The 109,372-nt window shown below is 62.8% G+C and carries 121 protein-coding genes and 1 pseudogene (2 of these 122 running past the window's edge); 38 read left to right on the top strand and 84 right to left on the bottom strand.

All coding sequences use genetic code 11. The features are described 5' to 3' along the window. Together A3OO_RS0105705 and A3OO_RS21195 are read right to left on the bottom strand one after the other, a co-directional pair. On the bottom strand, window positions 1–184 hold the beginning of the coding sequence (locus A3OO_RS0105705; RefSeq protein WP_245257112.1) for a TonB-dependent receptor. Its footprint begins 1,982 nt before the window's first position; the window shows 184 of its 2,166 coding nt (coding positions 1–184); the start codon lies at window positions 182–184; its stop codon lies beyond the left edge, outside the window. 676 nt (window positions 185–860) lie between these two features. Then, window positions 861–2,981: pseudogene (locus tag A3OO_RS21195) on the bottom strand (heavy metal translocating P-type ATPase). A 334-nt stretch (window positions 2,982–3,315) separates the two neighbouring features. Here A3OO_RS21195 and hmuQ point away from each other — a divergent pair. Then, the gene (hmuQ, locus tag A3OO_RS0105695; RefSeq protein WP_026222724.1) at window positions 3,316–3,657 is read left to right on the top strand and encodes a heme-degrading protein HmuQ; all 342 of its coding nucleotides are present in this window, start codon (window positions 3,316–3,318) and stop codon (window positions 3,655–3,657) included. 25 nt (window positions 3,658–3,682) lie between these two features. Here hmuQ and A3OO_RS0105690 read toward each other — a convergent pair whose 3' ends face one another. The 5 genes from A3OO_RS0105690 to A3OO_RS0105670 all read right to left on the bottom strand — a co-directional run bounded on the left by A3OO_RS0105690 (window position 3,683) and on the right by A3OO_RS0105670 (window position 10,083). Further along, on the bottom strand, window positions 3,683–7,084 hold the full coding sequence (locus A3OO_RS0105690; protein ID WP_018406871.1) for a PAS domain S-box protein: 3,402 nt from the start codon (window positions 7,082–7,084) through the stop codon (window positions 3,683–3,685). A gap of 444 nt (window positions 7,085–7,528) precedes the next feature. Then, complete coding sequence (locus tag A3OO_RS0105685; RefSeq protein WP_156824902.1) at window positions 7,529–7,972, bottom strand: response regulator; 444 nt, start codon at window positions 7,970–7,972, stop codon at window positions 7,529–7,531. Window positions 7,973–8,114: 142 nt separating this feature from the next. After that, window positions 8,115–8,735: a response regulator FixJ gene (fixJ, locus tag A3OO_RS0105680; protein ID WP_018406869.1), complete on the bottom strand. Its 621-nt coding sequence runs from the start codon at window positions 8,733–8,735 to the stop codon at window positions 8,115–8,117. Next, window positions 8,732–9,502, bottom strand: a complete 771-nt coding sequence (locus tag A3OO_RS0105675) for a sensor histidine kinase (protein ID WP_018406868.1) — start codon at window positions 9,500–9,502, stop codon at window positions 8,732–8,734. The genes fixJ and A3OO_RS0105675 overlap by 4 nt, the downstream gene beginning before the upstream one ends. Before the next feature lie 287 nt (window positions 9,503–9,789). Beyond that, complete coding sequence (locus tag A3OO_RS0105670) at window positions 9,790–10,083, bottom strand: hypothetical protein (RefSeq protein ID WP_018406867.1); 294 nt, start codon at window positions 10,081–10,083, stop codon at window positions 9,790–9,792. Window positions 10,084–10,631: 548 nt separating this feature from the next. On the opposite strand from A3OO_RS0105670, the gene A3OO_RS22865 reads away from it, so the two are divergent. Next, window positions 10,632–10,925, top strand: a complete 294-nt coding sequence (locus tag A3OO_RS22865; protein WP_083909731.1) for a con-10 family general stress protein — start codon at window positions 10,632–10,634, stop codon at window positions 10,923–10,925. Between the two features lie 117 nt (window positions 10,926–11,042). After that, window positions 11,043–12,215 carry an MFS transporter gene (locus tag A3OO_RS0105655; RefSeq protein ID WP_018406864.1) on the top strand — a complete coding sequence of 391 codons (1,173 nt, stop codon included), beginning with the start codon at window positions 11,043–11,045 and terminating at the stop codon, window positions 12,213–12,215. A gap of 147 nt (window positions 12,216–12,362) precedes the next feature. Here A3OO_RS0105655 and hemA read toward each other — a convergent pair whose 3' ends face one another. The 14 genes from hemA to bchF form a co-directional block, all read right to left on the bottom strand. Then, entirely contained in the window at window positions 12,363–13,664 is a 1,302-nt protein-coding gene (hemA, locus tag A3OO_RS0105650; protein ID WP_026222723.1) for a 5-aminolevulinate synthase, read from the bottom strand. A gap of 63 nt (window positions 13,665–13,727) precedes the next feature. Further along, entirely contained in the window at window positions 13,728–14,567 is an 840-nt protein-coding gene (puhE, locus tag A3OO_RS0105645) for a putative photosynthetic complex assembly protein PuhE (RefSeq protein WP_018406862.1), read from the bottom strand. A 10-nt stretch (window positions 14,568–14,577) separates the two neighbouring features. Continuing rightward, window positions 14,578–15,639, bottom strand: coding sequence for a magnesium-protoporphyrin IX monomethyl ester (oxidative) cyclase (gene acsF / locus A3OO_RS0105640; protein ID WP_018406861.1), 1,062 nt, complete (start codon window positions 15,637–15,639; stop codon window positions 14,578–14,580). Next, a complete protein-coding gene (locus A3OO_RS0105635) occupies window positions 15,636–15,941 on the bottom strand; it encodes a hypothetical protein (RefSeq protein ID WP_018406860.1) in 306 nt (101 codons plus the stop codon). Before A3OO_RS0105635 ends, acsF begins: the two co-directional genes overlap by 4 nt. After that, complete coding sequence (gene puhC, locus A3OO_RS0105630) at window positions 15,938–16,423, bottom strand: photosynthetic complex assembly protein PuhC (protein ID WP_018406859.1); 486 nt, start codon at window positions 16,421–16,423, stop codon at window positions 15,938–15,940. The genes A3OO_RS0105635 and puhC overlap by 4 nt, the downstream gene beginning before the upstream one ends. A gap of 21 nt (window positions 16,424–16,444) precedes the next feature. Beyond that, a complete protein-coding gene (gene puhB / locus A3OO_RS21190) occupies window positions 16,445–17,113 on the bottom strand; it encodes a photosynthetic complex putative assembly protein PuhB (protein ID WP_018406858.1) in 669 nt (222 codons plus the stop codon). Then, the gene (gene puhA, locus A3OO_RS0105620) at window positions 17,110–17,877 is read right to left on the bottom strand and encodes a photosynthetic reaction center subunit H (RefSeq protein ID WP_018406857.1); all 768 of its coding nucleotides are present in this window, start codon (window positions 17,875–17,877) and stop codon (window positions 17,110–17,112) included. Before puhA ends, puhB begins: the two co-directional genes overlap by 4 nt. After that, complete coding sequence (locus tag A3OO_RS0105615; protein WP_018406856.1) at window positions 17,874–19,316, bottom strand: MFS transporter; 1,443 nt, start codon at window positions 19,314–19,316, stop codon at window positions 17,874–17,876. Before A3OO_RS0105615 ends, puhA begins: the two co-directional genes overlap by 4 nt. Then, window positions 19,313–20,014 (bottom strand): magnesium protoporphyrin IX methyltransferase, encoded by a 702-nt coding sequence (gene bchM / locus A3OO_RS0105610; protein WP_018406855.1) that lies wholly within the window; start codon window positions 20,012–20,014, stop codon window positions 19,313–19,315. Before bchM ends, A3OO_RS0105615 begins: the two co-directional genes overlap by 4 nt. After that, entirely contained in the window at window positions 20,014–20,895 is an 882-nt protein-coding gene (gene bchL, locus A3OO_RS0105605; RefSeq protein ID WP_018406854.1) for a ferredoxin:protochlorophyllide reductase (ATP-dependent) iron-sulfur ATP-binding protein, read from the bottom strand. Before bchL ends, bchM begins: the two co-directional genes overlap by 1 nt. After that, window positions 20,892–24,626, bottom strand: coding sequence for a magnesium chelatase subunit H (locus A3OO_RS0105600; RefSeq protein WP_018406853.1), 3,735 nt, complete (start codon window positions 24,624–24,626; stop codon window positions 20,892–20,894). The genes bchL and A3OO_RS0105600 overlap by 4 nt, the downstream gene beginning before the upstream one ends. Continuing rightward, the gene (bchB, locus tag A3OO_RS0105595; RefSeq protein ID WP_018406852.1) at window positions 24,598–26,127 is read right to left on the bottom strand and encodes a ferredoxin:protochlorophyllide reductase (ATP-dependent) subunit B; all 1,530 of its coding nucleotides are present in this window, start codon (window positions 26,125–26,127) and stop codon (window positions 24,598–24,600) included. Before bchB ends, A3OO_RS0105600 begins: the two co-directional genes overlap by 29 nt. Window positions 26,128–26,130: 3 nt before the next feature. Continuing rightward, window positions 26,131–27,420 carry a ferredoxin:protochlorophyllide reductase (ATP-dependent) subunit N gene (locus A3OO_RS0105590; RefSeq protein ID WP_018406851.1) on the bottom strand — a complete coding sequence of 430 codons (1,290 nt, stop codon included), beginning with the start codon at window positions 27,418–27,420 and terminating at the stop codon, window positions 26,131–26,133. Beyond that, a complete protein-coding gene (gene bchF, locus A3OO_RS0105585; RefSeq protein ID WP_026222722.1) occupies window positions 27,417–27,923 on the bottom strand; it encodes a 2-vinyl bacteriochlorophyllide hydratase in 507 nt (168 codons plus the stop codon). Before bchF ends, A3OO_RS0105590 begins: the two co-directional genes overlap by 4 nt. Before the next feature lie 421 nt (window positions 27,924–28,344). Here bchF and ppsR (A3OO_RS0105580) point away from each other — a divergent pair, with 421 nt between their 5' ends. From ppsR (A3OO_RS0105580) to A3OO_RS21185, 6 genes are all read left to right on the top strand, one after another. Next, a complete protein-coding gene (ppsR, locus tag A3OO_RS0105580) occupies window positions 28,345–29,781 on the top strand; it encodes a transcriptional regulator PpsR (protein WP_018406849.1) in 1,437 nt (478 codons plus the stop codon). Window positions 29,782–29,848: 67 nt separating this feature from the next. Next, complete coding sequence (chlG, locus tag A3OO_RS0105575) at window positions 29,849–30,715, top strand: chlorophyll synthase ChlG (protein WP_018406848.1); 867 nt, start codon at window positions 29,849–29,851, stop codon at window positions 30,713–30,715. Between the two features lie 10 nt (window positions 30,716–30,725). Continuing rightward, window positions 30,726–32,051, top strand: a complete 1,326-nt coding sequence (locus A3OO_RS0105570; protein WP_018406847.1) for a BCD family MFS transporter — start codon at window positions 30,726–30,728, stop codon at window positions 32,049–32,051. Window positions 32,052–32,062: 11 nt separating this feature from the next. Beyond that, window positions 32,063–33,247 carry a geranylgeranyl diphosphate reductase gene (locus tag A3OO_RS0105565; protein ID WP_018406846.1) on the top strand — a complete coding sequence of 395 codons (1,185 nt, stop codon included), beginning with the start codon at window positions 32,063–32,065 and terminating at the stop codon, window positions 33,245–33,247. Then, window positions 33,247–33,777 (top strand): TspO/MBR family protein, encoded by a 531-nt coding sequence (locus A3OO_RS0105560; protein ID WP_018406845.1) that lies wholly within the window; start codon window positions 33,247–33,249, stop codon window positions 33,775–33,777. Before A3OO_RS0105565 ends, A3OO_RS0105560 begins: the two co-directional genes overlap by 1 nt. Then, on the top strand, window positions 33,774–34,139 hold the full coding sequence (locus A3OO_RS21185) for a hypothetical protein (protein WP_018406844.1): 366 nt from the start codon (window positions 33,774–33,776) through the stop codon (window positions 34,137–34,139). Before A3OO_RS0105560 ends, A3OO_RS21185 begins: the two co-directional genes overlap by 4 nt. Here the strand turns inward: A3OO_RS21185 and A3OO_RS0105550 are convergent. Continuing rightward, entirely contained in the window at window positions 34,046–35,563 is a 1,518-nt protein-coding gene (locus A3OO_RS0105550) for an alpha/beta fold hydrolase (protein ID WP_018406843.1), read from the bottom strand. The genes A3OO_RS21185 and A3OO_RS0105550 overlap by 94 nt on opposite strands. A 379-nt stretch (window positions 35,564–35,942) precedes the next feature. On the opposite strand from A3OO_RS0105550, the gene A3OO_RS21180 reads away from it, so the two are divergent. Next, window positions 35,943–36,854 (top strand): cobalamin B12-binding domain-containing protein, encoded by a 912-nt coding sequence (locus tag A3OO_RS21180; RefSeq protein ID WP_198008758.1) that lies wholly within the window; start codon window positions 35,943–35,945, stop codon window positions 36,852–36,854. Here the strand turns inward: A3OO_RS21180 and A3OO_RS22530 are convergent. From A3OO_RS22530 to ppsR (A3OO_RS21170), 3 genes are read right to left on the bottom strand one after another with little or no spacing between them, the layout of a single operon-like run. Next, window positions 36,851–37,471 carry a biliverdin-producing heme oxygenase gene (locus A3OO_RS22530; protein ID WP_018406841.1) on the bottom strand — a complete coding sequence of 207 codons (621 nt, stop codon included), beginning with the start codon at window positions 37,469–37,471 and terminating at the stop codon, window positions 36,851–36,853. The genes A3OO_RS21180 and A3OO_RS22530 overlap by 4 nt on opposite strands. Continuing rightward, window positions 37,468–39,666 (bottom strand): GAF domain-containing protein, encoded by a 2,199-nt coding sequence (locus A3OO_RS0105535; RefSeq protein WP_018406840.1) that lies wholly within the window; start codon window positions 39,664–39,666, stop codon window positions 37,468–37,470. Before A3OO_RS0105535 ends, A3OO_RS22530 begins: the two co-directional genes overlap by 4 nt. Window positions 39,667–39,708: 42 nt before the next feature. Further along, the gene (ppsR, locus tag A3OO_RS21170; RefSeq protein WP_018406839.1) at window positions 39,709–41,028 is read right to left on the bottom strand and encodes a transcriptional regulator PpsR; all 1,320 of its coding nucleotides are present in this window, start codon (window positions 41,026–41,028) and stop codon (window positions 39,709–39,711) included. A 341-nt stretch (window positions 41,029–41,369) separates the two neighbouring features. Here ppsR (A3OO_RS21170) and bchI point away from each other — a divergent pair, with 341 nt between their 5' ends. The 5 genes from bchI (at window position 41,370) to bchJ (ending at window position 47,507) form a co-directional block, all read left to right on the top strand. Continuing rightward, window positions 41,370–42,443 carry a magnesium chelatase ATPase subunit I gene (gene bchI / locus A3OO_RS0105525; RefSeq protein WP_051080381.1) on the top strand — a complete coding sequence of 358 codons (1,074 nt, stop codon included), beginning with the start codon at window positions 41,370–41,372 and terminating at the stop codon, window positions 42,441–42,443. After that, window positions 42,440–44,221, top strand: coding sequence for a magnesium chelatase subunit D (locus tag A3OO_RS0105520; RefSeq protein WP_018406837.1), 1,782 nt, complete (start codon window positions 42,440–42,442; stop codon window positions 44,219–44,221). The genes bchI and A3OO_RS0105520 overlap by 4 nt, the downstream gene beginning before the upstream one ends. Continuing rightward, window positions 44,218–45,150 carry an alpha/beta fold hydrolase BchO gene (gene bchO, locus A3OO_RS0105515; RefSeq protein WP_018406836.1) on the top strand — a complete coding sequence of 311 codons (933 nt, stop codon included), beginning with the start codon at window positions 44,218–44,220 and terminating at the stop codon, window positions 45,148–45,150. The genes A3OO_RS0105520 and bchO overlap by 4 nt, the downstream gene beginning before the upstream one ends. A 103-nt stretch (window positions 45,151–45,253) precedes the next feature. Then, the gene (bchE, locus tag A3OO_RS0105510; RefSeq protein ID WP_018406835.1) at window positions 45,254–46,912 is read left to right on the top strand and encodes a magnesium-protoporphyrin IX monomethyl ester anaerobic oxidative cyclase; all 1,659 of its coding nucleotides are present in this window, start codon (window positions 45,254–45,256) and stop codon (window positions 46,910–46,912) included. Further along, complete coding sequence (gene bchJ, locus A3OO_RS0105505; RefSeq protein WP_018406834.1) at window positions 46,893–47,507, top strand: bacteriochlorophyll 4-vinyl reductase; 615 nt, start codon at window positions 46,893–46,895, stop codon at window positions 47,505–47,507. The genes bchE and bchJ overlap by 20 nt, the downstream gene beginning before the upstream one ends. A gap of 95 nt (window positions 47,508–47,602) precedes the next feature. Here bchJ and A3OO_RS0105500 read toward each other — a convergent pair whose 3' ends face one another. The 13 genes from A3OO_RS0105500 to A3OO_RS0105440 all read right to left on the bottom strand — a co-directional run bounded on the left by A3OO_RS0105500 (window position 47,603) and on the right by A3OO_RS0105440 (window position 58,908). Beyond that, window positions 47,603–47,860, bottom strand: coding sequence for a hypothetical protein (locus A3OO_RS0105500; RefSeq protein ID WP_239755188.1), 258 nt, complete (start codon window positions 47,858–47,860; stop codon window positions 47,603–47,605). A gap of 218 nt (window positions 47,861–48,078) precedes the next feature. Then, complete coding sequence (gene pufC / locus A3OO_RS0105495) at window positions 48,079–49,101, bottom strand: photosynthetic reaction center cytochrome PufC (protein WP_018406832.1); 1,023 nt, start codon at window positions 49,099–49,101, stop codon at window positions 48,079–48,081. Further along, entirely contained in the window at window positions 49,098–50,075 is a 978-nt protein-coding gene (gene pufM, locus A3OO_RS0105490) for a photosynthetic reaction center subunit M (RefSeq protein WP_018406831.1), read from the bottom strand. The genes pufC and pufM overlap by 4 nt, the downstream gene beginning before the upstream one ends. Window positions 50,076–50,093: 18 nt before the next feature. Beyond that, a complete protein-coding gene (pufL, locus tag A3OO_RS0105485; protein WP_018406830.1) occupies window positions 50,094–50,918 on the bottom strand; it encodes a photosynthetic reaction center subunit L in 825 nt (274 codons plus the stop codon). Window positions 50,919–51,012: 94 nt separating this feature from the next. Beyond that, on the bottom strand, window positions 51,013–51,210 hold the full coding sequence (pufA, locus tag A3OO_RS21165; RefSeq protein ID WP_018406829.1) for a light-harvesting antenna LH1, alpha subunit: 198 nt from the start codon (window positions 51,208–51,210) through the stop codon (window positions 51,013–51,015). A 12-nt stretch (window positions 51,211–51,222) separates the two neighbouring features. Beyond that, window positions 51,223–51,447, bottom strand: a complete 225-nt coding sequence (gene pufB / locus A3OO_RS0105475) for a light-harvesting antenna LH1, beta subunit (protein WP_026222719.1) — start codon at window positions 51,445–51,447, stop codon at window positions 51,223–51,225. A 63-nt stretch (window positions 51,448–51,510) separates the two neighbouring features. Continuing rightward, entirely contained in the window at window positions 51,511–51,786 is a 276-nt protein-coding gene (locus A3OO_RS0105470) for a hypothetical protein (protein WP_156824761.1), read from the bottom strand. Window positions 51,787–51,841: 55 nt separating this feature from the next. After that, window positions 51,842–53,299, bottom strand: a complete 1,458-nt coding sequence (bchZ, locus tag A3OO_RS0105465) for a chlorophyllide a reductase subunit Z (RefSeq protein WP_018406826.1) — start codon at window positions 53,297–53,299, stop codon at window positions 51,842–51,844. Continuing rightward, entirely contained in the window at window positions 53,293–54,834 is a 1,542-nt protein-coding gene (bchY, locus tag A3OO_RS0105460) for a chlorophyllide a reductase subunit Y (protein WP_018406825.1), read from the bottom strand. The genes bchZ and bchY overlap by 7 nt, the downstream gene beginning before the upstream one ends. Window positions 54,835–54,846: 12 nt before the next feature. Beyond that, on the bottom strand, window positions 54,847–55,863 hold the full coding sequence (locus tag A3OO_RS0105455) for a chlorophyllide a reductase iron protein subunit X (RefSeq protein WP_018406824.1): 1,017 nt from the start codon (window positions 55,861–55,863) through the stop codon (window positions 54,847–54,849). Beyond that, the gene (gene bchC / locus A3OO_RS0105450) at window positions 55,860–56,798 is read right to left on the bottom strand and encodes a chlorophyll synthesis pathway protein BchC (RefSeq protein WP_026222718.1); all 939 of its coding nucleotides are present in this window, start codon (window positions 56,796–56,798) and stop codon (window positions 55,860–55,862) included. Before bchC ends, A3OO_RS0105455 begins: the two co-directional genes overlap by 4 nt. A gap of 95 nt (window positions 56,799–56,893) precedes the next feature. Then, window positions 56,894–58,027 carry a methyltransferase gene (locus A3OO_RS0105445; RefSeq protein ID WP_018406822.1) on the bottom strand — a complete coding sequence of 378 codons (1,134 nt, stop codon included), beginning with the start codon at window positions 58,025–58,027 and terminating at the stop codon, window positions 56,894–56,896. Between the two features lie 11 nt (window positions 58,028–58,038). Then, window positions 58,039–58,908 carry a polyprenyl synthetase family protein gene (locus A3OO_RS0105440; RefSeq protein WP_018406821.1) on the bottom strand — a complete coding sequence of 290 codons (870 nt, stop codon included), beginning with the start codon at window positions 58,906–58,908 and terminating at the stop codon, window positions 58,039–58,041. A 149-nt stretch (window positions 58,909–59,057) separates the two neighbouring features. On the opposite strand from A3OO_RS0105440, the gene crtD reads away from it, so the two are divergent. Further along, a complete protein-coding gene (crtD, locus tag A3OO_RS0105435; RefSeq protein WP_018406820.1) occupies window positions 59,058–60,593 on the top strand; it encodes a 1-hydroxycarotenoid 3,4-desaturase CrtD in 1,536 nt (511 codons plus the stop codon). A 20-nt stretch (window positions 60,594–60,613) separates the two neighbouring features. Then, window positions 60,614–61,444 (top strand): hypothetical protein, encoded by an 831-nt coding sequence (locus tag A3OO_RS0105430; protein WP_018406819.1) that lies wholly within the window; start codon window positions 60,614–60,616, stop codon window positions 61,442–61,444. A gap of 12 nt (window positions 61,445–61,456) precedes the next feature. Here the strand turns inward: A3OO_RS0105430 and A3OO_RS23480 are convergent, their stop codons facing one another. The 4 genes from A3OO_RS23480 to A3OO_RS0105410 form a co-directional block, all read right to left on the bottom strand. Continuing rightward, complete coding sequence (locus tag A3OO_RS23480; RefSeq protein ID WP_018406818.1) at window positions 61,457–61,600, bottom strand: hypothetical protein; 144 nt, start codon at window positions 61,598–61,600, stop codon at window positions 61,457–61,459. A gap of 3 nt (window positions 61,601–61,603) precedes the next feature. Continuing rightward, complete coding sequence (locus A3OO_RS0105420; protein ID WP_018406817.1) at window positions 61,604–62,650, bottom strand: phytoene/squalene synthase family protein; 1,047 nt, start codon at window positions 62,648–62,650, stop codon at window positions 61,604–61,606. Next, complete coding sequence (locus tag A3OO_RS0105415; RefSeq protein WP_026222716.1) at window positions 62,631–64,160, bottom strand: phytoene desaturase; 1,530 nt, start codon at window positions 64,158–64,160, stop codon at window positions 62,631–62,633. Before A3OO_RS0105415 ends, A3OO_RS0105420 begins: the two co-directional genes overlap by 20 nt. An 83-nt stretch (window positions 64,161–64,243) precedes the next feature. Beyond that, window positions 64,244–65,206: a PDR/VanB family oxidoreductase gene (locus A3OO_RS0105410; protein WP_018406815.1), complete on the bottom strand. Its 963-nt coding sequence runs from the start codon at window positions 65,204–65,206 to the stop codon at window positions 64,244–64,246. 279 nt (window positions 65,207–65,485) lie between these two features. Here A3OO_RS0105410 and A3OO_RS0105405 point away from each other — a divergent pair, with 279 nt between their 5' ends. Together A3OO_RS0105405 and A3OO_RS0105400 are read left to right on the top strand one after the other, a co-directional pair. Then, on the top strand, window positions 65,486–67,141 hold the full coding sequence (locus tag A3OO_RS0105405; RefSeq protein ID WP_018406814.1) for a SagB/ThcOx family dehydrogenase: 1,656 nt from the start codon (window positions 65,486–65,488) through the stop codon (window positions 67,139–67,141). Next, window positions 67,138–68,835: an ATP-binding protein gene (locus A3OO_RS0105400; protein WP_018406813.1), complete on the top strand. Its 1,698-nt coding sequence runs from the start codon at window positions 67,138–67,140 to the stop codon at window positions 68,833–68,835. Before A3OO_RS0105405 ends, A3OO_RS0105400 begins: the two co-directional genes overlap by 4 nt. Window positions 68,836–68,840: 5 nt before the next feature. Here the strand turns inward: A3OO_RS0105400 and A3OO_RS0105395 are convergent, their stop codons facing one another. From A3OO_RS0105395 to A3OO_RS0105385, 3 genes are read right to left on the bottom strand one after another with little or no spacing between them, the layout of a single operon-like run. Next, window positions 68,841–69,302 carry a hypothetical protein gene (locus tag A3OO_RS0105395; protein ID WP_018406812.1) on the bottom strand — a complete coding sequence of 154 codons (462 nt, stop codon included), beginning with the start codon at window positions 69,300–69,302 and terminating at the stop codon, window positions 68,841–68,843. Further along, window positions 69,299–69,517, bottom strand: coding sequence for a type II toxin-antitoxin system HicB family antitoxin (locus tag A3OO_RS0105390; RefSeq protein WP_018406811.1), 219 nt, complete (start codon window positions 69,515–69,517; stop codon window positions 69,299–69,301). The genes A3OO_RS0105395 and A3OO_RS0105390 overlap by 4 nt, the downstream gene beginning before the upstream one ends. Continuing rightward, window positions 69,514–69,756: a hypothetical protein gene (locus A3OO_RS0105385; RefSeq protein ID WP_018406810.1), complete on the bottom strand. Its 243-nt coding sequence runs from the start codon at window positions 69,754–69,756 to the stop codon at window positions 69,514–69,516. Before A3OO_RS0105385 ends, A3OO_RS0105390 begins: the two co-directional genes overlap by 4 nt. An 80-nt stretch (window positions 69,757–69,836) precedes the next feature. Between A3OO_RS0105385 and A3OO_RS0105380 the strand changes: the two genes are divergently transcribed. The 4 genes from A3OO_RS0105380 to A3OO_RS0105365 all read left to right on the top strand — a co-directional run bounded on the left by A3OO_RS0105380 (window position 69,837) and on the right by A3OO_RS0105365 (window position 71,926). Further along, complete coding sequence (locus A3OO_RS0105380; protein WP_018406809.1) at window positions 69,837–70,169, top strand: monooxygenase system ferredoxin subunit; 333 nt, start codon at window positions 69,837–69,839, stop codon at window positions 70,167–70,169. Between the two features lie 55 nt (window positions 70,170–70,224). Next, entirely contained in the window at window positions 70,225–70,539 is a 315-nt protein-coding gene (locus tag A3OO_RS0105375) for a hypothetical protein (protein ID WP_018406808.1), read from the top strand. Window positions 70,540–70,619: 80 nt separating this feature from the next. Continuing rightward, complete coding sequence (locus tag A3OO_RS0105370) at window positions 70,620–71,489, top strand: xanthine dehydrogenase (RefSeq protein WP_018406807.1); 870 nt, start codon at window positions 70,620–70,622, stop codon at window positions 71,487–71,489. 11 nt (window positions 71,490–71,500) lie between these two features. Further along, window positions 71,501–71,926 carry a group II truncated hemoglobin gene (locus A3OO_RS0105365; protein WP_018406806.1) on the top strand — a complete coding sequence of 142 codons (426 nt, stop codon included), beginning with the start codon at window positions 71,501–71,503 and terminating at the stop codon, window positions 71,924–71,926. A gap of 86 nt (window positions 71,927–72,012) precedes the next feature. Here A3OO_RS0105365 and A3OO_RS0105360 read toward each other — a convergent pair whose 3' ends face one another. The 11 genes from A3OO_RS0105360 to nifH (A3OO_RS0105310) form a co-directional block, all read right to left on the bottom strand. Further along, the gene (locus A3OO_RS0105360; protein WP_018406805.1) at window positions 72,013–72,630 is read right to left on the bottom strand and encodes a glutathione S-transferase family protein; all 618 of its coding nucleotides are present in this window, start codon (window positions 72,628–72,630) and stop codon (window positions 72,013–72,015) included. A 39-nt stretch (window positions 72,631–72,669) separates the two neighbouring features. After that, the gene (locus A3OO_RS0105355; RefSeq protein WP_018406804.1) at window positions 72,670–72,966 is read right to left on the bottom strand and encodes a ferredoxin family protein; all 297 of its coding nucleotides are present in this window, start codon (window positions 72,964–72,966) and stop codon (window positions 72,670–72,672) included. Window positions 72,967–73,001: 35 nt separating this feature from the next. Beyond that, a complete protein-coding gene (locus A3OO_RS0105350) occupies window positions 73,002–74,309 on the bottom strand; it encodes an FAD-dependent oxidoreductase (protein ID WP_018406803.1) in 1,308 nt (435 codons plus the stop codon). An 11-nt stretch (window positions 74,310–74,320) separates the two neighbouring features. Beyond that, complete coding sequence (locus A3OO_RS0105345; protein WP_018406802.1) at window positions 74,321–75,424, bottom strand: electron transfer flavoprotein subunit alpha/FixB family protein; 1,104 nt, start codon at window positions 75,422–75,424, stop codon at window positions 74,321–74,323. A 22-nt stretch (window positions 75,425–75,446) separates the two neighbouring features. Further along, window positions 75,447–76,289, bottom strand: a complete 843-nt coding sequence (locus tag A3OO_RS0105340) for an electron transfer flavoprotein subunit beta/FixA family protein (protein WP_018406801.1) — start codon at window positions 76,287–76,289, stop codon at window positions 75,447–75,449. Window positions 76,290–76,318: 29 nt separating this feature from the next. After that, a complete protein-coding gene (gene nifW / locus A3OO_RS0105335) occupies window positions 76,319–76,660 on the bottom strand; it encodes a nitrogenase stabilizing/protective protein NifW (protein WP_018406800.1) in 342 nt (113 codons plus the stop codon). Continuing rightward, on the bottom strand, window positions 76,657–77,433 hold the full coding sequence (cysE, locus tag A3OO_RS0105330; protein ID WP_051080380.1) for a serine O-acetyltransferase: 777 nt from the start codon (window positions 77,431–77,433) through the stop codon (window positions 76,657–76,659). Before cysE ends, nifW begins: the two co-directional genes overlap by 4 nt. A gap of 26 nt (window positions 77,434–77,459) precedes the next feature. Then, window positions 77,460–78,659, bottom strand: a complete 1,200-nt coding sequence (gene nifV / locus A3OO_RS0105325; RefSeq protein ID WP_018406798.1) for a homocitrate synthase — start codon at window positions 78,657–78,659, stop codon at window positions 77,460–77,462. Between the two features lie 83 nt (window positions 78,660–78,742). Then, the gene (locus tag A3OO_RS0105320) at window positions 78,743–79,063 is read right to left on the bottom strand and encodes a HesB/IscA family protein (RefSeq protein ID WP_018406797.1); all 321 of its coding nucleotides are present in this window, start codon (window positions 79,061–79,063) and stop codon (window positions 78,743–78,745) included. 137 nt (window positions 79,064–79,200) lie between these two features. Beyond that, a complete protein-coding gene (locus tag A3OO_RS0105315; RefSeq protein ID WP_018406796.1) occupies window positions 79,201–79,902 on the bottom strand; it encodes a nitrogen fixation protein NifQ in 702 nt (233 codons plus the stop codon). Between the two features lie 72 nt (window positions 79,903–79,974). Next, window positions 79,975–80,862: a nitrogenase iron protein gene (gene nifH, locus A3OO_RS0105310; protein ID WP_018406756.1), complete on the bottom strand. Its 888-nt coding sequence runs from the start codon at window positions 80,860–80,862 to the stop codon at window positions 79,975–79,977. Window positions 80,863–81,235: 373 nt separating this feature from the next. Here nifH (A3OO_RS0105310) and A3OO_RS0105305 point away from each other — a divergent pair, with 373 nt between their 5' ends. The 3 genes from A3OO_RS0105305 to A3OO_RS0105295 are packed head-to-tail and all read left to right on the top strand — an operon-like array spanning window position 81,236 to window position 82,634. Beyond that, window positions 81,236–81,667: a response regulator gene (locus tag A3OO_RS0105305; RefSeq protein ID WP_018406795.1), complete on the top strand. Its 432-nt coding sequence runs from the start codon at window positions 81,236–81,238 to the stop codon at window positions 81,665–81,667. Window positions 81,668–81,726: 59 nt separating this feature from the next. Continuing rightward, window positions 81,727–82,197 carry an ankyrin repeat domain-containing protein gene (locus A3OO_RS0105300; protein WP_018406794.1) on the top strand — a complete coding sequence of 157 codons (471 nt, stop codon included), beginning with the start codon at window positions 81,727–81,729 and terminating at the stop codon, window positions 82,195–82,197. Next, entirely contained in the window at window positions 82,194–82,634 is a 441-nt protein-coding gene (locus tag A3OO_RS0105295) for a SufE family protein (RefSeq protein WP_018406793.1), read from the top strand. The genes A3OO_RS0105300 and A3OO_RS0105295 overlap by 4 nt, the downstream gene beginning before the upstream one ends. 14 nt (window positions 82,635–82,648) lie before the next feature. Here A3OO_RS0105295 and A3OO_RS0105290 read toward each other — a convergent pair whose 3' ends face one another. After that, entirely contained in the window at window positions 82,649–82,999 is a 351-nt protein-coding gene (locus A3OO_RS0105290) for a (2Fe-2S) ferredoxin domain-containing protein (RefSeq protein WP_018406792.1), read from the bottom strand. A gap of 225 nt (window positions 83,000–83,224) precedes the next feature. Here A3OO_RS0105290 and A3OO_RS0105285 point away from each other — a divergent pair, with 225 nt between their 5' ends. Together A3OO_RS0105285 and A3OO_RS0105280 are read left to right on the top strand one after the other, a co-directional pair. Next, a complete protein-coding gene (locus A3OO_RS0105285) occupies window positions 83,225–83,593 on the top strand; it encodes an SUF system Fe-S cluster assembly protein (protein ID WP_026222715.1) in 369 nt (122 codons plus the stop codon). Between the two features lie 140 nt (window positions 83,594–83,733). Next, window positions 83,734–84,447: a dienelactone hydrolase family protein gene (locus tag A3OO_RS0105280; protein WP_018406790.1), complete on the top strand. Its 714-nt coding sequence runs from the start codon at window positions 83,734–83,736 to the stop codon at window positions 84,445–84,447. Between the two features lie 221 nt (window positions 84,448–84,668). On the opposite strand, the gene A3OO_RS0105275 is transcribed toward A3OO_RS0105280, so the two are convergent. Beyond that, window positions 84,669–85,097 carry a Rieske (2Fe-2S) protein gene (locus tag A3OO_RS0105275; RefSeq protein ID WP_018406789.1) on the bottom strand — a complete coding sequence of 143 codons (429 nt, stop codon included), beginning with the start codon at window positions 85,095–85,097 and terminating at the stop codon, window positions 84,669–84,671. A gap of 161 nt (window positions 85,098–85,258) precedes the next feature. On the opposite strand from A3OO_RS0105275, the gene A3OO_RS0105270 reads away from it, so the two are divergent. Continuing rightward, a complete protein-coding gene (locus A3OO_RS0105270; RefSeq protein WP_018406788.1) occupies window positions 85,259–85,582 on the top strand; it encodes a hypothetical protein in 324 nt (107 codons plus the stop codon). Between the two features lie 43 nt (window positions 85,583–85,625). Here A3OO_RS0105270 and A3OO_RS0105265 read toward each other — a convergent pair whose 3' ends face one another. After that, complete coding sequence (locus tag A3OO_RS0105265) at window positions 85,626–86,108, bottom strand: hypothetical protein (RefSeq protein WP_245257108.1); 483 nt, start codon at window positions 86,106–86,108, stop codon at window positions 85,626–85,628. A gap of 151 nt (window positions 86,109–86,259) precedes the next feature. Here A3OO_RS0105265 and A3OO_RS0105260 point away from each other — a divergent pair, with 151 nt between their 5' ends. After that, entirely contained in the window at window positions 86,260–86,502 is a 243-nt protein-coding gene (locus tag A3OO_RS0105260) for a hypothetical protein (RefSeq protein WP_014892134.1), read from the top strand. Window positions 86,503–86,526: 24 nt separating this feature from the next. Next, complete coding sequence (locus A3OO_RS0105255) at window positions 86,527–86,793, top strand: hypothetical protein (RefSeq protein WP_018406786.1); 267 nt, start codon at window positions 86,527–86,529, stop codon at window positions 86,791–86,793. Between the two features lie 30 nt (window positions 86,794–86,823). On the opposite strand, the gene A3OO_RS23945 is transcribed toward A3OO_RS0105255, so the two are convergent. Further along, on the bottom strand, window positions 86,824–86,991 hold the full coding sequence (locus tag A3OO_RS23945) for a hypothetical protein (protein ID WP_018406785.1): 168 nt from the start codon (window positions 86,989–86,991) through the stop codon (window positions 86,824–86,826). Between the two features lie 35 nt (window positions 86,992–87,026). Next, window positions 87,027–87,467: a Rieske (2Fe-2S) protein gene (locus tag A3OO_RS0105245; protein WP_026222714.1), complete on the bottom strand. Its 441-nt coding sequence runs from the start codon at window positions 87,465–87,467 to the stop codon at window positions 87,027–87,029. Window positions 87,468–87,680: 213 nt separating this feature from the next. Here A3OO_RS0105245 and A3OO_RS0105240 point away from each other — a divergent pair, with 213 nt between their 5' ends. Beyond that, window positions 87,681–87,956, top strand: coding sequence for a hypothetical protein (locus A3OO_RS0105240; protein ID WP_040573635.1), 276 nt, complete (start codon window positions 87,681–87,683; stop codon window positions 87,954–87,956). Between the two features lie 68 nt (window positions 87,957–88,024). Here A3OO_RS0105240 and A3OO_RS0105235 read toward each other — a convergent pair whose 3' ends face one another. The 12 genes from A3OO_RS0105235 to A3OO_RS0105170 form a co-directional block, all read right to left on the bottom strand. After that, window positions 88,025–88,255 carry a hypothetical protein gene (locus A3OO_RS0105235; RefSeq protein ID WP_018406782.1) on the bottom strand — a complete coding sequence of 77 codons (231 nt, stop codon included), beginning with the start codon at window positions 88,253–88,255 and terminating at the stop codon, window positions 88,025–88,027. 14 nt (window positions 88,256–88,269) lie between these two features. After that, a complete protein-coding gene (locus tag A3OO_RS0105230; protein WP_018406781.1) occupies window positions 88,270–88,578 on the bottom strand; it encodes a 2Fe-2S iron-sulfur cluster-binding protein in 309 nt (102 codons plus the stop codon). A gap of 29 nt (window positions 88,579–88,607) precedes the next feature. Beyond that, on the bottom strand, window positions 88,608–89,819 hold the full coding sequence (locus tag A3OO_RS0105225) for a DegT/DnrJ/EryC1/StrS family aminotransferase (protein ID WP_018406780.1): 1,212 nt from the start codon (window positions 89,817–89,819) through the stop codon (window positions 88,608–88,610). Then, complete coding sequence (locus A3OO_RS0105220; RefSeq protein ID WP_014892126.1) at window positions 89,816–90,082, bottom strand: hypothetical protein; 267 nt, start codon at window positions 90,080–90,082, stop codon at window positions 89,816–89,818. Before A3OO_RS0105220 ends, A3OO_RS0105225 begins: the two co-directional genes overlap by 4 nt. 22 nt (window positions 90,083–90,104) lie before the next feature. After that, window positions 90,105–90,470, bottom strand: coding sequence for a DUF3024 domain-containing protein (locus tag A3OO_RS0105215; protein WP_018406779.1), 366 nt, complete (start codon window positions 90,468–90,470; stop codon window positions 90,105–90,107). Between the two features lie 8 nt (window positions 90,471–90,478). Further along, a complete protein-coding gene (locus tag A3OO_RS0105210) occupies window positions 90,479–90,718 on the bottom strand; it encodes a nitrogen fixation protein NifZ (RefSeq protein WP_026222711.1) in 240 nt (79 codons plus the stop codon). Window positions 90,719–90,729: 11 nt separating this feature from the next. Then, complete coding sequence (locus tag A3OO_RS0105205) at window positions 90,730–91,032, bottom strand: nitrogen fixation protein NifZ (protein ID WP_014892123.1); 303 nt, start codon at window positions 91,030–91,032, stop codon at window positions 90,730–90,732. Between the two features lie 402 nt (window positions 91,033–91,434). Next, window positions 91,435–92,298, bottom strand: a complete 864-nt coding sequence (locus tag A3OO_RS0105190; protein WP_026222710.1) for an SIR2 family NAD-dependent protein deacylase — start codon at window positions 92,296–92,298, stop codon at window positions 91,435–91,437. Between the two features lie 5 nt (window positions 92,299–92,303). Continuing rightward, a complete protein-coding gene (gene nifT, locus A3OO_RS0105185) occupies window positions 92,304–92,519 on the bottom strand; it encodes a putative nitrogen fixation protein NifT (RefSeq protein ID WP_018406774.1) in 216 nt (71 codons plus the stop codon). 36 nt (window positions 92,520–92,555) lie between these two features. Then, window positions 92,556–93,743, bottom strand: a complete 1,188-nt coding sequence (gene nifS, locus A3OO_RS21160; RefSeq protein WP_018406773.1) for a cysteine desulfurase NifS — start codon at window positions 93,741–93,743, stop codon at window positions 92,556–92,558. Window positions 93,744–93,755: 12 nt separating this feature from the next. Continuing rightward, on the bottom strand, window positions 93,756–94,055 hold the full coding sequence (locus A3OO_RS0105175; protein ID WP_018406772.1) for a NifU family protein: 300 nt from the start codon (window positions 94,053–94,055) through the stop codon (window positions 93,756–93,758). A gap of 59 nt (window positions 94,056–94,114) precedes the next feature. After that, the gene (locus A3OO_RS0105170) at window positions 94,115–94,435 is read right to left on the bottom strand and encodes an iron-sulfur cluster assembly accessory protein (protein ID WP_014892118.1); all 321 of its coding nucleotides are present in this window, start codon (window positions 94,433–94,435) and stop codon (window positions 94,115–94,117) included. Window positions 94,436–94,700: 265 nt separating this feature from the next. Between A3OO_RS0105170 and A3OO_RS0105165 the strand changes: the two genes are divergently transcribed. Beyond that, window positions 94,701–95,291, top strand: a complete 591-nt coding sequence (locus A3OO_RS0105165; RefSeq protein WP_026222709.1) for a hypothetical protein — start codon at window positions 94,701–94,703, stop codon at window positions 95,289–95,291. Between the two features lie 220 nt (window positions 95,292–95,511). Here the strand turns inward: A3OO_RS0105165 and A3OO_RS0105160 are convergent, their stop codons facing one another. Then, the gene (locus A3OO_RS0105160; protein WP_018406770.1) at window positions 95,512–95,970 is read right to left on the bottom strand and encodes a Rieske (2Fe-2S) protein; all 459 of its coding nucleotides are present in this window, start codon (window positions 95,968–95,970) and stop codon (window positions 95,512–95,514) included. After that, window positions 95,967–97,574, bottom strand: a complete 1,608-nt coding sequence (locus tag A3OO_RS0105155; RefSeq protein WP_018406769.1) for a flavin monoamine oxidase family protein — start codon at window positions 97,572–97,574, stop codon at window positions 95,967–95,969. The genes A3OO_RS0105160 and A3OO_RS0105155 overlap by 4 nt, the downstream gene beginning before the upstream one ends. A gap of 143 nt (window positions 97,575–97,717) precedes the next feature. Between A3OO_RS0105155 and A3OO_RS0105150 the strand changes: the two genes are divergently transcribed. From A3OO_RS0105150 to A3OO_RS0105135, 4 genes are read left to right on the top strand one after another with little or no spacing between them, the layout of a single operon-like run. Then, a complete protein-coding gene (locus A3OO_RS0105150; protein WP_018406768.1) occupies window positions 97,718–98,173 on the top strand; it encodes a hypothetical protein in 456 nt (151 codons plus the stop codon). A 50-nt stretch (window positions 98,174–98,223) separates the two neighbouring features. Then, window positions 98,224–99,078, top strand: coding sequence for a sulfurtransferase (locus tag A3OO_RS0105145; protein ID WP_018406767.1), 855 nt, complete (start codon window positions 98,224–98,226; stop codon window positions 99,076–99,078). Window positions 99,079–99,093: 15 nt separating this feature from the next. Then, window positions 99,094–99,348: a hypothetical protein gene (locus tag A3OO_RS0105140; protein WP_026222707.1), complete on the top strand. Its 255-nt coding sequence runs from the start codon at window positions 99,094–99,096 to the stop codon at window positions 99,346–99,348. Between the two features lie 2 nt (window positions 99,349–99,350). Then, window positions 99,351–99,665: a hypothetical protein gene (locus A3OO_RS0105135; protein WP_026222706.1), complete on the top strand. Its 315-nt coding sequence runs from the start codon at window positions 99,351–99,353 to the stop codon at window positions 99,663–99,665. A 56-nt stretch (window positions 99,666–99,721) separates the two neighbouring features. Here the strand turns inward: A3OO_RS0105135 and fdxB are convergent, their stop codons facing one another. The 9 genes from fdxB to nifH (A3OO_RS0105090) all read right to left on the bottom strand — a co-directional run bounded on the left by fdxB (window position 99,722) and on the right by nifH (A3OO_RS0105090) (window position 108,376). Beyond that, the gene (fdxB, locus tag A3OO_RS0105130) at window positions 99,722–100,021 is read right to left on the bottom strand and encodes a ferredoxin III, nif-specific (protein ID WP_026222705.1); all 300 of its coding nucleotides are present in this window, start codon (window positions 100,019–100,021) and stop codon (window positions 99,722–99,724) included. A gap of 24 nt (window positions 100,022–100,045) precedes the next feature. Then, window positions 100,046–100,246 carry a CCE_0567 family metalloprotein gene (locus tag A3OO_RS0105125; protein WP_018406763.1) on the bottom strand — a complete coding sequence of 67 codons (201 nt, stop codon included), beginning with the start codon at window positions 100,244–100,246 and terminating at the stop codon, window positions 100,046–100,048. A gap of 8 nt (window positions 100,247–100,254) precedes the next feature. Continuing rightward, window positions 100,255–100,725 (bottom strand): NifX-associated nitrogen fixation protein, encoded by a 471-nt coding sequence (locus A3OO_RS0105120; protein WP_026222704.1) that lies wholly within the window; start codon window positions 100,723–100,725, stop codon window positions 100,255–100,257. Between the two features lie 9 nt (window positions 100,726–100,734). After that, entirely contained in the window at window positions 100,735–101,130 is a 396-nt protein-coding gene (gene nifX / locus A3OO_RS0105115) for a nitrogen fixation protein NifX (RefSeq protein WP_018406761.1), read from the bottom strand. Window positions 101,131–101,149: 19 nt separating this feature from the next. Next, the gene (gene nifN / locus A3OO_RS0105110) at window positions 101,150–102,526 is read right to left on the bottom strand and encodes a nitrogenase iron-molybdenum cofactor biosynthesis protein NifN (protein WP_018406760.1); all 1,377 of its coding nucleotides are present in this window, start codon (window positions 102,524–102,526) and stop codon (window positions 101,150–101,152) included. 4 nt (window positions 102,527–102,530) lie between these two features. Continuing rightward, complete coding sequence (gene nifE, locus A3OO_RS0105105; RefSeq protein ID WP_018406759.1) at window positions 102,531–104,201, bottom strand: nitrogenase iron-molybdenum cofactor biosynthesis protein NifE; 1,671 nt, start codon at window positions 104,199–104,201, stop codon at window positions 102,531–102,533. An 80-nt stretch (window positions 104,202–104,281) separates the two neighbouring features. Continuing rightward, window positions 104,282–105,841 carry a nitrogenase molybdenum-iron protein subunit beta gene (gene nifK / locus A3OO_RS0105100; RefSeq protein ID WP_026222703.1) on the bottom strand — a complete coding sequence of 520 codons (1,560 nt, stop codon included), beginning with the start codon at window positions 105,839–105,841 and terminating at the stop codon, window positions 104,282–104,284. Window positions 105,842–105,907: 66 nt separating this feature from the next. Continuing rightward, window positions 105,908–107,410: a nitrogenase molybdenum-iron protein alpha chain gene (gene nifD, locus A3OO_RS0105095; RefSeq protein ID WP_018406757.1), complete on the bottom strand. Its 1,503-nt coding sequence runs from the start codon at window positions 107,408–107,410 to the stop codon at window positions 105,908–105,910. A gap of 78 nt (window positions 107,411–107,488) precedes the next feature. After that, window positions 107,489–108,376, bottom strand: coding sequence for a nitrogenase iron protein (gene nifH, locus A3OO_RS0105090; RefSeq protein ID WP_018406756.1), 888 nt, complete (start codon window positions 108,374–108,376; stop codon window positions 107,489–107,491). Between the two features lie 508 nt (window positions 108,377–108,884). On the opposite strand from nifH (A3OO_RS0105090), the gene ygfZ reads away from it, so the two are divergent. Then, window positions 108,885–109,372, top strand: the 5' portion of a protein-coding gene (gene ygfZ, locus A3OO_RS0105080; RefSeq protein WP_018406754.1) for a CAF17-like 4Fe-4S cluster assembly/insertion protein YgfZ. Its footprint extends 349 nt past the window's final position; only the first 488 of its 837 coding nucleotides appear in the window; it begins with the start codon at window positions 108,885–108,887; its stop codon lies off the right edge, out of view.

The following is a 109,372-nucleotide window of genomic DNA, read 5'->3' as shown; positions in this document are numbered from 1 at the left end:
TGAAATCGCGATTGCCGAGCATGCCGAGCCGTGCGCCGCGAGCGACCTCGCCTCCGGCATAGGCGGGCGGAAGATTGCCGATTTCGCCCGTCGGCGGAGACGGCGCGACGCCGCTTGCGCCGGAGAGCAGCGGAGGCCCGACCTGCGGGGCGGCGGACGTGGCGCCGCGCGAAGTCGAAGCCACATGCGGTCTCGGGCCGCTCGGATGAACGCTGCTTGCCCGTGCGCTCGATGCGACGGGACGTTGCGTTTGTTGCCGCGGTTTGGCTTGCGGCTTATCGCGCGGGGCGTCCACGGTCACCGGAGGCAATGTTTGCGAGGCGTTCTGCGCCGAAGCCGATGCGATTTCGAGCGCGATCACAACCGGCGCGCCGAAACTACATACAAGCCGGGATTTTTTCCCGATCTCCCAAGACTCGAGGCAGGAAAATATGGAATGCTTCTTATTCATTCTTCCGCCTCTACTATTATGCAGCGCGACGCCTTGCGTTGTATGCTGCACATAGCGCGTATATATTTTTTTCGTCAATTATGTAGTCGTGATTTCGGAAGCCTTTTAAGTACCATGTGACATAAGTACCATATATTACTTGTATTTATTCTCATTCCAAAGTAGATAGTACTTTGTTGCTTAAGTTGTAAACAAAACGGCTCGCACGCAGTCACCGTGCAGCGCCGAAGCCAACAGAATTCGATCACGCAGCGGAACGGCCCGAGGGGATCGCAAGGGTGCTGGTCTTAGTTGCGTCCGACCTTGCAGACACATCGAGCTTCAGATCGCGTAGTTGGGCGCAACGCTTGCAGCGAATCGTGATTCACCCGGCGGGCGCTTTCGCCGCCGAGCGGGAGGAGCTCTGCTATTATTCTTGCGCCCGGCTGTGCTCGAGTGCGACTGAATCGCGCGAGACTTTCTCTATGACGGGACTGCGCCCTCGTCCGCTCAGCAGCGCGCGCAGCAGGACGGCGATCGTCGTCCCATTGTGCAGCGTGGCGGCGGTGAGAGGAGAAAGACGGCCGAACGCCGCAGCGCCCAGAATCGCCGAATTCACCCCCACCGCGATCTTAAAGTTCGAATGGATCAGACCCATTGCCTCCCGAGAGATGGTGAGCATCGTGGCGACGGAATCGAGTCTGTCTTCCAGCAACACGATGTCGGCGGTGGCTCGCGCAATATCGGCGGCGCGCGGCATCGAGATGCCGACATCCGCCGCCATCAATGCGGGCCCGTCGTTCACGCCATCGCCGATATAAGCGACGCGGCGACCCTGCTGTTTGAGCGCCGCTATGATGTCGGCCTTGTCCTGCGGCTGCTGTTCGTAATGCACCGCATCTATGCCAAGCGTCTCCACGAAAGCCAGCGCCGGCGCCTGGCGATCGCCTGTGATCATCACGAGGCGCTTGACTCCTAACGCGCGCAACTGCGCAAGCGTGCGCGCACTCTCCGACCGCTATCGATCGCGCAATGCAAAGACCGCAATCGGGCGCTCATCGGCGGCGACATAGAGAAGCGATTTGCCTTGCTCTTGAAGCGCTCGCACCGTCTTGCGGGCGTCCGCGAATGAAATGTGCTCGTCGTCTTCGAGATAATGCCGGCTGCCAAACCGAATGCGACGTCCATCGACATTCGCTTCCACGCCATGGCCGACGATGAAATTCACCGCCTCATGCGGGATATGGGCGAGCCGGCGCTGCTGCGCGAGCCCGACGACGGCGCGCGCGATAGGATGGCTCGTGTGTTCGCCGAGCGACGCCACCATCGCGGCCGCGCGCTCTTCATCGATCCCCGGGTCCAGCGGACAAATGTCCGTGACCTCCAACGTATTGTGGGTCAGCGTGCCGGTCTTGTCGAAGACGATCGTGTCGACTCCGGCAAGCGTTTCGATCGCCGTTCCGCTCTTGACCAGACAGCCTTCTTGCGCCGCCCGATACATTGCGGATTTTATGGCGATCGGCGTGCCGAGCTTCACGGCGCAGGAATAGTCGACCATGAAAACGGATTCGATCCGACGCCAATCGCGCGTAAGGGCGAACACCACTGCAGCCGTGGCCAGCGTAATGCCGACGCGCCGATCCGCAAAGACGCTGGACACCGTCTGGATCTCCGCCAGGCGGTCGAGCGCCTCCTGGATATAGCGCGCGATACGCCCGGGCGTCGTCGCCTCGCCCACGCGCTCAGCCTGGACCACGAGCCGTCCGTCGGTGACAACGCCGCCCGCGAGCGCCTGATCTCCGACCGCGTGCGGCAGGGGAAGGCTTTCGCCGGTCACCGACGACTGATCGACATAAGCGTCGCCGGCGACCACCGGGCCGTCGACCGGAATGGTTTCGCCGGCGCCGATGACGACGCGCTCGCCACCTTTAAGCTGCATGAAAGGCACACGCGCGAGTTCGCCGTCGTGGCGTTCCACCCACACGTCGCCAGGCCCTTGTCGCAGGAGCGAGCGCAGCAATTCATCCGACTGCTGGACGGTGGTGGCCTCGATATGCTCCGCCAGCGCGAGAAGGAAGCGGGTCACGCTGGCGGTGGCATATTCCTGGCGCGCCGCCGGCACGCCGATGGCGAGCGCATCAAGAACGTCGGTCTTCAGCTTGCCGCGCGACGCCGCAAGGATGCCGCGCGCGAGGACGCCGGCGATGTTGAGCCAAGTGATCGCTGCGGCGAGCGGCGCGGGAAGGAGGAGCGTGGCGGCGATCGCGCCGGCTGCGAGAGTCACGCGCCTGGCGTTGGCGGCTGGCGGAGGCCGCCAGGTATCGGCCGCCGCTGATGGCGTTCGACGTGCTGTCGCGAGAATGGCGTCGCGGACCTCAGGCTGTCCGTCATACGCCAACGTCAACGATGCGCAGGCGCGATTAGCGCGCACGGACGCGACGCCGGGAAGCTGTCGCAGCGCAACTTCCGTCTGCGCAAAATCGTCCGCATCGGACAAAAGCCGCAACCGCAGACGCTTGTCCAACTCATGGACAATTTCTACACACGCCATGGTCAGCGAGGACCTCAAGAGCGTTTCTCGGAAATGCTTGCGAGCGGCGATCTCCGACTCTGACTTCACGCAGCCGCGAGATTTCGCTCCTAACTTAGTTTAACGCCCCGGTCCACAATGCGTTTCGGTCTTAGCGGAGCCGCTACCGCGCGATAGAGCATTGAGGCTTGGCATATGGCGGAGAGTTGCTGATCACGCCTGCGGCGAACGTCAGATCAGGGATCATCGAGTCCAAGCCGTCGCCGCTTCGATCAGGTTCTTTGCCTTTCGCCTTGGGGACGATTAGCTAAGAACGCTGGCGGAACCCGCCGAGACCAATGACAGGAGCCGAGTCATGTTTGTCGCAATGAACCGCTTCAAAATCGTCAAGGGAAAGGAACAGGCCTTCGAGGACGTCTGGCGGTCGCGTCAGTCGCGGCTTCAGGAAAGGCCCGGCTTCATCGTCTTCCATTTGCTCAAGGGGCCCGAGCGGGAGGACCACGTTCTCTATGCGTCGCATGCGCTGTGGGAGACTCGGCAGCACTTCATCGATTGGACGCATTCCGAACATTTTCGTGAGGCCCACAAAAACGCTGGTCAGAACCGCGATCTCTATCTGGGCGGTCCCGAATTTGAAGGCTTCGACGCGGTTCTCACCGAATCCAATCCAAACTATGCGCCGACTGCCGCAGAATAGGATGATGCGGCAAGAACACGGAGCGTCAGCCTCCCAAGGAGGGTGACGCAGCTGGATCGGCGCGATCCGCGAGCGGCAAACTGACGATGAATTCGCTGCCGCGGCCGACGCCCGCGCTGCGCGCTTCCACCCGGCCGCCGTGGATTTCCGTAAGGCTGCGCACAAGCGCGAGGCCAATGCCGAGCCCACCTTCGGAGAGCCGAATTTGGCCGTCCGTCTGCGCGAAAAGATCGAAGACGCGCGGCATCATGTCGGCGCTGATGCCAACGCCATTGTCGCGAACCCGCAGCACGACTTCGTTACCCCCGCGCGCGGCGTCAATTTCGATGCGGCCGCCCGGGGGGGTGTATTTCGCCGCGTTGTTGATGATATTGGCCGCAATCTGCGCCAGACGGACAGAGTCGCCGAAAACCCGCAGCGGCTCATCCGCGACATTCACGGTTACGCGGTGGGCTTTGTTTTCGATGAGCGGCTGACAGGCCTCCAATGCATGCCGCAAGAAATCCGACACGGCGACGCTTTCCTTTCGCAAGTCGACTTTGCCACGGCTGATCCGTGACACTTCAAGGAGGTCGTCGACGAGGCGAACTAGGTGATCGACCTGTCGCTGAACCATAGCGAGCAGCGGAGTGTCAGGAAATTGGGGACCATATTTCCTCTTCAAGATATGCACGGCGTTCCGGATCGGGGTGAGCGGGTTGCGTAATTCATGCGCCAGAGTGGCGAGGAACTCGTCCTTACGGCGGTCGGCGTCTTGCAGCGCGCTTTCAGCCTCATGACGCGCGGTCACGTCGGCATGAGTGCCGATCGCCCTTAGCGGCCGGCCAGCTGCGTCCCGTTCCACGATCCGCCCGCGGTCCAGAATCCAGCGCCAGGAACCGTCTTTGTGGAGCAAGCGGTGCTCGCATTCATAGATTTCGGCGCGGCCCTCCAGATGATCGGCCAATCGAGCAGCAACGATTTCACGCTCGTCTGGATGAATCAGCCTTTCCCAGGCTCGGACATCGGGTTCCATTTCGCTGAGTTCATAACCAAGCATGGACGCCCAACTGCCGCCGAACATGACCCGGCCGCTGGGCACGTGCCAGTCCCAGAATCCCAACTGGCCGGCTTCCAGCGCCAGCTCGAGTTGCTGCTGGCTTTCCCTTAGCGCCAGTTCGGCCCGCTTGAGATCGTTGATGTCCGTATTGCTGCCGAACCATTCGACGATCTCGTCGGTTGCGGCGCGAATGGGTGCAGCCTGAACGCGCATCCAGCGCCACTCGCCATCATGTCGGCGGATGCGGTGCTCGCTCCAAAACGGCTCGCCGCTACCTAGCGCTGCTCGCCACCGCGCCGCCGCGGCCTCGAGGTCATCAGGGTGAACGACCTTGGTCCAGCCGTCCCCCAGCATTTCCTCGGCCGTCTGACCGGTGAAGGCCATCCATTCCTGTTGCGGCTTTTGATGCAGTCCGGATGGCGGACAGCTCCATGTGATCGCGCTCGCCGCTTCGACGAGAGAGCGATAGCGCAGCTCGCTTTCGCGCAGCGCCTCCTCGACCCGCTTGCGCTCGGAAATGTCAATGTTCACGCCTGTGAGGCGCATCGGCTTGCCGGCCGCGTCCTTGAAACCTTGAAACCGCCCGGCGATCCAGTGCACGCTGCCATCGGGCCAGACGACTCGCCACTCATGCTCGACGGGCTCGCCCGTTGCTAACGTCTCGTTGACCTTGGCGGCTGCGCCCGCGCGGTCCTCCTGGTGCACCAACTGCTCCCAGGCCGACTGCCTCCGGCCGAACTCGCCCGGCGACAGCCCATACATCGCCTCCAATTCCGGCGTCCAGATGTTCACGTCCGTCGGAATGCGCCAGTCGAACGCGCCGATCTTCGCAGCCTCGGTCGCGAGCCGCAGCCGAGCCTCGCTCACGCGCAGCGCCTCCTCCGCCTGCTTTCGATCGGTGATGTCCTGCGTAATGCCGAAGCCGCCAAGAAGCGCGCCCGCCGCGTCAAATTCCAGATACGCCTTCTCGCGCACCCATTTGACCTCGTCCCCGGACACGATGCGATGCTCGATGTCGTAGGGTTCGCCGCGAAGGCCGGCCTGCCACTTTGCGTCAACATCGGCCTGGTCGTCGGGGTGTACGATGGAAAGAAAACTGTCGTAGGTCAGCGGCGTCCCACTCGGCACGCCGAAGATTCGATGGTTTTCGTCCGACCAGGTCAAAACGTTCCGGCGCACGTCCATGCGCCACCAACCGATCTTTCCGACCTCCTGGGCGCGGTCAAGATCATTGCGGCTTTGCTGCAGCGCCTCTTCAGCCAGCTTGCGCTCTGTGACGTCCTCAACGAAAGTGATGATCCACCGCGGTACGCCGTCGGCCCAGCGAATGAGCGAGACGCTCTTGCGGACCCAAATGTTTTCGCCATTCTTTCGAACGTAGCGGTTTTCGACGACGAAGCCGGGGATCTCGCCCGCAAGCATTCGTTCGGCCAAGGCCCTGTTGGCCGGCCAATCATCCGGATGGATCAGCTCCGAACCCTTGAGGGCAAGAAGTTCCTCGCGCGTGTAGCCGGTGATCACACAATAAGCGCGGTTGGCGTCCAAGTGCGTATCGTCAGGCCCGTTCATCGCAAAGCCGATCGACGCGTTGGCGAAGGCTACGCGGAAGCGTTCCTCACTGTCGCGCAGCGCCGCCTCGGTCTGCTTGCGTTCGGTGATGTCGCGCACGAATGCGCGCATGCCGACAACACGGCCATTTTCGTCGACAACGGTCCACGTTCGCAGGCTTATCGGAAATACCGCTCCATCCTTGCGGATATATTCCTTCTCATATTCGGCGGATTCGCCGCGCGGAAGAATGTGCTCCCGCACGACCGCCGCTTCCATGTCATGCCAGACTTCCGGTGTCAGTTCTTGATAAGTTAGACGCTTCAGCTCTTCGAGAGTGTAGCCGAGCATCTTCTGGTAAGCGGGGTTGGCTTCGAGAATACGGCCGCTCATATCGACGGTGACGATGCCGTCGCGACTCGTCTCAAAGAGCGAACGATAGCGCTCTTCACTTGCCCGCAACGCGTCCAAGCGCTCTTTGCGCTCGGTTATATCTATCCGATCATGGAAATCGATGATGGAGCCGCTGTAGCCAACGAATCCGCCTTGCTCATCATAGTGCGGCGCGCCGACCGCCAACGCCCAGCGAAACTGGCCATCCTTGCGTCTAAGCCTTGCGACGATCTGAAACGGGCGCTCTGATCGTCCCGCCAAACCGAGCTCGACCTTCACCAACTCCAGATCGTCGGCGTGGAAGGCTTGCAGCCATCCTTCTGCCATCGCAGCTTCGGCTGATTGTCCGGTAATTATTGGCCATTGCCGGCCGATGAAATTGCATTTTCCGTCGACATCCGTTGACCAGTTTACAACCCAGAACGTGTCCATGTTTGAAAAGGTCATTTGCTATCCGATGGACAGGAATATCTCAGGCGCCAAGCAGAGCGATCCAGCCCTATTGTTACAGCTTGGCCGGCGCAATCCGGACGCCTGGAGACGTTGGTTCGGAGCGGCTTAAGCGTAAGCGTAACTCGCTTCGCGCAAGGCGTATCCGCGGACGCTTGCGCAGCCGCGCCATGGAGCTCACGATTTTCCCCGCCAGGAATGTCAGGACGGGCGCGCCGCCGCAGCGTTCTTTCTAACGCCAGCGGTTATGAAAAATCCAGCTGAGGCGCGGCATTAACGGCTCTCGCTGCGGCTGCGGCTGGCGCCATCAGCCGCCAGCGCGCCGCCGCCCGAAAGGGGTGAGCGCGCCGAACAAGGCGCCAAAGCGGTTTCGGTGAGAGGGAGTCCTGAAGAAAGGCTTGCTAAGAGTCGGCGCTCTAAGCTGCGTGCGCCGATATGTCGCTAAATCTGCTGGGATTCGTCCCCACACGCGGCGAGGATTTCCTCCAAAATGTCGATATCGGCCGGCTTCACCAGATGGCGGTCGAACCCCGCTTCGCGGGTGCGCTTCTTGTCAAGATCCTGCCCCCAGCCGGAGAGCGCAATAAGCTGCGCCTGCTGACCGGCCCGCGCGCTGCGGATGCGACGCGCGGCTTCATAGCCGTTCATCTCGGGCATGCCGAGGTCTAGGAACACGATCCTCGGCTGGAAAGCGGACACGAGCGAGATGCCCACCGCTCCGCTATAGGCCGTTCTCACGTCGCATCCCAACACGTCCAGCAGCATCGCCATGCTGTCGGCGACGTCCCTATCGTCGTCGATGACGAGAACACGCCGCGCCGAGGGCGTCGTTACGGAGAACTCCTTCGGTTGGACAGCGTCTGCCGGGGAGAGTGGCGCTCGCATGACCAATTCGCTCCTCTTGCGCTCGGCGGCCTTCACTTGGATACTTAGCGCGCGCATTTTGGCAAGGCATCCTCAGCGCACCCAATTTGCCTGCGACGCATGATCGACGACGCGGAGTTTTGGCGAAAGACGCTTCTCGACGTCACGCTCCGAAGCTCATATTCCGACCGTTGAGAAACATTCGGACCAACTCCGCGAGGTTCTTGACGCGCATTTTCGCCATGACATTGGCGCGATGCGCTTCCACCGTGCGCACACTGATGCCGAGATCATGGGCAATGACCTTATTCGAGCGGCCTTCCGCGAGCCTTTCGAGAATTTCGCGCTCCCGCTTGGTCAATGACTTAAATCTTTCGGAGATCTGCCGCTCTTCCGCATAACGCGACTGCACGGCGTCGTGCTTGGATAGCGCGCGCTTGACGGCTGCGAAGAGCGCATCGTCATCGAACGGCTTCTCGAGAAAATCGACAGCGCCGCGCTTCATGGCCTCGACCGCCAGAGGCACGTCGCCATGGCCGGTAATGATAATAATCGGCAGATGAAGATTGCGGTTCTTCATCTCGAAGATCAGGTCGAGTCCGCTCACCTCCGGCATCCGAACATCAGCGATGACGCACCCGGCGCTTTCCGGCCCGATGGACGAAAGCATAGCTGGCGCCGACGGAAAACTCGAGACAGCGAAGCCTTCAGATTCGAGTAGAAGCTGAAGGGCGTCGCGCACCGCCGCATCGTCGTCCACGACAAATACCGTTCCCGAGTTCATCCGCTAAATTCTCGCGCTCGCAACGGAAGATCACAGGAGAATATAGCGCCGCCTTCGGGATTGACCTTAGCCCACAGCCGACCATCGTGCGCTTCGACGATTGCGCGGGAAATCGACAGCCCAATGCCCATTCCCTCTTTCCGCATTGCAAAAAGATCAAGCGGATCGGCGTTGTCCCGTCCGCCAGGTCCGCAGCCGGTGTCTTGAATTTCAACGCGTATGGCCTTTGCCGCCTGGGTCTGTGTGGAAATCACCAGCTCGCGTCGCGGCAAATCCTGCATCGCTTCAATGGCGTTTCGTATAAGATTCGCCAGAACATGTCTGATCTGGACACGATCTGCGACGATGCAATCGTCGTCTTTGGTCAGCCGCTTGCTGATCGAGACGCCGGCCTCGGCGGCCTCCGCATCGAAGAGGGAAAGCGTCTCCTCGATCAGCGAATTAACGCTCACGAGCGTCTTGTCTGGCTCGCCCTGCGCAACAAGCTCGCTCAGACTGCGGACAACCTGCCCGGCGCGCATGATCTGCGTGACCGCCTTGTCGAGCGCTCCAACGATTGGCGCGACCGACTCCTTCGGAAGCCCTCCTGTGAGGCGCTGCGCCGCCCTGAGATAGGCGCTCGCCGCTGCCAGCGGCTGGTTGATATTGTGGGCGAGAGTCGCAGCCAGTCCGCTAATGGCTCTCAGACGTTCGAGCTCTCTACGACTAACGCCGAATACATTGGGACCAGCATCATCCACCGGAGCGACCCTATCGGCCTGATTCAACCCAAACTTCCGTCGCGCTCGCCGCCATACGCCGCATGTTCGGCAAACGCGAACTCCGGCTTAGATCGCCGTAAGCGTATCAGCGCCCCGCCCCGGTCGCCATTCTTTTTGCGGCGCGTCCGCTCACCAGTTAGAGTTCGCTGTTTTGAACTGAGCAGCAAGACGCGCCCGGATCTTTGGATGGGAGCTCACGCCAGAGGTTGCTTGTCCCTCTGAGCGCGGACTGTAGGCTGAGTTTGCCTCGCGCCGTTCGCCGCAAAAAACGAATCGAGTGTCCGCCGCGTCGATCAATTATCGGACAAGCCTTTAAACGCGCGGTTCCGCCGCACCAAGGCCTCAAATTGCGGACGGTCCCGCATGAAAATACGAAGGACGACGAACACGTCCGTCGCAAGCGACTGGGCGCCGATATCCACAAGCCCCTGTATATCCAACACGATCATCTCGAATACGAACCACTCGCCCTTTTGCAGGTTCAGCAGGTAGCTCGCAAGCAGCTGATTCTGCTTCGGTGAAACTGTCGCAACCGCTTCGCGCGATCCGAGACTCGACTGCTCCCTACGCCGCGACACCGACAACATTGGACGCTCCCGTCTTGTTTTCGTGCTCTGCTCAAGGCGCTGTTGCCGCTCTTGCGGCGGCATTTACTTGGAGAGATCGACTCCTACGGCATAAGAGCATGCTCGCGGGCGAGGCAAAATTGGTAGACATACGTAAGAGGACTATTGAGTCAGCCAGTTTGGTGTATTCAGGGTATAGAGGCATTGGCGCATCGGACAAAAGCAAGAGAACAGAGCGCACGTGGGACGGGAAAGACTCCGTTACTCAGTATCAGGCCAGCCAGAGCGAACACTTAACGAAGTCTTACCGTCAAAGGCAGTTCTTAACTCTGGGGCTGAGACCCCGGCCTCACGAAACGGGCTGGAGCACCGATCGACTCTGATCGTTCAAAAAATCGAATTTCTACGTAAGATTACGAGCTTGGCAGCCGCTTAGTCTCAGCAAATATGAACATCGCTCAGCCGCCTTTCGAAAAGGTAAGCCGGCGCCGTTGCTTGGTGCTGTTGAGCGGCTTCTGCAGCTTCGGTTGTTGCGGAGGCGTCTTCGACGCAGAATTGGAGCGCGACTGATGGATACGGTTTCGGCGGCCACCAAGTCCCGGAGGGGTTTCGCGTCGATGACGCCGGAGCGGCAACGTGAAATTGCGCGCAAGGGCGGCAAGAGCGTGCCGGGCGACCAGCGCAGTTTCGCCAAAAATCCCCAGCTTGCGTCGTCGGCGGGACGCAAAGGCGGGCTTGCCGTCAACGCGGCAAAGCGCAGTTTTTCTGTCGATCGCCAGCTTGCGTCGCAAGCTGGAAAAAAAGGGGGCCATGCGTCGCGCAACACGCGCACAGAGAATGACGTCATTTCAGGAGGCGCATGAAAAATCGTCGCGCCGGCGCCGCTGCTCGCGCCTGACGCGCCTTTCGCGCCGCAGCGAGGACTGGCGATCGCGGCGCTGATTGTCGCCGGGGAATCGGTTTTTCTGCTGCCTTTCGTATTGCCTCGCGTATTCCGGCCCACGCTCCTCGATGTGTTCGGCATCACCAATCTCGAACTCGGCGCCGCCTATTCGGTTTATGGCGTGGTAGCAATGGCCGCGTATTTGTTCGGCGGCCCGCTCGCCGACAGATATCCCGCACGCACAATGTTAACTGTCGCATTGACTTCCACCGCCGTCGGCGGCTTTGTGATGATGGCGGTTCCATCCCCATCGACGCTGGCGATCTTATACGGGTATTGGGGAATCACCACGATCGCGCTGTTCTGGGCGCCGTTGATTCGCGCCACGCGTGAGTGGGGCCTTAACTTTTCGCAAAGTCGCGCATTTGGAATGCTCGAGGGCGGCAGAGGCGCGCTGGCGGCCGTCATGGCGTCGATCATGGTGGTCCTGTTCGCCGCGCTGCTACCAGAAGACAGCGAGACGGCCAGTCTCGCGACGCGCACGGAATCATTGCGATGGATCATCCTGCTGATGTCCGCGATGACCTGCGGAGCCGCCTTGCTCATCTGGCTGGCGCTGCCGGAGCGTAAAACGCCGGCGCAAGCAAGGGCGTCGTTAAGCGACATCGCCCGCGTGTTCGCGATGCCGTCAGTCTGGCTGCAGGCTGCGGTGATCCTATGCGCTTATGTGGGCTTTAAGGCGATCGACGACTTTTCGCTGTACGCCAACCAGGTCATTGGTCTGAATCAGGTAGAGGCGGCGCGGGCCGGCGTCGCATCGCTCTGGATACGACCATTTGCCGCCATTAGCGCCGGCTACCTGGCTGAGCGGCTTGGCGCGCCGTTCATGATCATCGGCTGTTTCGTGCTTCTCGCAGCCGGGAGCTCCGTGCTGGCCTCCGGCGCGATTGGCGCGGGCATGGTATGGACGTTTGTTTTGACGATCGTCTTCACCAGCATCGGCATCTTCGCGCTGCGCGGCCTGTATTTCGCGATCATGCAAGATGGCAAAATTCCTATGGAGCACACGGGAAGCGCAGTTGGCTTGCTATCGGTGATCGGCTACGCGCCGGATATTTTTATGGGGCCGCTCATGGGATATCTGCTCGACCGGTGGCCCGGGGCCGCCGGGCACAATTACGTGTTCTCGGTCGTCACCCTATTCGCGATGTTCGGAGTGATCGCCAGCTACATTTTCGCGCAACGCGCCCAACTTCAGACCAACCTGTGAGCCGCTAAACCGCCTGAAGCGCGCATGACTGCGGCGCGGAGCTGTTCGGCTAAACGCTCGTCCTCCGGACGAGCATCGCCAACATATTCGTCGCCGGAACGAAGCTATGTGGTTGCGGCGCCGTCAGCCATAAACGTCGGCTCTTTCTTACTCGGCCGCCCGTTTCATCTCCGGATAGGTGCAGTGCGCCTCGGCGGCGGCTTGCCGCGCGCGCAGCGGTATGACTTTAGCCTCGACGAAAGGCAATCTGAGTGACGACCAGACGTCGACCAGCGCCTCAACGAGTTCGGCGACATGCGCCTCATTGTGGCGCGGCGTCGGCGTGATTCGCAGGCGCTCCGTGCCCAGCGCAACGGTGGGATAATTGATCGGCTGAATGTAAATCGAATGGCGCCGCAGCAGCAGATCGCTCGCCTCCTTGCAGCGCGCCGCATCTCCCACCATCACCGGCACAATGTGCGATCTGTTGTCCATCACCGGCAGGCCGGCTGCGCGCAAGGCATGTTTCGTCAACATCGCCATGTGCTGATGACGCGCGCGTTCTTCTCCCGAATGTTTGAGATGGCGAACGGCGGCGCGCGCGCAGGCCGCAACCATCGGCGGCAGCGTGGTGGTGAAGATGAATTGCGGCGCGTAACTGCGCACCGCATCGACGATTGCCGGGCTCGCGGCGATATAGCCGCCGAGCGCGCCGAAGCCCTTGGCGAGCGTGCCCTCGATGATGTCGATGCGGTCTTCGACGCCTTCGCGTTGACAGATGCCGCCGCCGCGCGCGCCATACATGCCGACCGCGTGCACTTCATCGACATAGGTGAGCGCATTGTACTTTTCAGCCAGCGCGACGATCTCCGCGACCGGCGCAATGTCGCCGTCCATCGAATACAGGCTTTCGAAGACGATCAGCTTGGCCCGCTCCTTGCCGGCCGCCTTAAGCAATTCCTCGAGATGGTCGACGTCATTATGACGCCAGATCTGCTTTTCGCACCCCGACCGGCGAACGCCTTCGATCATCGAATTGTGATTGAGCGCGTCGGAAAGAATGAGACAATTCGGCAGCAGCGACGCGATCGTCGAAATGCCGGCGAGATTGGAGATCCAGCCCGAGGTGAAGACGAGCGCCGCGGGTTTGCCATGCAGATCGGAGAGTTCCGCCTCGAGCTCGACGATCGGATTGTGGGTGCCGGAGATGTTGCGCGTGCCCCCCGCCCCGGCGCCGTGGCGGTCCAGAGCGTCTCGCGCCGCGTCGACCACGGCGCGGTGTCCGCCCATCCCGAGGTAATCGTTGGAGCACCAGATCGTGACTTCGCGAGGCGCATGCTCTTCGCCCTCGGGACGCCACAGCGCAGTGGGAAAGCGAACGGCGTCGCGTTCGAGATTGGCGAAAACCCGGTAGCGCTTCTCCATCTTCAACCGCGCGATCGCCGATTGGAAATGCTGGTCGTACGTCAAAGCCATCGGATTCATGTGACTCTCCATCGGCGTAACTTCCCTAGACGCGCCATTCTGCGGGCGCTAAACCTCACTGACGCGCGAGCGGCGCAGAGGCGCCTCGATCGCGACGATACGAAGCGAGTCGTATTCATTCGCTTCGTCCGGACACCCTTCTTTGACGCCCCACGACCAGAGCGCGTTGGCGCGTAGCGGCGCGACGAGAAACCAATGCTCTGCGACGGCGAGCGCCATGAGCGTCGCGAGAATTGTAAAGCCGACAAGCTCGAACGCCGTCGTCGCGACGAGCGCTTTTTGCGCGATCAGCACGGTGACGATGGTCGAGGCGCTAACCGAGAGCGGGAAAAAGAGGTTCATCGGCCTGCGCGTCATGAAGGTCGCCAGATAGCGTAAATGCTCCGGCAGCAGCTCTTCGCTTAGGTTTGGCGCGCCGAAATAGAGATTGAGCTTGGCGCTCGTATGCATCCACCAAAGAATGAGAAAGGTCCATGCGCCAATCTGATTGGGCTGATTGCGAGTCAGCGCGACGAGCGCGACTGCGCACAGGATGATCGCGATTTCGTGATAGAGGCTCGTGCGCACCGCCTCGACGAAGCGGGGCCAGCCGCGCAAATGCGGCGGACAGGCCGTTTTTCGCGGACCCGTGATGAAGCCCATGTAGTAACTCACGAGCTGCCAGGCCCACGCGGTCAGTCCGCAAAGGAACGCGTAGTAGGCGGACGAGGCCGTCGTTTCGCTGCGCGTCGCGACGATGCCCCATAGCGCCAGCGCGAACAGCGCGGTCGCGCCCGCCATGCTCCACACGAATGTGCGGCGAGAAAGGCCGTCGAGATAGAGCAGCACGCCGGTGCTCCCCCACCAGAGCAGGAGCGTTGCGACGATCGGCGGTGCATAGTCGGACATACGGCGCTCCTCACCACACCGGCGCAAGACGAATTTGCGCCGGCAGCGCGTTGGATTTCGCTGGGACAAAATAGAGACGCGCGAAGGTCGCGGCCGCCGCTGCGGTCAGCGCCGCCTGCTTGGCTCGGGCGACGACGCCCTTCTGCTTCTTTGCCGCGGCGATCGCGCGTTCGATCGCCACAAGACGGTCGAGGCCGGGTTTGAACAGCGGATGATCAAGATCGAGCGTGATCGGAAAGACCTGGCGCGAAATCTCGGTCGTCAGCCGGAACACCTTGAAGTCGTAGTCGTCGGGATGCATGCCGATCGCCGCGTGGAACGCGGGGCGGCAATGATCGCGCACATACATGGTCGCGAAAACGGCAAGCAGGAAGAATTTGATCCAGTAAACATTGATGCCCGAGACGAGCTTCGGATTCGCGCGCATCAGCAATGCGAAGGCCTCGCCGTGGCGGAACTCGTCGTTGCACCACTTCTCGAACCACTTGAAAATCGGATGGAAGCGGCGTTCCGGGTGACGCTCGAGCTGGCGGAAGATGGTGATATAGCGGGCGTAGCCGATTTTCTCGGACAGGTAGGTCGCGTAAAAAATGAACTTCGGCTTGAAAAACGTATATTTCTTCGTCTTCGTCAAGAAACTCAGATCGATGCCGATGCCGAAATCCTTCAGCGTATCGTTGATAAATCCAGCATGGCGCGCCTCGTCGCGGCTCATGAAGCCGAAGAGGTCCTTCATGTCCTGGTTGTGGGCGCGCTTTTTCATTTCGGCATAGAGCACGCAGCCTGAAAACTCCGCGGTGATCGAGCTGATGAGAAAGTCACGGAACTCCTTGTCGAGTTCTTCGGAGTAGACGAAGGGGGCGTCGAACTCCTCGGTGCGCTGGAAATGCTTATTGTTGGGGTCAGAGCGCATCTCTTCCATCAGCGCATCCCACTCCTTGCGCACAGGAGAGACGTCCGTCTTGTCAAGCTCAGCGAAATCCGTGGTGTAGAAGCGCGGGCTCAGAAGGGTATTTTCCTGGGCGACGCGGGTCGCTTCGATCGAGACGTTGTGGCGCAACGGGGCGTTCATAGCGCTCTCCTGTTCGTGAAGCTGACGTCGTAAAGTTCGGTGAGCTCGAAATTGCCAAGAAAGCGCGCCCACAGCCGTTCGATGAGGCCGGCGCGAATGATCGTCGCGCGGCGCTCGACCGTGACCCGATAGCCGAAAGGCGCTTCAACTGGCGCATTTTGCACGAGCACGCGATCGCCGGGCCTTATTTCGAAATCGCCTTCGATCTCGACGTGAGCGAAGAGGCTTTCGGCCGTATGGCCGATCTCGACCCTGCAGGGCGCGTCGAACGTCTGGCGGGTGATGGGGAGCAACCAGTTCATGGCTCGCGCCTCCTTTCGGTAAAGAGCTGCGCGAAGGCGCGCGCATTGTCCGGTCCGAAGGCGTCAAGATTGACCCGTCGCCCGGTCGCCGAGTCTTCGAGCGAAACCGTGCCGTCGCTCCAACGCGTCAAAGCAAAAGGCGTCGATGCGTCGAGGCCCGATCGGCGCCGCTCGCGCGCGAGCCCGCGCAACGTCGAACGAATGAAGCCGTAGGAGCCCGGCTGCACGACATAAAAGAGCGCGCCGTCACGGGCGTCGCGCACGGAGACCGAGCCATCATTGCGATCCTCGAAGAGCAATGCGAGACTCTCGACCGCATTCCTCAACGGCATATGCACCGCGCCGACGCCAGTGAACCTGGTCAAACCCGTCGAAAGCAGAGCAAACAGGATTAGAACGCCGGCGCCGCGTAGGATCGGGCGCGGCACGCCGTCATGTGCGCTTAAAGGCGTTTGAGTCTTGCCGATTGACGCCTGGCTCATGATCGAAGCCCTCCTTCCCCGTTACGCTGCGACTGCATCGCCCGCCGGCATGCTTGCTTTTTGCGACGAAGCGGATGCGACCGCGTCGTCTTCGCCAATCAAGAACATGTCGCCACGTTCGGCCGCGGCCGCGACAAGCGCGCGCCCCAAGATATCGCCGACATGTCTCGCATCGGCGAGGCCGCGCAGCGCCGGCTCTGGATGCGCGAAGCGGAACGGGCGCGCGAAGGGCCAAAGATGCAGGTAGCCGATTCGCTTGTCGGGTGAGAGCGTCAGCATGACATCGCCCGAACCGTCGCTTTCGATGCGCAAGCCCGCGGTTCTAATCTGCGAAAACGGCAGATTGTAAAAGACTTGTAAGGCGACCCCGATCTTCATCACGACGCGGCGCGAGGTGATAATGAAGAGCGCCGTGCGCGCCGAGGCCCAGGCGAGCAAGGCAAGCAGCGCCAGCGCGCCAAGACCGATCGCCAGGGTGCGAGCGCCCGCCAGCGCGGCGGACCCCGCCCCAGATTCAACCGCAGCATCGAAGACGTTCCACGCGGTCAGCGCCGCGAAGTAGCCGGCGACAACGTCGCCTCGGTAGGCGCGGCGGAAGAGACTCGTCCACTGAGGACGGCCGTGCCACAGGATGCGCTCTCCTTGTGGAACGTCTTCCGGCAAGAGCTTCTCGAGATTGATGGCCTTCACAGCAGCGGCTCCACTCTTGCGGGCGTCGCGTAGAGCGTGCCCGCGCCATAATAGGCGGCGATCTTTTCTTCCTCGAGCAGCGTCACCTGATCGGGATTGCGTGTCCTTGGAACGTTGGCGAACTGATCGGCAAGGATCGCTTCGACATGGATCTGTCGCCTTGCGCCGTCGACCTTGGCGAAGGGCACGGGCAGAAGGACGTCGCCTTGACCCTCGCTCAGCGTGACTTCATAGAAGCGCAGAAAGTCTTCCGCGCGATCAACCCAGGCGTCCTTGATGACGCCGGCGACGCGTCGATCCGCGGCGACGACCTCCATGCCAATGGGATTGGGATCTTCGCTCGACACCGCAAAATTTGTGGCGACGCGCAATGGCGCGATAAGATCGCGGCCGTCGTGCATTTTCTCCGGCACATCGACGCGCAGCGCGTAGGCCCCGGGTCCCACTTCCGCGAGCATAGGATCGCCGTTCGGCGTCAGCGGCGCGCCAGGCCAAACGGCCACTTTCGTGGCGTTCGGCGTTCGCGTATCGCGTTCAAAATTCGGCGCTTGAATTTTTGCGCCGTCCCCCCGCAGGAAGGTCTTGGGCGTTGGGATCAGCAAGAAGCCGCGATCCCTCTGCGGACCAACTTCGGACTCCAGAGGATAGCCCTCGCGGCGATCCTCACGGCGCAGATAGAAAACGAGGCCGGCGAAGAAGATGAAGAAGGCGTAAAGGACAACCTGCGCGACATCGATGTTGCTGGTGATGGCTCCGCGTATCATTGCATCACTCCGGAGTTGAAACTTGACGTGGGAACGAGATCGAAGTCCGTCGGCGCTTCGCTATCCTGCTTCTTAAAGCGGACCAAAGGTCCGATCGCGACGACCGTCGCGAGCAGCAGGAGGATTTCGATGGCGTAGACGATGGCATAGCCGCTGGCAGGACTCACAAGCGCCTCGCCCAGCGCGCCGCTGGCGGCAAGCATGGAGCCCGCGTCATTGATCACGCCGCTCGCCGCAATGGCGAGACCGGCCGCGGTCGCCTGCGCGGCGCCCCATGCGCCGAGCGCAAGCCCACGATCTTCCGGCCTGGCCGTCTGCATGGAGGCGGTGAGCGTGCCATGCGCAAAAAGGCCGCCGCCAAGGCCAATCAGCGTGACGCCGATGCTGAACAGCGTCGAAGAGTCCGCCGGCGCCGCGAAGATCACCGCGAAGAAGGCGACGACGCCGACAACCGCGCCGACGCCGGCGACGCGGTGAGGGTCGGCGCCGCGCGTCAGCCATCGCGCCGCGATGGCGAGTCCTACGCCGCTGCCGAGCGCCAGCATCGCGGTGAGCGCCGTCGTCGCGCTGACAGGCAAGTGCAGCACGCGCCCGCCATAGGGCTCGAGTAGAATGTCTTGCATGCTGAAGCCGGCGGTGCCGAGCGCGGTCGCGAACAGCCGCCGTCGCGCCCGGCCGGTGCTCGCGAAACGCTTCCAGGCTTCCGAGAAGTCGACGTTCTGCACGGGCGGGAGAGCGCCGCGCGCTTCCTGTTTCCAAAGCGCCACGCAATTCAAGACCATCGTCACGACGGCGGCGCCCTGCACGACTTGAATGAGGCGGATGGCGCTGAAATTCGCGAGCAGCGCGCCGAAGGCGAGCGCGCTTACGCCCATGCCGACGAGCAGCATGGCGCACAGCAGCGCGACGACGCGCGGGCGCGTATGAGCCGGCGCGAGATCGGTGGCGAGCGCGAGGCCAACAGTCTGCACGGTGTGCAGACCCGCGCCGACGAGAAGAAACGCCAAGGCCGCCGCCGCCTGTCCGATAATGATCGGTCCCGTCGTATCGCCGGAGAGGATCAGCAGCGAGAACGGCATGATTGCGAGGCCGCCAAATTGCAGCATGGTGCCGAACCAGATGTACGGCACGCGCCGCCAGCCGAGCACCGAGCGATGCGTATCGGAGCGAAAGCCGATGAGCGCGCGCAATGGCGCAAAGAGCAGCGGCAGCGACAGCATCAGCGCGACAAGCCAGGACGGCACGCCGAGTTCGACGATCATCACGCGGTTCAGCGTGCCGATGAGCAGCACCGCCGCCATGCCGACCGTCACCTGGAACAGCGAGAGCCGCAGCAGACGCGGCATCGGCAGTTCGGCTGAGCCTGCGTCCGCAAAGGGCAGAATCTGCGGACCGATGCGCATCAGGCCTTTGACCAGAACGGCGCTGGCGCGGTTCATGAGCGTCGCGCCTCCACAGCCTGCGAGATATAGAAGCCGCTCACGATCTTCCCGCTTTGCGCGACGCGCCAGTCGCCGAGCGCGTTCTGCGCCGCCATGTGGCGTTCGAGTGAAGAAAGCGCGATCGGCGCAATGGCCGGGGAGCGATTCCCGCGCGGGAACAACTGCCCGAGGGCGTGCATCGCTGCGAGAGCCGCCGTGCGCGGCGCGATGGTGAAGATCAGCTTGCTGTCGACGCGCGGCGCCAGACTGGCGAGCGTTCGCGCGATATCGGCGCCCTCGTAATGGATCAGACTGTCCATCGCGACGACATGATCGAAAGGGCCGAAAGCGGGATCGAGCATGTCGCCGACTGCGAAGGTCACGCGGCCCGCGCCAAAATCGCGCGGCGCGCGCTCCTGCGCCAGACTGATCAGCGTCGGCGAAAGATCGACCGCAACGACCTCGGCGCCACGTCGCGCCGCCTCAATCGCCAACGCGCCCGTGCCGCAACCGGCGTCGAGCAAGCGCTGGCCACGAAGGTCTTGCGGCAGCCAGGACAACAGCCTGTTGCGCATGGCCTCACGGCCGGCGCGCACCGTGGCGCGAATGCGATTGACCGGCGCGTCGGAGGTCAGGCGCTTCCATGCCTCGACCGCGGTCCGGTCGAAATAGGCCTCGAGTTCGCCGCGTCTTGCGACATAGCTTGGCGTCGTCATCAGTCGAATCCCAAAAATTCGAAGAGATCGCGATCCTTCATGGGCGCAGCGTCGAGCGGCGCGTAGCCGTTCCACAGCTCATCCGCGAGGCGCAGATATTCGTTCTGCACCGCCTCAAGCTCGGGCGAGGGCTCCATCTCAAAGAGCGTCGATTTCTTGAGGCGGCTGCGGCGGATGACATCGAGATCGGGGAAATGCGCGACGCGCCTGAGGCCCACCGCCGCATTGTAGCGGTCGATCTCATTGGTCGCGACGCTGCGATTGGCGATGACGCCGCCAAGCCGCACCTCGTAATTCTTCGACTTCGCGCGGATCGCGGCGACGATGCGGTTCATCGCGAAGATGGAATCGAAGTCATTGGCCGTGACGATCAGCGCCCGGCCGGCATGCTGCAGCGGCGAGGCGAAGCCGCCGCAGACGACGTCGCCGAGAACATCAAAGATCACGACGTCGGTATCTTCGAGGAGATGATGCTCCTTGAGGAGCTTCACCGTCTGGCCGACGACATAGCCGCCGCAGCCCGTGCCGGCCGGCGGACCGCCGGCCTCGACGCACATCACGCCATTGTAGCCTTCGACGACAAAGTCCTCGACGCGCAATTCCTCGGAATGGAATTTCACGGATTCGAGCGCGTCGATCACCGTCGGCGCGAGCCGCTTGGTGAGCGTGAAGGTCGAATCATGCTTGGGATCGCAGCCGATCTGCAGCACGCGCTTGCCGAGTTTTGAAAATGCGACGGAGAGATTCGACGACGTCGTGCTTTTGCCGATCCCGCCCTTGCCGTAGATGGCGAAGACCTTCGCGGCGCCGATGCTGATCGCCGGATCCAGCTCGACCTGAAAGGAGTCGGTTTCGACCGGCTTGCGGATCGGAATGTTCATGCCGCGATCTCCTCGACGACGCCTTCGAGCCGGTCTTCGAGCTCTTCGCTCGCCTGCTGCAGCGCCGCCAGCGTTTCCTCGTTCGGCGTCCAGTATCGGCGCTGATGCGCCTCAATGAGACGGTTGGCGATTCGCGCCGAGGCGATCGGATTGAGCTGCGCCAGACGTCGCCGCATCTCGGCGTCGAGCACATAGGTCTCAGTCAGGCGCTGATAGACCCATGGTTCGACTTGCCCGGTCGTCGCCGACCAGCCGAGCGTGTTCGTCACATGCGATTCGATGTGGCGCACGCCTTCGTAGCCGTGCTTGAGCATGCTCTCGTACCATTTGGGGTTGAGCGTGCGCGTTCTGGTCTCCAGCGACACCTGCTCGTTGAGCGTGCGCACCACACCCTCGCCCCTGGTCTGGTCGCTGATGTAGACAGGCGTGGCGACGCCCTTGGCGCGCTTTACCGAACGGCTGACGCCGCCAAGCGTGTCGAAGTAATGATCGATGGTGGTGACGCCGAGCTCGACCGAGTCGAGGTTCTGATAGGCGAAGTCGACGCCGGAAAGGACGCTCTGCAGCACCTCATTGCGTCGCGTTGGCTGTCCGGAAACGCCATAGGCGAAGCCCTTGCGCCGCATATAGGCCTCAGCGAGCTGATCTTCGTCTTCCCAACAGCCGCCGTCGATCATTGTGTTGACGTTCGCGCCATAGGCGCCGTCAGCGTTGCCGAAGACGCGGAGCGCCGCGGTTTCCATATCGCCGCCAAATTGGCCTATGAAAGCCAGCGCGTGTTTGCGAACGAAATTCTGTTCCACAGGCTCGTCGGCGGACGCCGCCAGCAAGCACGCCTGCGCCAGCAGTTTGATCTGCAGCGGCAGGAGATCGCGGAAGATCCCCGAGAGCGAAATCATCACGTCGATGCGCGGCCGGCCGAGTTTTTCCAGCGATAGAAGCGTCGCGCCGGCAAGCCGGCCGTAGCCATCGAATCGCGGCTCCGCGCCGATCAGCGCCAGCGCCTGAGCGATCGGCCCGCCTTCCGTCTTGAGATTGTCGGTGCCCCACAGCACCAGGGCGATCGTTTCCGGCAGGTTGCCGCCGTCGCTCATGTGGCGTTCGATGAGCCGCGCCGCCTGCCGCGCGCCATCCCGCACGGCGAAGACGCTCGGGATGTGGAACGGATCGAAGCCGTGCAGATTGCGGCCCGTCGGCAGCACGTCGGCCGTGCGCAAGACGTCGCCGCCTGGCACGGGTCGCACAAAGCGACCGTCGAGCGCATGGATCAGCGCCTTAAGTTCGTGATCCTGCGCGAGCGCGGCGTCGGCGCGCGCAAGCATGTGCAGCGTCTCGGCCGCCGCCTCATTGTCGGCGAGGCTTTCGGGCGAAGCGCCTTGCGTCAGCGCCTCGATTGTCTCGCGCTCAATTTGCGCGCCCGACGCCTCGGACATCGCCAGCAGCATGTCGATCCGCGCGTCCAGCGCCATGGGTTCGCCCACGATATGCAGGCCGTGCGGGATGAGCGTGTATTCGAGTTCGAGAACGGCTCTCGCGAGTTTCGCAATCTGCTGTTCCGCCGCGCCGCGCCATGCCGGCTCCGCCGCACAAAGGTCGAGCGCCGCCGCCTGAGTTTGAATGAGTTCGGCGAGTTCATTGCGCTCGCCCGTCTCGGAGGGGCTGACGCCGCGCCAGCGAGCGATCGAAGACTTCAATTCGTTCAGTCCCCGATAAAGCCCGGCGTTGGCGACCGGCGGCGTCAAATAGCTGACGAGCGTCGCGCCGGAACGGCGCTTGGCCAGCACGCCTTCGGACGGATTGTTGGAGGCGTAGAGATAGAAGTTTGGCAGATCGCCGATGAGTCGGTCGGGCCAGCAGTCAGCGGAGAGGCCTGTCTGCTTGCCGGGCATGAATTCGAGCGCGCCATGCGTGCCGAAATGCAGCACGGCGTCGGCGCCAAAATCCTCGCGCACCCAGCGATAGAAGGCCGAGAAGGCGTGCGTCGGCGCAAAGCCTTTCTCGAACAGCAGCCGCATCGGATCGCCCTCATAGCCGAAGGCGGGCTGGACGCCGACGAAGACATTGCCGAAGCGCGCGCCGTAGATATGGATTGAGCCGCCGTCGCTCTGATGCCGCCCAGGCGCCGGACCCCATTGCGATTCGATGTCGCCGAGCCACGTCTCTCGGCGCACATGGTCGTCGGCGGCGACCCGCTCGTGGACGTTGGCCTGGGCGCCAAAACGCGCGGCGTTGCCTTCGATGACGGCTGTGCGCAGCGCCTCGACCGTCGCCGGCGGCTCAATCGCGTAGCCGCTGCGCGTCATTTCCTGCAACAGGAGGTGAAGGGATTCAAACACGGAGAGAAAGGCGGCGCTTCCCACCGCGCCGGCGTTCGGCGGAAAATTGAACAGCACGATCGCGACTTTTCGCGCCGCTCTCTCGGACCGTCGCAGAAGGGCGAGCTTTTCGACCCGTGCGGCGAGCATCTCCGCTCGCTCGACGCAGACCTGCATGTCCCGCGCGCCGTCGCTTGCCGGGAAAACGCAGTTGCGAACGCAGGCCGCGCATAATCCCGCGTCCTGCGGACGTCCGCCAAAAATCATCGGACCTGTCGAGCCATCGAGCTCCGGAATGGAGACCATGATGGTGGATTCGACCGGGAGCAGGCCGCGATCCGAGCCGCGCCATTCGGCCAGAGTCTGAAACTCAACCGGATGCGCCGCAATGTAGGGAACGTCGAGTTTGGCGAGAATTTCCTCGGCCGCTTTCGCGTCATTGTAGGCGGGGCCGCCGACGAGCGAAAATCCGACGAGCGAGACGAGCGCATCGATGATAGGTCTGCCGTCGCGCAAGAAGAAGTTCTCGATCGCCGGACGCGCGTCGAGTCCGGTGGCGTACGCCGGAATGACCTTGAGTCCGCGCGCCTCCATCGCCGCGATGACGCCGTCATAGTGGCGTGCATTGTCCGCGAGCACATAGGAGCGCAACACGAGTAGACCGATCGTCGCCTTGGCGCCGCCGGCGGGCTCGGGCAATTGATCGAGCCTTTCGCTCACCCTGCCCGGCAAGCGCGGGTGGTAGAGGCCGACTTCCGGATATTCGATCGGCGCATGGGGATTCAGCGCGCCGCGCAACATGCGCCGCGGGCCGTCAGCGTAACGATCGATGAGCAAGCGGACCATATTGGCGATGTTCTCGTCCGAGCCCGCGAGCCAATATTGCAGCGTCAGGAAGTAAGCGCGCACATCCTGCGCCGTTCCTGGTATGAAACGCAGGATCTTGGGCAGACGCCGAAGCATTTTCATTTGCTTGGCGCCCGCGGCCTCCGACTTGCCCTTCTTTCCGCGCAAGCGTTTCAGAAGCGACATGAAGCCGGAAGTGGGCGCGCTCATGTCGAAGCGTCCCATGCGGGTCAGCTTCGCGACATCGCCCGCCGACATGATGCTGATCATGGCGTCGCAATGATCGCGGCGCGCCGCAAGGGCTGCAAGCAGAGGCGTGAAATGTTCTTCCAGGAAGAGCATGGCGTTGACGATAATGTCCGCCTCAGCGATCTCCGTGAGACAGGCGTCGAGCGCCTTGGGGCTGGCGGCGAATTCGGACGCCGCGTGGACGCTGAGGGTAAGACCGGGGATTTCGCGTGAAAGCGCTCGGCGGGCGCGATCGGTCGCGGCAGCCACATGCGTGTCCATCGTCACGATGACGACTTTCACAGGCGTCGCCTCAGCGTGCGAAATGCGCTTTTGCGTCATAGAGCGTCTCGACGGTGATGGTCGCAAGGCCGCGCTCGGCGGCGAATTTTTCGGTGTTTCGGCGCGCTTTGCCGCGCACGAAGAAGGGGATCTTCTTGAGCTCCTTCTCGGCGTCGTCGGCCCAGGCGAGGACGATGTCGCTCACGACCGCCGCTGAAGTTGGCCGCCGAGGCTCCTGTTCCTCTCCGAGATGCGAGGGCGCGGCGCCGTCATGGAATTCGACGTCGTCACGGAACATCGTCAGAAGATGCTCCTCAAGCCCCATCATCAGCGGATGAACCCAGGTATCGAAGATCACATTCGCGCCTTCGAACCCCATGTGCGGCGAATAGCGGGCGGGGAAATCCTGCACATGCACGGGCGCCGAGATCACCGCGCAGGGAAGGCCGAGCCGCTTGGCGATATGACGCTCCATCTGCGTCCCGAGCACGAGTTCGGGCTGCAGTTCGGCGACTTTCGCTTCGACGTCGAGATAGTCGTCGGTGACGAGCGCCTCGACCCCGTAGCGCGCGGCGGCCTCGCGAACGTCGCGCGCAAATTCGCGCGCATAGGTTCCAAGGCCGACGACCTCGAAGCCGAGTTCATCCTGCGCAATGCGCGCGGCGGCAATGGCGTGTGTCGCGTCGCCGAAGATGAAGACGCGCTTACCGGTGAGATAGGTCGAGTCAACCGAGCGCGAATACCAAGGCAGGCGCGAGTCATTCGTCTCCAAAGCCGTCGCTGGATTGATTTCGGCCATCCGGGCGACTTCCGCGATGAAGTCACGCGTCGCGCCGACGCCGAGCGGGATGCTGCGGGTGAAGGGCTGGCCATGCGCGCGCTCCAGCCATTGCGCGGCGGCGAGCCCGATCTCCGGATAGAGCAGCACATTGAAATCGGCGTCACCGAGGCGTGTCAGATCCTTCGGACTGGCGCCAAGCGGCGCGACGACATTGACTTCGACGCCGAGCGTGGCGAGCAGTTTTGCTATCTCGCGCACGTCATCGCGGCAACGAAAGCCCAGCGACGTGGGCCCAAGAATGTTGCAGCTCTTGCGATCGCGTGATGGCCTGTCGCGGCGCGCGCCGGCAAGGCCGCGCACGAGACGATAGAAAGTCTCCGACGCGCCCCAGTTTTCCTTTTTCTGATAGGCGGGCAGTTCGAGCGCAATGACGGGACACGGCAGATCGAGCGCCTTGGCGAGACCGCCGGGGTCGTCCTGCAGCAGCTCCGCCGTGCAGGACGCCCCGACGATCATCGCCTGGGGGGAGAAACGCTCATAGGCCTCGCGCGCCGCGCTCTTGAACAGTTCCGCCGTGTCCGCGCCGAGATCGCGCGCCTGAAAGGTCGTATAGGTCACGGGAGGGCGCGTATCGCGCCGTTCGATCATCGTGAAAAGAAGATCGGCATAGGTGTCGCCCTGCGGCGCATGCAGCACGTAATGCAAGCCGTGCATGGCCGCCGCGACCCGCATGGCGCCGACATGCGGCGGTCCTTCATAGGTCCAGAGCGTCAGCTGCATGGCCTAGACCTCGAGCCGGGCGCGGCGGTTGAGCGGCCGCGCGAAGAGTTCGGCGAGATCGCCGGCCTGGTCGTAACCCTGAATGGGCGAGAACAGCAGTTCGATCGACCATTTCGTCGCAAAGCCTTCCGCCTCCAGAGGATTGGCGAGACCAAGTCCGCAGACGACAAGATCGGGACGCGCGGCGCGACAGCGATCGAGCTGCCTTTCAACGTGCTGGCCTTCGACGATCGGCGCGTCATTCGGCAGCAGATCGAGTTCGGCCGCCATGTGACGACGATGCAGATAGGGCGTGCCGATCTCGACGATCCGCATCGCCATTTCGCGGGCGAGAAAACGCGCAAGCGCCGGCTCGAGCTGCGAGTCCGGGAAGAGGAAGACGCGCTTGCCGGCGAGCGCGTCGCGATAATGGGCGAGCGCCTGCTCCGCGCGCGCGCGCGCCGGCGACGTCACTGCGTCGAAACGCGCCTCGGAAACTCCGAAGGCGTTCGCTGCTGCGCGCAGCCAGAGCGTCGTGCCTTCAGCGCCGAGCGGAAACGGCGCCTCGATCCAGCGGGCGCCCCGCTCCTGCAGCGCATGCGCCGTATCGGCGAGGAAGGGCTGGGCGAGGAGAAACGACGTGTTGGGGCCGACCGGCGGCAGGTCGGCGGCGCGCCGCATGGGGAGGAAGCGAACGGGCGCGACGCCCAACACGTCGAAGAGGCGGGCGAACTGGTCCTCGACGATATCGGCGAGCGCGCCGACGACCAGCAGCGATTGCGAAACATTTTCCGGCTCGGGCGGAAGCGTTGGGACGAGAGCGGCGAGACAGGCGTCTTCGCCCTGCGTGAACGTCGTCTCAATGCCGCTGCCCGAATAGCTGAGAATGCGCACGCGCGGCGCGTGCTGTCTCGATTGGCGCGCGGCCGCCCGCGAGAGATCGATCTTGATCACTTCCGACGGGCAGGAGCCGACAAGAAACAGAAGCTTGATTTCGGGGCGTCGCGCCAGCAGCCGATCGACGACGGCGTCGAGTTCGTCGTCGATGTCGGCGACGCCGGCGAGATCGCGGTCCTCGAGAATGGCGGTGGCGAAGCGCGGCTCGGCGAAGATCATCACGCCCGCCGCCGACTGTATGAGATGCGCGCATGTGCGCGAGCCGACGACGAGGAAGAACGCGTCCTGAATCTTGCGGTGGAGCCAGACGATGCCGGTCAATCCGCAGAACACTTCGCGCTGGGCGCGCTCCTGAATGACGGGCGCAGCGTCGCAGGCGCCATTGGCGAGTCCCGAAAGTGGCGCGAGCGCATTCATAGCGCGCATTCCATTTCGGTTTTGTCGCGTGCAGGCTCCTGCAGGCGCGCGGCGCGCAGCTTGAGCAGGAACTGCGTGGCGTTGACGACATAGGCCGCGTAAGCGGCGAGCGCGAGGAACATCAGGCCGCGCGCATCGAGCCAACCACAGGCGAGCGCGGCGAGATAGGCCGTGTGCAGCGCCAGCACCAGCATGCTGAACACATCTTCCCAGAAGAACGCCGGGGCGAAGAGATAGCGGCCGAAGACCTCTTTCTCCCAGATGGAGCCGGTGATCATGATGGCGTAGAGCGCCAGCGTCTTGACGACGACCGACGCCGTCGCGGCGGCTTCGCCCTCTCCGGTGGCGAGATAGCGCAGCACGAGAATCAGGCTGACGAGAAAGACGAAGAACTGGGCGGGCGCGAGCACGCCCTGGACGAGGGTCCAAACCGACGCGTCGCGGCGGCGGCGCTCCTCAGCCGTATACAGCGGTCTGGCAATTTGAGGCCGGTGATCGCTCATGCCCGCTTCCTCGCGCCGCATTGTTTTTGCGAGTGATTTGCTCCGTTTGCGCGCGGTGCGTTTCACCCTTGGAGGAAGCTTAAGGCCGTTTGCCGGAAAGTGTCAACTAAAATTGACGTTATGTTTACATGACAAAACCGCCGTCCTGGTTTATGGTCCTTTGAAAGTAGGCGCCGGCGGGCGTCCCAGTTGGACTCGGAAAATTTTTATCGACGCGCGACGATTGCGACGCGTCCCGGCCATTACAGCGAGACTCGGCCGGAAGGTCTTGAGCAATGCGCGCAATATCGCATGCGAGCGCCGGTTGCGGCGTGGGGTGGCCGAGAGAGGCAGCCTTCTTGCTAAGCTTTGGGCGAGTTTGTAAGCATCAACGCACAGACCGCCTGTCGGAGAATCTGGTCGAAACCGAAAGAAACTCTTTGTGAGCGACGCGCCCTCCTCCGCGACCACGACGGGATTTCTAAGCGCCGACGCACGGCTCGGCGCGCTTGATGCGCAAGGAATCGCCGGCCTTCTCGCCGCCGCCGCCGATTTGACGCTCATCGTTGACGCGAAAGGCGTCATCATCGACGCGGCGGCCAGCGCCGAATGCAATGCGCCCGTGCGCGAATGGGTCGGTCGGCCTTGGATCGATACGGTGACAATCGAGAGCCGGCCGAAAATCGAAGCGCTGCTGCGCGACGCGCAAAAGGGGACGACGCCACGCGGGCGGCAGGTCAACCACCCGGCGCCTTCCGGCCCAGACCTCCCGATCCGCTACAGCGCCGTGCCGGCCGGCGGCGCCATCGTCGCGTTCGGCCGCGATCTTCGGCCGCTCGCCGCGCTGCAGCAGCGCGTCGCCGAGGCGCAGCAGGAGATGGAGCGCGAATATCACCGCATCCGCAACGCCGAGAAGCGCTATCGGCTGCTGTTCCAGCTCTCCTCAGAGGCGATCTTAATCCTCGACGGCTCCGGCAGTCGGATCGCCGAGGCCAATCCCGCGGCGGTCGCGCTGGTCGGCAAAGCCGCCAAAAAAATCGTCGGCGCCCCTTTCGGCGATCTCTTCGACGAGGCGAGCCGCCGCGCCGCGCAGTCTTTCGTCACCGCGCTGCTCGTCGCGCCGCGCGTCGACAATGTCCACGCCCAGCTCTCCGAAACCAGGGAATCGCTGCTGCTGTCTGGCGCGCTATTTCGGCAGGACGGCGCCGCCAACATCATTGTCATACTGTCGCGGATGGGCGGCGCAACGGCGCTCTCGGGCGAAAAGACCGGCATGCTCAACGCGCTCGAGCGGATGCCGGACGCCTTCGCGTTGACCGATAGCAACCGACGGATTCTTGCCGCCAATGCGGCTTTCGTGGATCTGGCGCAAGCCGGCTCGGAGGAACAGATGCGCGGCGAATCGATCGAGCGCTGGATCGGGCGGCCCGGGGTCGACGCCGAGGTGCTCTTCGCCAATCTCCAGACGCATGGCGTCGTGCGCCATTTCTCGACGCTCGCGCGCGGCCAATACGGCTCCTCCGAAGATGTCGAGATCTCCGCCGTCGACGTCGCCGAGGGCGCACGCCACTATCTTGGTTTTTGCATCCGCAGCGCCGGCTGGCGCGCCGGCCGCGAGCGGCTCGGCGGCCATGAGCTGCCGCGAACCGCCGAGCAGTTCGCCGATCTTGTCGGCCGCGTGCCGCTGAAGAATCTCGTGCGCGAAACCACCGATCTCATCGAACGATTGTGCATCGAAGCCGCGCTGGAGCTGACGCATGACAATCGCGCCTCGGCGGCCGAAATGCTCGGCCTCAGCCGCCAGGGTCTCTACACCAAGCTGCGCCGCTACGGGCTAGGCGACCTCGACGACGATGAAGCGGCGGGCGACGGCGAGTGACGCCGCGTCCGCAGCCTTTGTGTAAATCTAGGTTGACATAAATTAGCGTCAAGCATAGCGTCGCATGATGCAGACGCCGAAACCTGCCGCCGTTCTCGAGCTTCTCAAGCCCATCACATGGTTCGCGCCGATGTGGGCCTTTGCTTGCGGCATCGTTTCGTCTGGAGTCTCGCCACTCTCCCGCTGGTCCTTTGCGCTCGCCGGCGTGGTTCTCGCCGGACCGCTCGTTTGCGCGACGAGCCAGGCCGTCAACGACTGGTATGATCGTCACGTCGACGCCATCAACGAGCCGAACCGGCCAATTCCTTCCGGCCGCATTCCCGGCCGCTGGGGGTTCTACATCGCCTGCCTCTGGACCATGTTGTCGCTCGCCGTGGCGGCGGCGCTCGGCCTTTGGGTGTTCGCCGCCGCCGTGCTCGGCCTCGTTCTCGCCTGGATCTACAGCGCGCCGCCGCTGCGGCTGAAGCAGAATGGCTGGTGGGGCAATTCCGCCGTCGCGCTCTGTTACGAAGGCCTGCCCTGGTTTACCGGCGCCGCCGTCATGGCGGCCTCACTTCCGGATTGGCGCATCATCGCGCTCGCCCTGCTCTACAGCTTTGGCGCGCATGGCATCATGACCCTGAACGACTTCAAGTCGATCGACGGCGACCGTCGCATGGGCGTTCTGTCGCTGCCGGTGCAGCTTGGCGTCAATGAGGCGGCCCGCTTTGCCTGTTACGTCATGGCGGCGCCGCAGTTCTTCGTCGTCGGACTGCTCGCCTATTGGGAGCGCCCTGTTTATGCGGCGATCGTCGCGGCGCTGCTCGCCGGACAATTCGCGCTGATGCGCAGGCTTCTCGCACATCCCCGCGAACAGGCGCCCTTCTATAACGCCACGGGCACGACTCTTTACGTGCTTGGCATGCTCGTCAGCGCCTTCGCCATGCGTGGATAGGGGGACATCGATGAACGCGCCGCCGCTCGCCTGGTCCGGCATTATCCGGCTCGGACTTGTCCAAACCGCGCTCGGCGCCGTCGTCGTTCTGATGACCTCCACCATCAATCGCGTCATGGCGGTGGAACTCGCGTTGCCGGCCTTTGTGCCTGGGGTGCTCGTCGCCTCGCATTACGCGATCCAGGTTCTGCGCCCCGCCTGGGGATATGGCGCCGACGTCGGCGGGCGTCGCACGCCCTGGATCGTCGGCGGCCTCGCGGCGTTGGCGCTCGGCGGAATCGGCGCAGCGCTCGCCACGGCGCTTGCCGCGACAAACCTCGCCGCGGGCTTGGCGCTCGCCGCTTTCGCCTTTCTTCTCGTCGGCATGGGCGCCGGCGCGGCAGGGACGTCGGTGCTCGCCATGCTTGCGACGCGCGTCGCGCCTGAGCGCCGCGGCGCCGCCGCGACGACCGTTTGGGTGATGATGATCCTCGGCTTCGCGGTGAGCGCGCCGCTCGCCGGGCACTTTCTTGATCCCTTTTCGATGCAGCGCCTCGTCGTCGTCACGGCCTGCGTCTGCTCCGTGGCCTGGTTGACGGCGACGATCGCCGTCATTGGCTTGGAGACGGACGCCCCATCGCCCGTTTCGGCGGCGCAGAGGCCGCCCTTCCGTGCGGCCTTCATGCAGGTGTGGAGCGAGTCGGCGGCGCGCCGGTTCACCATCTTCATCTTCGTTTCGATGCTCGCCTACAGCATGCAGGAACTGCTCGTTGAGCCCTTCGCCGGCGTCGTCTTTGGCATGACTCCCGGCGCGACCACTAAGCTCGCTGGCCTCCAGCACGGCGGCGTTCTGCTCGGAATGATCGGCGTCGCGTTCGCCGCGACGGGGATTGGCGGACCGCGTCTGGGCTCGCTGCGGATGTGGACCGTCGCCGGCTGCGCCGCGTCAGCCGCTTCGCTCATCTGCGTCGCGGCAAGCGGCTACGCCGGACTCTCGCTGGCGCTGCGCGCATCTGTTTTCGCGCTTGGCATTTCAAACGGCGCTTTCGCGGTCGCCGCGATTGGATCGATGATGGGGCTCGCAGGCGAAGGCGCGCACGCGCGCGCCGGCACGCGCATGGGGCTGTGGGGCGCCGCGCAGGCCGTCGCCTTCGGTCTCGGCGGCTTCGGCGCGACGGTTCTGGTCGATCTCGCGAAACTCGCCGTCGTGACGCCGCTCGCGGCCTATTCACTCGTTTTTGTTGGCGAAGCCCTGCTCTTCGTCGTCTCGGCCGCGCTCGCGAGCCGAGTCGCCTCGCCGCAGCCCGCGCGCGCGAGCGCGCCATTGCCGCCGCATGTCGCGACGGCGCAGTCCTAAAGGAGCCGCTGATGAGTGAAGACGCGCTCTTTGACGTCGCTGTCGTCGGCGGCGGACCGGCAGGCGCGACGGCCGCGCATGATCTCGCGCGGCGCGGCCGCAAAGTCGCGCTCATTGACAAGGCAGGACGCATCAAGCCGTGCGGCGGCGCCATTCCGCCCCGGCTCATCCGCGATTTCGGCATACCCGATCATCTGTTGAAAGCGCGCGTCTCCTCGGCGCGGATGATTTCTCCCAAGGGGGTCGCCGTCGACATGCCGATCAAGGGCGGCTTCGTCGGCATGGTCGACCGCTGCGAATTTGACGAATGGCTGCGCTGCCGCGCGGCCGCTTATGGCGCGATGCGCGTGACGGGCGCCTATGAGAGGATCACGCGCGACGAAAACGGCATTACGCGCGTGCATTACCGCGCCAAGGGCGAAACCGAGCCGCGGGCTCTGCGCGCGCGCTTCGTCATCGGCGCCGACGGCGCGCTTTCCCAGGTCGGCCGCCAAGAAGTGCCCGGCGCCGACAAGACGCGCTTTGTCTTCGCCTATCATGAAGTCATCGAAACGCCGCCCGCCGAAGCCAGCGACCCCGATCGCTGCGAGATTCATTATCGCGGCGCGCTCTCGCCGGATTTCTACGCCTGGATTTTCCCGCATGGCGACACGATGAGCGTCGGCACGGGAAGCGCCAACAAGGGCTTTTCACTTAAAAACTCCGTGCGCGATCTGCGCGACGGCACGGGCCTCTCCGATGCAGCGACCGTGCGCCGCGAAGGCGCGCCAATTCCCCTAAAGCCGCTGAAGCGCTGGGACAACGGCCGCGACGTCATTCTCGCCGGCGACGCTGCGGGCGTCGTCGCGCCCGCGTCGGGCGAAGGCATTTATTACGCCATGCTCGGCGGCCGACTTTCGGCCGACTCTGTCGAAGAATGCCTGCGCACGGGAGACGCGCGCGCGCTCTCGATGGCGCGCAAGCGTTTCATGAAGCTGCATGGGCGGGTCTTCTTCATTCTCGGGATCATGCAATATTTCTGGTATCGAAATGATCGGCTGCGCGAGGCCTTCGTCAATATCTGCAAGGATCCTGACGTCCAGCGCCTCACCTGGGAGGCCTATATGAACAAAGAGCTCGTGCGCGCGGATCCGATGGCGCATGTGCGCATCTTCTTCAAGGATCTCGCGCATCTCTTGAGACTCGCCTCGCCATGATGGACTCGCTCGCGGCCGATCGCTGGACTCTCGTCGCAGTCGCGACCGCGAGCGTCGCGCTCGTGGCGCTGCTCGGCGGTCTCGCCACTGAAATCAGCGATTGGTACGAGGGCTTGAATTTTCCGTCATGGCGTCCGCCGAACTGGCTGTTCGGCCCGGCATGGACTTTGATCTTTTTGCTCACCGCGACGAGCGGCGTTCTCGCCTGGGAGCAGGCGCCGGACGATGGGGCGCGGGTGTGGCTTTTGGCGCTCTTTGCGATCAACGCCGTGCTGAACATCGCCTGGAGCCCGCTCTTCTTCAAGCTGCGGCGGCCCGACTGGGCGCTCGTCGAACTCGTTTTCCTGTGGCTGTCGGTCCTGTCGCTCGTCATCGCCGTCGGCGCGATCTCGACATCCGCCGCAGCATTGCTGCTGCCCTATCTCGCCTGGGTCAGTTTCGCGGGCTGTCTCAACTGGCGCATGGTCGAACTGAACAAGCCCTTCGCAACCTATTGGCCCAAGGCCAAACACCCGGCGGAACGCGCATGAGCGCCTTCGTGGTAAACCCGCAACTCATCGACTGGATCTTGATCCTCGTGGCGCTCGAAACCATCGGCGTTCTTGGTCTGCGAACACTCACCCGGCGCGGGCCGCCGCCAGCCGGCTTTCTCTGCAATCTGCTTGCCGGCGCGGCTCTGCTCGTCGCACTGCGCTGCGCCCTCGCGGGCGCGCCGACGCTGGCGATCGCCGCAAGTCTCGCCATGGCCTTCCTCGCGCATCTCGCCGATCTCGCGCTTCGATGGGAGCCGCGCAAGACTCAGTCGACGATCGGGAACGTGACGGCCAGCGCCCAGGCGAGTCCGAAGGCGGCGCCGAGCGCGCCGACGCGGGGATCGCGCGTGCGCGCATAGACCCATCTCCCAACGAGGCCATAGACCGTCAGCAGAATGACGATGACGATGGCGATAATGACGAGAAAGAACAGCCGCCTTGGATTCAGCGCCACCGCGATCGCAAGCGAGGCGATGAAGCAGAACTTGCTGAAGACATAGCCGCCGCGCGCGGCGCCCGGGCCGCGCGTCATCCATTCGTCGGCGAGAAAATAAAGCGCGCAACCGATAAACATTATTGGGACAAGCGGCGCGCGAACGCCCGTCGGCAGGTAAGAGATGACATAGGCGTCAAGCGGCAGGCCGAGAACGAGCGTGTACATAGCGGCAAGCGCGACGGCTGCGATGAGCAAGGGCTTCCAGCGCGGCGGCCGAAGGACTGGCAAGCCGCCTTTTGCGAGCCACAGGCCGGCGAATATCAGGACGCCGTAGACCGCGAGATGAGCGACGAGATAATCGCCGAGCAGGATCGGCAGGAAATCCGTCGGCGCCTTCCATAAGATAAGCGGTGTGAGCAACGCTGGCGCTATGGCGATGGGCGCCAAGCGCCGCCATGGCAGCCCTGCGCCAAGCGGAACGGGCGAGACTTGCGGTAGGAACTGCGCGAGCGGCCGCATCAGCGCAATGAGGCCCGCAAACAGCAGCGCGAGCCAGGGGCCGCGGGCGTCGATATAGCCGGACTCGCTTCTCCCGAACGCCGCGTTCACCCAATTGAGCGTCTCGGTCATCGCGTCGCGACTATAGAGAACGCCGATATGTTCGACGCCCCTCGCGATCGCCAGCCGGCGCCCGGTTCCACGCGCGATGTCGCCATAGGTGACGCCCGCCTGCGCCGTCCCGCCGGCTGCTTGCGAAACGACGCGCGCGCCCGCCTCGATCAGCCGTTGCGACTCCCATGCGCCGTCGATGATGATGAGATTTTTTGGCTGGTCGCGCGTGACGCCTTCGCCGAAAAAGGAAAACGCCGCGACCGCGGAGATCTGCGGATCGCGGATCGCGTGACGCACGACAAGATCCGTGGCCATCGAATGGCCGACAAGCGCGACCCGCCCATCGGCCCAGGGATTACGCTGCGCGAGGCGCACGACCTCGTTGATGTCGTTGAGGAGCGCCGCCGTGCTCGTTTCGAGTTTGGCGAGTCCGCCTGGCATAGGCGTCGGATTTCGGCCATGCCCGGAGAAGTCGAAGGTGACCGCCACATAGTTGTTTCGCGCGAGCGTCGTTGCGATCGGCGCCATCAATTGCTGAGAGCCGGAAAAGCCGTGGGCGATCACGATCGCCGGCGCCGGCGGACTGTCGGACTTGCGCATGACCGTGACAGGAGTCTCGCCGATGTGAAGACGTTCGATCACAAGACCGGTCTGGGTCTCCCATAAACCGTGAAGCGAGAGCGTAACGGCGCTGAACGCGACCAACGCAAAAAAAATTAAGCGCGTCTTTTTCATCGTGCTGCCCTGCTCGATGTCGCAGTGAGCGGATTCTAAAGCCCATTGCCGGGCTCTCGTATGTGTCCGTGCTGCATGACACACCAGAGCTTACCGCAAAGCTACCGTCAATTAAGCTTTACTATCGCGTTTTTGTGCGTTTGAATGCTTTACGAGCGGCGAGCGCCCGCTCCGGGTCAAACGGCGCACTCAGGAAACGTTAAAAAACTCTTCATTGTCATAATAATAGAGGCGGGGCCGCTCGCCCGAAAAAACCGGATGGCTGTCAAGATGTAGCGCTTGAAATGTCCGTTCGGAAGGTCGGAACGCAACAACGATGATTTCGGGGCATGGGCGCCGGCGGGCCATCGCCGTGTCGACCGGCTCGGGAGGCCAGACGATGACCGATCTAGGCGAATTCGATCCCGCTTCAGCCCGACGCGCGATCCCTCGCGCGACTCCCTGCCCGAATGAATTTCAAGAATGGCCCGAGCCTGACGTCCTCGTTCGATCCGACCTCCAGGCCCGACAGGCGCGACTCGCCTGCGTGATCCTCGACGACATCGTTCCACGTCTCCAGCTGATGCACCACGCGCTGTTGGCGCATGAACCGGAGAAGGCGTTTCAAACCGAGGAGATCGAAACCTTCGGCGCGCTGTTGACGCGCGACGACGGCGAAGAATCATCGGCGTTCTTCGACAAGATGCGCGCCAAGGGCCATTCGCTCGAAACGCTTTTCGTCGGACTTCTCGCCGAAGCGGCGCGTCACCTCGGCGTTCTTTGGGAAGAAGATCGCTGCGATTTCATCGACGTCACGCTCGGCGTCGCACGAATGCAGAAGCTGATGTGCCGCTTCGGCGGCGTCGAGGAATCGACGGCGTGCGATCCGCGCCAGCGCGCGCTGCTCGCGACGCTTCCCGGTGAAAAGCACGTCTTCGGCGTCGACATGGTTGCGGTGTTCATGCGCAACGCCTCCTGGGACGTACGCGTCGAGAGGGACCTCGACGCCGACGGCGTCGCCGACGTTTCGGCGAGCGGTTGGTTTGGCGTCTTCGGAATAACGCTGAGCGCCGAGTCGGAGTTGGAGACGCTGGCGCGCACCATTCGGGCAGTGCGCGAATCCTCCGCGAACGCCGACGTCGGCGTGATGGTCGGGGGGCCCCTCTTCAAACGCAATCCCAATCTCGTTGCGCAGGTCGGCGCGGACGCCACCGCGTCTGATGCGGCGACAGCGACGATTCTGGCGAAAAAGCTGGTCCTGCGTCAGCCGTGCGCGTCGACGCGCCAGGCTAGGACGGAACGCCGCCTTTAGTTTTCGCTGCCGGAGCTGACCGCCAAGCGATCGAGGCAAGACGGGGCGGCGCGCCAATCGAACATCCACTCTTCGAAGATCCGAAAGGTTTCAACCGCAGCGTCGATTGCGCGCGCTTGTTGCACGCCAGGCGCCAGGGTCTCGACGCGCGCTAGCAGGCTTGGCCAGACCTCGCGGCCTGACGGGCCGCCGAGAAAAAACCGGCGCGCGTCGCCAACGATCGGCGCCAGCGCTGTCGCGATCAGCGCGCCGCCAAGCGAAGAGCCTTCGACGACATAGAGCGCGCCGAGCGCGCAAGCCTCGCTCGAAGGCTCACGCAGCGCCGCGCACCGCGGCAGGCGGCAAACATCGAAGCGCATGATCCCGAGCGCGGCAAGATCCAATGCAATAAGCTCAGCGCGCGAGTTCGTGAGCAATCCGAGCTTCTGCATGGCGCTTGCGTGAGCGTCCTCGAAGGCCAGGTGAAAACCATAGAGCCGCATCAGCAATTGACGGTAATCGTCAAGGCCGATCGCACCGCGCGCCGCCGCCGAAAGTCCGGCATGGCGATGCAAACGCTGATGCGTCTCTCGAGTCGCGGCGCGCAGCGCCTCGCGAACGGACGCGCGCCCGGTCATTTTTTTCCGCCGTAGCTTTTCGAAGCCGAGCGCCCGTCCGCCGTCGAGGCGCCGCCGACCGAAATATGTTCGAGCACTTCCGCGGCGCGCGCGACCGAAGCCCGGACGCTCTCCAGCGTGTCCGGAATGCCGGCGGTGTCCAGACCGTCGGCGATTTCCAGCGCGGCGAGCTGCGCATTGTCGATGATGCTCGACATTACATTCTCGATGGCGAGCGCGGCGCTCGAGTCGATGCGGCGCATCAGCCGCCGTTGGCTCAAGAGGAGATTGTCGCGAAAATTCCGGCGCGCCGCCTCCGCCGCCCTGCGCTCGGCAAGGTCGGTGAAGAGAATGACATAGCCTAATATACGGTCGCGCGACGCCAGCACGGGATCGGCGCGTACGGCGATCGGCCGCGTTCCCCCCATTCGATCAACGAGCAGCGCTTCGCCGCGCCAGGGCGTGCGGCTGTCGCGCAGCGCACGCAACCTTTTCTCCACCTCGTCGGGATCAGCGAAATGGGCGCTTAATTCATCGAGATGACGAAGCGGTCGCGGCAGTCCAAGCAGGAGATTGAGCGCCGAATTCGCTTCGAGCACAGCGCCGTCGGCGGCCGCTACGACGATCTGCTGGCTGGAGGCATGAACCTGGCGCAAGACGTGTTCGAGTTGATCTTGCGCGACGAGAATTCGCAGAGAGCGAAACTGCACGACCACGTCGGTGACGCTCTCGCCGATCAACCGCGCAGCCGCGCGATCCGCGGCGGTCCAAGGATCGGAGGTGCCCTCGACGACCTGGTGCCACTGGGCGAAGGAGCGGCGGGGCGAGAGCTCGTTTGGATCGTCCCCGTCGGACGGCGCTTTAAATGGATTGCCGCCCCACGTCACGGTTCGCACGCGCTCCTTGCGAAACCAGATCAGCAGTTCGTCCGGCTCGCTGGAAATGCGCGTCGCGATCACTCCGCTGGCGAGCCCTGTCAAAGGCGCGAAGGCGGGCTCTTGCGACGAGAGCGCGGACGTTGCGAAGACGCCGTCGTTGAGGCGCTTTTGCAGCCACTGGCCGAGAGCGCGGATGTCTTCGGACCCAGGAACGTCGCCGACGGTTTGCGTCTTGCCTTCAAACAGCAGCGCGGCGCCGCTGGCGTTGAGCGGCAGCAACAGGGAGCGCGCTCTGTCGAACAGCGCGCCGCGCCAGTCTCCCTCGCGCGTCACGCTTTCGATCATGCGCTGCTCCAGGCGGCGCACGGAAAGGTCGGCCTGGCCCTGTGCGAAACTCTCCAGCGCCGCGATGCGCGTTCCCATGACCTCAGCCAGCAATTCGCAGACGGCGCGCATTTCGAACTGGATAAGGCGTGGCGCGTAATGATGACAGGAGATCAAGCCCCACAGTTCTCCGCCAACCATGAGCGACACGACGAGCGTCCCAGCCACGCCCATGTTTTTCAAATATTGAAGATGGATGGGCGACACGCTGCGCAGGAAGCACATCGACATGTCAAGCTCTTCGCCCGTGAGCGGCGAAAGTCGCGGTTCGAGCGCCGACGGCGTGTAGTCCACGTCTGCGAGCAGCCGCACGCGGTTGCGCTCGTAGAGACGTCGCGCGATTTGCGGAATGTCGGAGGCGGGATAGCGGTTGCCAAGAAAGGCTTCGAGTTCCGGGCGCTTTGTTTCTGAGAAGACCTCGCCATGCCCTTCATCATCGAAGCGATAAATCATGACACGGTCATAGCCGGTCAACTCGCGAAACATCGCGGCGCAGGCGTCGCAAAGCCCACGCAGGTTCGAGGATGAGAGGATCGTGTCAACGCCCCGCTGAATTGCGAGCGTATAGTCCACGGGCGGGCCTGCATATTCCAGTTCGACGATGAGGCCGCCACGGGGCGCACGATGTAAGAGCGCATTGAGCGGCTCTGCCCGGGCGCCGGCGGCGCACCGCAGGGCCACGGGGATGGCGTCTACCGGACGGTCAAGGTAAAGGCGGCTGCGGCTCCAGAGGTCGCCGCCAAGCTTGCGCAGATGCGCGCCGCGCAAGGGTTCGTCGTAGCCAAGAAAGGAAGCTGCGTTGCCGCTCTCCTGCACGATGACGCCGTCCGACTCACGAACCGCCAGAAGCGCGCCGTGCGGCTGAACCGACCCGGCGAAATGAATCTGCTCGCGTTCGCAGTTCGAAAGATTCGCCTGACCGAAGGCTGGCGGGGCGGCGGGATCGAGGGTCACGGCTTAGCTTCCCCTGCCTGCGAATGGAATGGCTTTTGTAACCTATTCTCGTTTGTATTTTTTTAGTTTCGCATGCAGGCTCTGCCGACTCAAACCCAGATGGCGGGCGGCGACCGTGCGATTGCCACGGAACCGTTCAAGCGCACGCGCAATGGCTTTGCGCTCGATCGTTTCCGTGGTCATCTTGACGATCTGCTCCAGCGTTCGATTGTCAAAATCGTCGACCGCAACCGATGCATTATCGACCGCTCGTGGCGGCGCCTCTGCGGTCGCACGGCGATGACCCGAATCGCGGATGAGCAGCCCGAAGTAGCTCGGCTGCGAGGCGTCGTCGCCGATAGCGGAAATCTCGACGCCGGTCGATTGGCCAAGCTCTCCGTCAATCGCGGTCTGAAAGCGCCGCACATCGCCGTGTTTTTGAACGAGCGCAATCACCAGATTGGCGTCGGCGCCTGGGTTTGAGAGCCATCGCGTCAATTTACGGCCGATCGCCGCCGCTTCCGAACCGATCTGCACGAGATCAAGGAAAGCGTCATTTGCGGCCTGTACGACGCCGTCGCGGTCGACGACGACAAAGGCGTCGGGCATCCGATCGACGAAGGTTCTCATCGAAAAGCCATCGGCCTTATCGGCTGCGGGGCCCTGATCACGCATCGGCGCGAGCTGGCAAAGATAAAGCGCGCCCGACTCCGCATTCATCAAGGACGCGCGCAAGCTCCATAGTTGGCCGAATGGCGTCGCGCGCAGCACGACGCCCGGCGCGCGGCCTTCTTCGCGGGTCTTCGCCAGCATTTCGTCGAGGACGCGCCGGTCGCGCTCGTCGAGCCGCGCCAGGAAGGGCGCGCCGGGGGCGAGATCAAGATTCTTGGTTGCGCAGAGATTGGCCTCGACGACGCGCAGATCGGAGACGCCGACCAGAGCCACGGCCTCGCTCGTCGCATCAAACAGCGTGCGGTAGCGCGTCTCGATTTCGCGCATTTTCCAGTAGTCTCGCTCGCGCGCTTCCTGGGCGAGCTGAAGACGCGACTGCAGTTCGCTGATCGCCTCGAGACTACGACCGATCGCGACAAAACCCGCCTTCTTGCCAAGACTGAAGGTCGTATATTCCATCGCCAGTTCGCGGCCGCTTGGAAACCGCTGACGCACCTGAAAACAAGAGGAGTCGCCACGCAAGCGCACATCTTCGATCTTCTGCAGCGCGCCGTCGTCGATCGCCGGCTCCATCATCTCGCCCCAGCGCCGGCCGAGCCACGCGTCGAGCGGCTCCTTCGCCAGTGATTTCGCTCGCACGACATTCTGGATGACGCCGTCTTTGTCGAGCGTCAGCGTCAGTTCGGGGCGCGTGTCGGACCTATCGGGCATAGCCGATCCCCAACGGGCGGACGGTGGACCCGGCTAAGGCGTCCCACAGCCCCTCAAGGCGTCCGGCGTTGACGCCAGCAGACATGAACAGACCCCCGGTTTCATTCAGCCCACATCAGTGAATGGACCCTGTTGGAGGAAATTGCTACGCCACAGCCGTCAATTTCGGCCGATTATTGACTAAATCTGTCACGCGAGCTTGCGCGGAGCGGCTAAAGGTGTCAATTTAAAATGACACATGGCGTGTAAGTTTACTTCGCGCCAAGCCGAGAGGACCGTGCATGTCGCCGCTTCCGGTCAAGCTTTCACGAACAACGACGCGCGCGATCGAGGCGCGCCGCATGCAAGCTGAAGGCGCGCTCGCGGCGCAGAATTTCTCGCCGCCCGACTCGCTCGCGCCATTTCCCTTCACCGCGATCGTCGGCCAGGACGACATGAAGCTCGCCTTCGTGATCGCCGCGATTGATCCTTCCGTCGGCGGCGTGCTCGTCTTCGGCGATCGCGGGACGGGAAAATCGACGGCGGTGCGCGCGCTGGCCCGCCTGCTGCCGCCCATGCGTTCGGTCGTCGGCTGCGCCTATAATTGCGATCCCGCAGCGACCGCCGCGCTTTGCGACGGCTGTAAAAAACGCGCCGCGCAGGGCGGGCTCAAAACGACGCTGCGCGCCGCGCCGGTCGTCGATCTGCCTCTCGGCGCCACGGAGGATCGCGTCGTCGGCGCGCTCGATCTCGAACGGGCGCTGACGCAAGGCCAGAAGTCGTTCGAGCCCGGCCTGCTCGCCAAGGCGAACCGTGGCTTTCTCTACATCGACGAAGCCAATCTTCTCGAGGATCATCTCGTCGACCTCTTGCTCGACGTCGCCGCGTCCGGCGAAAATGTCGTCGAACGCGAGGGATTGAGCGTGCGCCATCCGGCGCGCTTCGTGCTGATCGGCAGCGGCAACCCCGAAGAGGGCGAGCTGCGTCCACAGCTCCTCGACCGCTTCGGCCTCGCCGTCGACGTGAAGACGCCGACCGACATCCCGACTCGGATAGAAGTCGTGCGCCGGCGCGACGCATTCGAGCGCGATCCGGCGCGCTTCGCCAAGGCCTGGTCGGTCGAAGAGCACAAGCTGCGACGCAGGATTGCGACGGGGCGCGAACGCCTCGGCGCCGTCGCGGCGCCGGACAAAGCGCTGGAGAAGGCCGCAATGCTATGCGTCGCGCTCGGCGCCGATGGCCTGCGCGGGGAACTGACGCTGTTGCGCGCCGCCCGCGCGCTCGCGAGTTTTGAGGGCGTGGAGCGCGTCGGCGACGCGCAGCTGCGGCGCGTCGCGCCCTTCGCGCTCGGCCACCGGCTGCGGCGCAATCCGCTCGACGATATCGGCTCGGGGACGCGCGTCGCGCGCGCCATCGAGGAGATTTTCGGCGCATGAGCGGCGACGGCGAGGCCGCCGCCTGGGCGCGCGCGAGCCACGCCGCCGCGCTGTTTGCGGTTGACCCTTTGGGTTCGGGAGTCTCGCTGAGAGCCCCGCCGGGGCCCGCGCGCGACGCCTGGGTCGCGCTGCTGCGCGACTACCTCCCGAGCGGCGCGCCGATGCGCCGCGCCCCGCTCTCCATCTCCGACGATCGCTTGCTGGGCGGACTGGATCTCGCCGCCACGTTGCGCGCGGGACGGCCCGTCGCCGAAACGGGCCTGCTCGCGCAAGCCGACGGCGGAGTCCTCGTGCTGACGATGGCGGAGCGCCTTGGCGGCGCGACGGCGGCGCGTATCGCGGCGGCGCTCGACTCAGGCGAGATCGAATTCGCGCGCGACGGTGTTTCGGCCCGCCAGCACGCGCGCATTGGGGTCGTCGCCCTGGATGAAGGGCATGACGATGACGAGCGGCCGCCGGCGGCGCTGCTCGACCGCCTCGCGTTCCATCTCGACCTCGCGGAGGTGAGCCATCGCGCCGTCAAAGAGCGTCACGCAAGCGCCGCGCAGGTGGCGGCGGCGCGCGCGCGCCTCCCGTTGGTCGTCGCGCCCGCAAAGGCGATCGAAGCGCTCGTCGCCGCCGCCGCGCGGCTCGGCATCGACTCCTTGCGCGCGCCGCTGCTGGCGCTGCGCGTCGCCCGCGCGTCTTGCGCCCTCCGCTGCGCGGATGTCGTCGACGACGAAGACCTCGCGGTCGCCGCCTGCCTGGCGCTGGCGCCGCGCGCGACATGCGCGCCGCCGATCGAAGAGAGCGACGTCCCTCCCGAAGAGGCGGGTGACGAGCCCGGCTCAGCGAAAAATGACGCCGACCCCAAGAATGACAATGCGCAACCGCGCGAAGCGCCGGCGCCAGACGATCTCATCGTCGCCGCCGCGCGCGCCGCCATTCCGGCCGATGTTTTGGCGCGGCTCGCAACCGACGCACGAACGCGCGCGCCCTCCGTGCGCGGCGGAAAGTCTGGCGCCGCTCTCGTCTCCGCCCGGCGCGGCCGCCCGATGGGCGCCAGGCGCGGCGCGCTGCGCGAGGGGCGCCTTTGCATCATCGAAACCTTGCGGGCCGCCGCGCCCTGGCAGCCGCTGCGACGCGCGCATGCGGCTGACAACGCGGGGCTCGCCGTGCGCGTGCGCGCCGACGATTTTCGCGTCACGCGTTTCCGCGAGCGTCGCGAAACCACCGCCATCTTTGTCGTGGACGCCTCGGGCTCCTCAGCCATGCAGCGTCTCGGCGAGGTGAAGGGCGCGATCGAACTGCTGCTCGCCGATTGCTATGTGCGGCGCGATAGCGTCGCCCTCGTCGCCTTCCGCGGCAAGAGCGCGGAAATCCTGCTGCCGCCGACCCGATCGCTGGCGCGCGCCAAGCGGCTGCTCGCGGCGCTGCCGGGCGGCGGCGGCACGCCGCTGGCGCACGGGCTCGACGCCGCCGGCGCGCTGGCGGAAAGCGTCAAACGCAAGGGCCAGACGCCGCTTCTGATTTTGCTGACCGACGGGCGCGGCAATATCGACCGCAAGGGCGCGCCCGATCGCGCCAAAGCGCTAGACGACGCGCTCGATGCGGCGCGGCGTTTGCGCGCGCCGGGTCTCGCGGCGCTCGCCATCGACTCTTCGCCTGCAGCCGCGGCGGGCGCAGACGCCCCGACGCGCAAAATCGCCGAGGCGATGAACGGCCGCTATCTCAAAATGCCATTCGCCGACGCGGCGACTCTCTCGCAGGCGGTGCGCGCAGCCGCGCCGGCGCCGTGATCCTCCCGTTTCTCTTCGCGCCCGTCGTCCGCCTTGATCTTGAGAGGGACGGCGCAGACTGGCCGAACCGGCACGCCAGCCGCATGCTCGAAGCCGGCGGCGTCTGCTGGCACGTGCAGCTCATGGGCGAGGGACCGCCGCTGCTTCTCTTGCATGGGGCAGGCGCATCGGCGCACTCCTATCGCGACCTCGCGCCGTTGCTTGCGTCACGTTTTCGCGTCATCGCCCCCGACCTTCCCGGCCACGGCTTCTCGACGTCGCCGGGCGCGCATACGCAATCGCTGCCTGGCATGGCGAAAGCGCTCGCCGCCTTGCTGCGCGCGCTCGGGGCCGCGCCGGAGATCGTCGTCGGCCACTCCGCCGGCGCCGCCGTGTCGGCGCGCCTCGAACTCGACAAGGCGATCGCGCCGCAACTCATCGTCGCGCTCAACGGCGCGTTCGCGCCATTCGGCGGCGTCGCCAGCCACGTGCTGCCGTCGATCGCCAAGGCCCTGTTCCTCAACCCTTTCGCGCCGCGCTATTTCGCCTGGTCGGCGGACCGCGCCGCGGTGGCGCGACTTCTCGCCGGCACCGGCTCGACGCTCGACGCGCGCGGCGTCGATCTTTACGCCAGACTGATGCGCAATCCGGCGCATGTCGAAGGCGCGCTCGCCATGATGGCGCATTGGGATCTGCATGCGCTCAATCGCGACCTGCCGCGCCTCGCCACGCCGCTTGCGCTCATCGTCGCCGCCAATGACCGCACCGTGCGGCCGCAGAGCGCGCGCAACATCGCCGCGCGCCTGCCCACTTCGCGCGTCCAGGAGATTAGGGACCTCGGCCATTTGGCGCATGAGGAAGCCCCCGACCTGCACGCGAGATTGATTTTTGACCTCTGGGACGCCGCGCAGCGCCGTCACTGCGAAGAACCGGCCACCGTCACGCCGTGAGGCGATCCGTCGCGCGTTCATGGCGCCCTGAAATGTCAATCCCCGTTGCAAAACGTCAAGTATGATTTACGATCAGTGCAATTGAACGTCGGAAAGGGAAAGCATGCGCATCCTTTTCATTCATCCGAATTATCATTCCGGCGGCGCCGAGATCGCCGGCAATTGGCCGCCGGCTTGGGTGGCCTATCTTTCCGGCGCACTCAAGAAGGCCGGCTACGCCGACATCAAATTCATCGATGCGATGACCTTCGACATCGGCGAAGAGGATTTGCGCAGAGAGATCTCTGACTATGCGCCCGATATCGTCGGCGTCACCTCGATCACGCCGTCGATCTACAAGGCGGAGCGCGTGCTGCAGATCGCCAAGGAGGCCTCGCCCGGAGCCATCGCCGTGCTCGGCGGCGTCCATGCGACCTTCATGTACGGTCAGGTGCTCGCCGAGGCGCCGTGGATCGACGCGATCGTGCGCGGCGAAGGCGAGGAAATCATCGTCGATCTTGTGCGCACGATCGACGAAGGCGGCTGGCCTGCACAACGCGACGCCATCAAGGGCATCGCATATGCACAGGACGGCAAGGCGGTCGCGACCGCCGCGGCGCCGACGGTGAAGGACATCGATTCCATCGTCGCCGACTGGAGCCTGCTGAATTGGGACAAATACAGTTACATCCCGCTCGGCGTGAAGGTCGCCATTCCCAATATGGCGCGTGGCTGTCCCTTTACCTGCAGCTTCTGCAGCCAGTGGAAGTTCTGGCGGGATTACCGCATTCGCGACCCGAAGAAAGTCGTCGATGAGATCGAGACGCTGATGCGCGATCACGGCGTCGGCTTCTTCATCCTCGCCGACGAGGAGCCGACGATCAACAAGAAGAAATTCGTCGCCTTCTGTCAGGAGCTGATCGACCGCAAGCTCAATATTCTCTGGGGTATCAACACCCGCGTCACCGACATTTTGCGCGATGAAGCGCTCCTGCCCTTCTACCGCAAAGCGGGATTGATCCATGTTTCGCTTGGCACCGAGGCGGCGGCGCAACTAAAGCTCGATCTCTTCAACAAGGAAACGACCGTCGCGCAGAATAAGAAGGCGATCGAGCTGCTGCGCAGCGCCGGCATCGTCGTCGAGGCGCAATTCATCGTCGGCCTCGAAAACGAGACGGCGGAAACGCTGGAAGAAACCTATCAGATGGCGCGGGACTGGAAGCCGGACCTCGCCAACTGGTCGATGTATACGCCCTGGCCGTTCTCCGATCTCTTCAAGGAGCTTGGGGACAAGGTCGAAATCTTCGATTATGAAAAATACAATTTCGTCACGCCGATCATCAAACCGCAGGCGATGGACCGCGGCGAACTGCTCGATCGGGTGATGAACAATTATCGTCGCTTCTACATGAAGAAGGCGCTGTTCTCCTATCCATGGGCGGGCAGCGGACAGCGACGACGCTATCTCCTCGGCTGCCTCAAGGCCTTCCTCAAGGCCGGCTTTGAGCGCAAATTCTATGATCTCGGCAAAGTCGACTATTGGGGACCGCAGTCGCGCTCCAAAGTGAAGTTCAACTTCGACGCGACGCGCCGGCGCGCCGCCGACGAGGACGTCGAGTGGCAGGTCACGCATAAGCGCCCCGCCAGCACGATGCATGAGGCGGCGCAGGCCATGGCCTGCGGCGGCGGCAAGGAACAGCTCGTCGAGCAGGCGGACGACGCGCCGTTCGAGCCGGCCATCATGCGCGAATCGGCGACGCCGCATGAGCATCGCGCGCGCTGAAGGCGAGACGGCGCGCCTCGGTCTGATCGGACCGAACGCCATCACGCAAATGGCGGCGGCGCTGTCCAACGCATGCGGCGCGCCGCTGCGCCGCGACATTTTTGAAGACGCGGGACTTGCGCGCTATCTCTGCGCGCCGCCGACGCAAATGATTTCCGAAGACGACGTCGCGCGGCTGCATCGGGCGGCGATTGACCGTCTCGGCGAAACGAAAGCCGCCGAGATCTCGCGCGAGGCGGGACGGCGCACCGGCGATTATCTTCTCGCCAACCGCATTCCCGCATTGGCCCAACGCGTTCTGAAGATCACGCCGCGTCCGCTCGCGGCGCGCATTCTCGTCGCGGCGATCGCGCGCCATGCCTGGACGTTTTCAGGCAGCGGCGAATTCTCCTATAAATTCGCGCCGCATCTGCGCTTACGCATCGCCCGTTCGCCGATCTGCAAAGGGCTTTGCACAGAGGCGCCGGCCTGCACCTATTTCGCCGCGACCTTTGAGCGTGTGTTCGGTGAAATGCTCGGGCCTTCACTGAGAGTCACGGAAACAGAATGCGCGGCGACGGGCGCCGCGGCCTGCGTCTTCGAGGCGCGCTGGTAAGCGCCTCCCGCTTGGCGAGCGAACCGAACCAATCCATTAGCCGCTCTGCCCTGGATGGCTTCGTCGCTTACGCTCCTCGCAATGGCGGCGCGCTTTTAGCTCCCGGCCGGCACGAGCCAGTCTTCGGCTGGCGCATAGCCTTCGCCCACCGCCTTGCGATAATGCATCGTGAAGCCGCTGATCGCTTTCCGCAATGCGTCGCCTGGGGTATCCGCCTCCGACGCGCAGCTCCAAAAGGGGCTCGGCTGACGCGGCGTTTTAATCGCGTGGCTCAGGCGAAACGCTGTCCGCGATCCCCAGGTCCGCCGCAATCGAATGGTGACGACGGTCTCGAGCGTTCCGATGCGAATCATATAGGCGCCTTCGTCGTCTTGCCTTTGAACGACGCTGACGCAATCATCTTGAAGCGCGCTTTCCACTGTGCACACGGCGTCATCCTCCCTGCTTTGCGCCCAGCGAAACGAAAGCAAAGCACCAAACTGCCGGTATTGAGACGTGCGCGACCATCGTTGTCAAAAATGGCTAAAAAGCGCCCGGCCGATGTGGCCGTCGGCCGGGCGAAAGCCGACGGTCAGCGCGCGGCTTTGCCGCCGAGCTCGGGGAAGTCTTTCAACAGGCTCTGACCATAAAGCGGTTTGCTCACGCCCTGATGACAGGTCCCGCAATTCGCCTTCGGGCTGTCACCAAGCGGGCCTAACCTATTGGCGGGATAGAGCGATTTTAGCGTTTCGAGATAGACCGCGTTCACCTCGCGCATCATCTGCAAGCCGTTCCAGGCGGCCGTGCGCTGCGGCGCGCTCTGCGACCAATCCAGGAATGCGCGGCTATTGTGACAGAAGGTGCAATTAACGCCGAGCGCTTGTGACATGTGCATCATCAGCGCGTAGCTCTGCTCGGTTTGCTGGATGGAGGCGCCCTGCGTGGTCGGCAAGGCGGTTTTGCCCACGACGCGAATATTATCGTCGCCGAGCAGATGCGGCGTGAACGGATCGACGGGAAGCGCCGTCGTTCCATTCGACGTCGATGGATGGCCGAAACCATAGTTATGCGCCGCCATGCCGCCAGCGTGCCGCGCGCCCGGATTTTCGTACCAGACGTTTTTGGGCACAGGCTGGCCGCGATGACAGGTGTAACAGGTTACGCCGACATCGCCGACATGCGACGTCCATTCCTTGTTGATGTCACGCGTCATTGCAATCATGCGCCGGGCAACGATCTTGGTGTAAATCCCGTCGTCGGCGAGATCGTCGGTGTGGCAATAGGCGCAGCCCTGGTCGGGCGACACCCATTGCGTGATGGCGACCATCAGACGGTTGAACTCATCCGTGCTGAGGTCGGTCAGCACTTTCACGTTCTTGTAGGCGCTGGTCGCGCGCTCGCCCGAGGGCGACGCCTTGTCGATCGGCGCCGGCAAAGCGTTGGCCGCTTCCAGAATGCGCTTGTTCTGAGCGCTGATGAGCTGCTCCTGGCCCGTGCCGCGGTAGCCGGTTTGTGTGCTGATGATCGGCGGGCGAACCCATCCGGGGGTGAACAGCATGGCGACCGTGAGCAACGTCGCCACGACGATGCCGAGGAGAGAGAAAGCCAGTCTCATGGCGCGCCTCCCGTGGTGAGCGCAGGATCGACGACCGGCGCGAAGACATGCGGATATTCCGGCGCAATGCCATGCAGCACGCCCCAGAGATACCAATTGTCGACGACGGTGCCGGTAAGGAGAATGCCAATGCCGCCGCTCAACGGGCACAGCACGGCGAACCACCAGGCCCAGCGGTGGATCGACTCCATCGTTGCGTTGAAGCCCATCGTCCAGCGCCAGAACAGCGCCGCACGCTCTGAGGCGGTGCCGCGATCGATGATCTGCTCGATCTCGCGCTCGCCGCCGAAGCGCCCGACCGCCAGAATCGTCGCGCCATGCATGGCGAAAAGCAGCGCCGATCCATAGAGGAAGGCGATCGAGAGCATGTGGAACGGATTGTAGAAGAGATTGCCGTAGCGGATTGAAAAGGCCGCGGTCCAATCCAGATGCGGGAAAATGCCGAACGGCACCGCCTCACTCCAGCTGCCCATCAGCAGCGGACGAATGAAGCCCAGCACCAGATAGAGCCAGATCGCTGAAAGAAAGGCCCATGCGGTGTGCGTGCCGAGACCCAAGGCCCGCGCCCGGCGATACATGCGCCACCACCACAGCAACACGGATGACGTTAGGAAGAAGCCGGCGAACAGCCACCACCCGCCCTCGCTGAGCGGCGGAAAGATCTTGATTCCATATTGCGGCTTGGGCGGTTCAAGCGCCAGCCACGGCAATTGCCGCACGAATTGCACCGGATCCCAATTCACCGACGCCCACATGTTGAGGCCGATGATTTCGAAGGCGATGAATCCGAAGACAAGCGACAGCGTGCCGAGATAGCCGAGATAGATCGGCCCGATCTGCGCATTGCCGATGCGACCGAGAAGATGGGAAAACGTCGCCCAACTCGTTCGCTTCATTCCCGGAACGGGAACGCCGGGGTGCGGCGCATCGGCGCGGACCTGAACCTGCGTAAAAATGTTCTGATAATAGGCCACGGTTCGTCTCCCTACGCGTTAGCGCCAGACGGGAAGATTGAGCCACCAGTTCCACCACTCGGGCCAGCCGCGAGTCCAGAACGGGCCGCTGATGATCATGCACACCGCGCTCCAGAATGCGGAGGACACCGCCAGAAACAGGCCGAGCCGATGAATGCCGAGCGTGCCGATGGAGTAGCCGATCGAGTCGCGGAAGAAGGTGTCTTCGTGTTCGGGCGTCTTCACGGCCTCGCCCTTGCCGGGATTGGTCGCCGATAGCACCAGCGCGCCGTGCAGCGACAAGGCGAAACATGTCGCGAAGAAGAACGACACCGCGATCATATGCGCGGGATTGTAGTGAAAATGCAGATACTGGTAGCCGGTGTTCGACACCCAATCGAGATGACTGATGATGCCGTAGGGGAAGCCGAAGCCCCAGGCGCCCAGCAGTAGCGGACGAATCACGACGAGCGACACATAGGCGAAGATCGCGAAGCCGAATGCGATGGGCACGTGATAGTTCATGCCGAGCTTGCGACAGATTTCGACCTGGCGCAGCGCCCATGAAATGAAAGCGCCGGTTGCGCAGAAGGTGATGATCTGCCAGAGCCCGCCTTCCTTCAGCGGCGCGAGCGCCAGACCATATTTAAGATCGGGCGGGGCGATGTTGATCTGCCAGATGTTCCAGGTCGGGCCCATCGCCGCGCCCCAGATGATCAGCGCCGTGCCCAGCGCCGAGAGGATGATCGTCGTCACGCCGAAAAAGCCGACGTAAAACGGGCCGACCCAGAAATCGAAGAGGTCGCCGCCGATGAGCGTGCCGCCGCGCACGCGATATTTTCGCTCGAAACTCAGCAGGGCCATGGCCGCGCCTCCCTCGGATGCCAGTCAAATTGTCTGCGTCCGCGGGCGGAAGCGAAACGCGTCCGTCCGCAGCGCGTGATGTGCGTCGAACCGATCAGCCGAATGCGGCGGGCGGGCCGCCGGGAATCGTCTGTTCGATCTGTCCTGTGCGCGCGGGACGCGGTCCTTCCAGCCAGTTGAAGCGGTCGGTGCTGAGCAGAATGAAATGAATCAGCAGCGCCAGCGTGAACAGGAAGGTAAAGAGCGCGACCAGCGTGCGACGCGGATCGAAAAGCAGCCATACTTTGTGCATGCCGATCTCCTATCAGCCGAGGAGCGACAGCGCCGCATGAGCGGCGTTCGTCACGCCGTCGAGCAGAGCGTAGCCCTTCGGACCCGGCAACCAGGGCCGCCAGAACCACACCAGCACATGCGCGATGATCGCGATGAAGGTGAAGATCAGGAAGCTCCTGACGAAGAGGCTATGAAATTCCATAGCCTCCGGCTCTGTCAGACCTGACAGAGAACTCCTTTCTCTCTCGATGGCCATCTATTGACCTCCGTTAGAATTGCCGCGCACGCCTTACGCGGCGGTAGCATCGCAACCCGAAAGTCACGACAGGCGTTCCGCCCGGCTTTCCCGGGCGAAGCTCTGCAACATGGCGCGCGCGATCAAGGCGTAGGAGATCACGATCAGCATGTTCTCGCGCGCTTCGGCGACGACCGACGCGGTCGATGGGTGCGGCGCTTCGCCATGGCTGCGCGCGCGCTGCAAAAGGCGCTGCGCCGCCGTCGCGACAAGGAACGCCGGGAACAGCACGCCGAGCAGCAGCTGGAATTTGAATTCGGTCGCGCGAAAATCGGGCGTCGAATAGATCGCGGAACTCATGGCTTCTCCTTCCATGCGAGAACGAGAGTTTTCACCGGCGTCGGTCTGCGCTGCGTCATGCGCCCCGCCCTTCCATCACCAAATCGCGGGCGCGTTCGACGCGCGCCGCCGTCACCATGTCGTCGCCGGCGCTGCGCGCCGCGCGTTCGGCGGCGTCGCGCAGGCGTTTGGCCGCAGAGATGCGCACCAGCAGCGGCGTCGCTTCCACGAGATCGTCAAGCATCGATTTCGCGGCGTCATCCCAGGCGATTTCGCGATGCAGCCGCGCGGGAGTCGGCTCGACTTTGTCGAGCTCAGTCCCGAGCGGCAGAATGTTGAAGAGCGCATCGAACAGCGCGTTGCAGACTTCCTGCACGAGATAGACGGCGCCCGAATAACCCATGAAGGGCGTGCCGGCATGGCGCCGGATGATCGCGCCGGGGAAGGACGCCGGAATATAGATTGAGCGTCCGCCGGCTTCCGCCGCATACATGCGCTCATTGTAGCTGCCGAAGAGAACGAGCGGCGGCGTCTCCTTCACCGCCTTGCGCACCGCCGCGTTGTCGGTCTTCTCGCCCGGGCGCCGGCTGACGGCGAAGGCGCAGGGCAGACCCATTTCATCTTCGAGGAAATGCCGCACGCCGCGCGCATAGGTCTCTTTCGCGACGATGCCGAATGTGGCGGCGCCGAAGAAATCCTGCGTCACCGATCGCCACAGATCCCACAGCGGCTTGATCGTCGTGTGTTTCTCGCGTTCGATGAACGGCTCGGGATCGAGACCCAGTTCCTGCCCGAGCGTGCGCAGAAATTTCGTCGTGCTGTGCAGCCCGATCGGCGCCTGGAGATATGGACGCTCCAGCGCCTCGCAAAGATGGCGGCCGAACTCGCGATACATGCAGATGTTGACGTCGGCGTCCGCGAGTTTCGGCGTGTCGGCGATATGGCTGCCAAGCGGAAAGACCATGTTGATCTCGGCGCCGATCCCTTCGACGAGCCGCTTCATTTCCGCAAGATCGGACGGCATGTTGAAGACGCCGTAGCAGGGGCCGATGATGTTGACGCGGGGCTTCTCGCCGGCTGCGCGCGCTTTGCGCTTCGGAGCCTTGCCTTTCTTCGGGCCATATTCGCTCCAGAGCCAGCTCATCGCGCGATTGGCGCACTGCCACTGATCCTCGTCGATCGTGCGCGGCAGAAAGCGCTGAATGCCGGTGCCTTCGGGCGTCACGCCGCCGCCGATCATTTCGGCGATCGAGCCGGTGACGACGACGCTCGGCAAATCGGGATCAAGCGTCGCGTGGGCGCGTTTCATCGCGCCCTCGGTGCCGTGGCGCCCGAGTTCTTCTTCGGACAGTCCGGTGACGACGATCGGAAGCTCATGCGGCGGCAGGGCGTCGGTGTAATGCAGCACCGAGGTGACGGGCAGATTTTCACAGCCGACAGGACCGTCGATGACGACCTGCAGGCCTTTGATCGCCGTGAAGACATAGACGGCGCCCCAATAGCCGCCGGCGCGATCGTGATCGAGGACTAGCATGCGCCCATCTCCTCGATGGGCTTCGCCGCGGTTTTCGCGCGCTGCTTCTTAGCGAACTCGGGACGGTCCCGCGGAACGTCCTGCCAGACTCCGGCCGCGAATCCCTTGCCCACGCCTTCGAAGAAGTCATTCATTTCGTCGAAGCGCGCCCGATTTGCGATCGCCGTGTTGACGACTTTTGCAAGCGAACCGGCGCCGGCGACTCCCATTAACGGGCGTGCGGAGATGAGATTGGTGAAATAGAGCGCCGGCGTCGCATTCTGCTTCGCCTTCTGCACCACCGGCGTCGTTCCGATGGCGAGATCGGGCTTGAATTCGTCGAAGGCGGCGAAGTCCTGTTCGAGCGAGGCGCGAAACTGCACATGCACGCCTTTCGCTTCGAGCCAGTCGCGGTCGGCCTCGGAAAAGCGCGTGCGCGCACAGGCCGTGCCGACATAGCGAAGATCGGCGCCGGATTCGACGAGCAGGCGTCCGACGAGCAGCTCGGAGCCTTCATAGCCGGAGAGCGTCACGCGTCCGGAGATCGGGGCCGCTGACAGGGCGCCTTTTATTGCGGGCAGCAGACGGTTCTTCGCCGCGTCGATTGTTTCGCGCGCGACGTTGCAAGCTGCGCCGATCGCCTCGAGCCAGGCGGCCGTTCCGTCGTGACCGACGGGCGCCGAGCCCACCACGGCGCGCCCGGCGGCTTCGAATTCGCGCACGCAGGAGGCATAGAACGGATGAATCGCGGCGACCGCGGCGCAATCCAGCGCGCCATAAAGTTCGCGCCATTCGCGCGTCGGCGTCACCGGGCCGGCGGCGAGGCCCATGAGATCCAGCATCGCGCCGATCTGCATCGGATCGGCGGGGAACATTTCGCCGAGCAAGGAGATGGTCGGCTTGCCCGCGCGAGGCGCGCGAGGCGCCTGAACGGGTCCCTGCTCCGCCTCGAGCCGCGCGAAACGCAACATGGCGCCGGCGAGCACATCCTTTGCCTCGGCATGCGTCGGCACGCCAAAGCCCGGCACGTCAATGCCGATAACGCGCACGCCGTTGATCTCTTTCGGCAGGAGGCGCAGCGGCACGCCCGACGCCGTCGGCACGCAGAGATTGATGACGACGATTGCGTCATACGTCTCAGGATCGGCGAGGGCGTGAACCGCGTCGCGAATGTCCTCGAACAGTTTGCCGGTGACGAGCGTCTCGGAATTGAACGGCACATAGCCGACGGTCCGTTTCGCGCCATAGAAATGCGACGTAAAGGTGAGGCCGTAAACGCAGCAGGCCGAGCCTGAAAGCACCATCGCCGTGCGGCGCATGCGCAGGCCGACGCGGAGCGATCCGAAGGCGGGACACATGCTCTGCGGCTGATCATGCGGGCCTTGCGGATAGTCTTTCGCATATTGACCGAGCGTGTCACTCATGCCGGCGGCTTCGGCGGCGGAACGCAGCCTCTCCTTGCCTGCATGACAGCCGAGCCCATCCGTCTGCAGCGCCGCGGCGGCGACATCATTCGCCGTGTCGAGAGCGACCGTGTTGGAGCCGAGATTATCCATCGTTCGCTTCCCTCAGATCGCTTCGTAGACGACTTCGAGAGAGGGTTTTTGCGTCAGCGTTCCGCCGCACATGTCCTGCGGCGTCGCAGGCTCGAGCACGACGTCGCGTCCGACGGCTTCGCCGGAGAAAAGGCCGAGCAGTTCGTCCTGCGTCAGCGGCGTCGGACGATGCGCCTTCGCGTCTGCGACATTTGCGGCGAGTTCGGCGAACAGCGCGCCCCAGCGTCCATCGGGACGGCCGATGATTTCGTAATTCGCGCTCTTGCGGCGGATGTCGTCGTCGGCCGGGATTGACGCCAGAATCGGAATGCCGGCGGCTTTTGCAAAGGCCTGCGCTTCGCCGGTGCCGTCGTCCTTGTTGATGACGAGGCCGCCGACGCCGACATTGCCGCCGAGCTTATGGAAATATTCCACCGCCGAGCAGACATTGTTGGCGACATAGAGCGACTGCAGATCATTCGAGCCGACGACGATGACCTTCTGGCACATGTCGCGCGCGATCGGCAGGCCGAAGCCGCCGCAGACCACGTCGCCGAGGAAGTCCAGCAGAACGTAGTCAAATCCCCATTCATGGAAGCCGAGCTTTTCCAAAAGCTCGAAACCGTGAATGATGCCGCGTCCGCCACAACCGCGTCCGACCTCCGGCCCGCCGAGCTCCATGGCGAAGACGCCGTCGCGCTTGAAGCAGACGTCGCCGATCGCGACCTGATCGCCTGCGAGCTTTTTCTTTGTCGATGTTTCGATGATCGTTGGGCAGGCGCGTCCGCCAAACAGCAGCGAGGTCGTGTCGCTCTTTGGATCACAGCCGATGAGCAGCACTTTCTTTCCCTGCTGCGCCATCATGTAGGAGAGATTGGCGAGGGTGAAGCTCTTGCCGATGCCGCCCTTGCCGTAGATCGCGATGATTTGTGTGTCTTTGGTCGCGGTCGTCGGCGCCGGATCTGGTTCTATTGCGGCTTCCTCGCGCAGAAGATGCGCGGGCGGATTGGCGAGTTCGTCGGCGGTGAGAAAGCCTTGCGCGTCATTCATGCTACCGCTCTCCAATCGAGAACCATTTTCAGACAGCGCGGATCGTCGAAGGCGATCGGATAGGCGTCTCGCGCCTGCAGCGCGAAGCGTCGATGCGTGATCAGCCCTTCGAGCGAAAGGCGTCCGTCTTCGACGAGATCAATGACGGTCTTGAGGTCGCCGGGGCGCCACTGGGCCGCGACCCGCAGGCGCGCCTCGCGCATGAAGGCGGGCGGAAAGGCGAAAGCGAGGGGACGCTCATAAAAGCCGGCGAGAACGATTTCGCCGCCAGGCGCGAGACGCGCGATGAGAGCATCGAGGATCGTCGGATCGCCGCTGACGTCATAGATCACGCGATAGTCGCGGCGCGCATCTTCCTCGGGCGTCGTCACGAGATAGGCTTCTGCGTCTTCGGCGCGTTGCGGGTCGCGCTCCCACACGGTCGGCGCGCCGCCGGCGGCGACGGAAAGACGCGCGAGCAACCGTCCAAGGACCCCGTGTCCGACAATGAGCTCGGCGCCTTGCGCCGCGACGTCGCCGCGCGCGTGTTGCGCGGTCGCTGCGAGCGCAAGCAGCACGCCTCTGTCGCCAAGCTCTCTGGGAATAGCGGCGACGCGAGCGCCTTTAACGACAAGATGCGAGGCGGCGCCGCCAAACAGTCCGCGAACGGCGCCGTAGCAGGTCGCTCCCGGCGCAAAGACGCGCTGACCGACGCTATAGCCGCTGTCAGGACCCGCTTCGACGATTTCGCCGACGGTCTCGTAGCCGGGGACGAGCGGATAGCCCATCCCCGGGAAGTCGGGCATGCGCCCGCTATAGAGGAGCCGCTCGGTGCCGGTGCTGATTCCGCTCCAGGCGGTTTCGACCACGACGTCATCGGCGCCGGGCGCGTCGAGCGGTAAGCGGCTGAGCGCCAGCCTTCCGGGCTCTTCAAGGACGATGGCGAGCGCTTCCAATTTCATCGGCCTTTCGCGGCATGCGCTTGGGGCGACGTAAACCTACCCCGACATTCTGTCAGTTTATAAAGACAGAATAAAACGTCAAGTAAATATTACACTCGGCGCGCGGTCAGAACGCTGGCAAAGAGCGGACGCGGCGATTTGAGGAGGCGAATGCGTTCAAAACCAGAGGCTTGGAGAAGCTGAATCATTTCAGCGCGGCGGCGGGGGCGGCCGCTGCCCATCGCCAGCAAATAGAACCCGAAATAGGCGTCGCCGATCGCTTCGGCACCGGGCGTCTGCGCCATAGGTTCGGCGACGAGCAGCGTTCCGCCCGGCGGCAGCGCCGCGTAGGCGGCGCGCAGCGCGGCAAGGGCTTTGTCGTCGTCGTGATCATGCAGGACGCGAATGAGCGTGACGACGTCGGCGCCTTGAGGCGGCGGCGCTTCGAGAAAGCTGCCGGCGTGGATTTCGACCCGCGACAGCCCTTGCGACGCAAGCAGGCGGCGCGCTCGCGCAGCCACCGGCGGCAGATCGAAGAGCTTCAGCTGCAGCGCCGGGTGGCGGGCGGCGACGACGGAGAGGAAGGCGCCCTCGCCGCCGCCGATGTCGAGCAGACATCGGTGGCGGCCGAGCGGATAGGTGTCGAGCACGTCTTGCGCGATGAGCTTTTGCGAGCGCGCCATCAGCTCGCTATAGGCGCCGCACGCCGCCTCATCCCCGGCGGCGCCTTGGGCGTAGGGCCAGAATGCCGAGAGCCGCGTCGCCGTTTCGCCGCGCAGCAGCGCGACCGGGTCGCGCAGATCGTCGTAAAGCAGCGTGTGATGCTCGACAAAGACGGCGACCGAAGGATTGCCGAGCATCGAGGCGCCAAGATCATCGAGGGCGAAGCGATCACCAGGCAGCGCGCGCAAGAGCTTGAGGGACGCCGCGGCGCGCAGCAGCCGATGCGCGGCCTCGGGCGAGAGAGGGAGCCGCGAAGCGATCTCGCTTACATCCTGCGGGCCGGCCGCGAGCGTCTCAAAGAGGCGCAGCCGCACGCAGGCGAGCAGGATCTGCGAATAGACGAAGCCGGCGCAAAGGTCGAAGAGCGCCTTGGCGCGGCGCTGGGCGATGAAACGCGTGAACGGCGAGACCGCCGCCCAGCGCTGGAATCGCGGGTCGGCGACGAGGCCGTTGCGCCAGTTGAGCCAGCGTTCGCGCCAGGCGGCACGACCGCCAGGCGCAGGATGCAATGCGGCCGACATCGGCGGGCCGCTCAGGCGGCCTCGCGGGCGAGCTGTTTGGGAAAGAACAGCGCCGTTTGCGCCTTGATCAGCATGCGGAGATCCGCGGCCCCGGGGCAATCGGGAATCGACTCCACTGCGGCCCTGACCAGCTCCTCGAGCCTCGCCTTGGCGCCGCCGACGCCGAGCTGCGCCGCCGCGTTGGGGCGCAGGCGCACGGCGTCCTGGCCGATGGGCTTGCCGAGTTCGTCAGCGTCGCACAGCACGTCGCGCAGATCGTCCGCGACCTGATAGGCCTCGCCGAGTTTGTCGCCGAGCATGCGCCAGGGCTCGGCGTCAACGCCGGCGGCGGCCGCGCCGGCACGCGTCGCGGCGACGAACAGCGCGCCAGTCTTCGCGCGCTGGTAATCGGCGAGCGGCACGGCGACTTCGCATTCCCAGGCCTGCCCGGCGACGATGCCGCCGGGCGATCCGACCGCCTCCGTGACGATGCCGAGAAGCGTCGCCATCCGGGCGGGGTCGCGCGCCGCGACCGGCCGAAGCGTCGCAAAGGCGTGAACGATGAGCGCGTCGCCGGTCAGCACTGCGAGGGGCGCGCCATATTCGGCGTGGACAGAGGCCTTGCCGCGACGCAGGGCGGAATCGTCGAAACAGGGCAGATCATCGTGGACGAGCGAGGCGCAGTGCAAAAGTTCGATCGCCGCCGCGGCGGCGTCGGCCGACTCCGGATCGGCGTCGCCGCAGGCGCCGGCCACGGCAAGGCAAAGCTGAGGGCGGATGCGGTGGCCTGCGGGAAATACGGCGTAGCGCAGCGCCGACGCCAGCAGCGGCGGGGCGCCGGGACCTTGCGCCAGCGCCACGGCGCGGTCGAGCGCCTGTTCGATACGGTCGGCAATTTGCATGGCCCGCCTCCGCTATGTAATGTTTCGTGGTCTTCATTTATGTCAATATAGATTGACACAAGCTGGAAGTTCGATCAACTCTTTTTCCGACGTGGCGATGCAGTGGCGCGACGCTCGTGCGCAGCTGTCTGCGGTCAGGATGGAATCGAATGAGAACGCATCGCGTCGTCGTCATCGGCGCTGGCATCGGCGGGCTCGTTTCCGCGCTGTTGCTCTCGGCGCGCGGTTTCGACGTCACCGTGCTCGAGCGCGCGCAGTCTCCCGGCGGCAAGATGCGGGAGATCGAAGCGGGCGGCGTAGCGCTCGACGCTGGGCCCACGGTCATGACAATGCGATGGGTCTTCGATCAAATCTTTGATGACGCCGACGCCGATTTTTCCGATCGCGTAAAGCTGCTTCGCCTGGAGACGCTTGCGCGCCACGCTTGGAGCCAAAGCGAAAGGCTGGATCTCTTCGCCGATCCGGCGCGCAGTTTCGACGCCATCCACGCTTTCGCCGGCAAAAGAGAAGCCGAAGGTTTCGCGCGCTTCTGCGCGCGCGCGCGCGGCATCTACGAGACGCTGCGCGACTCCTTCATTCTCGCGCAACGGCCGAGCCCAATCGATCTCGTGCGCCGCGCCGGCGTCTCCGGCCTTGCCAATCTCACGCGCATTTCGCCCTTTGCGTCGATGTGGGATGAACTCGGCAAATATTTTGGCGATCCGCGGCTGCGCCAGCTGTTCGGGCGCTACGCGACCTATTGCGGCTCGTCGCCGTTTTTGGCGCCGGCGACTCTGATGCTCGTCGCGCATGTCGAGATGGACGGCGTCTGGCGCGTCGAAGGCGGCATGCATCGACTCGCCGTCGCGCTTGCCGATCTCGCTCGCGACCGCGGCGCGCGGATTTTCTATGGACAAAGCGCAAAACGCATTCTCGTCGAGGGCGGGCGCGCCACGGGCGTCGAGACCGACCAGGGCGAGATCATCAGCGCCGATGCGGTGGTGATGAACGGCGACGCCGGCGCGCTGCGCGCGGGACTTCTCGGCGCGCCCGCGATCGCCGCGCTGAACAGCGCGACGCGCGCGCAGCCGTCGCTTTCGGCCGTGACATTCGCCATGCGTGCGCGGGTTCGCGGCTTTCCCCTCGCCCATCACAATGTGTTCTTCTCGCGCGACTACCGCGCCGAATTCGACGACATCTTCCGCGATCGACGACTGCCCCGCGCGCCGACGGTCTATGTGTGCGCGCAGGATCGCGGCGACGACGACTCACGTCCAGGCGCTGAAAGGTTGTTCGCGCTTGTCAACGCGCCCGCCGTCGATGGCGCAGGAGAACTTTCGACTGAGGAGTTACGCCAATGCGAGGAAAGGACCTTTCGATTTCTCGCCCACTGTGGTCTCGACATCCAGGCGCCGCGGCAGGCGATCACGCGCACGGCGCCCAGGGATTTCGCGCAGCTCTTCCCGGCGACTGGCGGAGCGATCTACGGCCAGGCGTCGCACGGCTGGATGGCCTCCTTCACGCGGCCGGGGTCGCGCACGCTTCTTCCGGGTCTATATCTCGCGGGCGGCAGCGCGCATCCGGGCCCGGGCGTGCCGATGGCGGCGATCTCGGGTCGTCTCGCTGCGAAGAGTCTGATGGCGGACCTTGCTTCGACGCGGCCGTTGCGCCGAGCGGCTATCGCTGGTGGTATGTCGATGCGCTGAGCGATGATGGCGAATACGGTGTGACAGTCATCGCCTTCATCGGCAGCGTCTTCTCGCCCTATTACGCCTGGTCGGGATGGGCCGACCCCTTCAATCATTGCGCCGTCAATGTCGCGCTTTATGGCCCGCGCGGCGCGCGCTGGGCGATGACCGAACGTGGCCGCAAAAGTCTCAAACGCACGCGCGACGTTCTCTTGATCGGACCGAGCTCGCTGGAATGGCGCGACGGCGCGCTGACAATTCGCGTCAACGAGATTGCGGCGCCCCTGCCCAAACCGATCCGCGGCGAAATTGTTGTGAAGCCTCTGGCGATCAACACGAAGGAATTCTCGCTGGAGAGCAAGGGCAATCATATCTGGCGGCCGATCGCGCCCGTTGCGCGCGTGTCGCTTGATCTCGATGCGCCAGACCTGCGCTGGAAAGGCCACGGCTATTTCGACACGAACGCCGGCGACGAGCCGCTCGAAAGGGCCTTTGCTTTTTGGACATGGTCGCGCGCCAATATCGGCGACGACGCCGCAATCCTCTACGACGCCGAGCGACGCCGCGAAGCTCCGCTGTCGCTCGCCTTGCGATTCAGCGCATCGGGCGAGATGGAGACGCTCGACCCTCCGCCCCTCGCGCCGCTGCCTTTGACGAAATGGCGCGTCCAACGCCGCACGCGCGCCGATGATGGAGTCGCGCAGGCGCTGCGCAGCTTCGAGGACGCGCCCTTCTATTCCCGCTCGCTTGTTGCGGCGAAGTTTCGGGGCGAAACGATCCATTGGGTGAACGAGAGCCTGTCGCTCGATCGCTTCGCGAATCCGCTCATCCGGCTGATGCTGCCGTTCCGGATGCCGCGCCGCGCCTGACGCCGCGCAAGATCAGCCTCTCTCGTCAGGCTTCGACTGTTCGTCGCGCAGGCGCTTTCTTGCCTTCTCCAGCGACCACAATTGCCAGACGCAGAGGCCGATCACTACGCCGAAAGAAAATACCAGTTCGACCACACCGAAGTAGTCATCAAACATCTGCTAGTCGCCATAGCGTTCGGCCCGCTCCAAACGTTCAAACATTTCGAGCACGCGCAGAAACTGCGGCAGGGCGCCGTCGTCCGCCTCGCGCAGCGGGCGGACCGGATGCCGCGCAACTGCTTCGATCAAAAACATCGCGGCGTCGAGCGGCGCTAATGGCGCACCGTCTGAAAGCCAGGGCGATGCGATGCTGGCCCTCGCAACCAGCGCAAGCTTTCGAGCGCCGCCGACGCGCGCGCGATGCGTGATCGAATCGAGCGCGTAGCGCGACGTGAGTTCGCGCCCGATTTCGGCGTAAAGCAGCGCGGCGGCGAGAATGGCGGGCCGGCATGGAAGCGGAAGTTGCGCAATGCCGCGCCGCGCGCGCGCATAGAGCGCGTCGGCTTCGCATAGCAGCCGCGCGACGACGCCTTTGAGCGCCGGCGTTGCGTTTGGGCGCGCGAGGAACCCTTCAGGATCGACGCCCGCCTCGCGCAGCCAGCAAAGCGGCAGATAGAGCCGGCCGGCGCGCGCGTCCTCGCCGGCGTCGCGCGCGATGTTGGTCAGTTGCATGGCGATCCCGAGATCGCACGCCCGAGCCAATGTCTGCGGTTCGCGCACGCCCATCATCAACGTCATCATCACGCCGACGGTACCGGCGACGCGCGCGGCGTAATCGAAGAGTTCATCGAGCGTCTCATAGCGGCGCCCTTCGGCGTCCCATGCGAGGCCATCAAGCAGCGCCTCCGGCACGGCGCGCGGAATGGCGTAACGGCGCACGAGATCCGCCATAGCGCGGTCCGCGGCGACGGGATTGGGACGGCCCTCATAGGCGCCTGCCAATCTCTCCCGCAGCCGTTCCAAGGCGGAAAAGGAGCCGCCTTCGACATCGACGGCGTCGTCCGAGAGACGACAGAAGGCGTAAAGACCATAGGCCGGCGCGCGCACGCGGCTCGGCAAGATCAACGAGGCCGCAAAGAAAGAACGCGACCCCTGTCTGATCGCTTCACGACAGGCGGCATAATCCTCTCGCGCAGCAAGCGCGGGGTCAGGCGAAGACGGAAGCATCGGGCGCCACCTTGTCGAGTATCCGCGCCGACGACAGAACGCCCGGCAGTCCGGCGCCGGGGTGCGTGCCCGCCCCGACCAAGAAAAGATTGCGCACGTCCTCGCTCGCATTATGCGGGCGGAACCAAGCGCTTTGCGTCAGTATCGGCTCCAGTCCGAAGGCTGCGCCGTGGAAGGCGTTGAGCTCCGCTTCGAAACTCAGCGGAGTCGCAACGCGCGACGTCACGATGTCCGAAGTGAGACCCGGAAGGATCGTCGCTTCGAGCGCCTGCGCGATGTTCTGGCGATAGCGCTCCGCGAGCGCTGACCAGTCCTGGCCGCCTTCGAGATTGGGCACGGGCGAAAGAACGTAAAACGTATCGCAGCCAGGCGGCGCCAGCGACGGATCGGTCGCCGTTGGCCGATGCAGATACAGGCTGAAATCTTCGGAGAGGGTCTTGTGGTGAAAGATGTCCTTCAGCAGCTCGCGATAACGCGGCCCGAGCAGAATCGTATGATGCGCGACGTCCTCATATCTGCGCCGCACGCCGAAATACCAGAGGAAGAGTCCCATCGAATAGCTGGCGCGATCGAGCTTGCGATCGCTCCACCGACGCCGAGCGGAAGCAGGCAAAAGATAGCGATAGGTCCAGGCTGAGTCGGCGTTCGAAACCACGATGTCGGAGTCGATGCGCTCGCCAGACGCCAGTTGCACGCCCTTGGCGACGCCCTTCTCGACGATGATGGAGCCGACCTCCGCATTACAGCGCATCTCGCCGCCCTGGCGATCAATAAGACCGACGAGACCAGAGACCAGACTGCCCGTGCCGCCCATCGCGAAATGCACGCCCCAACGCTTTTCCAGCGCCGCGATCAGACAATAAATCGCGCTGGCGCGGAACGGGCTGCCGCCGATGAGCAGCGGATGGAAGCTGAAGATTGTGCGCAACCGCTCGTCGCGAAAGAATTGCGACACGAGCCCATAGACACTGCGGTAGCCCTGAAGGCGGATGAGATCGCCGGCGATGCGCGCCATGTCGAGCGGCGACGAGAACGGAACATCGCCAAGCTCTTCGAAACCGATGCGACAGATCTCTCGGCTTTTGTCCATGAAGCGCGTGAAGCCGTCGACGTCCTGCGGCGAGAAGCGGGCGACCTCGGCCCGCATCGCATCCATATCGCCGCTGTAGTTGAAGCAGGCGCCGTCGTCGAAACGGATGCGATAAAAGGGCGACATCGGCCGCAATTCGATATCGTCGGCCATCTGGCGCCCGCAGAGCGTCCAAAGCTCTTCGAAAAGGAAGGGCGCCGTGATGATCGTCGGCCCGGCGTCGAACGTAAATCCATCTTGACGATAGACAGAGGCGCGGCCGCCGGGGGCATCGCGCTTTTCCAGAACGGTGACGCTGTAGCCGCGCGCGCCCAGCCGGATCGCGGCGGCAAGGCCCCCAAAGCCGCTGCCGATCACGACGGCGCGGGGCTTCCTCCCGGTGGCCGCCGCCAAGCGGGGTCGCTCAGCTAGTGTCAACATAAGTAGACACTAGCGCGGTCAGGCGCAACGATCAAGGGTGTGCGATGGGCCGCGTCTACGCCATAGAGCGCCCGCCGGCAGCCTTACAAATTCAGCACCAGCAGGTCGCTCTTGGCGCGCGAGACGCAGGCCAGGAAAAAGCCGTCCGCCTTTTCCTGATCCGAGAGACGCTTGTCGCGATGGTCCGCCTCGCCTTCGATGACCTGGATCTTGCAGGTTCCGCACATGCCCTGTTCGCAGGACGTCGGAATCTTCACGCCCTGCTCCTCGAGGAAAGCCGTGACGGTCTTGTCACCGGGGACTTTATAAACGGCGCCGGTGCTGGCGATCTTGACTTCGAAGACCTTGTCGAGCACAGCGGGCGGCACTTTCGCGGTGAATCTTTCGACGTGAATCCGCTCCTTCGCCCAACCTTTCTGCTCGGCGAGGTGGATGATCGGATCCTGCCACCAATCCACGCCGCAGATGAAGAGCTGCGTCTCTTCTGGTTGGTCCTGCAGAAGTGTCACTGGATTGAGCAGCTGATTGAGCTCGCTCGCCTCAAAATAAAATTTCGAATTCTCCGCGAAATTCGATGTCGCGATCATCTCGCTGAATGAACCCGGCGACATCATTGCGTAGACGTAGTGCAGATCGAAGGGAATGTCCTGGCGCTTGAGATGGTCGGCGATGCTCAGGATCGGCGTCACGCCGATGCCTCGCGCCATCAAGATCGCGCGCTTCGTTTGCCGCGGCACGCGAAACCGATTTCTCGGCAAGCCCACCTGCAATTTGTCGCCGACATTCACCTGCGTATGCAGCGCCTTGGAGCCGCCGCGACTGTTGGCGTCGTTCCACACGCCAATGACGTAGCGATGGCGTTCCGTGGCGCTGTTGCACAAGGAATATTGCCGCACCAAACCGCCGGGAAGCGTGACGTCGACATGCGCGCCAGGCGAGAAGGTCGGCAGTTCAGCACCGGTGGGATCGACCAGTTCGAACGAGGCCATATTGTGGGCCTCCTCGCTCTTCTTGGCCACAATCACTTCACGCAGAGTTTCGTCCATCGCGTCGTCCGATCAAGATGCGGAACAGAGCGCAGAAAGTAGCAAGAAGCATACCCTTGGGGTCGCCGCAGACCCGAGCCGCGGCGAACCGACAATGTCACCTATCGGCCAAAAGCCCCGCGTTGCGTCTCCACTGTCGTCGCGGTCTTGTGCGACATTCTTCCTCGCTATCTGGGCGCACTCCTTCCCGGGCCTGTAGAGGTCATTGATCTCGTTGGCTATTCTCAACCCACAAAACTGGGCGCCCTTCTTGAATTAAGAAGTCGACGAGGAGGCCGCATGGCTGACGCCGAAACCGAAATTCAGAGCCTGAAAGAACGCCCGCAGGACGCCGACGCTCTGCCAAGCGACATCCGCGGCTATCACCGGCGCACGAAACATGCCCCGACGCGCTATGCGCTTGGGCCGGCCTTTCTCGACTGGACCTCGCAGCCTTCGCCTTTCCGGCGCTTCGACGGCGCGCCGCGGATCGAACTGCCGTTACGCGATCGCGAAGAGACCGCGCCTTTCCCCGGCCCGGCGCTGCGATCCGCGCCGCTCGACCGCATGGCGCTCGGCCTGTTCCTGGAGCTCGGCTTCGGGATCAGCGCCTGGAAAAGTTACGAAGGCTCGACGTGGGCGCTTCGCAACAATCCGTCGTCCGGCAATCTGCATCCGACCGAAACCTATCTCCTCGCCAACGCCGCCGAGGGACTCGGCGAGACCGCCGCGCTTTATCACTACGCGCAGGAAGATCATGCGCTGGAGCGGCGCGCTGATTTTGAAACGCCGCTGGTTCTGCCCGAGGGCGGCTTTCTGCTTGGTCTGAGTTCCGTCCCCTGGCGCGAGAGCTGGAAATATGGCGAGCGGGCGTTTCGCTATTGCCAACTCGATGTCGGCCATGCGATCGGCGCCGCCGCTCAGGCCGCCGCCGCGCTGGGCTGGCGCGCGCATCTTTTGTGCGAACCGGGCGACGCCGACGTCGCGGCGCTGCTCGGACTCGATCGGCCGGACGCTTCTCATCGGCGCGAAGAAGAACATCCTGATGCGCTCTTGTGGATCGCCGCTGATGGGAACGCCCCCCCCGCCATCGACGTCTCCAACCTTGCGCGCGCGCCGCGAACGTGGACGGGCGCGGCCAATCGCTTGAGCGAAGATCACGACGGCTGGCCGCTCGTTGACCGGGCGGCGCGGTTCTGCGTCAAGCCGCACACGCCGACAGTGGAGCCCTTGTCACGGATGGCGCCGAAACCCGCCTTCCCGTTCCCGCTGCCGGACATCGGGCGCGTGGTGCGGCGTCGGCGCAGCGCGCAACGCATGGACGGGATCGCCCGCCTCTCGCAGGAGGCGTTTTGCGCGATGCTGACGTCGACGCTTCCCGGCGCCGAGCCTTGCCTGGCGCCTTACCCCTGGCCGCCGCGCCTGAATCTGCTGCTCTTCGTGCATCGCGTCGAGGGCGTGGAGCCGGGTCTCTATCTGCTGCAGCGCGACGCCGAAACAACGGCGCGGCTGCGCGAGATGTCGGCGCTGGCGTTGCTTTGGACGCCGATCGAGATCGGGCCGCTTAAACTTTTTCGTCTGCGGCGCGGCGCCGTCGAACGCGAGGCGAGCATGAACGCCTGCCGACAGGCGATCGCCGGCAAGGGCTGTTTCGCCGTCGCGATGATCGCCGATTTCGATCGCACGCTTCAGGAGGACGGCGGCTTCGGCTATCGCCGGTTGCACTGGGAGGCCGGCGCGATCGGCCAGGCGCTCTATCTCTGGGCCAGCGCCATCGGCCTCTCCGGCACGGGGATCGGTTGCTTCTTCGACGACGAGATCCACGCGATGCTCGGTCTGTCGCCAGAGCAATACGCCTTTCAGGACGTCTACCACTTCACCGTCGGCGCCGCGCTGGAAGACCCGCGCATGCTGACGCTCCCCGCCTACCCCGAAGAGATGCGCGAGCGAACATGAACATCCAAATCGAAAGACCGCATGTCGAGGCGCTGATTGCGCGCTTTCCCGCCCATTCGGGGCTCTCGTCGCAACTGCGCTTCGGCGACAGAGTTGAACTCGATCTTGCGCATCTCTCCGGCGCCGAATTCGATTTCCTCGAGGAGCTGTATCAGCAATCGGGTCCCGAATTGCGCGCCAGAGCCGCGCAGCTTGCGACGCTGCGCTCGGCGCTGGAGTCGCAGGGCAAGCGCTTCGAAGCCGGCGATCTCGAAGACGTATTGCCGGCGCTGGTCAAATACATGACGACCGACGCGCTACGCGGCTGGCTGTTCACAGCCAGCGTCGCCGCCAAGGCGCTGCCCTATGTCGTGACGCGTTTCGACTATGTGCCGACTTCCAACGACGAGGCCGGCAAGATCCTGGTGGAACTGAAGGCCAACGCCAAGGGCACGCTGCAAACCAATCTCATGCGCATCATGGCGCCCGACATCGTCGGCCAAACAATCAGCGAAATCCTCGCCGCCAAAGGCTTTCTGCGCGAAACGCCGGCCTTGATCGAGGCCTTCGACGCGGCGAGCGAGACCTATTTCGATTGGCGCGGCCGCTATGGCGCGCAATTTTCCGGCAAGGGCTCCGGCTTTCACGCCGAAGACCCCAACGCCACGCATCGCGACACGGACTGGACGCGCAAGGACGTCATCGTGCTCTCGACGAGCGGCGGCGAGGCGCGCCTCGTCAACGACGAGGCGGTGCTCTCGGCGCGCAACCTGACGCTGGAGGCGCCAGGCGACGTGCTCGGGCACTTCCTGCGCAAGGCGGGAAAGAGCAACAATTTCTCCGGCGAGGACGAAATCGCCGAGCTGCGCGAACAAATTCCGCCGGGACTCTTCACGCAAGTTCCCGTGCATCCCTACATTCTGATGTTTCATCTCGATCTGCATCATCACGTCTGGGTGCATGTCGACGAGATGCGGCTATATCGCTATCAGCCCGAATTGAAGAGCAAGCTGGTGCTGCCGGAGGAGCAGACGGATCTCATCGACATTCTGACCGCCGAAATGGACGTGCTGATGGATGACATCGTCCAGGGCAAATCCGGCGGCACCACGGTGCTTTGCGCCGGCCCGCCCGGCGTTGGCAAAACGCTGACGGCGGAAGTCTATTCAGAAATCATCCAGCGTCCCTTGTACCGCGTGCATTCGGGGCAACTGGGCCTCAATGTCGGGACGATGGAGACGGCGCTAAAAGAGATTTTGACGCGCGCTCAGCGCTGGGGAGCGGTGATGCTGATCGACGAGGCGGACGTCTACATCAAGCGCCGCGACGACAACATCGCCATGAACGCCGTCGTCGGCGTTTTCCTGCGCGTGCTCGAATATTTTAATGGTCTGCTCTTCCTGACGACGAACCGCGTCGACGACATCGACGAGGCGATCGTCTCGCGCTGCATCGCGCTGATCAAATACAACCCGCCCGACGCTGACGCGAAGCGCCGGATCTGGCGCGTGATGACCGAGCAATTCGCGCTCAAAGTCGATGACGCGCTCATCGACGACCTCGTCGAGATTTTCCCCGCCGCCACGGGCCGCGACATAAAGGGGTTGGCGAAGCTCACGGCGAAGTTCTGCCACCAGAAGAATGTGCCGCCGAGCGTCGCCGTTTTCCGCCGCTGCGCGATCTTCCGCGGCCTCGACACGGCGCATGCGGCGTAGCAGATTCAGTCGTCGAATCCGCCGGACAGTCGCTCGCGCCAGCGCTCGCGAAAGGCGTTCGCCACATCCGCGCTCGCAAAGACGACCTCGATCGACCATTCCGTGGTGCGCGTGTCGTCGGGCCACGCCCGTTCCGTGCTACGCCAGATGATGTTTGGCCAGTCGGGATTGCGCTGCGGCTTGCCGCTCTCGCGCGACGACGGCCGGCCGACGCGCGCAATCAGCCAATCCATGATCTCCGGCCGAAAGGCGGCGCCAAAGAACAGCCCGTGCCGACCCATGCGGTCGGGCGTGCGAAAGATGCGCTGATTGAGCCAGGCGAAGGCAGGCGGATCAGGATCATTGTGATAGCAACGCAGCGCCAAAAGCCGGAACCCCATCGGAACGGAAAGCGCCGGCACAGCGTTGACGCATCCCGCAGACTCCTGCAGCGCCGCCGTGTCGGAACCATGATTTTCCGTCCTCACGCGCTCTCCCCCCGCGCCTCGGGCGGCGGCCGGTCGACGGCCTTTAGCGCATCGAGCACGGCGATCAGCGCCCGGCGCCCATCCTCCACCGCCTCCGCCTCGGTGCCGCCGACGCCAAAGCAGCCGGGAATCTCTGGATACGACAGCACGTAATAGCCGCCCTCCTCTGGCGGTCCGCGGCCCAGCTCGGTTCGATAGACGGGCGCCTCGCTCATTTGTCTAACTCATCCATGAGGTCCACCATCGCGACGAAGGCCTTCACGTGAACGCTTCTCACCTTCGCCTTCATGGGGATGGCGACGCAATTGGGCACGGAAGGATGCGTGAACACGACATGCGTTCCCGTCACCTTGCGGAACTTGATCGCATATTGCGAGGCGGTGATTTCAAAATCGGCGGGCGTCCAGGCGCCGCCCGGATCATTGCGAAACGCCTCCAAGCGCTTGTTATGCACGGCGTCGCCTCCCGTCGGTCACGGCTCGAATCTTGCTCGCCGTCGATGCAAATTCGCAGCCAGCAGCACGGAGCGCCTTCATGTTTGTTCGCGTCTGCAAGGAAGACACCCTCATGGAGGGCGGAATGCGCGTGGTCATCGCCGACGCGCAACTCATCGTTCTCGCCTGGCCGGAAGACGGCGTCGTAAAGGCGTTTCAGGGAGTCTGTCCGCACACCAACGTTCCCTTGGCGGACGCCGATTTCGATGGGACGACGCTGACCTGTCCGCTGCATTTCTGGTCGTGGGACATGAACAGCGGTCAACCCACCCACGAGCATGCGACGCCGCTCGCCGAATATCCGGTGCGGATCGAAGACGGCGTCGTCTATATCGACGCCGAAGGCGTCGCGCCGATCTTCGCAGAACCCTGAACAACGCTGGTCCGCATATTGCGAGACCGCGATCACGCAAGGAAGGTGGGCGAGCATGGCGGTGGATCTGAAGACCGAGTGGACGAATGAAGATCTCGCCAGGCTGATGGGGTCCGTCGAAGACGACCGCGACTGGCGCCTCGAGGTCAGCGCCGCGGGAGTCGCCGATCTTAGCGACAAGACCGCCAATCCCACCGGCGCCGATTATGACGAGACGCTGCATTGTTTCTTCGAAACCTGGATGCAGGGAACTGATTTCGTCGGCGCCTCGGCCGCCGCCGACAAGACGCTCGTCGGAAAGATCGCGAACGCCTTGCGCGAGAATTATCCCGGACTGAAGGCGGGGAAGTTCGTTTACGTGGCTTTGTAGCGCATTCGGCGACGCAGCGAAGACGCGCGTCGCTTCAGTCGCTGGCGTGCGTCTTGCTTTCGCTGGGGCGCGGGGGGACGATGACACACGTGCGATTCTGCGAATTTCTGTCCAAGCGAAGCGCCCCCTTCGTGATCGTTTTGGGCGCGAATGAGATTGCTTCGGCAGTTGCGGCGCGTCTGACGCGGGAGGGCTACCGCGTCGTGCTCAGTCACGACCCTTACCCGCCGGTCATTCGGCGCGGCATGTCGTTCCACGACGCTCTATTCCAAGATCGCGCCGAGGTCGACGGCATTCAGGGCTACCGCAGCGAGACTGCGCTGGAAATCGTACGGGTGTTGACGGTAACCGGCGTCGTCGCGGTGACCTCGCTGCAACTGACCGATCTCCTCGCGCTCCGCACGCCTGACGTGTTGATCGACGCGCGAATGCAAAAGAACCGCATGACGACCAATCTGCGCAAGATCGCCAATCTCGCCATCGGCCTCGGCCCGCATTTCGCCGCCGGCTTGAACTGCGACATCGCCATCGAGACGCATCCCGACCACGCCGGCGACCTCGTCGAAACCGGCGAAACTCGGCCCAACGACCATGTTCCACGCTATCTTGGCGGCGTTGGCCGCGGCCGTTTCGTTTATTCCGCCCGAGATGGCGTTTGGCGCACGCCGCTCGACGTTGGCGCCAGAATCTTCAAGGATTACCTCCTTGGCCTCCTCGACGGTCACCGCGTCCTTTCGCCGATGGACGGCTTCCTGCGCGGCATTGCGCGCGACGGGGTCGTCGTGCCGCAAAATGTGAAACTCGTCGAGGTCGATCCGCGCGGGCGCGCCTCGACTTGGACAGGCACCGACGAATATGGGCGCGCCATAGCGGACGCGGCCTATCGCGTGATCGCCAAAGCGGCTCACGCACGCCATTGGGCGCGGCCCATTACCGTAAGTTATCACTGAGGCTCGAGTCCGTGACGACGACCACTATCGACTATACCGTATCCATATACGATCGCATCGGCGGCTTCGACACGGTCGACCGGCTCGTCGAAACCTTCTACCGCAACATGGACGAACTACCGGAAGCGCGCGGCATACGCGCCGTTCACGCGGACGATCTTGGACCGACGCGCGCCATTTTGAAGGTGTATCTGGCCGAATGGCTCGGCGGCCCCAAGGATTATTCCGCCAAGAAGGGGCATCCGCGCCTGCGCATGCGGCATGGCCATTTGCGCATCGGTCCGGCCGAGCGCGACGCCTGGATGCTGTGCATCAACGGCGCGCTGGATGCGACGATCGAAGACGTCGGCATACGCGAAAGCCTGCGCGAAAATCTCGCAAAGCTGGCCGATTGGATGCGCAATGATCCGGATAATGCGCATGATAAGCGCCATTGAGCGCGGAGTGGCGCATCCGTCAATGTTGAGGCCGATGCGCTTACGCGCCTCTCATCCGGCCTATCGGCTGAAGCGCGCGCCTCGAATCAGCTGCGATAGCCTTCTTCAGCGAGCACCTGACGCACGGCCGGGCGCGTTTTCATAAGCGCGTAATGCGCCTGGCAATTGCGCGGCAGCGTCATGCCCGTCTTGTCGGCCCAAAACTCCACATAGAACAGCGCCGCGTCGGCGATCGAAAAGCCGCCGGCGACATAGTCCTTGCCCGCAAGTTCCGTATCGATCGCGATCAGCGCCGCCACGACGATTTCGCGTCCTTCGGCCTTGATCGCCTCGACGTCGGCTTGCCGCCCGGCGTAGCGCTCCGGCGTGAACACGCGTCGAAAGCCTTCGCCGTGAATATGCTGAACGCAAAAATGCATCGCGGCCAGCGCCGACTCGCGCGCATCCGCGCTCTCCGGCAGGAGCTTGCGGCGCGGATAGGTCTGCGCAAGCCATAGGGCGATGGAGTAAAAATCTGTCAGCGCGACGCCGTCGTCGCGCAACAGAGTCGGAATCGTCCCATTCGGGTTGATCGCCAGATAGTCCGGCTTGAGGTGATCGCCCTTGACCAGATTGACGATATAAGCCTCGAAAACCAGCCCGATCTCTTCGAGCAGGATGTGTATGCCCGTGGAGCAGGATCCGGGCGTCATGTAGAATTTCATTCCCGGCTCGCCTTGCGCAGCTGATCGGCGTCGATTGATTTAGCCGAATTTGAACAGCACGCCGTAACCGCCGCGCGGATAGTTCCATTCGATGTCGCCGCTCGGCTCGGCGATGATCCGGCACGTGCCGCATTCGACGCAGCCGTCGGTCGTGATCTCGACTTGCCCGGTCGAGTTCATTTCATAGCAGTGCGCCGGACAGACGTTCACCAGACTGAGCAGTTGCGGCGAAGGCGTGGTGTGCGGACGCACCTTGATGTGGGCGCGGCCGGCGTCGACGAGATAGCGATTGAGGTAAAGCTTGTCCTCCACCCGGACCGCTGCTTCTGCGCTCATTGTCCTACTCCGTTGCTAGAGGGCATCGCGCCCAACTACCTCCACGCGCGCGCCAGCCGAAAGGCGTCGCCGACCAGTCCGGTCAGCGAACGCGCCGCCAGGAAGGAGCGGAACGTGGTCTTCTCTTTTTCCCGCTTCGGCGTGCCGTCGACGCGCAGGAAATTCGTCATCGCCTTCGAGACAAGCTGCGGATAGGTCAGGAAGAAGTTCTGCGCCTGAATGTGAAGCAGATCCGGCATGTCGCGATATTTCTTCAAATCCTTCATGACGAAGGACTCGTCGAGCATCTTCTTGTAGAGCGCCAGATTCTCCTTCGTCATCGGATCGCGGCGCGATTTGATTTGGAAGATCGCTTCCGCGGCGATCCGTCCGGAGGTCATCGCCAGATTTGAGCCTTCGCGATGTATGGCGTTGTTCAACTGCGCGGCGTCGCCAACGACGACCCAGCCGTCGCCATAAAGCTGTGGGATCGCCTTGAAGCCGCCTTCGGGGATCAGATGCGCGGCGTATTCCTTGACTTCCGAGCCTGCGATGAGCGCCGCCACCGATGGATGCTGCTTGAACTTTTCCAACAGTCCGTACGGCGTCTGTCCCGTTTTCTCGAAGTCCGCGACGAGACAGCCGATGCCAAGCGAGATCGACTCCTTGTTGGTGTAAATGAAGCCCATCCCGGTCATGCCTTGCGAGATGGTGCCGACCGCCTCGATGACCGCGCCTTCGTCGCCGCGCAGATTGAAGCGGGCTTCCAGAGTTTCCTGCGGGAGGAAGTGCATTTCCTTCACCGCCAGAGCGACATTACTCTTGTCGGGCGTCTTGCGCAGGCCGGCTCTTGTGCCGAGCAGCCCGCTCACGCCTTCCGCCAGCACGACGACATCAGCGCCGACCTGTCCGTTCTTGCGGTCCGTGCGCACGCCGATGACTTTTCCATAGGCGTCCTGCAGCAACTCCAGGACCGTGGTTTCGCACAGCACGACCGCGCCGGCCTCCTGAACCTTCTTGGAGAACCATTTGTCGAATTGCGCGCGGATGATCGTGTAGCGGTTGGGACGCTCCTCGTTGAATTCGTCCGAGCGATAATGGAGTCCCGTATGGGAGTTGTCGTCCATCATCCAAAAGCGCTGCTCGACGAGATGACGCTCAAGCGGCGCGTCCTCACGGAAATCCGGGACAAGCTTCTCGAGCATGTCGGAATAGAGGATCGCGCCCTGCACATTCTTGGAGCCGGAATATTCGCCGCGCTCCAACTGCAGGACTTTGAGGCCCTTGCGCGCCAGGGTCAGGGCGGCGGCGTTGCCGGCCATGCCGGCGCCAACTACGATCGCGTCGAATCTTTCTTCGATCATGCCTATCTCCCCTAGCTCGCTAGACGGTCGCGCTGATGCGGAGACAATCGTTTCGAGAACGCTTCCGTGAGTGCAGGCAAAAGCCGTACCGCGTCGGTGACGATTCCAACATGCGCGAAATCGAAGATTGGCGCATTCTTGTCGGTGTTGATCGCGACGATGTAATCCGCGCCCTCGACGCCGACGCGATGCTGGATCGCGCCGGAAATGCCCGCGGCGATATAAAGCTTGGGTCGGATGGTCTTACCAGTCTGGCCGATTTGCCGGTCAGAGCTGACCCATCCCTTTTGCACCAGCGGGCGCGAACAGCCGAATTCCGCGCCGATCGTGCTCGCCAGCTGACGGATGAGCTGGAAGTTTTCCGGAGAGCCGAGGCCGAGGCCGCCCGCGACGACCACGTCGGCGAAAGCCAGGTTGGACTTTGTCGAATCGCGATCGGGCAGAAACGACAATACTTTCGTGACAATGTCGTCTTCCACAAGGCCGAGCGGATGTTCGATCACGCGGCCGATCGGCTTTTCGACGCGCTCCGGCATCGGCATCACGCGCGGGCGCACGGTCGCCATCTGCGGGCGATAGTTCAGCGTGAAGATCGTGCAGAGCAGCGAGCCGCCAAACGTCGGACGCGTCGCGGCGAGCGAACCTTCCGCATCGACGTCGAGTTCCGTACAATCGGCGGTGAGACCGGTCAGCAGCGTCGTCGCCACCGAGCCGGCAAGATCGCGACCCAAAATCGTCGCGCCCAGCAGCAGGATTTCCGGCTGATAGGCGTTGACGAGATCGGTCATCGCCTTGGTGTAGCTCTCATTGCGGTAATCCGTGAGGATGTCGTCCGCGACAAGATAGGCGAGATCTGCGCCATAGTTGAAGCTTTCGCGCACGACCGCCTGCGTCGCCTCGTTGCGCGCGCCGACGACGACCGCGGCGAGATTGACGCCGAGCTTATCGGCGAGAATCCGCCCCGCGCCCATGAGCTCCCAAGACACGGGGTGCGCTTGTCCCCGCTCCTGCTCGATGAAGACCCAGACGTGTTTGTAGGCTTTGAGATGTTCGGGCAGCTCTTTTTTCGCCGCCGCGCGCCCCGCCGCAGCAGGAGCCTTTGCCGTATCGTTCATGTGTCGCGCTCCTGTTTCAAGATCAATAACCGCGCGTCAATTGTTCGAGCTCGGATTCCAGTTTCGGCCGGCGCTTGAACAATTCGTCGACGAAGGCGTCCCCCGGCTTGTCGCCGAGTTCAATGAACTGGGCCTTTTCCGCACGCGGCTTCGGCGCGAAGACGCGCTTGACGATCGTCGGCGAACCGCGCAGTCCGCATTTGGTGATGTCCTCGACGCCGGCGTCCTGCGCGCTCCATTTGATGATCGTCGCGCGCGCCGCCGCCAACGCGTCGCTCAGCGAACCAATGCGCATCTCGTTGACGCCTTCGAGGACGGAAATCAGGCAGGGCATCTTACTGCGCAGTTTCTGAACGCCGCCTTCGCTGCGCCGCTCGACGTCGATCGTTCCCGCCTCAAGGTCGACGTTGTCGATATGCGAGACATAAGTGAGCTGCATCAGCCCGAGCCGCTTGGCGACGCCGGGGCCGACCTGCGCGGTGTCGCCGTCGATCGTCTGCTTGCCGGTGAAGACGACGTGAGGCGGACCAAACTCCACGCCGATCTTGCGGATCGCCGTCGCCAGCGCATATGTCGTCGCGAGCGTGTCGGCGCCGGCGAAGAAGCGGTCGGTCAACAGCACCGCGCGATCGGCGCCAAAGGTCAGCGCCTTGCGCAGACTGTCCTCGGCGGAAGGCGGACCCATGGTGAGGATGGTGACCGCGCCGCCGAATTTTTGGCGCAGCCGCAACGCTTCTTCGATCGCGAACAGATCATATGGATTGATGATCGTCGGAACGCCCTGGCGCATGATCGTGTTGGTCACCGGGTGAACGCGGATCTGCGCCGAGTCGGGCACTTGCTTCATGCAGACGACGATATGCATTCGAGTTGTCCCCGTTGATCCTTAAGCGTTCACTTCAGAACGTTGAGCTGCACCAATGACGGCGGCGCCGCCGGCTTGACGGCGTCTTTGTGAACTTTGAACAGGCGCTCGTCGATCGGCGTCGATTTCAGGAAGTCTTGATAGGCGCGCTCCAAAAAATCCTTGCAGCGCTCAGTCACCGCCGCGTCGTCCAGCTCGGCTAGATCCTCGCTGAAGAGATATTGTCCCATGCGCCGCAGAATATGCAGGCGCGCGACATTGACCACTTTCGGATCATATTCGACGCCAAGCAGCGAGAAGAACTCTTCGGCGCAGGACGCCTTTTTCAATTGCTCCAGAACGGCGGGCTCCGACATTTTGGTCTCCTTCATGTGATTTCCGCCGGCTCCGCCTTTGGCGCGGCGCCATCAGGGGCCTTGATGGTCGATTGTCGTTCCCGCAGACGCCTTTGCAGATGCGATACGCGCGTCTCCAAGAACTCGACGCGATCGAGCAGGACCGAGAATGCCTCACCGACCGGATCCGGCATCAGATGGTGATTGAGGTTGATGCGGCCATCGAATGTGCAACGGCCGACGTCGCGGTGCACGATCTTCGCCGGGATTCCGACCACCGTCGCGTCGCGCATCACACTTTCGATCACGACGGAATTGGCGCCGACACGCGCATTGCGGCCGATCGTGATCGGACCGAGAATCTTTGCGCCGGCGCCGACGATGACTTCGTCCTCGAGAGTCGGATGGCGCTTGCCCGGCGACCAGGAGACGCCGCCGAGCGTCACGCCGTGATAGAGCGTCACGTCGTCGCCGACGACCGCCGTCTCGCCGATGACGACGCCGGCGCCATGGTCGATAAAAAAGCGTCGGCCAATCGTCGCGCCGGGATGAATGTCCACATTGGTCAGAAAGCGCGCGAACCAGGAGAGCAGGCGCGCCCAGAAGCGATGATCACTGATCCACAGCCAATTGGCGAGGCGGTGCCAGATGACGGCGTGCAGCCCGGGATATGTCAGCAGCGTCTCGAAACGTCCGCGGGCGGCGGGATCGCGCGTCGCCACGCACGCCAGATCCTCGCGGATCAGTTGCAACCGCGTCGGCGCAGGCGCCGCAGTCGCTGCCTTGGGCTGCGCTGCCTGGTTCGTCATCGTGGCGACTCGTTCGAGCATGACGCTCACATGCCTCTCGCATGAGTGCTCGCGCAGACATTGCGCCAGATCGAAGTCAAGGCTTCGCCGCTGACCGGTCCCTTGTGATCAAGCGCATGTGCGCGCACGCAGGAGACGATCTCGCCGAGCTCCTCGACGCTGACCGACAGATCCAGTCGCCGCAGCATCGCGGTGACGGCCGCTGAACCGGAATGTTTGCCGATCACGATCTCATGCGCGCGGCCGAGCATGCTCGGATCGAAGGCTTCATAGGTACGCGGGTCCTTGAGCAGACCGTCGACGTGAATGCCGGATTCATGTGTGAAGACGTGCTCGCCGACGATGGATTTGTTGAGCGGGATCGGCCGGCGCGCCGCTGCGGAGACGAGCGCCGCGACGTTCCGCAATTCGGTGAGCACAATGCCGGTTTCATATCCGTGCAACTGACGCGCCGCCACCGCGACTTCTTCGAGCGGCGCATTGCCGGCGCGCTCTCCGAGACCCATCACGGTGACCGAAGCATGCGTCGCGCCTGCCTTGATGCCCGCCAGGGTATTGGCGGTGGCGAGGCCCAGATCGTCGTGACAGTGGATTTCGATTTCGAGATCGCTCTGCGCGCGCAGTTTAGCGATCAGATCGAACGCGGCGAAAGGATCAAGCACGCTCAACGTATCGGCGACCCGGAATCGGCGAGCGCCGGCGGCTTGCGCGACCGCCATCGTCTCCATCAGGAATTCGGGTTCGGCCCGCGAAGAGTCTTCGCCGCCGACCGCGACGTCGAGACCCTTGTCGCGCGCGTAAGCGACGACGCGCCGCGTCATCTCCAGCGCCTGGGCGCGCCCGCCGCGCAATTTCGCTCTGATTTGAGTCTCGGAGACGGGCACAGAGAGATTGACCATGGAGACGCCCGACGCCAGCGCCGCATCGACGTCCTCGACGCGCATCCGGCACCAGGCGATCGCGCGCAACGGCAATTGGACGTCGACGATCGCTCGAATCATCGCGATCTCCACGCCGCCCATCGCCGGCGTTCCGGCCTCGAGTTCAGTAACGCCGGCGCGCGCCAAGGCGCGTGCGATTTCGAGTTTTTCTTCGCAGGTGAAAGCGACGCCCGGGGCCTGTTCGCCGTCCCGAAGCGTGGTGTCGTTCAACACCACATCCAGCGCTCTTTGCGTCAGCGAAGCGACGGGAGGAAGCGAACTCTTTCGGGGCGCATATGTCGTCATCGACTCATACGAACGCTCGAGGCGCCCGCTTCCATGCAACCAAGGAACAACCGCACAAACGCTTCACACATCCGGGCTCTCCTTCAGTTGAAGGATTTTTGACAGCCGCAGGTGGAGCTTGCGTTGGGATTCTCAAAGGTGAATCCGGATCCGGCGAGATCCTGGCGAAAGCCGAGCGTCATGCCTTCAAGGCGCGGACGCGAGGCCGGATCAATCAGCACGCGTATGCCGTCCGCCTCGACGACGATGTCGTCGTTTTTCTGCTGCGGATCGAGATCGACGACATACTCGTAGCCGGCGCAGCCGCCTTCCTTGACCAGAATGCGCAGACCACCCTCTCGTTGAGAGGCCCGCGCCATCGCATCCTTTACCGCGGCGACGGCTGCCTGCGAGACCGTGATCATACTGGAGCCTCCGAGATGAACTTGCCTATGCCTGTATCAAGCAATCGACATGCCATCCCCAGTGCGGGCAAAAACCGCCAGTCCGACCAGCAAATTGTGAGATTGTCGAAAACTCGACAAAAGTTGTTCGAATGAACTTACACTGTCTGTTCGGCGGGCGTCGCGGGCGCTTGCGCCGCCGATGCGACGCGGCTCGTCCCGGTTTCCGCGCCATAGCAGAGCGCGTAATCGGCGCAGTTCGAGCACACGGGCGTGCTGCACATGACGAAACCGTCGTTCTCGCACATCATGCGGTAGATGAACCGCTTCCAGCGCATGTTCTTGTCGTTGCGTCGGGCGAGCGGCGCGAAATGGCGCGCGATTAGCCGCGTCAATTCGGATCTGTCGCGAAGACCGAGGTCCTCCCACAGATGGTTGGGTTCCATGGCGCGGCGCGCGATCATGGCGGCGAGCCAGCGTCCTAATTCGCCATCGCTGGAGCGATTCTCGAGAAGGAGATCCCGCACGATTTCTATTTCGTCCGCGTCGACGAGACTCGTCTCGCGGTCGCCGGAGGATTCGATGCTTCGCGCAGCGAAGTAGTGAGAAAAGAGATCACCGAGTTCAGTGTCCGTCAGACCGGCTTGCGCCGCGAGACTTCCGCCCTCGCTCGACGCTAAGGCGAGGATCGACGCCAGAACGTGGCGGTCGAAATGCGCATCGGCGTCGATATTCGCCGCTTCGGGCAAAACGCCAGTCAGCTCGCGATAGGCGCTCTCAGCGTCACGAACGCCTGGCCCGTTCTCCGTCGCCGTGGATACGGCGCCGCCGCTCTCGATATTGGGGAAGGCGTGCACCATCACGTCACGCTCCGCTGACAACATAACGTCGACCTCCCGCGTGCGGGAGGTCGACGCTCATGCGTTGACGGGTTAGGCGATCGCCTGGAGTTCGGCTGCGGTCTTGCCGATCTGGCTCTCATCGACCGCCTTCATGATGCCGTGCTCCATCAGCATGTCTTCGAGCTCGTCCATCGTGATCGGCGTCGGAATGATGCCCTTGCCCTGGTTGGCGTGGATCTTCACCGCAAGATTGCGGTAATGATTCGCCTGCTCGGACTGCGGCGCATATTCCAGAACCGTCATGCGGCGCAGCTCCGCGTGCTGCACGATATTGTCGCGCGGCACGAAGTAGATCAGCGTCGTGCCGAGCTTCTTCGCCAGAGCTTCCGCAAGCTCGAGCTCCTTGTCGGTCTGACGCTCGTTGCAGACCAGACCGCCCAAGCGCACGCCGCCGGAATTGGCATATTTCAAAATGCCCTTGGAGATGTTGTTGCCGGCATACATCGCCATCATCTCGCCGGACATGACGATGTAGATTTCCTGCGCCTTGTTCTCGCGGATCGGCATGGCGAAGCCGCCGCAGACCACGTCGCCGAGCACGTCGTAGGACACATAGTCGATGTCTTCGTACGCGCCGTTTTCCTCGAGGAAGTTGATCGAGGTGATGACGCCGCGGCCCGCGCAGCCAACTCCAGGCTCCGGTCCGCCCGACTCGACGCAACGAATGTTGAGATAGCCGACCTTCATCACTTCTTCGATTTCGAGATCCTCGACGCTGCCTGCATTGGCGGCGAGGCTCAGGATGGTGTCCTGCGCCTTGGCGTGCAGGATGAGGCGCGTCGAGTCAGCCTTCGGATCGCAGCCGACGATCAAAATGCGATGACCCATCTCAGCCAGAGCGGCGAGCGTGTTCTGGGACGTCGTCGACTTGCCGATGCCCCCTTTGCCATAAAATGCGATTTGCCGTAGTGACGACATGTCTGTCTCCTCTTGAGCCCTTCGACAGCTACCCAGAGTTACTGGGCAGTTCCTATGCATCAGAAACTGGTCGCGGGTTAAGGGAAGGAACACATCGCTCGGCGTAACGTAGGCGTGCGTTCAGCCCTCACTCGCGCTCAACTGTTAGCAACCGTCATGCCAGTGCGGCAATTGTTGCTAGTCGATTGTTTTCTTGTGATTTGATCAATCGATGAGCGCAGCCCACATCGGCCGCTTATGTGAGGGAAGCCGACAGTCACGACATTTGTTGTGAACAGAACATCGCACGCCGTCGTTGATCCCCGACATTTGGAACAGAGCTTGCTTCATTATATCCGCACGGCATTTAGCGGCGTATTCGAAAGGAGCAGGGATGCAGATTGGCGTCGAAACCGCGAAGGCGGTCGATCAACGGCGGGTGTTCGTCCTCGACGAAGACGAGATCGTGCGCGCCGCGCTCCAGTTCATGCTGCACGACGAGATCGAGACCCATGAAATCGCCAGCATCCAAGAAGCCTATGAAAAGGGCGTCGGCTGGCTGAAGCCCGATGTCGTTCTGCTCGGGGCTTCTTTTCTAAAGAGCAATGGCGTCTCGGTCCTTAAGGAATTGGCGGAGCGTTTCGCCGGCGTGCGCATATTAATCGTCTGCGATAAAGCCGACGAGGCGCTCGCGGTCGACGCCATGAAACACGGCGCGCATGGAATATTAGTGAAACCGCTGAAGATCGAGAATGTGCGGCAGAAGGTTGACACTGTCCTCGGGCGCGGCGGCGCCAAGCCGCTCGTGCAGTTGGGGCTACTTTAAATTCAATAAACGCCGACGTCTCGTCGGCGCTGCGATGGAGCGACGGCATCACCCCGCAGTTGACGCAATGGTTGACGACGCAAGGCTTTCCGGCGAAAGGCGTGACCGCCGTCGGCGCCGACGGCCTCACGCCGCTTCTTCGAGCGGCGGCAGAGGCGAACGTCGAGGCGTTGCGCGAAATCATTGCTGAGGGCGGGGATCTCGACGCCCTGACGCGCGACGGCAACAACGCGGTTTGGTTGGCGTGCAAGCAGGACAGCGTGGAGGCCATCGACTTGCTCTCCGCCGCCGGGGCCAACCTTCACCATCGCAATCCCGACGGCTCGACGGCGCTGATCTATGCGGCGTCGGCGGGCAAGACTGCGGTCGTGACGCTCTTGCTGGCGCTTGGCGCAGATCCCCTGGAAGAGAACGTCGATGGATTTTCGGCGCTTGATCTGGCGTCTAACGTCGAATGCCTCCAAGTCTTGCGCGTCGCGTCGCGCCAGCGCCGCGAGCGGCTCAAAGCTGAAGGAATGGTCGAAACATGACGACGATCGACGACATCATCGAAAATTTCTCCCTGCTCGACGATTGGGAGGACCGCTACCGCTATGTCATCGAGCTCGGCAAAATGCTCGAGCCGCTTCCCGATGCGTTGAAGAACGATCAGAATAAAGTCTCGGGCTGCGCCAGCCAAGTCTGGCTGGCGACGACGATTTCCGACGCTAACGGCGGCGAACCGGCGTTGATGATCCGCGGCGACAGCGACGCGCATATTGTCCGCGGCCTCGTTGCAATCTTGCTGGCGCTCTGCTCCGGCAAGACCGGCGCGGAAATCTTGAAGGCGGATCCTGTCGCGCTATTCGAGCGTCTTGGCCTACGCGAACATCTGACGCCGCAGCGCTCCAACGGTTTCAAGTCGATGGTGGGACGCATCCACGCGGAGGCGCGCGAGTTGCTCGCGGCCTCCAGCGCGGTGTCTTGAATGCTCGGCAATGCTCAGCGCGACAAGATCATCACCAGGCGGTCGACGCGTTTGCCGCCTTTGAGATGCGAGTCGTAAATCTCGTCAATGTCTTCGGCCGTCGTCGGCCGATACCAGACGCCCTCGGGGTAAACCACCATCAGGGGCCCCGCCGAGCAAAAGCCCATGCACCCCGCGGAGGTGAAACCGATCTCACCGCCGCCGTCCGCTTCGACGCGCTTGCCGAGCCGATCCCAAAGCGGCTGCGCGCCGAGCGAGCCGCAGCTGCCGCGCGGATGGTTCGGCGGCCGCTGCGTGAAACAAGCAAAGACATGTCGCTTGTAAAGTTGAGGTAGCTCAAATTCTTCTTCAGGCGCTTCCGACATACTGTACCGAGCCTTTGTGAGGATTGTAACACGGCGCTCTGTGAGAAATGCGCTTCGTAAACGAAGGCGCTCAACCATGACGCCGCGGACCGTGGACGTGGAATGATTGCAAATTTCAGTCCAGCCTCAGCAAAGATGAATGGCGCCTTACTTGCTGGTCGACTACGAGCAGTGGAGAATTCGACTCTCGCCATGCAGGATACTCAGATGGAACCACGAAGCGACATGACACAGGTCTCGGAGCCGAACAGTCGCGGCGGCCGCACCGATTCCTCGCCCGAGGCGCAAGCGCTCTATGAAGAAGTCGTCCTTGCGCTGCGGACCGTGTTCGACCCGGAAATTCCGGTGAACATATACGATCTGGGACTAATCTATCGCATCGACGTTATCGATCGACGCGATATCGACATCGACATGACGTTGACGGCGCCAGGTTGCCCCGTCGCCGGCGAAATGGTCGGGATGACGAAGAAGGCTGTCGACGCGGTCGATGGAGTCGCGAGCGTAAAAATCAATCTCGTGTTCGATCCGCCGTGGCATCAGAGCATGATGAGCGACGAAGCCAAGCTGGAACTGGGATTTTTCGACTCCTAAGTCGAGAGTCGCTTGCCTAAACGTTGAACGATGCGTCGCGTCATGCAGGCATGATATTCGCAATGGGATGTGCAGGCGCGAGATGATTCCGCCGTCTCTCTTCGAGAGCTTCCGTAATCTTCCTGCACATCGAGGCCGTCATGATCGAACTTACTTCCGGAGACGGACGCAGTTTTTCCGCCTATCGAGCCGAACCCACTGAGGCTCCCAAGGGCGCCGTCGTTGTGCTGCCGGACGTCTACGGCGTCACGCCACATCTGCAAAAGGAAGTCGAAAGCTTCGCGGCTGAGGGTTATGTCGCGATCGCGCCAGCGCTTGCGTCTCAGGAAGGCGAGAGCGACGGTCCTTCCGTCACGACGGCCCTGCAGGACATTCAGGCTACTGTCGACGCCGTCAAGGGCGTCGGCAAGGTGGCGATCGTCGGCTATGATTGGGGCGGCTATCTCGCCTATGTTTCGGCCAATAGCCTCAGCGACGTCGCCTGTGCGATCAGCTATTATCCGGCCGGAATTTCAGAGGAACGCTGGGTGAAGCGGAAAATTCCGACGCTGCTGCACCTGCCTGAGAATGATCCGTCGTTGCCGATGGAAGAAATCGTCCAATTCCGCGCCCAACGACCCGACGTAAGCGCCTTCTCCTATCCCGAAGCCCGCAACGGCTTCAATTTCGATGCCGCGGAAAGTTTCAACGAAGCCGCCGCGCAATCGGCGCGCGAGCGCACTTTGTTTTGGATCTCGCAATATGTCGAGGGTCAGAAGCCGATCGCGCTGAAGAACTCCGGCTCCTATGCGCAGGCCAAGGTCGACAAGAAAAAGAAGAAGAGCGGCGACGACATGGGTCCGCCGGACGCGTGAGGACGCGCTTCGCCGCACGCGCCTTGGCGCATGCGGCGCCATTGTCCAACGTCCAGCGTCAGACAAGCTTTTGATTTCGAGATTGGCGACGAAGGGTTCATCGTTGCGCGGTTGGTTTGAAACATCGCAAACCTCCGCGCATTGTCCCCGATGTGAGTCAGGAAGCCGGCGCCTTTTCGAAGGCTCCGTCAAGACACATGATCGAAGCTGGCGGTCTTGCCTCAGTCAGACGTGATCATGACTTCGGGAGCCTCGTCCGGCTCTTCGAGACCCAGCCCATCCTCCTCCGCGAGCTCCACGCCGGTAAGGCAAACGTCGCCGTCGTCAATCACGATTTGAATGGATTGCAACTTCTTGCCCTGGCAGGGACCGATGAAGCAATGTCCCGTGTCGAGATCGAACTGCGCCTGGTGATGGCCGCAGGTGAGGAAATTCCCCTCTTCATCGAGAAAATGCCCTGCCTCCGCGTCGAGACGCTCGCCCTTATGCGGACAGGCGTTCTCGAAACCATAGAAATTATTTCCTTTGCGCGTGATCAGGATCGGCCAGGGCTTTGGCTCGCCAGTCTCCTCGATCCGCATCAGAATGAAGCCGGTGGCGTCGCCGTCCTCGATCTCCCCCGTCTGACAAATCGCATAGAGTTCGTTCATCCGCCGGCTCCTCATTTGGCGCGCGCCTTGCAAAACCACGCTGTCTCAGCGACGCGCCCTGCCCGTGCAATTGACGAGCCATGCGTTGCGCGCTGTGATGCAAGGATTGAAGCCCATCAGAACTTCTGGCCAAAAGATCCGGCCAACAAGGAGCGACGATCATGAGCGTCATCGAACATGATTTCGGCTTGTCAAACCGCCTCACGGAGCGGCGCTTCGGCCAATTGCTGGAACTCGACGCGCTGCATGAGGCGAATATTCGCGCGAATCCGCTGCCCTATCTCGAACGCGCCAGCGAGCGCATCTTCCGCCTGCAAGCCGCCATGTTCGAGGCGATCCAGGCCGCCAAGCCGCCAACGCCCGGCCCAGCGTCGGATGCGGAGAATGTCCTAGTCGACAAGGCGGAGTATCAGCGTCTGAAGACCTGTGTCGCCTTGCTGGAAAAAGCCTACGCCGATTATGGAGCGCAAGACGAGAGCGCCTGAAGCGCGGCGCGAGACGCGCCCGCACCACGCTTTGAAAGCAATCTCAGGCGGCTTTGGCTTCCGCCGCCGGCTCCCATTTGTAGAGTTCTGCGCCGTCTTCCGTCTTCGTCAAGGAGAAACCGCAGCCTTTGAGTTCCGCAGCTAACCCCTGCGCCTCACCGGCCTTCACTTCGACATAGACCGGCGCATTGCGCTTCAATATCGCATCGATCAGCACTTTGAATGCGCCATTGCCGCGATGGTCGGCGGACACCGCCGCCAGCGACACGTTAATCGTTTCAATGTTCCGCAGACCCCAATCGAGTTCATCGCGACGCGCCAACAACGCGCCGACGACATTGCGCTTCGCATCGAGAACAACCGGCGAGAATTCGGCCGTGCAGCACTTCATGATTTCCGTCAGCGCCCGCTCCTGATCGCTTTCGCTTTCGATCGAACACGGAATGTCGGCAGCCGTCTGCCGCATCAAGGCCCAAAGGTCTTTCATGTCGTCAAGCGACGCACTTCTATGCGCGAGGTCAGCCACCGGTTTCTCCTTCGATTGCGCGCTTGCGTGCATTGCGCGCGAACATTGCCTTCTTGGAAGCAAGTCTCGTTCCCGCTGCAGCGCCGAAGGCATTGGCAAGAAACTTGCTGCCCTCCAGTGTGAGAATTCAAACATCAACGCGAGAGGGAACATGGCTGTCGAAGGCTTTTTTATCGACTGGGACGGCAACGCGCGCAGCACGAGCGATCCAGGCGGCGGCTATTTATGCGAAGCCGATACAGTAGCGCGCTATGTGGCGATCATGACCAAGAGCGGCGCGCTCATGCATGAAGGCACCTATTACAAAACCCTCGCCGACATTGAAAAAGCCGGCATCAAGGCGTCGCTGGTCCCCGGTTCGCATCCCTGGGGAAGCAAGGCGGAAGGCTTTTGATCCATCGCAACGGGAGCTGCGCTCATGCTGCCGACGACCATTCTAATCGATGAAGACCCGCGCTGCGTAGTCCGCCCGATCGACACCAAGGATCTCAATCGATTCTTGCGCAACGGTAAGGCGTTTCTACTCGCCGAAAAGCCGGCCGGGAAAGTGACGCATCGCGCGGCGACGGAAGCCGAGCAGATCCGGTGGCGCGAAGCTTTCGCGCTGCATAAGGCATGGGGCGGCGACGACGAGGCATTCTTTGGGATACCGCTGCACGGACAAACTTCAGCGGCCCCCGAGTGAAACCTCAGGCGACAGCCGGGAGGCCAAACTTCATTCGTCGAGACTCGGCGCGAGGATGACTTCCGCCGGCGCGCCTGGCCCCTGGCTTTCGACGAAGTCCAATCCGCTGACGCGAGAAAGCCCGCCGTCGCTGTCGATCAGCACAACGGCCTCCTGTGGCAACTCCGCCAATTTCACGATCAATTCAGCCACGGTCATCGTGCGCCTTTCATACGTGCCATCCGCTGCGCCACTCAGCCTGGATGGATCATGATCTCCATCGTTTCGTCCAGATCGTCGTCGTCGGAAATCTCTTCTTCGGCGAGTTTGACGCCGCACAGGCACACGTCGCCATCCATGACGACGAGCGCGACGGGCTCGATCATTTTATCCGCGCAGGGTCCCGTGACGCACACACCCGTTTCTATGTCGAATTCGGCCTTGTGCCTGCCGCAACGCAATCTTTGACCGTCCTCGCTAAAAAATTTGCCGTCGCCGATGTTGAGCCAGGAGCCTTGGTGCGGGCAGATGTTTACATAGCCCACACATTGATCGTTTTCGGTCCGAACGACGAAAATCGAAAAGGGGCGCGTTTCTCCTTCATCCGTGACGCGCGACAGACTGAAGGGCGCCGCTTGGCCGCGCTCCAGACTGTCGAGCGCGCAAATGACGTAGAGACTCACATCGCCCTGCATGCCAAAATCCCCGTCGTCGTCTATCCGCTCTCGCGTAGGCGCATCGCGCGCGAGAGCGGAAATTTCGGCGCGCGACAGTGTCTGAAAGACAACAATCTTCCTCGCGCAGCGTCCAGGGCGCGAACAAGCATTATTCTTGCCGAACCCTGCGCCAAGCGCGATTATTGCTTCGTCGTGGGAATCGATGGCTATCCGCGGAGGCGAAAAGTGGTCATGCTCCAGGTTGACGAACGCAATCAAGACGATCTTTCGCGCCTTGCCGGCTGCTATCTCTACGCGGGAACGCACATCAGCGTCGAAGACGGCATCGTGCATCGCGAAGACGGACCCGCGGTGATTTTTCCCGATGGCGTGGTGCGCTGGTATTTGCGCGGCAAGGAAGTCAGCCGCGCCGTCAATTCACTATTTTACGACAACAAATGGCCCATCGCGAATGGGCTCGATACGGCCGAAAAACGCGCCCGTTTCGCCGAAACTTTCCTGACCTGAAACCAAGCTTCCCTTCCGCAATGCGTGCTTCGCGGAAGGGATCCTTTTACGCGACGCGATCGGCCGGATCAGGCCGCCGCAGTGTTGGCGGCGATGCTCGCGCGCAGTTCTTCGAGCTTGTCGCGGGTAATGCGGAAAACGCCACGACCGCCGGAAAGCGCCTGATAGGCGTCGGGCGCGTTCAGACTGACCCAGTCGAACCAGGCCTGCGCAGAATTCGGCGTCGGCCGCTCGCTGATTTCAACGACGCCGCCGTCAGGCGCAAAGCGGACATGAAGCATGACGATGTCGGAAGACATTTCTCCCTCCTCCCTTATAAGCCCGACGCGAAGCCGAGCAGTTCGATCTTGACGTTTTCCGTGCCGAGAATCTTCGCCTGGCACGCCAGGCGCGACTTCGAGCCGATGCCGACGATGGTGTCGAGCCTTTCGTTCTCTTCGCGCGCGATCTTCGAAATGCCCTTGCGGCCTTCATGCACGTAGATGTGACAAGAGCCGCACTGCGCTTTTCCTTCGCACTTGTGATTGATCTCCTCGCCGCTCGACATGATGATCTGCAGCAAGGTCGCGCCCTCGGCGGCGTCCACCGTCTTTCCGGAGGGCATGATGGTTACGGTCGGCATTTCGATACTCCTGGTTGGGATCTAGTCGATTAGTAAATGGCGGCGCCCGCGCCGACATTGATCGACGCCTCCTTCATCGTCTGCACGATGAATGCGATTTGGCGCTCTTGCAGATGGACGTGGAAAGGCATTGCGACGGCGCGGTCCGAAACCTTTTCGGCGACGAGAAAACTGCCGCGACGATAGCCGTAATCGAAATAGCGCCGCTGCGTATGCAAGGGATTGCTGTAAGCGGCGGCTTCCACCTTTTCGACCAGCAAATCCTCGACGATCGAGTCGCGGCTGGATTTGCTGAAGCGTGTGCCGAGATGAACGACGTAAAGAAACCAGTGCACCTCGTCGACTTCTGGCCCGATGAAGGGATCCTTGATGCCTTCGAAGGATTTGACGTGCTTGAAGTAGTAGTGCTCGATGAGCTTACGCTTCTCGAGAATTTCTTCGAGCCTTCGCAGCTGCGCCATGCCCAGCGCCGCGCTCATGTCGCTCATCGCCGCCTGATAGGGCGCGCTGGAGCCAACCACGACCGATGCTCGCTCGCTCGGTCTATGCGCGCGAAAGCGCCGCATCGCCACCGCGACGTCGATGTCGTCGGTGACCACCATCCCGCCTTCGCCGCAGACCAGCGGCCCGGGCTGCGAGAAATCGAACACCGACGCGTCGCCGAAGGTGCCGACAAGCACGCCCTTGTATTTGGAGCCGATTGCTTCGGTGGAATCTTCGAGCAGGATGAGCCGATGCTTAGTTGCGATGTCGCGCAGCTCCGCCCATTGCGCCGGATGGCCGTTGGTGTTGCTCGCCACGATCGCGCGCGTTTTGTCGGTGATCAGCGCCTCGATCTTTCCGCTCGCGATGACGCCAGACCAATAGTCGATGTCGGCGAACACCGGCTTGGCGCCGGCAAGTGCGATCGCATGCACGGTTTCGCGGAAGGAATGCGGAGAGGCGATCACTTCATCGCCCGGACCGATCTCGTACGCGGCGAGCGCGAGCAGCAGCCCCATCGTGCCGCTCGGCGCAGCCACCGCGTATTTGCGCCCGAGATAGGCGGCGAAGGCGGCTTCGAAAGCCTCCATCACCGGGCCGCTGGACAAGCGGCTGGAGCGCAGCACCGCCTCGACCGCGGCAATGTCGTCGAGCGTGATGTCGGGGTCAGAGAGCGGAATGAGATCCCCGCCCAACGCCTCACCGGGCGCAGGCGGCTTTGCTTCGAATTTATCGTTCACTTCGGCCCGCGCATTCATCGCAAACTCCCCCGAAAGGCGACGATAACGCCAGTGGCGCGCGCCGGATCGTCGGTAACCGTCACGCAATGATCGGCGCCGTCGAGCAAATGCACGTCGCAGGTCGTAAAGCTGCGGAAAGGCGTTTCGATCACGTCCGACACGTCGCAGCGCGTCCAGGAGAGATGTGAGAATTTCGCGCGCAGCTCCGAAAGCGCCGGCGTCGCCTCGGCCCCGAGCAGTCTTTCGATCTCCGTCAGTTCCACGTCGCTGATCGCCATCATCTATCCTCTGTCGAGATCAAACTCACTGCCAGAAGCGCCGCTCGGCGTCTTCCTTGAGATGGTCGAGCAACTCGGCAAGACGTGAAAACTCGCTGTCCAGCTCCCACACGCCGATTGCATGGTCCTTGCGAAGAAGGCGCCAATTGCCTTTGCGCTCGTCGAAGAGCACTAAGGCGATATCGATGACGCCGCCGTCCGGATCGACGTTCCGCGAACAACACGGGCTCTGAATGCGATAGCCGTTCGCAGTTTTCGTCACGACTGGCGTGACATAGCGATAGCGACGCCGTTGTTCCAAGGCGCGCACGATGCGCTTGTAGTCGAATTCATTCGGCTGAGCCGACGCGGCCCCACCGAGTGTCGTGACCGTCGATCGCATGCTCGCCATCGCTCCTCTTACAAGGGCGCGATCTCTTCCTCGAGACAACCGACGACACGGCCGTCGGGAAATTCAACGAGATAGATCGGCGTATTCGTATCAGTATGCGATCCGACCTGCACGATTTCGCCCAAACCGCCGTTGGCGACGAGCAGCGCCTCCGGTTTCTCGTCGGGATAACTCCCATCGTTGACCAGATCGACGAGCGTCTTCACTCGCTGACCCCATTGATATTTCGGCATTCGTGGTTCGAACACGTTCACACTCCTCAAGGCAGCGGGAGATCGACGTCATCGCGCGGATTAGCCGACTCGAGTTCCTTGCGCTTCATGCCGACGCGATTGCCGCTTTCGGTGAACTCAATCCCGTAGATATAGAATTGTTGGAGAAAGGTGCCGATGCTCACGACGTAGCCTTCCTCGCCTTTCTTGGCGAGAACCTCGCCGATCTCCTTACCGGCGTATGTCCCGTCATTGCGGATCGTACGCTTCGCCTTCACTTTCTCGCCGAAGGAAAAGACGGGCGGCGCAGTCAGTTCACAAACTTCACTGTCGCGAACGATGTTGCTCATCGCTGTCTTCTTCCATGGTGTCGGCCTGCAGTTGCGCGCTGCTCAAGCCGCCGGGAATCTTCTCGTCATCGACCTGAGTCGGCGCCGTCGAACTGCGTGACGGAACCGCAAAGCCCCGTTTTTCGCTTCGCCGGACAAGAGGCAACATGCGTGCCACGCTGCGCAGTAAAGAGGCCGAGCGAAACAGGGGGGCGGGCTTGTACCTTTGCCGACAAGCGAGACATGGCAGTCAAGAATGAATGTAAAAAAAGCAACATCGGTCGAAAATGTTTGGCTACGCTTCTGCGTTGAAGGCGCGACGACAGTTTCGGCCATGCATCTTCCGCCGACGCGCAGAATCACCGAGCGCTTTGGTCAGCTCGCCCGCCGCCGCGCCAGGCGCGAAAGTAAAGTAGCGATCTCTTAGCGGATCAGGATCTCGCAAGCGCGATCGATGGGAAGCGCGATCGGTATGATGCCCTGGATGGTGAGAAACTTCAGCTCGTTTTTCGTCAGCACCGCCGGATCGACGATGGCGTGATGCGTCGTCGTCGAACGCTTCATGATCTGCCGGGCGTACGTGCGCAACAACTGATCGTGGAAGCGACAGCCGACAAACAGGAAGCTGCGCTCGGACCGGCGATTCTTTACCGCCTCCGGCAAGGGCGTCTGAATGTCGATCTCAGTCAGCACCTCGACGTAGTCCGCGTCAGAAATCAGAAAATTCTTGGCGGGGGCGATGCTGCCATGCGGCTTGTAGAGGACGGTCTTCCAGGCGTCGGCTTTTTCCTTGGTGGTTTCCGTTCCGTCCGCTTCGTAGAACCGGTACCAGCGGTCCTCGCCGATGCCGGCGCGGGTGATGCCCTGGATCTCGCCCCAGTCGCTACGCCCTTCGAGGGCCGAACGCATCGTCGCGTCGTACCAGCTGTCAACGATCATCGGCAGCTGCAGCGATGCAAGGTAGAAATGCAGCTGCGTCGGCGCGATGCTGTCGTTGAAGGCCTGCGACATTAACGTCGAGACGGTCGAACGATGCTTCATGTTCTCGATGTGCTGCGCGCTTGCCCAGCAGTTGCCTTTGGCGCGTTTTGGCAGCGCCACCTTGGTCCCGAAAAACGCGGCGAGCGCCTCGGGCGTCATCGGCACCTCGGTTGGCGAGAGCTGCGTCAACCCAGGACCGATATAGGGAATCACGGTCCCCGTCTTCAGCTCAGCGGCGATTTTGCCGAGCGCTTCCTCGGCCTTCTCGCCTTCAAGGAGGACATAGCTGTCAAATGGCGCGTTCATCGCGTTCACTCCCCTTCGCCGCGCTTGCGCGCATTGACTGTGATCGGAAGCGAAGTGCCGGCCGCCATCTCGGGCAGATCGAGAACCCAGCCGTTGGCGATCTTGATCCAGCCGCCCCACAAACTCTCGTGCTCGGTTTCAACGATCGGCTCTTCCAGGTCCTTTTTGGGGACGTAGATCGACAGGCCGGTCTCTGGCGAACGGCGGATCATGATCTTCATTACATTGACTCCTTTGGCGCGGTCATCGCGCCCGCGCTAGTTCGTGAGCAGCTGCGCTTCCGTGTGGCGCGACGCCCGCGCGATTTCCCTCAACTTGGCGACGATGCCGGGCAGCGTCTCCAGCACATCGTCGATCTCATTAATCGTGTTTTCTCGCGACAGGGAGAAGCGTATCGCGCCATGCAACGCCTCCTCCGGCACGTTCATCGCGCGCAGCACATGCGAAGGCTCGGTCGATCCCGCCGTGCAGGCCGAACCGGTTGAGGCGGCGATGCCGGCGCGATCCAAATGGGTCAATATCGCTTCGCCCTCTATGTCGGAAAAGGCGATGTTGGACGTGTTGACGAGCCGATTGTCGACGTCGCCGGAAATCTGACATTCGCCGATCCGCTGCGTCACGCCGGCTTCGAGCCTGTCACGCAAGGCCGCGATATGGACGGCGTCTTCTTGCAGGCGCAATCGCGCCAATTCGGCGGCGGCGCCAAGTCCGACGATCCCCGGCGTATTCTCCGTCCCGCCGCGACGCGCCCGTTCCTGATGGCCGCCGCGAAGGAAAGGGGCGAATTTCGTTCCCTTACGCACATAGAGCGCGCCGATTCCCTTCGGGCCGTGCAGCTTATGTCCGGAAAGCGAAAGGAAATCGATCTGCGTCGCTTTCAGATCGATCGGAATCTTGCCGACCGCCTGCACAGCGTCGGTATGAAACAACGCGCCTGCCTCATGCGCGAGATGCGCCAGTTCTTCGACAGGAAACAGCGTGCCGGTTTCGTTGTTCGCCCACATTGCCGAGACGATCGCCGTCTTCGGCCCCACCGCGGCGCGAAAAGCGTCGAGATCGATGCGCCCGCGCGTGTCGACGCCAATGAGATGAACGGCGACGCCACGCGTCTTTTGTAGATGTTCGACGAGCGACAGGATGGCGGGGTGCTCGACGGCAGTGGTCACGATCTCGTCGCGACCCTCGCGCGCCGCGAGCCCGGCCAAGATCGCCGCATTGTCCGATTCCGTACCGCCTGAGGTGAACACGATCTCGTGATCATGCGCCGCGCCGAGCAGCGCCTGCACGCTGCGCCGCGCCTCTCGAACCGCGCCCGAGACCTCGACGCCGAAGCCGTGTGATGACGAGGCGTTGCCGAATTCCTCGCTGAAAAACGGCAGCATCTTCGCCACGACCTCAGGGTCGGTGCGCGTCGTCGCGTTATTGTCGAGATAGACGCGCCGCATCGACACTCTCGCTCAAAGACGCGCCGCAGCACCCGGCACGGGCACCAGCCGCACGAACTCGCCGAGCTCTTCGATCAGCTTGGCCTGGATTCCTTCGAGCGTGGCGCTGCTCAACTTGCAGAGCACGCAAGCCCCGGTGAGTCGCACCATGATTTTGTTGCCGCAGATTTCGATGAGTTCACAGTCGCCGCCGTCGCGGCGCAGATTGGGGCGAATCTCGTCGATGACGGCGCGAATGACCTGCTCGCGCTCCGGCGACGGAGCCGTTTCGATCTGGCCAGCCTCTTCGTTCTTCTGGTTGTCGTGCAACATAGCTTCGTCCTCCGCAACGCAGTCCCGCGGACGCGCTCGCATGAATTGTGAAGTCGGGCTTATCCGAAAGACTTGCCGCAGGAGCAGCTCGATTGCGCGTTCGGATTGTCGAAGGTGAACCCCGAGCCCTGCACCGCGACGACATAGTCGATGGTGGTGCCTGTCAGGAGTTCGTGGCTGGTGTTGTCGATGAACACCTTGACCCCGCTGCGCTCAATCACCGTGTCGTCGGGACTGGCTTCGCGCACAAGACCCATTTTGTACTGATAGCCAGCACAGCCGCCGGCCTCCACCATGATCCTTAGCCCATCGACGGGATCGGCGGCGCTGGAAATAGCCGTCTGCACTGCATTCAGGGCGCTGTCGGTCAGGTTGATCATGTCGCTCTTCCAGTATCCAAATGCGGCTGCCTCACTCAAAGCAATTCATGTGCCGCGACAATTGCGGGCTAAACAGCGCGGGAGCCCGGAATTTCGGGAGGTTTTGTCTTGTTTCGTACATTGCCAACCGCTCCGTGTCGGTTCCGTCGCGCCGATCCCACCATCGAGGCTTCGAAACTGCGGCGAAGTTTTTGCATGGGGCGCGGCGTAACGAAGGATCCCCCGCGCGGATGCTGCGTACGGATTGCAAAGCGGAGAACTGTCGATGACTCAAATTGAGAAGACTGCCCTTGCTCGGCTGGATCGGGAGGGCCGCCTGCTCAACGCAGTGCTTAAGGGGCCGACCGGCAAGCCGGGACGTTTCGGTTTTCGGGGCGATATCGCGCTAAAATTCCAGGCGCAGCTGGCCGACGAGAAGCGGCCGCCGGAGTTTAGCATCGAGCAGGTGCTCACCTACGCGAACGAAGGCGAAGCGACGATCCCGATTCTCGCCGGCTACCTGCACAATTTCGCCTATCTCGAAGCGGCCCATGAAGTGATCGGCGACCTTCTCTCGCCCACGGGCGCCTACTTCATGTTCTGCAACAATATCGACCTGCTCGCGAAATTCCGCGTCAAGCTCGGCGAGATCACTTACAACGTGCTGCCCTGCGATGAATCGACCGTTTGGAAGGAGATGATGGATCTCGCCATGGTCGACAAGAATGACATCAAGAAGCTCGACACCGGCGGCAAGCTCGACGTTCTTCTCGACACCGCGCAGAAGTTCAACGACGCCTACGAAGTCATCGCGTATCAACAGGGCGTCGAGCGCATGGAGCCCGTCAAGAACCGCAACGAAAACCGGCCGGTTTGATCCGGTGAGGTCGGCCGTATATCGGATTTGACCGCCACTGCCCCTGCTCTAGAGCGCGCCAAGAGATGGAATTGGAGCGCGCTCTAGAGAGCGGTTCAATCGCGATGCTATTTGAGGGACAACGCCGCGGACGTCCGATCTTTACCTCCGCAAGCCCACAGCTTCCGCGCGAACTTTCCGCTGAGTCGGAAGGGCGAGGCGGAAGCGGATCGCGTCCGCTTCATTCGCCGGCGCATTCCCCTTCTTCGGCGTCTTCGTCGACATCTTCCGCCAGTTTGACGCCGACGACGCAGATGTCATTGTCGATGATCGCGAGAGGCACCGGAACGAGGCCGCGTCCCTTGCACGGGCCCTCAATGCACATGCCGGTGCCGAGCTCGAACAGCGCGCCGTGCTTGCCGCACATTAGGCGCAGCCCGTAATTGGGCTCGAGAAACGTATTTCGCTCCCAGTCGAGATTGACGCCGTCGTGCGGGCATTTGTTCAGATAGCCGAACACTTGCTTGCCCCAGCGCACGACGACGATCGGAAACGGCTTCTCTTCGCCATTGTCGTCGAGCCGCACGAGGTTGAAGCCGCGCGCCTTCTGGCTCGGAATGTCGCTCATCGCACAAAAGGCGTAGACGACCACTTCCGGCGCCGCATCGTCCTGCTCGATCGTCGTTCCCTGCTCGCTCATCGCGACATCTCCTGCTCCTGCGCTTCGCGCCGCTTCGCCAGCAACAGTCCATTCGCCGCAAGCGAAAATTCCCGCCAGGCCGCCGCGATGTCCTGCATGATGACCCGGGTGTACTCTTGAGACAATTTATGTTCGTCCGGGAAGTTGGAAAGGGCGCAGGACGTCTGGTTGAAGGCGACCACGTCGTCCATGATCGACTGCAGCAAGTCGCCAAAAGGTTTTTGGATGCGCGGCGTCAGCGCGGTGCGGCCGCGTTCGATCGCGACGTCGTCCATGTCGAAGGGCAGCGTCGCCAACTGGCTCAGCGCCTGTTGGAACACCTCCTCCATCGCCCCGAGCACAGCCACCTGCGTGAGATTGTCGCGCTCTTGCAACGCCAGGGCGCGATTGAGCCGCCGGCGATAATTTTCGAAAACATCGTCGGCGCGCGCGTCCACCCAAGCGGAGAAACGCGCGAGACTCGCCTCGTTCACCGGCATATCGTCGAAGAGGGCGTCGCCGGAGGTCGCCTTTTTCGCCTCGAGCACCGCCAAGACCCGCTCGATGCGTCTCGCGGCGTCCAAAGCGCCTTCCAGATAGCCGGCGTTGCGCGCCGCGGTTTCCGAGCCGCCGAGAAACAGTTTCTTATCCCACAGCGCTTGGCGCAATAGAGGGTTCGCCACATCGTGCGAACCGTCGCCGCCCTGCTGCGCGCGGTCGGCCGCGCTGCACGTCAGTCGCTCTTTCGCCCAATCCTGATAGTGAATGTGCAGTGGTTCGACATTAAGGCCGAACACATTGCAGATTTGGCTCTCAAGCAACACCGGCAGACCCACGCCGAAGGACTCGCGCAAGTCGGCGTTGAGGGCAAGAAAGCCGCCGAGCGCATGAAGACCCGCCGCCATGTCGCAGGCGTCGAAGATTTCGCCGATCACGGCTTGCTCATGCGTGACGAAGGCGGAACCGGAGAGATTCTGCTCGCGCCAAAAGGCGTCGCGATATTCCATTGCGACCTTCGCCTGCGCCGCCATCCAGGTCTCGGCGCCAAGCATGGCTTGGTCCGTCGCCTCGTCCAAAGGCGGCGTGAAGAGAACGGCCTCGCACAGCAAGCGCGGCGGCAGAGCGAGAACGACGCGGCGCGCCGCAATCTCCATGGGTTCTTCGCCGGTCTTGAATGCGAGCATCACGTGGTCGCCGCAGTCGCGCAGGCTCGCCAGCTCGTGACCGAGATGCATTGACGCCGCCGGCAGTGCGCGGGCCAAAGCCTCCACCAAGACCGTCATCCCGCCGTGCAAACGCCGCGCGTCGTCGTAAAGGCGCTTGTCTTCGATGCGCTCGGCGCTTTTTTCGCCTTCGCGCAAATGCAGCACGGCGCCTTCGTCGTGCTGGGCGAAGTCAGGCAGCGCCAGTTCTTTGACGAGTTGCGCGATCAGCGGCTGCGTTTTCGGCCAAAACCAAGTTGGGCCAAGGTCCAAACCGCCGCCGTCGCCGCGCGGCGCCGTGAGAATGCGTCCCCCAAGGCGATCGCGCGCCTCGAAGATCGCAATGTCTTGTCCGCGCAGGTGGAGCTTTCGCGCCAGCGCCAAACCGCATAACCCGCCGCCGATGATCGCCACGTCCAACATGTTGCGTCGTCCGCTCCCTGTTCGATGCAGGGATAGCAATTTGTGTGCAAGATTCTCGGCGACGCGCGAACGGCTGATCTATCGGACGTCATGGCACGAAACTTGAACCTCCCGGCTGGAGTTGCACAGCTAAGGAGTCGAAGATGAATCTGGCCACCGAATTCGCTAACTGCTCGCCGGACGAGTTGAAGGAATTGCTGAGCGGCGGCACGTTGACCGTCTACTCCGTCGCGCGCCCCGCGACGGCGAACATAGCGGTCGACCGCAGTGGCGTGCTGGCGGCCTTTACGTTCGCCTCGCCGGCGTTTGGTCCCTCCACCGACGGCGTTGAGACGCCCTTGTTCGTCGCCGATTCCGTTCCGGCGTCCACGACCGGCACGCCCGGATTTGCGCGCGCACGCAAGGCCGACGGCACGGTGGTCGCGGATTTTTCCGCAGGCAGCGGCGATCGTGAAATCAAATTCGCCGAGGTCTCCTGCTCGCCCGGCGCTCCGGTGAAGGTTGTCAAATTCACCATCAAGCAGGGCGACTGGCCGGAGCGGCCCGACTATTACGGCACGCGTCCCCGCTCCGGCTATCCGCTTCCCGTCGCTCCGTGACGCTTGGCGACGCGCGACTATTGTGAACTTGCAGACAAGAGGTCCGACCGATGGCTGAAACCCTGACCGGCGCGCTCGTCAGCGCGGCATGGCTAGCCGAGCATCTGAGCGACGGCGACATTCGCATTCTCGACTGCACCTGGCATCATCCGAGCACCAATCTCGACGGCCGCAATCAATATCGCGGCCGGCATTTGCCGGGCTCCGTTCATTTCGACGTCGATCACATCGCCGATCCGAATTCCGATCTGCCGCACATGTTGCCGGATGCGGCGGACTTCGCCAAAAAAGTCGGACTGCTCGGGATTGGAGACGGCGACCGCGTGATCGTCTACGACCGGCTCTTCGGCGGTTCGGCGGCGGCGCGTGTGTGGTGGATGTTCCGTGTTTTCGGTCACGACAACGTCGCGATGCTCGACGGCGGATTCAACCAATGGGTCGCCGCCAAACATCCAACCGAAATGTCGCCGGTACGTCCGCAGCCCAGGACCTTCACGCCGAACTTCAGGCCGGAACTCGTCCGCAATTTCGATCAAATGAAAGGCGCTGTCGCGAACGGCGGCGAGCAGATTGTCGACGGACGCGGGCCGGGCAAATTCGACGGCTCGCAAACCGACGTCTTTGCCTTCAAGAAACTCGGACATATTCCGGGCGCCGTGAACGTGCCTTGGGCCGATCTGGTCGATCCGCAGACAGGCGTGCTCGTAGATTCCAAAGGGCTGCGCGCGCGGTTCGAAGCAGCCGGCGTCGATCTGAGCAAGCCGATCGTGGCCACCTGTGCTTCGGGCATGACGTCCTGCATGGACGCCCTGGCGCTCTATCTCCTCGGACGGGGCGATGTCGCCGTCTACGACGGATCGTGGGCGGAGTGGGAGCGCGCCGAACAAGCGGCGGTGGCGGCTTAAGAAGGAGTGCAGCGCGTGAGCGTTCGCGATGACCATGAGCTCGAAACGGGAGACGAATATGCTCTCTCCACCGCGGCCGATCGGACGCGCTTCACGCTCCACAACAAAGCCGACGGAATGATCGCTGAATTGCACGGCGACGACGCCGCGCGCTTTCTCAAGGATTACGACGAATTGAAGCTCCAGTTTCCCGATTGGAATGCAGATAAGCTGCTCGCCCAACTTTGGGATCAGGGCGGCTATGGCTGGCTCGCGCAACAGGAAGAGTGACGATGACGACTCTCGTGAAGATCACTGAAGATGGACGAAAACTCGAAGTGAAAGGCTTTGCGCTCTATCTTGACGGCGCTCTCGAAGCGGTCGATCTCACCGAGGTGAAGATGCACCCCGCGAAGCGAAAAATCTGGTCGATCATGCCGGACGCGACGCATGTCGCCGGCCGCGTGGCGCTGAACGCGGAAGAGACCGCAACCGTCAGGAAAGCGCTCGCCGACGCTCAGGCGATGATGCTGGCCGATCCAATCGCGATCGCTGAGCGCTTTCGCATCGCCGCCATGTGGAAGGCGCGCGAACAGGGCATCGAGTAGCATAATTCAGGCTTGGCGTTGCGAGCCTCCTGGACGGAGGCTCGCATTTTTTCTACTCAAACCAGCGCGACATCTTCCGCTGCATGCGTTTGACAATTGGTCGGACACACGCGCGCGCAGGCGCCGCAGCCGATGCAGGCGCCGGTATCATTCATCACCATAATTTTCTTTTCGACTTCTTCGTCCTCATCGTCGTCCAGCGCAACCAGTTCGCCGTCCTCGTTCAAACCTTTAAGCGTCATCACGTCGCGACCGCACACCTTGAAACAGCGTCCGCAACCGATGCATTTACCGGGATCGATCGCAACAAGGTATTCTGGACACCAATCGCGCCCATCGCGCGTCGCTTGTGACATGGCCGTATACTTTCTTTTCTCGAGTTAGACCGTCTCCAGGGACTTCAACTTCGCGCGCTTCTTCTCCAGCTCCGCGAAAGCTTCATGCGCCTTTTGCGCAATCTCGGGGATCGCGGGCCAATTGATCGGCAGCTCTTCCGAAAGATCATGCAGATCCATTTTGGCCTGCATGGCCTTTGCTGAAAGCTTTTTGATTTCCTGCTTCAGATCGTCGATCTCGCTCATCACTGACCTCAGTATTTTGCGACGTCAGGGTATTTTTCGATCATCTCGACGCCGGACTGAACATATTTGTCGCCTTCTGACGCGAGCTTCTCGAAACTGTCGAATCCGAAGCGATGCACGTCGCGCAGTTGCTTGTTCACGACGATCAAACGTCCGCCGATCAGCACCATGCGGCCGAACCCCTCGTGGCTCATCTTCAGCATGGGCGAGATCATGACGCCCGTGGCGCGTTCGATGGAGAGAGCGATGGCGTTGAAGAAGAGCTCCATGCGCCAGATCGTCTCGGGGTCGGGATCGCCGATGATCGGCAGCGCGCGGCGCGCCTCTTTGTCGAGGACATAGGGAGCCAAGAGTTCGAGGTCGCCCTTCGTCTCCCAGGTCCCGTGCGTGTCCTGGGCGCGCCAGACCTTGATGAGCTCCTTCATGAACGGAAGCTCGGAGACCGGAGTTTTTTCGAGCACGGCGGTAGGTTCAGTCATGAGCATTCCTCACTCTTCGAAATCGAGCACGCGCTCTTTTCCCTTGGTCAATGCTTTGCGCAGCCATGGCGGCGGCACGCCTCTCAACACTTCCTGGAGCTTGTCCAGGAGGTCTGAGATGGCTTCCGGCTGATTGACCTTCATCGGATGAATGTTGTTGGCGACGACTCGCGCCGCGCCAGAGCCGCCGATCGCAGCGACGTAAAGAATGGCGCAATTCTTGATCGCGTCGATCTTCGGCGCGAGCTTGTCCTCATTGCCATCTTCCTTGAGATCGCCGTCAAATTGGATGGCCTCGACGAATTCGTGACCTTCCGGTCCGATCTCGTAGATCGCGATGTTCTTGGCCCAGCCGAAATGCGCGTCGACGCGTTTCAAATCCTGGGTTGCGAATGCGACTTTCATAGCGCCTCCTTTTTCGCCCCTAGTGCGAGGTTGCGGCGTGTGACGGGCCGACGCCATCGCGCCAGCTGTCAGGTGTCGGTTCGTGGTTGTCTTCGTGATCGGCCATCAACAGATTGCTGATGTCAAAGATCAAATCGCGACCGCCGCGATAGCCGACCATCAACTGATGCCCGCCGCCGAGGCGGTCGAACATCGGAATACCCATGCGAAAGAAGGGAATCTTCAAGCGAGAGGCCGCTTGCCTGCCGTGCGAATGGGTGACCATCAGATCGCAGTCCTTGGCCTTCGCCAAATTCTCGAGGTCTTCGAGATCGCCGATCAGCACCTCTTCGGTCGGCAGTCGTTCGAGCACCGGCGATTGCGTGGTCGTCACCGCGACAAGAAGTTGCGCGCCCATTTCGGTCAGCAGACCGCCGATCTCGTTGAGCAGATCCGGTTCGGCGCCGACCGCAAGTTTGCGGCCGCCAATGTGGAAATGACCGTCCAGCATCGCGTCGACAAGCTGGCCGCGCTGGCGACGATATTTCATCGGCGCCGGGCGGCCGCTGATGTCCGTCAGGAACGCCATGAGCGCGTCATTGGCCTCAAGCCCGCAAAGCCGCTCGAACATCCGGAACGGAACGCCGGTCTTCTTTTGCATGGCTTCGGCGGCCCGCCGCATTTGCGCGCCAATGGCAATCGTCCAGCCGGCCTGACCCATCATCGAAATTTCTTCGACGCCGACGCCGCCGATCGTCGTCGGGGTGAAATCATCCGGTATGTGGCCGTCAAGCGAACCGGCGAGATCGGGCAGGAAAGTCGGCTCCAAGCCGAAATCCTCGATGATCGTGCGCAATTCATCGAGGTCGCCCGGCGTCAGATGGCAGCCTGGCAGCACATTGATTTTTGTCGGATCGCGGCGTGAGGCGCTCTTTGGCGCCTCGACCATCGTTTCGACGATGCGCGTCACCGTCTTTTCCCAGCCATCCTGGAAGGCGTCTTTAAAGTCAGGCGTCGACACATAGACGATCGGCAGATGCGCGACCGCCGCGTTCTTCTCGCGAATGAGCTTGATGTAGCCGTCGACGTCGTCGCCCTTCGTCTCGGTGACCCCCGTCGAGCAAATGCCGATGATCTCGGGCTTCGTTCGGTTGTAGATGTTGAGCACCGCTTGCTCGACATTGTCGTAACCGCCGAGGACCGTCGCGACTTCGCTCATCGCGGTCGTCTGCATCGGAATGGCTTCTTTGAAGTGCCGTGTGAACAGCACCAGGCCAAAAGACGTGCAGCCTTGCGAGCCATGCAGGAGCGGCATGGCGCCCCGCAAGCCCATGAAGGCCAAGGCGCCGCCGATCGGCTGGCTCATCTTGAGCGGATTGACCGAGCAGGCCTTCTTGCTGACGGAGACGGTCGCCATTGCGTTACTCCGCCGCGATCGCGTGAGAGGCCGAGACCATCTGCGCGAGAATTTCCTCGATGCGCACGGCGCAGGCGCCGCAGCCGCCAGAGGCGTTCGTCTTCTCGCGCACGCCCTCGACCGTCGAGAGATTGTTCGCGAGGATCGCATCCTCGATCACCCCGAGTTCGACGCTCTTGCAATTGCAGATCTTTTTCGCGCGGCGAGCCTCTTCCGCCTTCACGGGATCGGCGGCGAGCGCCGCCGCCTCGGCTTCCGCCTGCGCCATCGCGCGGCTTTGCCAATTTTCTCCGGCCTTTTCCCAAGGCGCCGGCTTGCGCACCTGCGCCCAAACGGGATTGTAAAGCGCCTTGTCGATCTCTTCGACGAGCTTCACCATGCCGACATAGCCCATATAGGCGTGATGTCGCTCCTGGTTGATGTCGAGCCAGGGCATCGAGGCTTTCAGCGCGATGAACTGCGAGCGGCCGCCCGAGAGCATGATGTCGGCGCGCGCATCCTTGAGCATCTTGTACATTTCGCGCGGCGTCATATCCTCGATCATATGGGCGTCCTGGCCCATCAGCTCCTTGATGCGCTCCTTGTCTTCCTTCGTCGACTTCTTGACGGACGTGCCGACAAGTTCGAGACCCGCCTCTTGCAGCGCGGCGACGACCGACCAGGATTTGACCCCGCCGGTGATCAGCAGCACCTTTTTGCCTTCGAAGCGCGGCTTGTATTTGGCGATCGCCGCCCAGGCCTTGGCCTCTTCCCGCGCGATCAGCGCCTCGGTTCGATCCATCAATTCAGCGGGCGCGCCGCGTTCGATCAGCATGCGCGCGATCTCGCGCAGCGAGTCGCTGCTATCCTCGATGCCGTAGAAGGAGCCTTCGAAGAAGGGGATGCCGTAGCGCTCCTCCATCTTGCGCGCAACATTGATCATCGCCTTGGAGCACACCATCATCGCGGCCTTGGCGCGATGTGAGGAGGCGACCTCCTTATATTTTCCGTCGCCGGAGATGCAGGCCATGATGCGAATGCCGAGCTCGTCGAGCAGCGGCTTCACCTGCCACAATTCTCCGGACAGATTGTATTCGCCAATGATATTGAGGTCGTAGGGCGTCGTATACTCCGGCTCTTCCGTGCCGATCACATGTTGCAGCAGCGCCTCGCCCGCAAGCTTGTTGCCGAGATTTTTCGGCCCCACGAAGCCCGGGGAGTTGATCGGAATGACCGGCTTGTTGAATTTCTCGCGCGCCGCTTTGCATACAGCGTCGATATCATCGCCGATCATCGCGGGAACGCAGGTCTGATAGACGAAGATCGCGGGCGGATCGTATTTTTCGATGATCTCGCGGATGGATTTGAACAGCCGCTTCTCGCCGCCGAAGACCACGTCGGTCTCGTTGATGTCGGTCGTGAAGCCGGTGCGCCACAGATTGGAGCCGGAAGACTTCGCGCCGCGATTGTCCCAGCTATTGCCCTCGCAGGCGATCGGGCCATGCACGAGGTGGGCGACGTCCGTGAGTGGTTGAAGGGCGATCTTGGCGCCATCGAAGGCGCAACCGCCAGCCGCGCCGCCGGGCTGCAATTGCTTGGTGCACCCCTTCTTGCGTTCGGCTTCTGATTTGTTCGCGTTCTTACCGCAGCCCGGCTCGTTGAAAACGTCCTGGATCGTGGCCGAAAGCGAACTCATGCCTCTTCTCCTTCACGTTGCGACAGCGTTACTGCGAGCAAGTTGTGGCTCCCGCCGCTCGGGGCGGGAGCCACATCGTCTTAGCGGATGATGTCGAAGCTATAGTCGCTCTTCGCCGGCACGTTGGTGGTGGCGTCGATCGATTCGAAAATGCGATCGAGCACCCACACCAGAACGTTCAAGCCGCCCTGATAGCCCCACACTGGATAGCGGTGATGGTGATGGCGATCGAAGATCGGGAAGCCGATGCGGATCAGCGGCGTGCCGGTGTCGCGCTCGAGATATTTCCCGTAGGTGTTGCCGATCAGGAAATCCACCGGCTCGGTGAACAGCAGCGAACGCATATGCCAAAGATCTTTGCCGGCATAGACGTGGCAATTCTGGCCGAACGGCGAGGAGTCGAACAGCGCCTGCACTTTTGCCGCCCAAGCCTTGCCGCCATTCGTGGCGAGCACGTGCGTCGGTTCGGCCCCAAGCTCCAGCAGGAACCCGGCGAGGCCGAGGCACAGATCCGGATCGCCGTAGATCGCGAATTTCTTGCCGTGAATGTGGGCGCTTGAATCGGCCACAGCGTCAACAAGACGACCACGCTCGCGCGCCAGCTCTTCAGGGATCGGCTTGCCGGTGATGCGCGACAGGGTCATGAGAAACTTGTCGGTCGCCGAGACGCCAATCGGGTGATTGAAGGCGGCGACTTCCTGTCCATGCGCGGCGATCAGCGGCAGCGTCTTCTCGGTGCAATATTCCTGCATCGAGATCGTCGCCTTGGCGTTGATCGCATCGGCAGCCTCTTCCAGCGTCGTGCCGCCGTCATACATGCGGAACTCGCCGTCCGTCGGCGTGTCGAAGACTTCGCTGTTGTCGGCGAGGATTGTGTAGTCGATGCCCATCAAGCCGAAGATGCGCTTGACTTCGCGCATGTTGCCAACCGTGTAGCCGTCGAAGCCGCCGATGAAGTTGATCTTGTCATTCGGCTTGCGCTCGAGCTTGGCCGTCGTGCCGGCCTTGCCGTCCCAGAAGTGCTCGATGATGCCCTTCAGCGCATTGTCGTAGCCGGTGACGTGGCTGCCAACGAAGGCCGGAGTGTGAGCGAAGGGAACGTCGTATTCCGCCGGAACCGAGCCCTTTTCCTTCGAGGTCTTGATGAAGGCGTTCAGATCGTCGCCGATGACTTCCGCCATGCAGGTGGTCGAGACGGCGATCATCTTCGGCTTGTACATGTTGTAGGTGTTGGCCAGGCCGTCGATCATGTTGTTGAGGCCGCCGAACACCGCCGCGTCCTCCGTCATCGACGAGGACACGCAGGAGCTCGGCTCCTTGAAGTGTCTCGACAGATGGCTGCGGTAATAGGCGACGCAGCCCTGCGATCCATGAACGAAGGGAATCGTTTGCTCGAAACCGACGGCGGCGAAGACCGCGCCGAGCGGCTGGCAGGCCTTGGCCGGATTGACCGTCAACGCCTCACGAGCGAAGTTCTTCTCGCGATATTCGGGGGTCTTGGCCCATTCCCGCACGCGTTCCACCTCGGCCGGATCGCGCGGGTTTTCGAACATCTTCTTCTTGTTCGCCAGCATCTGCTGGTACTCGGGACCTCTGAAGAGGTCGAAATGGTCTAGGACGTGTTCTGCGCTCTGCGGCATGGTCGAACCCTCGCGTCATGCATTGGGGGGAGCCGGCGCGCGCCTTCGCGACGCGCCGGCGCTGATTTATTCCGCGGCCTGGAGCAGCGGCAGTTCCTCGGTCTTCCAAGGCGCCTTGGTCATTTTCCAGACCGGCGAGTTGATCGCCATGTCCATGTCCCGCGCGAAGATCGCGAAACCGTCATAGCCATGGTAGGGGCCCGAATAGTCCCAGCTGTGCATCTGGCGGAAAGGCACGCCCATCTTTTGGAAGACGTATTTTTCCTTGATGCCGGAGCCGACGAGATCGGGCTGGATCTTCTCGACGAATTTTTCGAATTCGTAGCCGGTCACGTCGTCGTAGATCAGCGTTCCGTCCTTAACGTAATGCTGGGCGGTGCGCTGATAGTCGTCGTTGTGGCCGAACTCATAGCCCGTGCCGACGACTTCCATGCCGAGGTCTTCGTAAGCGCCGATCACGTGACGCGGGCGGAGGCCGCCGACGAACAGCATGACCGTCTTGCCTTCCAGACGCGGACGGTATTTGGCGATCACCGCGTCCATCAGGGGCTGATATTTCGCGATGACCTGCTCGGCGCCTTCCTTGATCTTGTCGTCGAAATAGCTGGCGATCTTGCGCAGCGATTCGGCGATCTTGCTCGGGCCGAAGAAGTTATATTCGCACCACGGAATACCGTACTTCTCTTCCATGTGGCGCGAAATGTAGTTCATCGAACGGTAGCAATGCAGAACGTTCAGCTTCGCCTTCGGCGTCGCTTCCAGTTCGGCGAGGCTGCCGTCGCCCGACCATTGCGCGATCACGCGCAGGCCCATTTCCTCAAGCAGGATGCGCGACGACCAGGCGTCGCCGCCGATGTTGTAGTCGCCGATGATGGCGACGTCATAAGGCGTCGGCTCGAAACGCGGCGCGGCGTCGGGAGCAATCTTGTCAAACACCCAATCACGGATCGCGTCGTTGGCGATGTGATGGCCGAGCGACTGAGAAACGCCGCGGAAGCCTTCGCAACGCACCGGGACGATGGTCTTGCCGTCATATTCCTTCGACTTGGCCTTCGACACCGCTTCGATATCGTCGCCAATGAGGCCGATCGGGCATTCCGACTGAACGGTGATGCCGTTGTTCAGCGGGAACAGCTCCTGGATCTCGTCCATGATCTTCGCGAGCTTCTTATCGCCGCCGAAGACGATATCCTTCTCTTGGAAGTCGGACGTGAACTGCATCGTGACGAAAGTGTCGATGCCGGTCGTGCCGATGTAATAGTTACGGCGCGCCGCCCAGGAATATTGGCCGCAGCCCACCGGGCCATGGCTGATGTGGATCATGTCCTTGATCGGGCCCCAGACAACGCCCTTCGAGCCGGCGTAAGCGCAGCCGCGAATGGTCATCACGCCGGGGATCGACTTGATGTTCGACTTCACGCCGCAATCCGGCTTGCCTTCCTGATGCACGTTGAGGTGCTTGGCGCGGCGCTTGGCGGTCTTCTCGGGATAAACCTTCAGAACTTCTTCGATGAGCGCTTTGTTGCGGTCCTTGATCTCCGCAACGCTCAATGTGGGCGAAACACTCATTTGATGTCTCCTTTAATGCTTTCTGGATTTCAGCTCGACCTCCCGCGTGCGGGAGGTCGACGCTCATGCGTTGACGGGTTAGGCGATCGCCTGGAGTTCGGCTGCGGTCTTGCCGATCTGGCTCTCATCGACCGCCTTCATGATGCCGTGCTCCATCAGCATGTCTTCGAGCTCGTCCATCGTGATCGGCGTCGGAATGATGCCCTTGCCCTGGTTGGCGTGGATCTTCACCGCGAGATTGCGGTAATGATTCGCCTGCTCGGACTGCGGCGCATATTCCAGAACCGTCATGCGGCGCAGCTCCGCGTGCTGCACGATATTGTCGCGCGGCACGAAGTAGATCAGCGTCGTGCCGAGCTTCTTCGCCAGAGCTTCCGCAAGCTCGAGCTCCTTGTCGGTCTGACGCTCGTTGCAGACCAGACCGCCCAGGCGCACGCCGCCGGAATTGGCATATTTCAAAATGCCCTTGGAGATGTTGTTGCCGGCATACATCGCCATCATCTCGCCGGACATGACGATGTAGATTTCCTGCGCCTTGTTCTCGCGGATCGGCATGGCGAAGCCGCCGCAGACCACGTCGCCGAGCACGTCGTAGGACACATAGTCGATGTCTTCGTACGCGCCGTTTTCCTCGAGGAAGTTGATCGAGGTGATGACGCCGCGGCCCGCGCAGCCAACTCCAGGCTCCGGTCCGCCCGACTCGACGCAACGAATGTTGAGATAGCCGACCTTCATCACTTCTTCGATTTCGAGATCCTCGACGCTGCCTGCATTGGCGGCGAGGCTCAGGATGGTGTCCTGCGCCTTGGCGTGCAGGATGAGGCGCGTCGAGTCAGCCTTCGGATCGCAGCCGACGATCAAAATGCGATGACCCATCTCAGCCAGAGCGGCGAGCGTGTTCTGGGACGTCGTCGACTTGCCGATGCCCCCTTTGCCATAAAATGCGATTTGCCGTAGTGACGACATGTCTATCTCCTCTTGGGCCCCTACTCATTGCCGCAGCTCTCTCGCGGCGCCTTGCTTCGCTGCCGAGTTAGAGAAGGACTCCCAGTAAGAGGTTCTCTGCGACGGCCCTCGATTCTGTCGAGCCGGTCCCTCTTTCGCAATGTCCATGCCAGCGCTTGCGGAGTGCGACCGCCGAATGAACATGGCTTTGAATCAATCATTTGTGAATGAGCGACGACCGGTTGTTCGATGTCAAAAAGCTAACAACCATGTGATGTGGGCGACAAAGTTATTGCCGACGCGGTCGAAAGTTTTTGGGCGCTTTTTCGCCGCGCACGGGTGGTTTTGAAAGGTCCGCTTCCTTGGAAGAGGCGGCGGCGCGATGGCGAGCCCGGTGCGTGACGCACGCCGCGCTTTCCGGCATGGATTGCAGCCATGGCAGGATCATTGCTTTCAGAATCGATCCGGCGAGTCGCGCGCTTACGACAAACCGCGGCGGCTTACAGACGCGGTTGGAGCATAAGACACAATGTCAGCAGTCATCAGCCTCCAGGATCGCGGCATCGTCCAAATTGCCGGGGCCGACGCGACGAAATTCTTGCATAATCTCGTCACCAACGACATCTCCAAGCTCGTCCCGGGCGAAGCCCGCTTCTGCGCGCTGCTGGCGCCGCAGGGAAAGATATTGGTCGACTTCCTTGTCTTTGTGGAAGGCGACGGCGAAATGCGCCGCTATTTACTTGATTGCCCGAGCAGCTTGGAGCCGGATCTCCTGCGCCGTCTCGGCATGTACAAATTGCGCGCGTCGGTGAGCGTCACATCCAAAAGCGACGAATTCGCAGCCTTCGCCGTTCTCGGGGAGGCGCGACCGGAAATTCCTGCGCTGGCGATGGCGCGGGACCCGCGCTCCGAGACGCTCGGCTGGCGTTTGATCGCGCCGCGCGGCGCGAAGGTGGAAGACGCTCGCGAAGATTATGAAGCGGCGCGCATCGCCGCCGGCGTTCCGCAAGGCGGGGT

Source organism: Methylocystis rosea SV97 (assembly GCF_000372845.1).
GTDB lineage: Bacteria > Pseudomonadota > Alphaproteobacteria > Rhizobiales > Beijerinckiaceae > Methylocystis > Methylocystis rosea.
Note: the sequence above shows the minus strand (reverse complement) of the source record. Positions and strands in the feature narration are given on the sequence as shown.

Bases quoted from the DNA above. Each gene is read 5' to 3' on its own strand.
- A3OO_RS0105345 (WP_018406802.1), bottom strand. From the start codon at position 75,424: ATGAACGATACGGCAAAGGCTCCTGCTGCGGCGGGGCGCGCGGCGGCG.
- A3OO_RS0105520 (WP_018406837.1), top strand. From the start codon at position 42,440: ATGAGCGGCGACGGCGAGGCCGCCGCCTGGGCGCGCGCGAGCCACGCC.
- A3OO_RS0105635 (WP_018406860.1), bottom strand. From the start codon at position 15,941: ATGAACTGGTTGCTCCCCATCACCCGCCAGACGTTCGACGCGCCCTGC.
- A3OO_RS21180 (WP_198008758.1), top strand. From the start codon at position 35,943: ATGACCGATCTAGGCGAATTCGATCCCGCTTCAGCCCGACGCGCGATC.
- A3OO_RS23480 (WP_018406818.1), bottom strand. From the start codon at position 61,600: ATGTTTGATGACTACTTCGGTGTGGTCGAACTGGTATTTTCTTTCGGC.
- nifD (WP_018406757.1), bottom strand. From the start codon at position 107,410: ATGAGTGTTTCGCCCACATTGAGCGTTGCGGAGATCAAGGACCGCAAC.
- nifH (WP_018406756.1), bottom strand. From the start codon at position 108,376: ATGTCGTCACTACGGCAAATCGCATTTTATGGCAAAGGGGGCATCGGC.
- A3OO_RS0105445 (WP_018406822.1), bottom strand. From the start codon at position 58,027: ATGTCGGCCGCATTGCATCCTGCGCCTGGCGGTCGTGCCGCCTGGCGC.
- nifN (WP_018406760.1), bottom strand. From the start codon at position 102,526: ATGGCGACCGTCTCCGTCAGCAAGAAGGCCTGCTCGGTCAATCCGCTC.
- A3OO_RS0105120 (WP_026222704.1), bottom strand. From the start codon at position 100,725: ATGACTGAACCTACCGCCGTGCTCGAAAAAACTCCGGTCTCCGAGCTT.
- bchE (WP_018406835.1), top strand. From the start codon at position 45,254: ATGCGCATCCTTTTCATTCATCCGAATTATCATTCCGGCGGCGCCGAG.
- bchY (WP_018406825.1), bottom strand. From the start codon at position 54,834: ATGGATAATCTCGGCTCCAACACGGTCGCTCTCGACACGGCGAATGAT.
- nifW (WP_018406800.1), bottom strand. From the start codon at position 76,660: ATGAAGGAGACCAAAATGTCGGAGCCCGCCGTTCTGGAGCAATTGAAA.
- A3OO_RS0105415 (WP_026222716.1), bottom strand. From the start codon at position 64,160: ATGTTGACACTAGCTGAGCGACCCCGCTTGGCGGCGGCCACCGGGAGG.
- bchJ (WP_018406834.1), top strand. From the start codon at position 46,893: ATGAGCATCGCGCGCGCTGAAGGCGAGACGGCGCGCCTCGGTCTGATC.
- crtD (WP_018406820.1), top strand. From the start codon at position 59,058: ATGAGAACGCATCGCGTCGTCGTCATCGGCGCTGGCATCGGCGGGCTC.
- A3OO_RS0105275 (WP_018406789.1), bottom strand. From the start codon at position 85,097: ATGAACGAACTCTATGCGATTTGTCAGACGGGGGAGATCGAGGACGGC.
- A3OO_RS0105470 (WP_156824761.1), bottom strand. From the start codon at position 51,786: ATGAGTTCCGCGATCTATTCGACGCCCGATTTTCGCGCGACCGAATTC.
- nifS (WP_018406773.1), bottom strand. From the start codon at position 93,743: ATGCGGCGCGTCTATCTCGACAATAACGCGACGACGCGCACCGACCCT.
- A3OO_RS0105375 (WP_018406808.1), top strand. From the start codon at position 70,225: ATGGCGGTGGATCTGAAGACCGAGTGGACGAATGAAGATCTCGCCAGG.
- A3OO_RS23945 (WP_018406785.1), bottom strand. From the start codon at position 86,991: ATGACCGTGGCTGAATTGATCGTGAAATTGGCGGAGTTGCCACAGGAG.
- A3OO_RS0105390 (WP_018406811.1), bottom strand. From the start codon at position 69,517: ATGAGCGAGGCGCCCGTCTATCGAACCGAGCTGGGCCGCGGACCGCCA.
- A3OO_RS0105550 (WP_018406843.1), bottom strand. From the start codon at position 35,563: ATGAAAAAGACGCGCTTAATTTTTTTTGCGTTGGTCGCGTTCAGCGCC.
- A3OO_RS0105145 (WP_018406767.1), top strand. From the start codon at position 98,224: ATGGCTGAAACCCTGACCGGCGCGCTCGTCAGCGCGGCATGGCTAGCC.
- pufA (WP_018406829.1), bottom strand. From the start codon at position 51,210: ATGCACAAAGTATGGCTGCTTTTCGATCCGCGTCGCACGCTGGTCGCG.
- A3OO_RS0105600 (WP_018406853.1), bottom strand. From the start codon at position 24,626: ATGACGCAAAAGCGCATTTCGCACGCTGAGGCGACGCCTGTGAAAGTC.
- A3OO_RS0105190 (WP_026222710.1), bottom strand. From the start codon at position 92,298: ATGAACGCGCCATTTGACAGCTATGTCCTCCTTGAAGGCGAGAAGGCC.
- A3OO_RS0105315 (WP_018406796.1), bottom strand. From the start codon at position 79,902: ATGGTGCACGCCTTCCCCAATATCGAGAGCGGCGGCGCCGTATCCACG.
- cysE (WP_051080380.1), bottom strand. From the start codon at position 77,433: ATGACGAACCAGGCAGCGCAGCCCAAGGCAGCGACTGCGGCGCCTGCG.
- A3OO_RS0105280 (WP_018406790.1), top strand. From the start codon at position 83,734: ATGATCGAACTTACTTCCGGAGACGGACGCAGTTTTTCCGCCTATCGA.
- A3OO_RS0105240 (WP_040573635.1), top strand. From the start codon at position 87,681: ATGCTCCAGGTTGACGAACGCAATCAAGACGATCTTTCGCGCCTTGCC.
- A3OO_RS0105570 (WP_018406847.1), top strand. From the start codon at position 30,726: ATGAACGCGCCGCCGCTCGCCTGGTCCGGCATTATCCGGCTCGGACTT.
- nifV (WP_018406798.1), bottom strand. From the start codon at position 78,659: ATGACGACATATGCGCCCCGAAAGAGTTCGCTTCCTCCCGTCGCTTCG.
- A3OO_RS0105690 (WP_018406871.1), bottom strand. From the start codon at position 7,084: ATGACCTTTTCAAACATGGACACGTTCTGGGTTGTAAACTGGTCAACG.
- A3OO_RS0105400 (WP_018406813.1), top strand. From the start codon at position 67,138: ATGAACATCCAAATCGAAAGACCGCATGTCGAGGCGCTGATTGCGCGC.
- A3OO_RS0105220 (WP_014892126.1), bottom strand. From the start codon at position 90,082: ATGATGGCGATCAGCGACGTGGAACTGACGGAGATCGAAAGACTGCTC.
- A3OO_RS0105455 (WP_018406824.1), bottom strand. From the start codon at position 55,863: ATGAATGACGCGCAAGGCTTTCTCACCGCCGACGAACTCGCCAATCCG.
- A3OO_RS0105155 (WP_018406769.1), bottom strand. From the start codon at position 97,574: ATGTTGGACGTGGCGATCATCGGCGGCGGGTTATGCGGTTTGGCGCTG.
- pufL (WP_018406830.1), bottom strand. From the start codon at position 50,918: ATGGCCCTGCTGAGTTTCGAGCGAAAATATCGCGTGCGCGGCGGCACG.
- fixJ (WP_018406869.1), bottom strand. From the start codon at position 8,735: ATGAACTCGGGAACGGTATTTGTCGTGGACGACGATGCGGCGGTGCGC.
- A3OO_RS0105160 (WP_018406770.1), bottom strand. From the start codon at position 95,970: ATGAGCGAGCAGGGAACGACGATCGAGCAGGACGATGCGGCGCCGGAA.
- A3OO_RS0105405 (WP_018406814.1), top strand. From the start codon at position 65,486: ATGGCTGACGCCGAAACCGAAATTCAGAGCCTGAAAGAACGCCCGCAG.
- bchB (WP_018406852.1), bottom strand. From the start codon at position 26,127: ATGCAGCTGACGCTCTGGACCTATGAAGGACCGCCGCATGTCGGCGCC.
- A3OO_RS0105125 (WP_018406763.1), bottom strand. From the start codon at position 100,246: ATGAGCGAGATCGACGATCTGAAGCAGGAAATCAAAAAGCTTTCAGCA.
- nifK (WP_026222703.1), bottom strand. From the start codon at position 105,841: ATGCCGCAGAGCGCAGAACACGTCCTAGACCATTTCGACCTCTTCAGA.
- A3OO_RS22530 (WP_018406841.1), bottom strand. From the start codon at position 37,471: ATGACCGGGCGCGCGTCCGTTCGCGAGGCGCTGCGCGCCGCGACTCGA.
- puhC (WP_018406859.1), bottom strand. From the start codon at position 16,423: ATGAGCCAGGCGTCAATCGGCAAGACTCAAACGCCTTTAAGCGCACAT.
- A3OO_RS0105135 (WP_026222706.1), top strand. From the start codon at position 99,351: ATGACGACTCTCGTGAAGATCACTGAAGATGGACGAAAACTCGAAGTG.
- A3OO_RS0105285 (WP_026222715.1), top strand. From the start codon at position 83,225: ATGACACAGGTCTCGGAGCCGAACAGTCGCGGCGGCCGCACCGATTCC.
- A3OO_RS0105370 (WP_018406807.1), top strand. From the start codon at position 70,620: ATGACACACGTGCGATTCTGCGAATTTCTGTCCAAGCGAAGCGCCCCC.
- A3OO_RS0105500 (WP_239755188.1), bottom strand. From the start codon at position 47,860: ATGATTCGCATCGGAACGCTCGAGACCGTCGTCACCATTCGATTGCGG.
- acsF (WP_018406861.1), bottom strand. From the start codon at position 15,639: ATGAACGCCCCGTTGCGCCACAACGTCTCGATCGAAGCGACCCGCGTC.
- nifT (WP_018406774.1), bottom strand. From the start codon at position 92,519: ATGAAGATCATGATCCGCCGTTCGCCAGAGACCGGCCTGTCGATCTAC.
- A3OO_RS0105170 (WP_014892118.1), bottom strand. From the start codon at position 94,435: ATGATCAACCTGACCGACAGCGCCCTGAATGCAGTGCAGACGGCTATT.
- A3OO_RS0105615 (WP_018406856.1), bottom strand. From the start codon at position 19,316: ATGAACCGCGCCAGCGCCGTTCTGGTCAAAGGCCTGATGCGCATCGGT.
- A3OO_RS0105380 (WP_018406809.1), top strand. From the start codon at position 69,837: ATGTTTGTTCGCGTCTGCAAGGAAGACACCCTCATGGAGGGCGGAATG.
- chlG (WP_018406848.1), top strand. From the start codon at position 29,849: ATGCAGACGCCGAAACCTGCCGCCGTTCTCGAGCTTCTCAAGCCCATC.
- A3OO_RS0105150 (WP_018406768.1), top strand. From the start codon at position 97,718: ATGAATCTGGCCACCGAATTCGCTAACTGCTCGCCGGACGAGTTGAAG.
- A3OO_RS0105245 (WP_026222714.1), bottom strand. From the start codon at position 87,467: ATGCAGGGCGATGTGAGTCTCTACGTCATTTGCGCGCTCGACAGTCTG.
- A3OO_RS0105560 (WP_018406845.1), top strand. From the start codon at position 33,247: ATGGACTCGCTCGCGGCCGATCGCTGGACTCTCGTCGCAGTCGCGACC.
- A3OO_RS0105355 (WP_018406804.1), bottom strand. From the start codon at position 72,966: ATGAGCGCAGAAGCAGCGGTCCGGGTGGAGGACAAGCTTTACCTCAAT.
- A3OO_RS0105565 (WP_018406846.1), top strand. From the start codon at position 32,063: ATGAGTGAAGACGCGCTCTTTGACGTCGCTGTCGTCGGCGGCGGACCG.
- fdxB (WP_026222705.1), bottom strand. From the start codon at position 100,021: ATGTCACAAGCGACGCGCGATGGGCGCGATTGGTGTCCAGAATACCTT.
- A3OO_RS0105420 (WP_018406817.1), bottom strand. From the start codon at position 62,650: ATGCTTCCGTCTTCGCCTGACCCCGCGCTTGCTGCGCGAGAGGATTAT.
- A3OO_RS0105290 (WP_018406792.1), bottom strand. From the start codon at position 82,999: ATGTCGGAAGCGCCTGAAGAAGAATTTGAGCTACCTCAACTTTACAAG.
- bchM (WP_018406855.1), bottom strand. From the start codon at position 20,014: ATGACGACGCCAAGCTATGTCGCAAGACGCGGCGAACTCGAGGCCTAT.
- A3OO_RS0105260 (WP_014892134.1), top strand. From the start codon at position 86,260: ATGGCTGTCGAAGGCTTTTTTATCGACTGGGACGGCAACGCGCGCAGC.
- A3OO_RS0105205 (WP_014892123.1), bottom strand. From the start codon at position 91,032: ATGAGCAACATCGTTCGCGACAGTGAAGTTTGTGAACTGACTGCGCCG.
- bchZ (WP_018406826.1), bottom strand. From the start codon at position 53,299: ATGCTAGTCCTCGATCACGATCGCGCCGGCGGCTATTGGGGCGCCGTC.
- pufC (WP_018406832.1), bottom strand. From the start codon at position 49,101: ATGAGACTGGCTTTCTCTCTCCTCGGCATCGTCGTGGCGACGTTGCTC.
- A3OO_RS0105175 (WP_018406772.1), bottom strand. From the start codon at position 94,055: ATGTTGCACGACAACCAGAAGAACGAAGAGGCTGGCCAGATCGAAACG.
- A3OO_RS0105320 (WP_018406797.1), bottom strand. From the start codon at position 79,063: ATGATCACGGTCTCGCAGGCAGCCGTCGCCGCGGTAAAGGATGCGATG.
- A3OO_RS0105440 (WP_018406821.1), bottom strand. From the start codon at position 58,908: ATGCAAATTGCCGACCGTATCGAACAGGCGCTCGACCGCGCCGTGGCG.
- A3OO_RS0105295 (WP_018406793.1), top strand. From the start codon at position 82,194: ATGACGACGATCGACGACATCATCGAAAATTTCTCCCTGCTCGACGAT.
- A3OO_RS0105360 (WP_018406805.1), bottom strand. From the start codon at position 72,630: ATGAAATTCTACATGACGCCCGGATCCTGCTCCACGGGCATACACATC.
- bchF (WP_026222722.1), bottom strand. From the start codon at position 27,923: ATGAGCGATCACCGGCCTCAAATTGCCAGACCGCTGTATACGGCTGAG.
- nifH (WP_018406756.1), bottom strand. From the start codon at position 80,862: ATGTCGTCACTACGGCAAATCGCATTTTATGGCAAAGGGGGCATCGGC.
- bchL (WP_018406854.1), bottom strand. From the start codon at position 20,895: ATGAACATTCCGATCCGCAAGCCGGTCGAAACCGACTCCTTTCAGGTC.
- A3OO_RS0105410 (WP_018406815.1), bottom strand. From the start codon at position 65,206: ATGGACGAAACTCTGCGTGAAGTGATTGTGGCCAAGAAGAGCGAGGAG.
- A3OO_RS0105230 (WP_018406781.1), bottom strand. From the start codon at position 88,578: ATGCCGACCGTAACCATCATGCCCTCCGGAAAGACGGTGGACGCCGCC.
- A3OO_RS0105590 (WP_018406851.1), bottom strand. From the start codon at position 27,420: ATGAATGCGCTCGCGCCACTTTCGGGACTCGCCAATGGCGCCTGCGAC.
- A3OO_RS0105685 (WP_156824902.1), bottom strand. From the start codon at position 7,972: ATGCGAGCGCCACTCTCCCCGGCAGACGCTGTCCAACCGAAGGAGTTC.
- A3OO_RS0105165 (WP_026222709.1), top strand. From the start codon at position 94,701: ATGACTCAAATTGAGAAGACTGCCCTTGCTCGGCTGGATCGGGAGGGC.
- A3OO_RS22865 (WP_083909731.1), top strand. From the start codon at position 10,632: ATGGATACGGTTTCGGCGGCCACCAAGTCCCGGAGGGGTTTCGCGTCG.
- nifE (WP_018406759.1), bottom strand. From the start codon at position 104,201: ATGAGTTCGCTTTCGGCCACGATCCAGGACGTTTTCAACGAGCCGGGC.
- A3OO_RS0105305 (WP_018406795.1), top strand. From the start codon at position 81,236: ATGCAGATTGGCGTCGAAACCGCGAAGGCGGTCGATCAACGGCGGGTG.
- A3OO_RS0105670 (WP_018406867.1), bottom strand. From the start codon at position 10,083: ATGTTGTCGGTGTCGCGGCGTAGGGAGCAGTCGAGTCTCGGATCGCGC.
- A3OO_RS0105350 (WP_018406803.1), bottom strand. From the start codon at position 74,309: ATGATCGAAGAAAGATTCGACGCGATCGTAGTTGGCGCCGGCATGGCC.
- A3OO_RS0105255 (WP_018406786.1), top strand. From the start codon at position 86,527: ATGCTGCCGACGACCATTCTAATCGATGAAGACCCGCGCTGCGTAGTC.
- nifX (WP_018406761.1), bottom strand. From the start codon at position 101,130: ATGAAAGTCGCATTCGCAACCCAGGATTTGAAACGCGTCGACGCGCAT.
- hmuQ (WP_026222724.1), top strand. From the start codon at position 3,316: ATGTTTGTCGCAATGAACCGCTTCAAAATCGTCAAGGGAAAGGAACAG.
- ppsR (WP_018406839.1), bottom strand. From the start codon at position 41,028: ATGCCCGATAGGTCCGACACGCGCCCCGAACTGACGCTGACGCTCGAC.
- pufB (WP_026222719.1), bottom strand. From the start codon at position 51,447: ATGGCCATCGAGAGAGAAAGGAGTTCTCTGTCAGGTCTGACAGAGCCG.
- A3OO_RS0105215 (WP_018406779.1), bottom strand. From the start codon at position 90,470: ATGGCGAGCATGCGATCGACGGTCACGACACTCGGTGGGGCCGCGTCG.
- puhE (WP_018406862.1), bottom strand. From the start codon at position 14,567: ATGTCCGACTATGCACCGCCGATCGTCGCAACGCTCCTGCTCTGGTGG.
- bchI (WP_051080381.1), top strand. From the start codon at position 41,370: ATGCAAGCTGAAGGCGCGCTCGCGGCGCAGAATTTCTCGCCGCCCGAC.
- A3OO_RS0105270 (WP_018406788.1), top strand. From the start codon at position 85,259: ATGAGCGTCATCGAACATGATTTCGGCTTGTCAAACCGCCTCACGGAG.
- A3OO_RS0105340 (WP_018406801.1), bottom strand. From the start codon at position 76,289: ATGCATATCGTCGTCTGCATGAAGCAAGTGCCCGACTCGGCGCAGATC.
- A3OO_RS0105235 (WP_018406782.1), bottom strand. From the start codon at position 88,255: ATGTCTTCCGACATCGTCATGCTTCATGTCCGCTTTGCGCCTGACGGC.
- puhA (WP_018406857.1), bottom strand. From the start codon at position 17,877: ATGATACGCGGAGCCATCACCAGCAACATCGATGTCGCGCAGGTTGTC.
- A3OO_RS0105225 (WP_018406780.1), bottom strand. From the start codon at position 89,819: ATGAATGCGCGGGCCGAAGTGAACGATAAATTCGAAGCAAAGCCGCCT.
- A3OO_RS21185 (WP_018406844.1), top strand. From the start codon at position 33,774: ATGAGCGCCTTCGTGGTAAACCCGCAACTCATCGACTGGATCTTGATC.